At 36.0% G+C, this 115,343-nt stretch carries 111 protein-coding genes, 2 other RNA genes, 2 riboswitches and 1 other annotated feature; of the genes, 82 read left to right on the plus strand and 31 right to left on the minus strand.

Annotated features, from left to right (window positions below):
- From IGI63_RS00005 to IGI63_RS00055, 11 genes are all read left to right on the plus strand, one after another.
- On the plus strand, positions 1 to 805 hold an 805-nt coding region (locus IGI63_RS00005; protein ID WP_429975099.1), incomplete at its 5' end, for an EndoS/ChiA family endoglycosidase.
- A complete protein-coding gene (locus IGI63_RS00010; protein ID WP_002408074.1) occupies positions 795 to 2,168 on the plus strand; it encodes an ABC transporter substrate-binding protein in 1,374 nt (457 codons plus the stop codon). The genes IGI63_RS00005 and IGI63_RS00010, both read left to right, overlap by 11 nt.
- A 1-nt stretch (position 2,169) precedes the next feature.
- A complete protein-coding gene (locus tag IGI63_RS00015; protein ID WP_025188387.1) occupies positions 2,170 to 3,069 on the plus strand; it encodes a carbohydrate ABC transporter permease in 900 nt (299 codons plus the stop codon).
- Positions 3,070 to 3,080: 11 nt separating this feature from the next.
- Complete coding sequence (locus IGI63_RS00020) at positions 3,081 to 3,905, plus strand: carbohydrate ABC transporter permease (RefSeq protein ID WP_002408076.1); 825 nt, start codon at positions 3,081 to 3,083, stop codon at positions 3,903 to 3,905.
- Positions 3,906 to 3,970: 65 nt separating this feature from the next.
- The gene (locus tag IGI63_RS00025; RefSeq protein ID WP_025188388.1) at positions 3,971 to 4,918 is read left to right on the plus strand and encodes an EndoS/ChiA family endoglycosidase; all 948 of its coding nucleotides are present in this window, start codon (positions 3,971 to 3,973) and stop codon (positions 4,916 to 4,918) included.
- 1,014 nt (positions 4,919 to 5,932) lie between these two features.
- The gene (locus IGI63_RS00030) at positions 5,933 to 7,243 is read left to right on the plus strand and encodes a PTS sugar transporter subunit IIC (protein WP_002408078.1); all 1,311 of its coding nucleotides are present in this window, start codon (positions 5,933 to 5,935) and stop codon (positions 7,241 to 7,243) included.
- A 20-nt stretch (positions 7,244 to 7,263) separates the two neighbouring features.
- Positions 7,264 to 8,280, plus strand: coding sequence for a LacI family DNA-binding transcriptional regulator (locus IGI63_RS00035; RefSeq protein WP_002408079.1), 1,017 nt, complete (start codon positions 7,264 to 7,266; stop codon positions 8,278 to 8,280).
- Positions 8,277 to 9,623, plus strand: coding sequence for an alpha-L-fucosidase (locus IGI63_RS00040; RefSeq protein WP_429975100.1), 1,347 nt, complete (start codon positions 8,277 to 8,279; stop codon positions 9,621 to 9,623). Before IGI63_RS00035 ends, IGI63_RS00040 begins: the two co-directional genes overlap by 4 nt.
- Entirely contained in the window at positions 9,616 to 10,986 is a 1,371-nt protein-coding gene (locus IGI63_RS00045) for a glycoside hydrolase family 1 protein (RefSeq protein ID WP_429975101.1), read from the plus strand. Before IGI63_RS00040 ends, IGI63_RS00045 begins: the two co-directional genes overlap by 8 nt.
- A 983-nt stretch (positions 10,987 to 11,969) precedes the next feature.
- Complete coding sequence (locus IGI63_RS00050; RefSeq protein ID WP_002408082.1) at positions 11,970 to 12,341, plus strand: DUF771 domain-containing protein; 372 nt, start codon at positions 11,970 to 11,972, stop codon at positions 12,339 to 12,341.
- Between the two features lie 50 nt (positions 12,342 to 12,391).
- On the plus strand, positions 12,392 to 13,540 hold the full coding sequence (locus tag IGI63_RS00055) for a site-specific integrase (RefSeq protein WP_002408083.1): 1,149 nt from the start codon (positions 12,392 to 12,394) through the stop codon (positions 13,538 to 13,540).
- Positions 13,541 to 13,703: 163 nt separating this feature from the next.
- Here the strand turns inward: IGI63_RS00055 and IGI63_RS00060 are convergent, their stop codons facing one another.
- The 3 genes from IGI63_RS00060 to IGI63_RS00070 all read right to left on the minus strand — a co-directional run bounded on the left by IGI63_RS00060 (position 13,704) and on the right by IGI63_RS00070 (position 16,899).
- On the minus strand, positions 13,704 to 13,964 hold the full coding sequence (locus IGI63_RS00060; protein ID WP_421502961.1) for a hypothetical protein: 261 nt from the start codon (positions 13,962 to 13,964) through the stop codon (positions 13,704 to 13,706).
- A 64-nt stretch (positions 13,965 to 14,028) separates the two neighbouring features.
- A riboswitch (M-box (ykoK) riboswitch) is annotated at positions 14,029 to 14,196 on the minus strand.
- Between the two features lie 62 nt (positions 14,197 to 14,258).
- On the minus strand, positions 14,259 to 15,038 hold the full coding sequence (locus IGI63_RS00065; protein ID WP_002360638.1) for an ABC transporter ATP-binding protein: 780 nt from the start codon (positions 15,036 to 15,038) through the stop codon (positions 14,259 to 14,261).
- Positions 15,039 to 15,126: 88 nt separating this feature from the next.
- Entirely contained in the window at positions 15,127 to 16,899 is a 1,773-nt protein-coding gene (locus IGI63_RS00070; RefSeq protein ID WP_025187111.1) for an ABC transporter permease subunit, read from the minus strand.
- Between the two features lie 41 nt (positions 16,900 to 16,940).
- Positions 16,941 to 17,108: riboswitch (M-box (ykoK) riboswitch) on the minus strand.
- 240 nt (positions 17,109 to 17,348) lie between these two features.
- Between IGI63_RS00070 and IGI63_RS00075 the strand changes: the two genes are divergently transcribed.
- From IGI63_RS00075 to IGI63_RS00090, 4 genes are all read left to right on the plus strand, one after another.
- A complete protein-coding gene (locus IGI63_RS00075; RefSeq protein ID WP_429975102.1) occupies positions 17,349 to 17,918 on the plus strand; it encodes an adenylyl-sulfate kinase in 570 nt (189 codons plus the stop codon).
- Positions 17,919 to 17,964: 46 nt separating this feature from the next.
- On the plus strand, positions 17,965 to 18,480 hold the full coding sequence (locus tag IGI63_RS00080) for an AAA family ATPase (RefSeq protein ID WP_202496004.1): 516 nt from the start codon (positions 17,965 to 17,967) through the stop codon (positions 18,478 to 18,480).
- A 268-nt stretch (positions 18,481 to 18,748) separates the two neighbouring features.
- Positions 18,749 to 20,347: an Nramp family divalent metal transporter gene (locus IGI63_RS00085; protein ID WP_002382010.1), complete on the plus strand. Its 1,599-nt coding sequence runs from the start codon at positions 18,749 to 18,751 to the stop codon at positions 20,345 to 20,347.
- Positions 20,347 to 20,772, plus strand: a complete 426-nt coding sequence (locus IGI63_RS00090; RefSeq protein WP_002358161.1) for a universal stress protein — start codon at positions 20,347 to 20,349, stop codon at positions 20,770 to 20,772. Before IGI63_RS00085 ends, IGI63_RS00090 begins: the two co-directional genes overlap by 1 nt.
- Positions 20,773 to 20,827: 55 nt before the next feature.
- Here the strand turns inward: IGI63_RS00090 and IGI63_RS00095 are convergent, their stop codons facing one another.
- Positions 20,828 to 22,498: a PucR family transcriptional regulator gene (locus IGI63_RS00095; RefSeq protein ID WP_002375257.1), complete on the minus strand. Its 1,671-nt coding sequence runs from the start codon at positions 22,496 to 22,498 to the stop codon at positions 20,828 to 20,830.
- A 380-nt stretch (positions 22,499 to 22,878) separates the two neighbouring features.
- Here IGI63_RS00095 and IGI63_RS00100 point away from each other — a divergent pair, with 380 nt between their 5' ends.
- The 5 genes from IGI63_RS00100 to IGI63_RS00120 all read left to right on the plus strand — a co-directional run bounded on the left by IGI63_RS00100 (position 22,879) and on the right by IGI63_RS00120 (position 28,217).
- A complete protein-coding gene (locus IGI63_RS00100; protein ID WP_002363656.1) occupies positions 22,879 to 24,540 on the plus strand; it encodes a peptide ABC transporter substrate-binding protein in 1,662 nt (553 codons plus the stop codon).
- Positions 24,541 to 25,791, plus strand: a complete 1,251-nt coding sequence (locus IGI63_RS00105; RefSeq protein ID WP_179189479.1) for an amidohydrolase family protein — start codon at positions 24,541 to 24,543, stop codon at positions 25,789 to 25,791.
- Positions 25,788 to 27,005 (plus strand): amidohydrolase, encoded by a 1,218-nt coding sequence (locus tag IGI63_RS00110; RefSeq protein ID WP_429975103.1) that lies wholly within the window; start codon positions 25,788 to 25,790, stop codon positions 27,003 to 27,005. Before IGI63_RS00105 ends, IGI63_RS00110 begins: the two co-directional genes overlap by 4 nt.
- Before the next feature lie 234 nt (positions 27,006 to 27,239).
- Positions 27,240 to 27,719 carry a GAF domain-containing protein gene (locus IGI63_RS00115; protein WP_002360627.1) on the plus strand — a complete coding sequence of 160 codons (480 nt, stop codon included), beginning with the start codon at positions 27,240 to 27,242 and terminating at the stop codon, positions 27,717 to 27,719.
- A 66-nt stretch (positions 27,720 to 27,785) separates the two neighbouring features.
- Positions 27,786 to 28,217 carry a VOC family protein gene (locus tag IGI63_RS00120; RefSeq protein ID WP_002382065.1) on the plus strand — a complete coding sequence of 144 codons (432 nt, stop codon included), beginning with the start codon at positions 27,786 to 27,788 and terminating at the stop codon, positions 28,215 to 28,217.
- A gap of 41 nt (positions 28,218 to 28,258) precedes the next feature.
- On the opposite strand, the gene IGI63_RS00125 is transcribed toward IGI63_RS00120, so the two are convergent.
- The 3 genes from IGI63_RS00125 to galM form a co-directional block, all read right to left on the minus strand.
- Entirely contained in the window at positions 28,259 to 28,897 is a 639-nt protein-coding gene (locus tag IGI63_RS00125; RefSeq protein ID WP_002379300.1) for a sugar O-acetyltransferase, read from the minus strand.
- Positions 28,898 to 29,017: 120 nt separating this feature from the next.
- Entirely contained in the window at positions 29,018 to 29,164 is a 147-nt protein-coding gene (locus IGI63_RS00130; RefSeq protein WP_002384758.1) for a hypothetical protein, read from the minus strand.
- A gap of 130 nt (positions 29,165 to 29,294) precedes the next feature.
- On the minus strand, positions 29,295 to 30,353 hold the full coding sequence (gene galM, locus IGI63_RS00135) for a galactose-1-epimerase (RefSeq protein WP_002408091.1): 1,059 nt from the start codon (positions 30,351 to 30,353) through the stop codon (positions 29,295 to 29,297).
- Between the two features lie 200 nt (positions 30,354 to 30,553).
- Here galM and IGI63_RS00140 point away from each other — a divergent pair, with 200 nt between their 5' ends.
- The 21 genes from IGI63_RS00140 to IGI63_RS00240 all read left to right on the plus strand — a co-directional run bounded on the left by IGI63_RS00140 (position 30,554) and on the right by IGI63_RS00240 (position 45,924).
- Entirely contained in the window at positions 30,554 to 31,717 is a 1,164-nt protein-coding gene (locus IGI63_RS00140) for a galactokinase (RefSeq protein WP_002382071.1), read from the plus strand.
- Positions 31,718 to 31,732: 15 nt separating this feature from the next.
- Positions 31,733 to 32,722 carry a UDP-glucose 4-epimerase GalE gene (galE, locus tag IGI63_RS00145; RefSeq protein WP_002363665.1) on the plus strand — a complete coding sequence of 330 codons (990 nt, stop codon included), beginning with the start codon at positions 31,733 to 31,735 and terminating at the stop codon, positions 32,720 to 32,722.
- Positions 32,723 to 32,736: 14 nt separating this feature from the next.
- Positions 32,737 to 34,227, plus strand: coding sequence for a UDP-glucose--hexose-1-phosphate uridylyltransferase (gene galT / locus IGI63_RS00150; protein ID WP_025188436.1), 1,491 nt, complete (start codon positions 32,737 to 32,739; stop codon positions 34,225 to 34,227).
- 6 nt (positions 34,228 to 34,233) lie between these two features.
- On the plus strand, positions 34,234 to 35,238 hold the full coding sequence (locus IGI63_RS00155) for a LacI family DNA-binding transcriptional regulator (RefSeq protein WP_429975104.1): 1,005 nt from the start codon (positions 34,234 to 34,236) through the stop codon (positions 35,236 to 35,238).
- A gap of 9 nt (positions 35,239 to 35,247) precedes the next feature.
- Entirely contained in the window at positions 35,248 to 35,814 is a 567-nt protein-coding gene (locus tag IGI63_RS00160) for a kinase (protein ID WP_174108329.1), read from the plus strand.
- Between the two features lie 27 nt (positions 35,815 to 35,841).
- The gene (locus IGI63_RS00165; RefSeq protein WP_161798482.1) at positions 35,842 to 36,150 is read left to right on the plus strand and encodes a hypothetical protein; all 309 of its coding nucleotides are present in this window, start codon (positions 35,842 to 35,844) and stop codon (positions 36,148 to 36,150) included.
- Positions 36,151 to 36,206: 56 nt separating this feature from the next.
- Positions 36,207 to 36,719, plus strand: coding sequence for a GNAT family N-acetyltransferase (locus tag IGI63_RS00170; RefSeq protein WP_429975105.1), 513 nt, complete (start codon positions 36,207 to 36,209; stop codon positions 36,717 to 36,719).
- A 30-nt stretch (positions 36,720 to 36,749) separates the two neighbouring features.
- Positions 36,750 to 37,274, plus strand: a complete 525-nt coding sequence (locus IGI63_RS00175) for a nucleotidyltransferase domain-containing protein (RefSeq protein ID WP_429975106.1) — start codon at positions 36,750 to 36,752, stop codon at positions 37,272 to 37,274.
- Positions 37,275 to 37,277: 3 nt separating this feature from the next.
- Positions 37,278 to 37,508, plus strand: coding sequence for a DUF4111 domain-containing protein (locus IGI63_RS00180; protein WP_429975107.1), 231 nt, complete (start codon positions 37,278 to 37,280; stop codon positions 37,506 to 37,508).
- A 23-nt stretch (positions 37,509 to 37,531) separates the two neighbouring features.
- Positions 37,532 to 37,972, plus strand: coding sequence for a GNAT family N-acetyltransferase (locus IGI63_RS00185; protein WP_319800514.1), 441 nt, complete (start codon positions 37,532 to 37,534; stop codon positions 37,970 to 37,972).
- Between the two features lie 192 nt (positions 37,973 to 38,164).
- Positions 38,165 to 39,319 (plus strand): multidrug efflux MFS transporter EmeA, encoded by a 1,155-nt coding sequence (gene emeA, locus IGI63_RS00190; RefSeq protein WP_002358140.1) that lies wholly within the window; start codon positions 38,165 to 38,167, stop codon positions 39,317 to 39,319.
- 766 nt (positions 39,320 to 40,085) lie between these two features.
- Complete coding sequence (locus IGI63_RS00195) at positions 40,086 to 41,408, plus strand: Y-family DNA polymerase (RefSeq protein ID WP_202242386.1); 1,323 nt, start codon at positions 40,086 to 40,088, stop codon at positions 41,406 to 41,408.
- Between the two features lie 4 nt (positions 41,409 to 41,412).
- Entirely contained in the window at positions 41,413 to 41,802 is a 390-nt protein-coding gene (locus tag IGI63_RS00200) for a hypothetical protein (RefSeq protein ID WP_002358138.1), read from the plus strand.
- A gap of 71 nt (positions 41,803 to 41,873) precedes the next feature.
- Positions 41,874 to 42,071, plus strand: a complete 198-nt coding sequence (locus IGI63_RS00205; protein ID WP_002360617.1) for a hypothetical protein — start codon at positions 41,874 to 41,876, stop codon at positions 42,069 to 42,071.
- Between the two features lie 17 nt (positions 42,072 to 42,088).
- Positions 42,089 to 42,394 (plus strand): hypothetical protein, encoded by a 306-nt coding sequence (locus tag IGI63_RS00210; RefSeq protein ID WP_002358136.1) that lies wholly within the window; start codon positions 42,089 to 42,091, stop codon positions 42,392 to 42,394.
- Positions 42,395 to 42,446: 52 nt separating this feature from the next.
- Complete coding sequence (locus IGI63_RS00215; protein ID WP_002391595.1) at positions 42,447 to 42,878, plus strand: universal stress protein; 432 nt, start codon at positions 42,447 to 42,449, stop codon at positions 42,876 to 42,878.
- Positions 42,879 to 42,948: 70 nt separating this feature from the next.
- Complete coding sequence (locus IGI63_RS00220; RefSeq protein ID WP_002377858.1) at positions 42,949 to 43,191, plus strand: hypothetical protein; 243 nt, start codon at positions 42,949 to 42,951, stop codon at positions 43,189 to 43,191.
- 369 nt (positions 43,192 to 43,560) lie between these two features.
- Positions 43,561 to 44,007, plus strand: a complete 447-nt coding sequence (locus IGI63_RS00225) for a GNAT family N-acetyltransferase (RefSeq protein WP_002390030.1) — start codon at positions 43,561 to 43,563, stop codon at positions 44,005 to 44,007.
- Positions 44,008 to 44,146: 139 nt separating this feature from the next.
- Positions 44,147 to 44,860, plus strand: a complete 714-nt coding sequence (locus IGI63_RS00230; protein ID WP_002369662.1) for a DsbA family oxidoreductase — start codon at positions 44,147 to 44,149, stop codon at positions 44,858 to 44,860.
- Positions 44,861 to 44,930: 70 nt separating this feature from the next.
- Positions 44,931 to 45,326, plus strand: a complete 396-nt coding sequence (locus IGI63_RS00235) for a DUF805 domain-containing protein (RefSeq protein ID WP_002358131.1) — start codon at positions 44,931 to 44,933, stop codon at positions 45,324 to 45,326.
- Positions 45,327 to 45,738: 412 nt separating this feature from the next.
- A complete protein-coding gene (locus IGI63_RS00240; protein ID WP_429975965.1) occupies positions 45,739 to 45,924 on the plus strand; it encodes a hypothetical protein in 186 nt (61 codons plus the stop codon).
- Positions 45,925 to 45,945: 21 nt separating this feature from the next.
- Here IGI63_RS00240 and IGI63_RS00245 read toward each other — a convergent pair whose 3' ends face one another.
- Positions 45,946 to 47,367, minus strand: coding sequence for a helix-turn-helix domain-containing protein (locus IGI63_RS00245; protein WP_002382000.1), 1,422 nt, complete (start codon positions 47,365 to 47,367; stop codon positions 45,946 to 45,948).
- Between the two features lie 174 nt (positions 47,368 to 47,541).
- Between IGI63_RS00245 and ebpA the strand changes: the two genes are divergently transcribed.
- The 4 genes from ebpA to srtC all read left to right on the plus strand — a co-directional run bounded on the left by ebpA (position 47,542) and on the right by srtC (position 55,271).
- Positions 47,542 to 51,006 carry an endocarditis and biofilm-associated pilus tip protein EbpA gene (gene ebpA / locus IGI63_RS00250; RefSeq protein ID WP_429975966.1) on the plus strand — a complete coding sequence of 1,155 codons (3,465 nt, stop codon included), beginning with the start codon at positions 47,542 to 47,544 and terminating at the stop codon, positions 51,004 to 51,006.
- A 3-nt stretch (positions 51,007 to 51,009) separates the two neighbouring features.
- On the plus strand, positions 51,010 to 52,440 hold the full coding sequence (gene ebpB, locus IGI63_RS00255) for an endocarditis and biofilm-associated pilus minor subunit EbpB (protein ID WP_429975108.1): 1,431 nt from the start codon (positions 51,010 to 51,012) through the stop codon (positions 52,438 to 52,440).
- Positions 52,437 to 54,320, plus strand: coding sequence for an endocarditis and biofilm-associated pilus major subunit EbpC (gene ebpC / locus IGI63_RS00260; RefSeq protein ID WP_429975109.1), 1,884 nt, complete (start codon positions 52,437 to 52,439; stop codon positions 54,318 to 54,320). The genes ebpB and ebpC overlap by 4 nt, the downstream gene beginning before the upstream one ends.
- Before the next feature lie 93 nt (positions 54,321 to 54,413).
- Positions 54,414 to 55,271 (plus strand): Ebp pilus assembly class C sortase, encoded by an 858-nt coding sequence (gene srtC, locus IGI63_RS00265; RefSeq protein WP_002360607.1) that lies wholly within the window; start codon positions 54,414 to 54,416, stop codon positions 55,269 to 55,271.
- A 21-nt stretch (positions 55,272 to 55,292) separates the two neighbouring features.
- On the opposite strand, the gene IGI63_RS00270 is transcribed toward srtC, so the two are convergent.
- Both IGI63_RS00270 and IGI63_RS00275 read right to left on the minus strand, forming a co-directional pair.
- On the minus strand, positions 55,293 to 55,571 hold the full coding sequence (locus tag IGI63_RS00270) for a hypothetical protein (RefSeq protein WP_002363681.1): 279 nt from the start codon (positions 55,569 to 55,571) through the stop codon (positions 55,293 to 55,295).
- 13 nt (positions 55,572 to 55,584) lie between these two features.
- Complete coding sequence (locus IGI63_RS00275; RefSeq protein ID WP_010817161.1) at positions 55,585 to 55,878, minus strand: hypothetical protein; 294 nt, start codon at positions 55,876 to 55,878, stop codon at positions 55,585 to 55,587.
- A gap of 194 nt (positions 55,879 to 56,072) precedes the next feature.
- On the opposite strand from IGI63_RS00275, the gene IGI63_RS00280 reads away from it, so the two are divergent.
- The 3 genes from IGI63_RS00280 (at position 56,073) to IGI63_RS00290 (ending at position 57,318) form a co-directional block, all read left to right on the plus strand.
- Positions 56,073 to 56,276, plus strand: a complete 204-nt coding sequence (locus IGI63_RS00280; RefSeq protein ID WP_002381996.1) for a DUF378 domain-containing protein — start codon at positions 56,073 to 56,075, stop codon at positions 56,274 to 56,276.
- Between the two features lie 359 nt (positions 56,277 to 56,635).
- Positions 56,636 to 57,148, plus strand: a complete 513-nt coding sequence (gene entV, locus IGI63_RS00285; protein WP_002358120.1) for an enterococcin EntV — start codon at positions 56,636 to 56,638, stop codon at positions 57,146 to 57,148.
- Entirely contained in the window at positions 57,133 to 57,318 is a 186-nt protein-coding gene (locus IGI63_RS00290) for a hypothetical protein (protein WP_033625701.1), read from the plus strand. Before entV ends, IGI63_RS00290 begins: the two co-directional genes overlap by 16 nt.
- 366 nt (positions 57,319 to 57,684) lie before the next feature.
- Here the strand turns inward: IGI63_RS00290 and IGI63_RS00295 are convergent, their stop codons facing one another.
- The 4 genes from IGI63_RS00295 to IGI63_RS00310 form a co-directional block, all read right to left on the minus strand.
- Positions 57,685 to 57,879 carry a hypothetical protein gene (locus IGI63_RS00295; protein ID WP_002360606.1) on the minus strand — a complete coding sequence of 65 codons (195 nt, stop codon included), beginning with the start codon at positions 57,877 to 57,879 and terminating at the stop codon, positions 57,685 to 57,687.
- A gap of 266 nt (positions 57,880 to 58,145) precedes the next feature.
- A complete protein-coding gene (locus IGI63_RS00300) occupies positions 58,146 to 59,897 on the minus strand; it encodes a DUF262 domain-containing protein (protein ID WP_002377851.1) in 1,752 nt (583 codons plus the stop codon).
- 454 nt (positions 59,898 to 60,351) lie between these two features.
- Positions 60,352 to 60,718: a transfer-messenger RNA gene (gene ssrA / locus IGI63_RS00305) on the minus strand.
- Between the two features lie 138 nt (positions 60,719 to 60,856).
- Complete coding sequence (locus IGI63_RS00310) at positions 60,857 to 61,162, minus strand: DUF898 family protein (RefSeq protein WP_002360604.1); 306 nt, start codon at positions 61,160 to 61,162, stop codon at positions 60,857 to 60,859.
- Positions 61,163 to 61,496: 334 nt separating this feature from the next.
- Between IGI63_RS00310 and IGI63_RS00315 the strand changes: the two genes are divergently transcribed.
- The 3 genes from IGI63_RS00315 to IGI63_RS00325 all read left to right on the plus strand — a co-directional run bounded on the left by IGI63_RS00315 (position 61,497) and on the right by IGI63_RS00325 (position 65,904).
- Positions 61,497 to 63,380: a collagen binding domain-containing protein gene (locus IGI63_RS00315; RefSeq protein WP_429975110.1), complete on the plus strand. Its 1,884-nt coding sequence runs from the start codon at positions 61,497 to 61,499 to the stop codon at positions 63,378 to 63,380.
- Positions 63,381 to 63,504: 124 nt separating this feature from the next.
- Positions 63,505 to 65,100, plus strand: coding sequence for an ATP-binding cassette domain-containing protein (locus tag IGI63_RS00320; protein WP_429975111.1), 1,596 nt, complete (start codon positions 63,505 to 63,507; stop codon positions 65,098 to 65,100).
- Positions 65,101 to 65,169: 69 nt separating this feature from the next.
- On the plus strand, positions 65,170 to 65,904 hold the full coding sequence (locus IGI63_RS00325) for a methyltransferase domain-containing protein (protein WP_429975112.1): 735 nt from the start codon (positions 65,170 to 65,172) through the stop codon (positions 65,902 to 65,904).
- On the opposite strand, the gene IGI63_RS00330 is transcribed toward IGI63_RS00325, so the two are convergent.
- The 4 genes from IGI63_RS00330 to IGI63_RS00345 form a co-directional block, all read right to left on the minus strand.
- Entirely contained in the window at positions 65,901 to 66,302 is a 402-nt protein-coding gene (locus IGI63_RS00330) for a YxeA family protein (protein WP_002388016.1), read from the minus strand. The genes IGI63_RS00325 and IGI63_RS00330 overlap by 4 nt on opposite strands.
- Before the next feature lie 109 nt (positions 66,303 to 66,411).
- Positions 66,412 to 67,764, minus strand: coding sequence for an amino acid permease (locus tag IGI63_RS00335; protein WP_002390076.1), 1,353 nt, complete (start codon positions 67,762 to 67,764; stop codon positions 66,412 to 66,414).
- A gap of 170 nt (positions 67,765 to 67,934) precedes the next feature.
- Positions 67,935 to 68,120, minus strand: a complete 186-nt coding sequence (locus tag IGI63_RS00340) for a hypothetical protein (protein WP_016615696.1) — start codon at positions 68,118 to 68,120, stop codon at positions 67,935 to 67,937.
- A 180-nt stretch (positions 68,121 to 68,300) separates the two neighbouring features.
- Positions 68,301 to 68,588, minus strand: a complete 288-nt coding sequence (locus IGI63_RS00345; protein WP_002390077.1) for a hypothetical protein — start codon at positions 68,586 to 68,588, stop codon at positions 68,301 to 68,303.
- 369 nt (positions 68,589 to 68,957) lie between these two features.
- On the opposite strand from IGI63_RS00345, the gene IGI63_RS00350 reads away from it, so the two are divergent.
- From IGI63_RS00350 to pheT, 9 genes are all read left to right on the plus strand, one after another.
- Positions 68,958 to 69,719, plus strand: a complete 762-nt coding sequence (locus IGI63_RS00350) for a (Fe-S)-binding protein (RefSeq protein WP_202256040.1) — start codon at positions 68,958 to 68,960, stop codon at positions 69,717 to 69,719.
- Between the two features lie 12 nt (positions 69,720 to 69,731).
- Complete coding sequence (locus tag IGI63_RS00355; protein WP_429975113.1) at positions 69,732 to 71,204, plus strand: LutB/LldF family L-lactate oxidation iron-sulfur protein; 1,473 nt, start codon at positions 69,732 to 69,734, stop codon at positions 71,202 to 71,204.
- Positions 71,197 to 71,916: a LutC/YkgG family protein gene (locus IGI63_RS00360; RefSeq protein WP_002361597.1), complete on the plus strand. Its 720-nt coding sequence runs from the start codon at positions 71,197 to 71,199 to the stop codon at positions 71,914 to 71,916. The genes IGI63_RS00355 and IGI63_RS00360 overlap by 8 nt, the downstream gene beginning before the upstream one ends.
- A 221-nt stretch (positions 71,917 to 72,137) precedes the next feature.
- On the plus strand, positions 72,138 to 72,686 hold the full coding sequence (gene lepB, locus IGI63_RS00365; protein WP_002358039.1) for a signal peptidase I: 549 nt from the start codon (positions 72,138 to 72,140) through the stop codon (positions 72,684 to 72,686).
- A 110-nt stretch (positions 72,687 to 72,796) separates the two neighbouring features.
- Complete coding sequence (locus tag IGI63_RS00370; protein WP_429975114.1) at positions 72,797 to 76,387, plus strand: PD-(D/E)XK nuclease family protein; 3,591 nt, start codon at positions 72,797 to 72,799, stop codon at positions 76,385 to 76,387.
- Positions 76,380 to 80,174 carry a helicase-exonuclease AddAB subunit AddA gene (addA, locus tag IGI63_RS00375; RefSeq protein ID WP_429975115.1) on the plus strand — a complete coding sequence of 1,265 codons (3,795 nt, stop codon included), beginning with the start codon at positions 76,380 to 76,382 and terminating at the stop codon, positions 80,172 to 80,174. The genes IGI63_RS00370 and addA overlap by 8 nt, the downstream gene beginning before the upstream one ends.
- A gap of 69 nt (positions 80,175 to 80,243) precedes the next feature.
- The gene (locus IGI63_RS00380; RefSeq protein ID WP_002358035.1) at positions 80,244 to 80,588 is read left to right on the plus strand and encodes a winged helix-turn-helix transcriptional regulator; all 345 of its coding nucleotides are present in this window, start codon (positions 80,244 to 80,246) and stop codon (positions 80,586 to 80,588) included.
- A gap of 42 nt (positions 80,589 to 80,630) precedes the next feature.
- Positions 80,631 to 80,849, plus strand: a binding site (T-box leader).
- A gap of 56 nt (positions 80,850 to 80,905) precedes the next feature.
- Positions 80,906 to 81,952 (plus strand): phenylalanine--tRNA ligase subunit alpha, encoded by a 1,047-nt coding sequence (gene pheS / locus IGI63_RS00385; RefSeq protein WP_429975116.1) that lies wholly within the window; start codon positions 80,906 to 80,908, stop codon positions 81,950 to 81,952.
- A gap of 7 nt (positions 81,953 to 81,959) precedes the next feature.
- Positions 81,960 to 84,383: a phenylalanine--tRNA ligase subunit beta gene (gene pheT / locus IGI63_RS00390; RefSeq protein WP_429975117.1), complete on the plus strand. Its 2,424-nt coding sequence runs from the start codon at positions 81,960 to 81,962 to the stop codon at positions 84,381 to 84,383.
- A gap of 197 nt (positions 84,384 to 84,580) precedes the next feature.
- Here pheT and IGI63_RS00395 read toward each other — a convergent pair whose 3' ends face one another.
- From IGI63_RS00395 to IGI63_RS00410, 4 genes are read right to left on the minus strand one after another with little or no spacing between them, the layout of a single operon-like run.
- Positions 84,581 to 85,246, minus strand: coding sequence for an amino acid ABC transporter permease (locus IGI63_RS00395; protein ID WP_002382114.1), 666 nt, complete (start codon positions 85,244 to 85,246; stop codon positions 84,581 to 84,583).
- A gap of 11 nt (positions 85,247 to 85,257) precedes the next feature.
- Positions 85,258 to 85,971, minus strand: coding sequence for an amino acid ABC transporter permease (locus tag IGI63_RS00400; RefSeq protein ID WP_002366455.1), 714 nt, complete (start codon positions 85,969 to 85,971; stop codon positions 85,258 to 85,260).
- 45 nt (positions 85,972 to 86,016) lie between these two features.
- Complete coding sequence (locus tag IGI63_RS00405; protein ID WP_002360586.1) at positions 86,017 to 86,844, minus strand: transporter substrate-binding domain-containing protein; 828 nt, start codon at positions 86,842 to 86,844, stop codon at positions 86,017 to 86,019.
- Between the two features lie 34 nt (positions 86,845 to 86,878).
- The gene (locus IGI63_RS00410) at positions 86,879 to 87,610 is read right to left on the minus strand and encodes an amino acid ABC transporter ATP-binding protein (protein ID WP_002360585.1); all 732 of its coding nucleotides are present in this window, start codon (positions 87,608 to 87,610) and stop codon (positions 86,879 to 86,881) included.
- Between the two features lie 264 nt (positions 87,611 to 87,874).
- Here IGI63_RS00410 and racE point away from each other — a divergent pair, with 264 nt between their 5' ends.
- Genes racE through IGI63_RS00425 form a run of 3 tightly spaced genes read left to right on the plus strand, consistent with a single transcriptional unit; the run spans position 87,875 to position 90,575 of the window.
- The gene (gene racE, locus IGI63_RS00415; RefSeq protein ID WP_016614961.1) at positions 87,875 to 88,702 is read left to right on the plus strand and encodes a glutamate racemase; all 828 of its coding nucleotides are present in this window, start codon (positions 87,875 to 87,877) and stop codon (positions 88,700 to 88,702) included.
- Positions 88,695 to 90,050 carry a ribonuclease PH gene (rph, locus tag IGI63_RS00420; RefSeq protein ID WP_002358026.1) on the plus strand — a complete coding sequence of 452 codons (1,356 nt, stop codon included), beginning with the start codon at positions 88,695 to 88,697 and terminating at the stop codon, positions 90,048 to 90,050. The genes racE and rph overlap by 8 nt, the downstream gene beginning before the upstream one ends.
- A 12-nt stretch (positions 90,051 to 90,062) precedes the next feature.
- A complete protein-coding gene (locus tag IGI63_RS00425) occupies positions 90,063 to 90,575 on the plus strand; it encodes a metallophosphoesterase (protein ID WP_002381991.1) in 513 nt (170 codons plus the stop codon).
- Between the two features lie 93 nt (positions 90,576 to 90,668).
- Here the strand turns inward: IGI63_RS00425 and IGI63_RS00430 are convergent, their stop codons facing one another.
- Positions 90,669 to 91,433 (minus strand): DeoR/GlpR family DNA-binding transcription regulator, encoded by a 765-nt coding sequence (locus tag IGI63_RS00430; protein ID WP_002382117.1) that lies wholly within the window; start codon positions 91,431 to 91,433, stop codon positions 90,669 to 90,671.
- Positions 91,434 to 91,626: 193 nt separating this feature from the next.
- On the opposite strand from IGI63_RS00430, the gene ulaG reads away from it, so the two are divergent.
- From ulaG to IGI63_RS00480, 10 genes are all read left to right on the plus strand, one after another.
- Entirely contained in the window at positions 91,627 to 92,694 is a 1,068-nt protein-coding gene (gene ulaG / locus IGI63_RS00435; protein WP_429975118.1) for an L-ascorbate 6-phosphate lactonase, read from the plus strand.
- 17 nt (positions 92,695 to 92,711) lie between these two features.
- Positions 92,712 to 93,170 (plus strand): PTS sugar transporter subunit IIA, encoded by a 459-nt coding sequence (locus tag IGI63_RS00440; RefSeq protein ID WP_002360581.1) that lies wholly within the window; start codon positions 92,712 to 92,714, stop codon positions 93,168 to 93,170.
- A 12-nt stretch (positions 93,171 to 93,182) separates the two neighbouring features.
- Positions 93,183 to 94,670, plus strand: a complete 1,488-nt coding sequence (locus tag IGI63_RS00445; RefSeq protein ID WP_429975119.1) for a PTS ascorbate transporter subunit IIC — start codon at positions 93,183 to 93,185, stop codon at positions 94,668 to 94,670.
- 14 nt (positions 94,671 to 94,684) lie between these two features.
- Positions 94,685 to 94,984, plus strand: a complete 300-nt coding sequence (locus IGI63_RS00450; RefSeq protein ID WP_002358018.1) for a PTS sugar transporter subunit IIB — start codon at positions 94,685 to 94,687, stop codon at positions 94,982 to 94,984.
- A 13-nt stretch (positions 94,985 to 94,997) separates the two neighbouring features.
- Positions 94,998 to 95,636, plus strand: a complete 639-nt coding sequence (locus IGI63_RS00455; RefSeq protein ID WP_002381985.1) for a 3-keto-L-gulonate-6-phosphate decarboxylase UlaD — start codon at positions 94,998 to 95,000, stop codon at positions 95,634 to 95,636.
- A 4-nt stretch (positions 95,637 to 95,640) separates the two neighbouring features.
- On the plus strand, positions 95,641 to 96,501 hold the full coding sequence (locus IGI63_RS00460) for an L-ribulose-5-phosphate 3-epimerase (protein WP_002386621.1): 861 nt from the start codon (positions 95,641 to 95,643) through the stop codon (positions 96,499 to 96,501).
- Positions 96,491 to 97,201 carry an L-ribulose-5-phosphate 4-epimerase gene (locus IGI63_RS00465; protein WP_429975120.1) on the plus strand — a complete coding sequence of 237 codons (711 nt, stop codon included), beginning with the start codon at positions 96,491 to 96,493 and terminating at the stop codon, positions 97,199 to 97,201. Before IGI63_RS00460 ends, IGI63_RS00465 begins: the two co-directional genes overlap by 11 nt.
- Before the next feature lie 256 nt (positions 97,202 to 97,457).
- On the plus strand, positions 97,458 to 97,946 hold the full coding sequence (gene cbpB, locus IGI63_RS00470) for a cyclic-di-AMP-binding protein CbpB (RefSeq protein WP_002358013.1): 489 nt from the start codon (positions 97,458 to 97,460) through the stop codon (positions 97,944 to 97,946).
- A gap of 80 nt (positions 97,947 to 98,026) precedes the next feature.
- Entirely contained in the window at positions 98,027 to 98,728 is a 702-nt protein-coding gene (gene dapD / locus IGI63_RS00475; RefSeq protein ID WP_002358012.1) for a 2,3,4,5-tetrahydropyridine-2,6-dicarboxylate N-acetyltransferase, read from the plus strand.
- A 36-nt stretch (positions 98,729 to 98,764) separates the two neighbouring features.
- On the plus strand, positions 98,765 to 99,934 hold the full coding sequence (locus tag IGI63_RS00480; RefSeq protein ID WP_016633450.1) for an N-acetyldiaminopimelate deacetylase: 1,170 nt from the start codon (positions 98,765 to 98,767) through the stop codon (positions 99,932 to 99,934).
- Positions 99,935 to 99,978: 44 nt separating this feature from the next.
- Here the strand turns inward: IGI63_RS00480 and IGI63_RS00485 are convergent, their stop codons facing one another.
- Positions 99,979 to 100,899, minus strand: a complete 921-nt coding sequence (locus tag IGI63_RS00485) for a mechanosensitive ion channel family protein (RefSeq protein WP_002382128.1) — start codon at positions 100,897 to 100,899, stop codon at positions 99,979 to 99,981.
- 169 nt (positions 100,900 to 101,068) lie between these two features.
- Here IGI63_RS00485 and IGI63_RS00490 point away from each other — a divergent pair, with 169 nt between their 5' ends.
- The gene (locus IGI63_RS00490) at positions 101,069 to 101,431 is read left to right on the plus strand and encodes a hypothetical protein (RefSeq protein WP_002358008.1); all 363 of its coding nucleotides are present in this window, start codon (positions 101,069 to 101,071) and stop codon (positions 101,429 to 101,431) included.
- Between the two features lie 28 nt (positions 101,432 to 101,459).
- Positions 101,460 to 102,332 carry an aldo/keto reductase gene (locus IGI63_RS00495; RefSeq protein WP_002384710.1) on the plus strand — a complete coding sequence of 291 codons (873 nt, stop codon included), beginning with the start codon at positions 101,460 to 101,462 and terminating at the stop codon, positions 102,330 to 102,332.
- Between the two features lie 50 nt (positions 102,333 to 102,382).
- Here the strand turns inward: IGI63_RS00495 and IGI63_RS00500 are convergent, their stop codons facing one another.
- Complete coding sequence (locus tag IGI63_RS00500; protein ID WP_002358005.1) at positions 102,383 to 103,105, minus strand: gamma-glutamyl-gamma-aminobutyrate hydrolase family protein; 723 nt, start codon at positions 103,103 to 103,105, stop codon at positions 102,383 to 102,385.
- A 142-nt stretch (positions 103,106 to 103,247) separates the two neighbouring features.
- Positions 103,248 to 103,622 (minus strand): lactoylglutathione lyase, encoded by a 375-nt coding sequence (gloA, locus tag IGI63_RS00505; RefSeq protein ID WP_002358003.1) that lies wholly within the window; start codon positions 103,620 to 103,622, stop codon positions 103,248 to 103,250.
- A 148-nt stretch (positions 103,623 to 103,770) separates the two neighbouring features.
- Here gloA and IGI63_RS00510 point away from each other — a divergent pair, with 148 nt between their 5' ends.
- Positions 103,771 to 104,217, plus strand: a complete 447-nt coding sequence (locus tag IGI63_RS00510; RefSeq protein WP_002384709.1) for an NUDIX hydrolase — start codon at positions 103,771 to 103,773, stop codon at positions 104,215 to 104,217.
- Between the two features lie 63 nt (positions 104,218 to 104,280).
- Here the strand turns inward: IGI63_RS00510 and yidA are convergent, their stop codons facing one another.
- From yidA to IGI63_RS00525, 3 genes are read right to left on the minus strand one after another with little or no spacing between them, the layout of a single operon-like run.
- Positions 104,281 to 105,093 (minus strand): sugar-phosphatase, encoded by an 813-nt coding sequence (yidA, locus tag IGI63_RS00515; protein ID WP_429975121.1) that lies wholly within the window; start codon positions 105,091 to 105,093, stop codon positions 104,281 to 104,283.
- Positions 105,094 to 105,111: 18 nt separating this feature from the next.
- Entirely contained in the window at positions 105,112 to 106,482 is a 1,371-nt protein-coding gene (locus IGI63_RS00520) for a dNTPase (protein ID WP_002357999.1), read from the minus strand.
- Entirely contained in the window at positions 106,479 to 107,294 is an 816-nt protein-coding gene (locus IGI63_RS00525) for a lipoate--protein ligase family protein (protein ID WP_429975967.1), read from the minus strand. The genes IGI63_RS00520 and IGI63_RS00525 overlap by 4 nt, the downstream gene beginning before the upstream one ends.
- A gap of 331 nt (positions 107,295 to 107,625) precedes the next feature.
- Between IGI63_RS00525 and IGI63_RS00530 the strand changes: the two genes are divergently transcribed.
- From IGI63_RS00530 to IGI63_RS00540, 3 genes are all read left to right on the plus strand, one after another.
- Entirely contained in the window at positions 107,626 to 108,063 is a 438-nt protein-coding gene (locus IGI63_RS00530) for a DUF1934 domain-containing protein (RefSeq protein ID WP_002382132.1), read from the plus strand.
- Positions 108,064 to 108,139: 76 nt separating this feature from the next.
- The gene (rpoE, locus tag IGI63_RS00535) at positions 108,140 to 108,757 is read left to right on the plus strand and encodes a DNA-directed RNA polymerase subunit delta (protein ID WP_002357996.1); all 618 of its coding nucleotides are present in this window, start codon (positions 108,140 to 108,142) and stop codon (positions 108,755 to 108,757) included.
- 307 nt (positions 108,758 to 109,064) lie between these two features.
- Positions 109,065 to 110,675 (plus strand): CTP synthase, encoded by a 1,611-nt coding sequence (locus IGI63_RS00540; protein WP_429975122.1) that lies wholly within the window; start codon positions 109,065 to 109,067, stop codon positions 110,673 to 110,675.
- Between the two features lie 83 nt (positions 110,676 to 110,758).
- Here the strand turns inward: IGI63_RS00540 and IGI63_RS00545 are convergent, their stop codons facing one another.
- On the minus strand, positions 110,759 to 113,095 hold the full coding sequence (locus tag IGI63_RS00545; RefSeq protein WP_429975123.1) for a PBP1A family penicillin-binding protein: 2,337 nt from the start codon (positions 113,093 to 113,095) through the stop codon (positions 110,759 to 110,761).
- A 41-nt stretch (positions 113,096 to 113,136) separates the two neighbouring features.
- Positions 113,137 to 113,754 carry a Holliday junction resolvase RecU gene (gene recU, locus IGI63_RS00550; protein ID WP_002388848.1) on the minus strand — a complete coding sequence of 206 codons (618 nt, stop codon included), beginning with the start codon at positions 113,752 to 113,754 and terminating at the stop codon, positions 113,137 to 113,139.
- 62 nt (positions 113,755 to 113,816) lie between these two features.
- On the opposite strand from recU, the gene IGI63_RS00555 reads away from it, so the two are divergent.
- From IGI63_RS00555 to rnpB, 3 genes are all read left to right on the plus strand, one after another.
- Positions 113,817 to 114,359: a DUF1273 domain-containing protein gene (locus IGI63_RS00555; RefSeq protein WP_002360568.1), complete on the plus strand. Its 543-nt coding sequence runs from the start codon at positions 113,817 to 113,819 to the stop codon at positions 114,357 to 114,359.
- Positions 114,360 to 114,452: 93 nt separating this feature from the next.
- Positions 114,453 to 114,863, plus strand: a complete 411-nt coding sequence (gene gpsB / locus IGI63_RS00560; RefSeq protein ID WP_002357990.1) for a cell division regulator GpsB — start codon at positions 114,453 to 114,455, stop codon at positions 114,861 to 114,863.
- Positions 114,864 to 114,970: 107 nt separating this feature from the next.
- Positions 114,971 to 115,339, plus strand: an RNA gene (gene rnpB, locus IGI63_RS00565) — RNase P RNA component class B.
- The last annotated feature ends 4 nt before the right edge of the window (positions 115,340 to 115,343 follow it).

Raw genomic sequence — 115,343 nt, forward strand, 5'->3', positions numbered from 1 at the left:
TTCAGACATTCCCGAAGAAGTCGATATAGCAATTATTTTTCCTAATGATGAAGTACAAGAAAATTTTTGGAAGAAATTGCCTGAAGAAATCAAAATTTTAAAAAATAAGGATATCGCTGTCGCAAGAACGTTGTTTGTAGATGCTTTAATTAAAGATGATTTTTTTCTAAAGGAAAATAGTCATCCTTTATCTCCATTTGAAAAAAATAATTTAGGCTATATGAAAAGGGCAAATGATTTGTATAGTAATTATTTATTTTACTCAGGAATAACTGGTGTTGTAATAGATGTAGATCACTCTCTAGATAGCAATGAAATCAAAGTTGCATCAGGTGTTTGGCATGCTCTTTATAAAAAAATGAAATTAGAAAGAGGGGATAGCACGTTCATGATTTACGATCATGATATCTTATTAAATTTTTCTGAATTATTTTCACTCGTATCATGTGAAACTGAGTATGTTTTTGTAGACTGTTATGGAAAGAATATTGAAGAGGTCACTAATCTCTGGAATAGATACAAAAATTATATTAGTCCAAGTAAGTTTGTTGTAGGGTTTTCTTTTTATGAAGAGTATGGAGAGCGTTGGAGAGATACGACTGATGATTTAAATGATAGCAGAATTGAAAAGTTAGTTAACTGGCAACCTAACGAAGGCAATAAAGGAGGGGTTTTCGCTTATGCAGCAGACAGAGATGGGGTGTCTGAAGGAGAAGATAAAATAATTTTTACAAATTTTAATAATTTGAAGGAAATAAAATCAATGCTATCAAAAAGTGAAGGAAGAATAAATAATGAAAATTAAGAAAATTAATTTAGTATTATGTTGTCTGTTTTCATTAATATTAGTTAGTGGATGTAAATCAAAAAAAGCTGAGACAAATACTAAGACAGTTAAAATTTCTTGGCGTGCAACAAGAGAAGGTGATTCTATGAGATCTCTTCTAAATCAAAGATGGATCTCTAATTTTGAAAAAAAACATCCTAAAATAAAAATTAAATTAGAACCTATATACGCAAGTGAAAGTGATTATTATTCAAAACTACAATTATCAATGAGCTCAGGAAAATCAACTCCAGACATTGTAAATGAGGATTCATTTATTTTGTCTTCTGATGCTCGTGCTGGATATTTACTATCTTTAGATAATTACTTAAAAAAATGGAAAGATTGGGACGAATATTATCCTTCTTTAAAAATAGGTGGACAAGGTGCAGATGGTAAACAATATGGAATTCCGGGAACAACAGATTCAAGAGGAATTTGGACAAACACTAAAGTTTTGGAAGAAGCAGGAATTCCAGCAGATTGGTCACCACACTCATGGAAAGATATTTTAGATGCTGCTAATAAAATAAAAAAAAGTTTAAAAGACGATACTATCCCATTTGCGATGGCAGTATCAACGACAAATGGGGAAAGTGTTTCTATGCAGACGTTCGAAATGCTTCTATATGGTACTGGAGAAGAACTGTATAATGCCCAAAAGGACAAATGGATTGTTGGTTCGAAAGGTATTCTTGATTCATTTAAATTTATAAATGATATTTATAATATTTATAAAGTGGGACCAAGTCTATCAGTAGCAATGAATAGTAACTATGGATCTGTTATATTTAATGATTTAATAACAAAAAATAAAGTAGGGATGGCATTAGATGGCAATTGGGATTCAGGAAATTGGGGTCCAGATGGAATATCTCCAGTCAAAAATTATGAAAAGGTTATTAAATTTAATCTTATGCCTACTGAATATGGGAAAAAACCTGGTTTTGTAACAATGTCTGGGGGATGGACTTGGTCCATACCTAAAAAATCAAAAAATCATAAAGCGGCATTTGAAGTGTTAAAAGCAATGAACAGCAATGAAACAACAATTAATCGCACAAAAATTGAAGGAACATTAGCGGTTAGGAAAGATGTATCTAAAAATAGTCAATACACTAATAAACCATATATAGAGCAATCAACAAAAGCACTTGAAAACGCATATTTCAGGCCAAAAAGTGATGAATATCCTAAAGTATCTGTTGTAATTCAACAACTTGTTGAATCCGTAGCTTCTGGTGCAATTAGTCCAGAAAAAGCTGCTAATCAATATTCTGAAAAAATAGAAAAAATAGTTGGTAATGATCACGTCATAAATATAAGTGAGGAGAAAAAATAAAATGTCTTTAGATTTTGTAAATAAAGCGATAAAAAAAAGAAATTATTTAGTTTCTATCATGTTATTGTCTCCTACGCTAATTTTATTAGCACTATTCTTTATAATACCAATGATTTTGACAATAGTTTTTTCTTTTACAAATTTATCGCTTACCGGTGAGGCTGCAGCACACTTCCACTTTAGCGGGCTACAGAATTTTGTAAACATGCTTTCAGATCAAAATTTTTATCATTCCGTTCTTCTAACTGTACTTTTTGTTCTTCTATCTGCAGTATTCGGACAATGTTTGCTAGGATTTTTAATTGCTTTTATGATGAAGGGCAAAAATAAAAACTTTCGAAGAGTTATTGGATTAATTATTATATCTGCATGGGTAATTCCTGAAGTTGTAGTTGCTTTTTGTTGGGTTTCTATGTTAAGTGATCAAGGTACATTCAATCAGTTTATAACATTTGCATTTAACATAAAACCTGTTGCGTGGCTTTTTGAATTTCCAATGGTCGCTGTTATTATAGCAAATGTTTGGAGAGGTACTGCATTTTCAATGATGGTATTTCAAGCTGCTTTAGATGATATTCCTGAAGAAATAGAAGAAGCAGCAATTATAGATGGTGCTACAAGAAGCCAAGTATTATTTAGAATTACTATTCCTTTAATGAAAGGGACTATAGCGACTAATATCATGTTAGTCACTTTACAAACTATTGGAGTATTTTCTTTAATATATACTATGACTGGCGGAGGACCATCAAATGCAACGGCGACTTTGCCAGTGTTCATGTATCAAGAAGCGTTTGTAAATTACCAACTTGGTTATGGTACTACAATCTCTTTAGCTATTTTAATTATCGGAGCACTCTCAAGTATTATTTATATAAAAGTATTAAAAGTCGAAATTTAGAGGAGAGAAAAATGTTGAAAAAACGTAATAAGATTCAACTAGTTCATTATATATTATTATCTATAATAGGTATACTTTTTATAACTCCTTTGATATGGATGGTGTTTTCTTCTGTTGATATACATGCAACACAATCAATACATGTACCTAGAAAAATCTCTTTAAGTAATTTTAAAACAATTATTTTTGATAAAGAGATTAGACATTCTTTTTGGATTGGGCTAACTTTATCGACTGTACAGTCTTTAATTGTTGTTTTCATTAGTATGTTAGCTGCATATCCGCTTTCTAGATATCATCTTCCAGGAAAAAAACAATTTTTGTTAGGTATTTTATTTCTCACGTCATTACCAATTACAGCTGCGATTATTCCAGTATTTCAAGTTTTTTTGTTTTTTAAAATTCAAAATTCTTTGATTTCTACTACTATATTTATGATATCAGTAAGTTTGCCATATTCAATTTGGATGATGAAAAATTTTATGGATTCAGTTCCTGTTTCTCTAGAAGAATCAGCATGGGTTGATGGAGCATCAATAATGACTGGTATTAGAAGAATAATTGTTCCATTGATGTTACCAGGGCTATGTACAATAGGTATTTTTACATTTACGGGAAGTTGGGGTAATTTTTTTGTACCTTTTATTTTAATAAGTACACCAGAAAAGTTACCAGCTTCTGTTACAATTTTCCAATTTTTTGGAAGTAACGGATTAGTTAACTATGGACAATTAGCAGCTTTTTCAATTTTGTATACAATTCCTGTTATATTTTTATATATTGTAGCTCAGAGATTTATGTCTAATGGATTTTCTTTAGGGGGAGCAAATAAATAGATATTGTGTATTCAAAAAATGTATTTTATGTGTTCAAATTTTCTTAATTTATGGAGGTTTACTAATTGAAGTACTTAAGGGGACTAATAATTATAATTATAGTGAGTTTTATTGTTATAGGATTTAAAAATCCTGTAACGGTATATGCAGAGAGTAAGGAAAACTATATTGGATATTTTAGAGCGTGGCGAGACAAAACTTCAAATCCTAGTATAAATAAAAATAAGATTAGTGAATTGCCAAAAGAAGTCGATATTGCAGTTGTTTTTCCGAATGGAGAGGAAAGTGCTAATTTTTGGAATGATCTACCAAAACAGATAGAAATTCTCCATAAGAATGAAACTAAAGTAATTAGAAATTTCCCTATACGAGCATTATATTCGCAATACTTTAAGGATCCTATTGAAGCAAAACATCTGCATCCATTTGATAATAATACTTCTGGATATGAAAAGCGCGCTAAAGAGATTTGTAATTATTATTTAGACTTAGAATCATACGACGGATTAGTTGTTAATGCAGAAGAATCACTTAGTGGAGAAATGTTACAGAGGGCAGCTGGAGTAATTAATGAACTATCTAAAGCGATAGGTAAAAAATCAAATACAGGAAAAATGTTCGTATATGATACTAATTTACCGGGTACGGATTCTCTTTTTTACCAAACACACAAAGTATACAATTACGTATTCTCTGATGCGTATGGGAGGTCTTTATCTAGTCTGGACTCTGAGTGGGAAACTTTTAGAGAGTTAATTGAACCCGAACAATTTGTTATAGGTTTTTCATTTTATGAAGAGTATGGAACGGCATGGAAAGATACTGAGGAACCGTTCAATACCAGTCGTGCCTATCAATTTGCAAAATGGGAACCCAAAAATGTAGGTGGTAAACACAAAGGTGGTATTTTTGGTTATGCTGTAGACAGGGATGGTGTTATAACTGGAGATGATAAAATAAAATGTACTGATTTTTCATGGTCAATACGTCTATCAAATGAAATAAAAAAATAAATATTTATCGAAAAATTAATATAAAGCAAATATATATTGTGGATAAATTTCTAAAATTACACTAAAAATTAAAAATATCTTTTCTAAATATTGTTTAATTTTGTAACAAACAATAGATTACTTAAGCAATCTAATAGCTCATGATTTAAAATTATCTTTATTTAAATCATGAGGCTATTTAGATTATTTTATTATAAAATAATGGTGTCTTAGGAATAAAGTTGAAGTCAAAAAAAGTTTGTCAATTATTTTTTTCTGGCTTATTTAAAAAAATTTTCTAGATAGGACTAGATACTGATATATTTAAAATTAGTTAATAAATAGATAATGGTCAGCAACTAAACATCTCATTTTATATAAATAATTTGAAAATAAAAATATATAATGAGAACATAAATTTTTGAAAAAATTTTGCAAATTAATATAGGCACAATTTGTGGATAACTAATTAGTTTTATTTTATTATACACTAGCTATGAAGAGGTTTAGTATCTTGAACAAAAATTTAAGAATGTATACAAAGATGCTGCTGGTAAAGTAAAATTGTTAATAAACATTATACTAGTATTTGTAATACTGCTTGTTATTCAATTATAATTATAATAATTTTTCATAATTTGTAGTAACTAAGGTGTATAAGAAAAAACTTTTTAATCACATCTTTATTAAAGATCTGTAAAGAAGAATGGAATATATAGAAGGTTTAAATAATTAATTACAAAAAAATTATATCTGTGCAAGAAAAAAATTAAAAATTACTAAATATTAATTTTTTTAACATATTTTTTGAATGTAAACTTGGTATTAAATTTTTGTAAGCATGTTAATTACTTGCAGAGCATACAGAAAATTATTTAATCGATATCAAAATAATATGTGTAAATTGGTTTTCTACGTTTTTTTATTATATATAATAAAAAATATTGAAAACGAATACATTTTGTGTTTTAATAAACTTGAATCGATTCAAGTTTATTGGTTAGGGAATATTAAATACAGAAAGCAGGGGTCTTTATGACGTTTACAGATAAGATAAGTACATTATTAATGCCTTTTTCTTCAAAAATGGCTAATCAAAGACATCTTGTAGCTATTCGTGATAGTTTTATTGACATAACACCTATTATTATGGCTAACTCTCTGTTTATTTTATTGAATGCTCTTATATTTAGTAATATAAAGCAGCTTAGTTCATTATCTGCTTTAGCATCAATGGTTAATAACGGAACAATGGGGATTATGACTATTTATTTAACCTTTCTAATTGGTTATCGCCTAGCTAATTTTTATATAACAGCTGGAGATATTGACTCTAAATACTTTAATCCTATACATGCAGGGATTTTGAGTTTAGCTTTAACACTGATCATGTTTCCTTTGATTAATCCCGTAACTTTGGAAGGCTCCCAAAAGGTTGTAAATGTTACAGGAGTGTATCTTCAAACATTAACTTCATCTGGAGGAATGTTTGTTGGTATTATTGCGGGGCTATTGGGTACAGAACTTTTATTACGTTTATCTAAAAATAAAAAATTACGAATATCAATGCCAGATGGTGTACCACCAGCAGTTTCTGATTCGTTTAATTCGCTGATTCCAGAATGTTTAGTGATTATTATATTTGCCGTGATTACTTTTACTTTTGTGGAGACTACGGGTATGACAATTCCATCATTAATCGAAAAATTAATTTCTGCACCTTTGCAATATGCCATGGAATCACCGTTAGGGCTCTTTGTGGTTCAGTTATTAACTCAGGTGTTATGGTTTTTTGGACTACATGGTCAAAATATTGTATCTTCAGTTACTTCGCCTTCCATGTTGACAGCCATTCAACAAAATATGGATGCTTTTTCTGCAGGGCATACAGTTCCTAATATTGTTACAAATCCTTGGATTGGTATGTATACATTATTAGGAGGAACTGGTGCAATCTTACCTTTACTTATCGCTATATTCATTGGATCTAAAAGAAAAGATTATCGTGAAATTGGTAAATTAGGGCTTTTACCAAGTATTTTTAATATTTCTGAACCAATCATGTTTGGTATTCCCATTGTTATGAATCCTTTTTTTGTTATCCCATTTATTACTATCCCATTAATTAATTTAGCAATAGCTTACCCTTTAACCGTATGGGGGATTGTCGCAAAAAGTGTTGTTATCCCTCCTTGGATTTTGCCGCCTATTTTAACTGCTTGGGTGACAACAGCTGGAGATATTCCAGCGACATTGTTATCTGCAGCACTATTTATTTTAGACATATTTTTATATTTACCATTTGTAATTGCTAGTAATAAGGAAATTACAAACATAGAAAAATAATAGAGTAAGGAGTCATTTTAATGGTAACGATTCAAGAAGTTGCAAAAGAAGCAGGCGTTTCTGTAGGTAGTGTTTCTCGATATTTAAATGGTCACACTTTGCGGGAAAATAATGTTAAAAAAATCAAAGAAGCAATAGAAAAACTCAATTATAAAGAAAATTTTTTTGCCAAAGGATTAAAAAGTAGTCAATCAAGATCTGTAGGTTTGCTTTTAGATAATATGCAGAGTAATTTTAGTGCTACGTTAGTTGCGCATATTTACGATATTTTAGAACAACACGGATATACTATTCAATTAGTTAGTTATAGAAATGATCCATCAAAAATAGTAGAAAAAATTGACTATTTACAATCCCGTTTTGTTGACGGGATTGTAATGGTGGGTATAGAACAGTCATGGGAAGAAATAGAAAGTATAAGAATACTTTCTATTCCAGTTATTTCTGTTCTTACTATTTTAGATTTACCTAAAGTTGACTCTGTTATTGTAAATGATCGGATAAGCACAAATACGGTCATTAACAAAATGCTTGATTTAAATTATGAAAAAATTGGTATTATTACAGCCCCGCAGAATGATTATGTTGCTAGAGAACGCTTATTAGGTGTCTTTGATGCATTTGAGGAACATGCAAAATCTCTTCCTGAAGATTTGATATTCTATGGAGATTACTCAAAAGAGAGTGGTACTACAGGCATGCAATATTTATTGGAAAAAGAGGTCACTGCTGTATTTGTTTGTAACTATAATATGTCACTCGGTGCATTAAAAGTACTTAATAATCAAAATGTAGAGATAGGCAAAAATATTTTTTATGCAAGCTATGATTATTTTGATACAATTGAAATTTTTGCCCCTGATTTGACTGTAGTCAAACAAAAAGTTGAAGAAATAGGAATAGTAGTTGCTAATCGTATTTTAGAAAGAATTAGAAACAACAATGTTCTTACAAAGAAAAAAATTATTATAGAAAATGATATAGTATGGAGTAGTTCAATTGGAAAAACTACCGAAAATCATGAGGTGATAGAGTGAGTAAGATAAGACTAGATATAGAAGAAAATAAAGCGACCGATCAAGAAGCGTATCCCACGTTATCACTCCCCTTACAGAAAAAAATTGAATGGTTTAAAGATCAAAAAATAGGAATTATTTTCCATTGGGGATTATATTCTTTGGCTGGTATTGTAGAATCTTGGCAATTGTCAAAAGAGGATAATTGGGCAAGAAAGAAGCCTTGGCGTAAAGATTTAGAAACGTTAAGAAAGGATTATTGGCAATTAAATCATTCTTTTAATCCTGTAAAATTCGATCCGAATGATTGGGCAAAAAAAGTGAAAAATGCTGGTTTTAAATATATGTTGTTTACTACAAAACATCATGATGGTTTCAACATGTATGATACGCACTTTACCACTTATAAAATAACAAATTCAGATTGTCCGTATGCTCAAAATTCAAATGCTGATATTTTCGGCTCATTAGTCAAAGCATTTAATGAAGAGGGAATATCTACGGGTGCTTATTACTCTAAGGCAGATTGGCACAGTCCTTTATATTGGGTTCCAGGAGAAGCTCCAATAGGACGATATGCGAGTTATAATCCTTTAGAAAATCCAATGATGTGGACTAAATATAATCAATTTGTAGAAAATCAATTGTTAGAACTAAATAAAAATTATGGAGATTTAGATATTTTATGGCTTGATGGAGGTTGGGTAAATGCTAAAAATCATGAATTTTTAAATATGCATGATATAGTTTCAAAATTAAGAAAAATAAATCCTGAATTATTAGTAGTTGATCGTACAATTGGAGGAGAGTTTGAAAATTATGTAACACCTGAAAGAAAGATACCTGAGAAAATTCCAATGAAAGCGTGGGAAAGTAATATCCCATTAGCTAAAAATTGGGGATACGTTCCAGATGATCAATATAAATCTTTTGAAGAGGTATTGAAAACAATTATTCAGATAGTTTCTTTAGGCGGAAATGTGATTTTAGGTGTTGGTCCTAAACCAGACGGTACCTTACCTTTAGAAGCACAGGAAATTATGATTAAATTAGGTAAGTGGTTAGATATTTACGGAGAAGGAATTTATCAAACAAGACCTTATAGAGTCAACTCTATCAATAATCAATGGTATTTAACTAAAAAAGATAATAAAATATTTGCTTTTTTGCTTCCGTTAGTCAACGTACAATCAAAATATATATTAGATCTTAATGATTTGAATAGTAAAGCAAGTATTATAAGTTGTATCGATATTAAAACAGGTAAAGAGATAGATTTGAAGGACAATAAACTTACTATAGAATCTAAAGAAATTAGAGGGGTAAAGCTTATCTTAGGAAGTGAGGAAAAAAATAATGAATAAATTCCCTCCAAATTTTTTATGGGGAGCAGCTATGTCTGCTCCACAAACTGAAGGACAAAGTTTGAATTTTAGTAAAACAGCTACCACCTGGGATTACTGGTTTAATATAGCTCCTGGTAAATTTCACGAAATGCACGGTCCTGAGATTACCTCTGACGTCTATAATCATTATTTAAAAGATTGTCAAAGAATGGAGGATATTGGTTTTAATTCTTTGAGGACTTCTATTTCTTGGGCACGTCTGCTTCCTGATGGAAAAACAATCAATCAAGAAGCTGTAGATTTTTACCGTGATTACTTTTCAGCGATGCTAAGTCATGGAGTAGAACCAATAATTAACCTTTTTCATTTTGATATGCCTATGTGGTTGATGGAAACAGGGGGATGGGAGAATCGATTATCTATTGATTCTTTTTCTTATTATGCTCAAACAGCATTTGAATTATTTGGCGACCTTGTTCAAAAATGGACGACGTTTAATGAGCCGATTGTCCATGTAGAGTGTGGTTATTTGTATCAATATCATTACCCAGCAATCGTTGACTTTAAAAGGGCAGTGCAGGTGGCATATCATACGTTGCTCGCACATAAAAAAGCGGTGGAGGTTTTTAAGGATTTGAAAATTTCTGGAGAAATCGGAATTATATTAAACATTTCTCCCACTTATACTAAGAGCGAAGAAAAGGAAGATTTGCTCGCAGGCTACCATTCTGATTTATTGAATAATCGAAGTTTTCTTGATCCTGCAGTATTAGGTACAATTCCTGACGACTTAGTTGTATTATTATCTGACAATGGTTTGTTGCCAGAGGTAAAAATAGGAGATAACAAGTTGATCAAAAATAATTTAGTGGATTTTATTGGACTAAATTATTATCAACCAAGAAGAGTTCAAGCGCCTAGTAACAAAAATGAACCAGCAAAACTTCCGTCTGATTTTTATAGTAATTATGATTGGCCAAATAAGAAAATAAATCCTCACAGGGGATGGGAAGTTTATCCGAAAGCCCTCTATGATGTAGCGATGATGATGAAAGAAAAGTACAATAACATTCCTTGGTATGTGAGTGAAAATGGAATGGGTGTAGCTAATGAAGAACAGTTTATGAATTCTTCAGGAGAAATAGAAGATGATTATAGAATCGATTTTATGAAGGAACATTTATACTACCTGCACAAGGGGATTCTTGAAGGTAGTAATTGCTTTGGTTACCACGCTTGGACATTTTTAGATTGTTGGTCATGGTTAAATGGATATAAAAACCGCTATGGTTTTTATCGAGTTGACTTAGAAACTATGGAACGAACGATGAAAAAGAGTGGTAAATGGATGAAGTGGATCAGTAAAAATAACGGTTTTTAGTTCGAAGTAAGGAAATTTTCAATAATTAATAAAATATATGTTTATCAAATAAACTAAGCCTACTGCATTGATATAGTGGTAGTCTTAGTTTGTTTAGTTAATAATTCGGGTCTATTCACAAAAATATTTTCCTACCTTTAGGCAGAAATTCACTATGAGTTTTGTGAAAGAAACCTCACATACTACTGTTATAAGAGTAGAGCGTTTATATGAAAAAACTGTAGTTAGGATTTTTGTTTTTATACAATATCTAGATAGAGTATTTGTTTAAAATATGCCATGTATTCTTATATTAAAGTTATAAAATTGAGAATAAAGAGTTTAAATAATTGAGTAATAATTTGATAGTGATCTTAATAGTTATTTTGTTTTTAGGAATTCTTGTGAAATGCTTTCAATATAGGAAAAGAAACAGAAAAAATTTGTCGGAATTATTTTTAAAAGTACTTAAAAAGAAAATTTAGTGAGTGAAATTATTATTTAGAATTTATAAAATGTATAGTAAGAAAGCTGTTTTAAAAAATACAGAATATAATTTTGATAAATTAAGAAAAATGGTTAAGCATAGACAAACATCTAGGTGTATTCTAATTTGATACTTGACCTTTTTGGATAAACTTATTTTTGTATATTGAAAATCCCTCTTCACAGGTTGTTATAGATATGAAGCAGGAAACAACCATTAAATTTCCAGCTCATGTTCTTTGACAACTAAATAAAAATCTATCAGTACCTTCCATTTACGAGGAGCATGTTTTAGCTACGCCAAGACAAAGAAAAAAATTCTTCGAGCGAATAATTTCTAAAGCAACTTAACTGTCAATTAAGGCCAAGATTCGTAAATGAACTAATGATACTTCCGTGAGGCTCGCCATAACGAGGGGAGAGGTGAAATTCCTATGATGCTTTTGACAAAAGCAGCTGATAGATTTAAAGAGATATTTATCATATAGAAAGAAAAATAAACAATTTAAACTGAATGGATGAAAGAAGTGAAAAAATTGGAACAAGTGATAGAATATAGTGCTCAAATACTCTTACCGAAAAATTTCATTCTAATTCAAAGAGAGGAGTACGATCATTTAATAAGAGCGGGTTTTAAAGGAAACTGTATTTCTGTAGAAGCGTTTAGGAAAAAACATACTTGTTTAAGTCGACCAATGTTTAATGAACGAATTCTTTTAAATCCGAGATTTAAAAAAATCTTAGATATAAGAGAAAATCCCAATGGTTGTGTCTCGTATCCAAAAGGTGGTAGTGCTGGCAAATATTATATATTAGAAAGTAAGATGTTAATGTTTATTGAAGAGTATTTTTCCGAGATTTTTACCAGTTTTCAGATAGATGCGGTATAATTATTTTGACCATAGCTATTTAAAAGCCCTTTTTAAAAGAGGCGATTTAAATGGGAATTAGCAAACGAGGAACAAAGTGGCGTGCTTTTGTAAGCGTAAAAAAGGAAGGCGGAAAATACAGAAATAAGACCTTAGGTAGTTTTGATACCAAATTTGAAGCAGTAAAAGCAGTGGAACATGCGCAATCCGTCGCTTCAAAAGATCGACGTATGGCGTTTACGCTTCCTTTTTATGAGTATTTTGAATGGTTTTTTCAAAAATATAAAAAAGAAGCTTGTTCCAAAAAAACGCAAGGACACTATCAGCATACTAAAAGATATATTAAAAGGTATTTAGGTGATACACCATTATCTGACTTAACAAATGATAAGTACGTAGAATTATTAAATCGGTTTTCTAAAGACTATTCGCCAGCTACTTTAGAAAAGTTTCATACTCATATGCGTGCTTGTGTCAAACAGGCTTTTGCTTTGGGGCATATTCCTATTGAGTTTACTTCTGGTAGTTCTTTGAGAGGACTTGGAGATAAGTCTAAAGAAAAACCGATTTATCAAAAGTATATTGATGATACTCAGTATAAAAAAGTTTTACAGTATGTTGTTCAACATAGAGATAAAGAATCTTCTATTTATTATGTAATCATCTTTTCTCTACTTACAGGTTGCCGTTTTTCTGAAATAGTTGGGATTACAATTGATGATTTAAACTTTGAACAAGGGTTTGTAGATATAAACAAAACTTATGATCATATGAATCCGCCGTCTAATTCAAGCGATTGGCTTCCTTGTAAAAATAAAAATAGCTATCGTAAGGTAGAAATGCCACAGAACTTGGCAGAACTCTTGCAAGAGTTTTGGCAATATCAACAGAAAAAATGCCAGTTTCATCAAATTAAAAATCCACGTAAACAAATTTTCTTTGATTGGCAAGAAGGTGCCTGTGACAACCGAAAGGCCAATATTGAGATTAAAAAAATTCTTGTGACATGTGGCATAACTGATAAACCAAAATTTTCTATGCATTGTTGCAGACATACTTTTGTTTCTTTTTTAATCTATCAAGGCTATTCAGTAGAAGAAGTTGCTTTAATTGTTGGAGATAAACCAGAAGAAATAAGAAAAACATACTATCATGTCTTTCAGGAATATGAAGTTAGAACACGATCTAAAACGCGCAAATTGATGAATTCACTCTTTTAATTTGTTATTTAATACTAAATTAGCTGGTGCAAAGATGGTGCGAGAAAATGAAAAATAGTTAAAAGTATTTAAAGTGAAATGTTGAAATGACAGTGTTTATAAAGTATTTAACGGTATTTTAGGTAAACAATCTCTGGCCGCCGGTATACTAAAGACTGTTAAATCAATGATTTAACAGTCTTTTTTGTTTATTATTTTCTAGAATACATAAAAAAACCATCTCAAAAAAATGAGATGGAAAGTTAAGTGAGAGAGTGATAAGTATAGTGCGAATAAATACAAGGGTTACAGAAGAATGTGGGGGTTCTGCATCATCGTCATTAAATGTTCCTGCAGTAGGAATATGAATTTCTGTCATATTATATTCAATAACTTGAACTGTGATGATTGCAACAGTTCCAATGATTGCTAACATAGTAGTCATACTTTCACTCCTCTCTTAATTTTAAATAAAAGTACTTGATTGATTGACTAGAGACTAAAAATATACATCAACATGAACGTTGAGCTTTAGCACTATACAACGTAAAGATCACTCTTAGCTATTTTGAGAAAAGCCTTCTCCTCGACCAGTCTTGTTCTACTCATTGGTGTCTCTCGACATTTCTGAGCAATAGCCTATGTTTGTATAGGAGCCTCACCTAACTTATTACAAAGAAATAATAGTCTTTTAAGTAACTCTTTGTCAAGACATAAGCAGAAGTCAAAACAGTTCTATTTACAAATGAATGCGACGAACCATTTCTTCTGTTATTTGTTCTACAATATCAATGGTTGTTTTTGGCGAACGTTGATTTCTGGGGATATCGATTGAGTAAATTTTGGCAATACGACCAGGATTTGCATCCATTAATACAACCCGATCAGAAAGTTGGACTGCTTGTTGAACGTCATGCGTGATCATTACAATTGATTTAGTCGCAATTTGATTGTTTAACCAAATTTCTAATAAATCATTGGATAATTGGCTGGCTGTAATGATATCTAAAGCTGAAAAAGGTTCGTCTAAGAGCAATAAACTAGGTTCGATGGCTAAAGCACGAGCAAAGCCTACACGCTGTTTCATTCCACCAGATAACTCTCTGGGATATGCTTTTTCAAAACCAGTTAAACCAATCATTTCAATGAGATTACTGACTCTTTTATTTATTTGTTCGCGAGAAATTTCTTTACGGTTTTCTAAGCCAAAGCTGATATTTTTTTCAACTGTCAACCAAGGAAAAAGGGCAAAATGTTGAAAAACCATGCCGATATTGGCATCAGGCTCATTAATGATTTTATCTTCAAAAGTAATTTCACCTCTAGTTGTACGAAGAAGTCCAGCAATACTTCTGAGCAACGTTGATTTTCCTGTTCCTGATTGTCCGATAATACTTAAAAATTCATTCGTTTTAACTGTTAAATCAATATTTTCAAGGACTTTTAAATGTTCTGAATGTCCTTCAATTTCAAATTCTTTATATACTGATTTTATGCTTAATAATTCTTTATTTTCCATCGTCTTATTAGATAGGTAAAGGGAAATCACCTATCGTTCTCCTCTCTAGTTTATCTTAAAAATTTAGTCGAGTTGAGTCGTCCAGCTATTAATAGTGAAATTTTTGTTTTGCTGCTCGATATAAAGGTTGCCAAACAAAGGCGATACATAAACCAACAACGAAACACATCGCTAAGGTTCCTAAGGCAGATTTATCTTTTACACCATCGTTTGCCGCAATATATTGTCCTAGGCCAGTAACATCTATTGATTTTGTGCCCCATTGAATGCTTTCTGCTGCGATATCAGCGTTCCAAGCAGCACCAGCAGCGTTAATAATTGCTGTAATGAGGTAAGGTAAAATAGAAGGGATCAAAAATTTTGTCCACCATTGCCATTTAGATAATTTAAAAAGTTTGGTTACGTCACGAATATCATCAGGGATGGCTAAGTAGCCAGCAATTACATTAAAGAAAAAATACCATTGGCAACCAACCATGATGAGTGGTAAAATCCACCATTCTAATTTGTTGAAGCCCATACTAATAATCAACACAATGAATGGAGTATAAACATTTGACGGAATGGAGCCTAAAATTTGTCCAATCGGTTGAACGATACTTAAGCGCCGATTATCATTCGCAACCCAGATTGCTAAGGGAGTAAAGATAATGCCAGCAACGACCATAGCCAAGGTAACCCGTAGCGTAGTATAAAGTGTTAATCTAGGAATCATGCTGAAATCTTGATGAGGCAAGAAATGATAGAGCTTAATAGAACAATAAACCCCGATAATGGTTAAGCTGACATACCATAATGTTTTGAAGAAATGGCGTAATTTTGCTAGTAATCGATAGAGATAGTCTAGCTTGAAAAAGTACCAAACTTTTGGTAAATCGTAAATCCAAAAATGACTGAATTTCACAAAAGCTTTTGAAAAGTATTTCGTTAAAGTTGCTTTTTTTAATAAATGATAAATGATGGATTTAGGTGGCGTCGTACTTTCGACATCTGTTTCATATTTAAAATAATAAGTGGCTCGAACTAAAGGTTGAAAAACTAAAAAGTTTAAAATCACCACATTGATTAATAAGGCAAAAACAGCCCATAAACAGGATTTAAAGTCGGCTCGATTTAATGCTACTTGGATATAAGAACCAATTCCTGGTAAATAAAGGTTGGTTTCTTTAGGAAAGGCAACAGAAGCTTGCTCACTAGCCACCAAGGCAAACCAAGCCGCAGTTTGAGAAATAATAACGTTCCAAAGTAAGCCAGGAATTGAGTAAACAAATTCAAGACGCCAAAATTTTTCCCAAGCATTGTACTTGAACTGATCGGTCACATTGACTAGATCTGAAGGAATAACTTCCATTATTTGATAAAGAGTCAACATGATGTTCCAAGCTTGACCTGTGAAGATGGCAAAAATAGCAACCGCTTCTGCGCCCATCACATTTCCTGGAAATAAACCAAGTAACCAAGCAGTTGTAAAGGTCAAAAAGCCGAGCAATGGAACGGATTCAAGGAAATTAACTAATGGTAAAATGACTCTTCGTGCCGTTTTATATTTTACGGCTAAAATACCAAAAACAAAGGAAAACAGGAAGGACCAAGCCATGCCTACAATCATTCGAAACATGGTTCGAATTGAAAAGTAAAAAAGATTTGATGGAGATAAGAAATCATCTGTTTTACTTGGTGTTGCGAGGAATTCTTCTGAGGGAAGGGTGTGGAGAGGGCGATTCATTTTTAGCCAAGAGAAGACGATGATAAAAATGAAAATGCCTAAAATGATGAGCAAGGTAAGATTCCCGATACTTTTAGCAAGTAGGGTATTTTTCTTAGATGATGCAGTGACAGCTTTCAATTTAAAAACCTCCAATTAATCATATTAAAGAGGTCGCCGAATAAAAGAAGATTATAGGGTAATCACAATAATTGAGCTTTGGCTTTCTGAGACGTAAGAAAAAAATTCTAGTTATCTTAGGAAAGCCTTAATTCGACAATCCCTGCTTTACTCGTTACTGTCTCTCGACATTTCCGAGCGATAACCTGTGTTCTTCAGAGTAACCTCACCTAATATGATTCTATTTGATTTACATGCTTATCATACTCGTGACTAAAAATAAAACAATTTCTAGCTGGTTATACCTGAATTACTGTTTGTTGTTATTCTATTCAATGATTCTTAAAAAGATTGCCCACATTCTGTTTTTTTAGGGAGAAATTATCAGATGAGTATGTTATATAACCCGAGGTTAATAGCGTAGGATGTTGTATTTTTAGTTTGTCTCGTTTACTGTTAAAGATGTAAGTAGTAACTATACGTGAATGGCTAAAATTTTGGGAGGTAGTGTATTGAAAACAAAAGTGATAGTAATTAGCGGTATGACAGCAAGTGGAAAAACGACACTCATTAATGCTTTATCTGATACTGTTGAAAATGTTTATGTACTTTCATTCGATGATTATAGTATTGATGCTTTGCCATCGGCACCATCCCATGCTTTTTTATTAAAAAATTTCAACGTTGCAGTCAATTTATTCGATATTACCCAGTTAATGAAAGACTTTTTTTCTGTGAATGCTCAAGGCAAATTTAACTATATTTTTATAGACTTTCCATTTGGCTATTTACACGATGATTTGAAGCCTTTTATTGATATTGTGATCTACCTGAAAACGCCATTAGATGTTTGTTTTGCTCGCCAAGTGATTAGAGATTATTCTTATTCTCAAGGAGAAAGTATTATTAAGTGGGCCCATAACTATTTAAATAATGTTAGACCGCTATTTATAGAACATGAAAAAAATGTATTAGCAAGTTCAGACTATCTTTTAGATGGCACACATAGCGTAGATGAACAAATACAAAAGCTAAAAAAATTAAAAGTAATCTAGCACCTAAATTAAACAACAAAGAAATTTGTTCAGAAGAAAGGAAATTATGATGATTATTTGGTTAAACGGTGCGTTTGGAGCCGGAAAAACGACCATTGCACATGAGTTACAACAAAAACTTCCCAATGCAATCATTTATGATCCAGAAATTATTGGTAGTGCATTGATGGAGTTAATTCCCGAAGAAATGAAAGAAAATGATTTTCAAGAGTATCAGGAATGGCGTTGCTGGAATGCTCATTTATTAAAACGAATGTCCAAAGAGTCTGGACGGCCGATTATTGTTCCAATGACCCTTTATAAAAAAGAATATGAAGAAGAGCTGATTGGTTATTTGAGACGAGCTGGCATTGACGTTTATCATTTTTTGTTAGCGGTCGAGAAAGAAGAAATTTTACAAAGATTATTGAAAAGAAATGATGGAACTTTTGAATGGGGGAAAAATAAGTTGCCCGAAGTACTTGAAGGTTTTCGTCAGATTCAGTTTACCGAGATTTTTAGAAATCATTCAGCTGACACGACAGAAATTGTAGCAACCATTCTTAATAGAATAACCGAATAAAAATAAAATAAGGGACCTAAGCCGAAATGACTTAGGTCCCTTATTTTCTACTTCTTAAGATAATCAACTACCAGCTACTCTGATTTCTTCAAACTTTAAGACCGCACATTTACGACAATCTATTTTTACACTGTCAAAATTTTCTTTCAAGTCTTGCATTTTGTTATTTTTAGCAGTATATTTTAGGTGTACCTAAAATATATTAGAGGTTAACCTTCTGACGGGAAGGACCTTTTAAAATTATTGCAAAACGAAAGAAGGAATTGAATTGAAAAATTCAGAAGAACATGAACCAAAGCAAAGACATCATTTGATTGAATATGCAAATGGTCCTTCGCTTGAAGAAATTAATGGCACCATTGACGTGCCTAAAAATATGAGTTTTTGGAAAACGTTATTTGCTTACTCAGGTCCAGGAGCATTGGTAGCAGTGGGGTATATGGATCCAGGAAACTGGTCTACTTCAATTACTGGGGGACAAAATTTTCAATATTTATTGATGTCGATTATTTTAATTTCCAGTTTGATTGCAATGTTGCTCCAATATATGGCTGCTAAATTAGGCATTGTTTCACAGATGGATTTAGCACAAGCGATTCGTGCTAGAACTAGTAAGACGTTAGGTATTGTATTATGGATTTTAACAGAGTTAGCAATTATGGCTACAGATATCGCTGAAGTTATCGGGGGCGCAATTGCCTTATATTTATTATTTCATATTCCTTTAGGTCTGGCTGTCTTCATTACGGTATTTGATGTTTTACTTTTGTTGTTATTGACAAAAATTGGTTTTAGAAAAATTGAAGCTATTGTTGTTGCTTTAATTGTTGTTATTTTTGTGATTTTTGCTTATCAAGTGGCATTGTCAAATCCAGTATGGGGAGATGTAATTAAAGGGCTGGTTCCTAGCGCAGAAGCTTTTTCTACATCACATGCGGTGAATGGGCAAACGCCACTGACAGGTGCATTGGGGATTATTGGTGCAACAGTGATGCCTCATAATTTGTATTTACATTCTTCTGTTGTGCAAAGTCGTAAAATTGATCGTAAAGATAAAACCGATATTCAACGCGCTTTACGCTTTTCAACTTGGGATTCTAATATTCAATTAACGATGGCATTTTTTGTTAACTCTTTGTTATTGATTATGGGTGTGGCCGTTTTTAAATCCGGCAGTGTCAAAGATCCTTCATTCTTTGGTTTGTTTGATGCTTTATCAAATCCAGCGGTTATGAGTAATTCTATTTTAGCGCATATTGCAGGTTCTGGAATTTTATCAATTTTATTTGCGGTAGCCTTATTGGCATCAGGACAAAATTCAACAATTACAGGAACCTTAACTGGTCAAATTATTATGGAAGGGTTTATTCATATGCGCGTACCAATTTGGTTACGTCGGATGGTCACACGTTTGTTATCTGTTATTCCTGTCTTAATCTGTGTTTTAATGACCAGCGGGAAAAGTACAGTGGAAGAGCATATCGCGATTAATAATTTAATGAACAATTCACAAGTTTTTCTAGCATTTGCTTTGCCATTTTCTATGTTGCCTTTACTGATGTTTACAGATAGCCGTGTTGAAATGGGTGAACATTTTAAAAACTCGTGGTTAATTAAATTGTTAGGCTGGGTTTCTGTCATTGGCTTAATTTACCTCAATATGAAAGGCTTACCTGATCAAATTGAAGGATTTTTCGGTGATAATCCGACAGCGAGTCAAATTACGTTAGCCGATAATATTGCCTATGTCATCATAGCACTCGTCATCCTCTTGTTAGTTTGGACGGTTGTGGAATTATATAAAGGCGATAAACGATATGCACAGCAGCTTGCAGCTATGGAGCAACAAGTAGAGGAGGTTAAATAATGAAATTTTCAAAAATTATGGTTGGTGTTGAAGAGTCGCCAGATGCGTTAAAAGCATTTCATTATGCTATCCAAAAAGCAAAAGAAGAACAAGCTGAATTGGTTATTGTTTCGATTTTAGAAGAGAAGGAGATTAATGTTTACCAATCGTTAGATAAAAATTATTGGCAAGAACAGTTGGCGAAATTAGAGAAACAAACGGAAAAATATCAACAAGAAGCGTTAGCGAATGGCATCGATAAAGTAAGTGTAATTGTCAATGAAGGAAACCCAGGGGAATTAATTATTAATAAGCTTATTCCTTTGAATAAACCAGATTTGTTAATTATTGGCTCCAAGTCAACTAGCAAATTAAAAAGCTTTTTTGGTAGCCAAGCAGCTTATATGGCTCGATATGCCCCAATTTCTGTAATGATTATTCGCTAACAAAAATTGAAACAGTTAAAAAAGCCGCCACGATTTACTATTCGTGGTGGCTTTTTTATAGTAATTTTTGTTTATATAAATACACAGCCAAACTTAGTTGTAGCGAACTATCAGGAAATTCTAGAGTTAAGTGAAGAATCTCTTCTATTTTTTTTAAGCGGTAAATAATTGTATTACGATGTACATACATATTTGTGGCAGTCAACGAAATATTTTTATTCGATTGAAAGTAGGTGTTGATGGTTTCTAGTAGGGAACTTTCATGTTTTTGATCTTCTTTTTCTAATGGTTCAATCAATCGTTGATATATTTTTTGTTTGGCTTGTTTGGTCAGTGTTTCGATCATTAAACGATAAAAAAAGAGGTCGTCATAATTCAAAATAGTTCGTTGTTGTAATTCTTGACTTGCTTGTGCTAAGTGGAATGTTTCTTGTGCTAATTTATAAGAATCACACAGATTGGTGATTTTTTTGACAGTTGGACCAATCGCTAATTTAAATGATAATTTTGGATTCAGTTTCATTAGTTGCTCTAGTAAATTCTTGGCAAGATGAGTGGTTTGTGCAAGATAGGTGGCTTCCTCTTGTGCTGGATTTTCTAGTAATAAAATAAAGCCAGTTTGTGTAGGAAAGGCAGTAATTTTTTGTCGATATCCTTCTAAAATATGATTCAATTGATGGCCAATGCTATTCATTTGAATAGTCGGATTAAACAGTTGTTCCAATTGTTCAATGGCTACAAGCAAGAGACTAAATGTATCTTTTTCATTTAATTGCAGATAATTACTAAATTCTTGCCAAGCTTGAGGATTGGTATTTTTCTCTTGGATAAGGTCTTGAAACAGCGCCCCGATCTTTTGCCTCGTTGTTAAATTTTCCGAAGATTCTAATTGAAGTTGTGGTAAAAGGTAGTGAGCACAGACCTCCACAGATAATAAATCAATCGTCTGTAATTTTTTGGTAGTTTGCCAAATCACTAAGTAAGATAAGCTGAGATTTTTCTTTTTGATGGGTAAAATTCGCAAAGATAACTTATGGCTCGCTAAGGAAAATTCAACAGTCAATGGTTCTTTATAAAATAATAGGAGCTCATTGTTCTGGGCTTTTAAAGCTGTCTCAAACTGTTTTTTGAGAGTCGCGTTGTTTAAAATACTGGTGATTCTTGTTGGCGCATCAGGTAAATCAAAATGATTCATAATCTGAAAACGCTCGTCTAAAAGCATTACAGGCGCTTGAATCGCGGCACTTAATACTTCCAGTAATTGGGTACTTTTTCCGCCAGCTTTGATAATTGTATAAAATTTATTATGCATATGAACAGAATGTTGGCTAATCGTTTCGTCAGGTTGATTGACTCGGCGATTGACCAATGAAATAATTTGAGAAAAGTTGTAATTATAAGGGATTGAGAGAATTGGTAATCCGACGTCATTCGCTAATTGGATCATCTCTTGTGGAACTTCATTGAAATAACGTTGGACTTTAAAGCCTAGAGCAGCGCAGTTCATATTTGCTAGTTCTTGAATAAGACGTTTTTGCAAGCAAGGCTGATCTTTGAAAATATAGCCGGTAGTTAATAAAATTTCTCCTGGCGTTAACCAGTCAAAAGCATCAGGATTTTCTAAAATATTAGCTTGTAGAATTGGCGCATCTAAATTGGTCTCGTGCGTCAATAAGGTTAAACCAGGTAGTTCTTCTGCATGGAGTAGATCATTGACCGTCATCATTAGCAAGGCCTCCTTTTGTATGAATTATCTAAAAATTAAGCGTATTTATTGTAAGATGTTACAAAACTATTTTAGGGAAAATAAGGTATCCTTATACTAATAGAAAAAAGTTCCAAGTCATTACGTGATTGGTAGTCACAAGTGACCAAATAAGAACAATCAGGGCTTACAACCTATAGAGACGCATCGTTTAAAGATATAGCAATAGTATACTTAATTTTTAATGCTTTTACTATTGTTTCAGCTACTTTAAATTTCTCAAGTATTTCTATAATCTGTAAGTTTTTTGAGACTCTTATCAGATATGCTTCTTTTTCTATATTTTATCAGAAAATTCTGGTAACTTTGAAGGTTATAGTTTGTAAAATGGAGGGATCGGTATGAAGAAATTAAAAATGTTAGGATGCGTCGGTTTGCTTTTAGCTTTAACGGCTTGTCAGGCGGGAACGGGAAACTCGGCTGATAGTAACAAAGCAGCGGAACAAAAAATTGCAATTAGTTCTGAAGCGGCTATTTCGACAATGGAACCACACACAGCGGGGGATACGACCTCGACTTTAGTCATGAATCAAGTTTATGAAGGACTCTATGTTTTAGGTAAAGAAGATGAATTAGAGTTGGGGGTCGCTGCCGAAGAACCAGCGATTTCTGAAGATGAAACCGTTTATACATTTAAGATTAGAGAAGATGCCAAATGGTCGAATGATGATCCAGTAACAGCAAACGACTTTGTTTATGCATGGCAACAAGTTGCTTCCCCTAAATCAGGATCGATTCATCAAGCGTTATTTTTTGACGTCATTAAAAATGCTAAGGAAATTGCTTTAGAAGGCGCAGATGTGAATACTCTTGGGGTTAAGGCGCTAGATGATAAAACGTTAGAAATAACTTTAGAACGGCCCACCCCTTATTTGAAATCATTACTTTCGTTTCCTGTTTTGTTTCCACAAAATGAAAAATATATCAAAGAACAAGGGGATAAATATGCCACTGATGCAGAACATTTGATTTATAATGGTCCTTTTAAATTGAAAGAATGGGATAATGCCTCTTCCGATGACTGGACCTACGAAAAAAATGATACGTATTGGGATGCTGAAAAAGTTAAATTAACAGAAGCAAAAGTTTCAGTAATTAAGAGCCCAACGACAGCGGTGAATTTGTTTGACTCGAATGAATTGGATGTAGTGAATAAGCTAAGTGGTGAATTTATTCCTGGTTATGTTGATAATCCAGCCTTTCTTTCAATTCCTCAATTCGTCACATACTTTTTAAAAATGAACAGTGTTCGTGATGGAAAAGAAAATCCGGCTTTAGCGAACAACAATATTCGTAAAGCGTTGGCACAAGCTTTTGATAAAGAAAGTTTTGTAAAAGAAGTCTTGCAAGATCAATCAACGGCCACAGATCAAGTAATTCCGCCGGGACAAACGATTGCGCCAGATGGAACAGATTTCACAAAACTAGCTGCTAAGAAAAATAACTACTTAACCTACGATACAGCGAAAGCAAAAGAATTCTGGGAAAAAGGGAAAAAAGAAATTGGGCTGGATAAAATCAAATTAGAATTTTTAACAGATGATACAGACAGCGCAAAAAAAGCTGCTGAGTTTTTCCAATTTCAATTGGAAGAAAATCTAGACGGATTAGAAGTGAATGTTACTCAAGTTCCTTTTACTATTCGTGTTGATCGTGATCAAACGAGAGACTATGATTTAGAATTATCTGGTTGGGGAACCGATTATCGTGATCCATTAACAGTTATGCGCATTTTTACTTCGGATAGTACCTTGGGCGGCGTAACGTTCAAGAGTGATACGTATGATCAATTAATCCAAGAGACTAGAACAACACATGCGGCTGATCAAGAGGCTCGTTTAAATGACTTTGCTCAAGCACAAGATATTTTAGTGAATCAGGAAACGGTTTTAGCACCAATCTACAATCGAAGCATTTCTGTATTAGCTAATCAAAAAATCAAGGATCTGTATTGGCATTCATTTGGACCTACGTACAGTTTAAAATGGGCTTATGTTAACTAATTGAATGAAGGTAGGAAGGGGTTTGTCATGCTTTTAAAAAACTGTAAATTAGAAACAGGATTTTCTACTGTGAATCAGCGAATTGTTGCGACAGAAACAGCTAGCTATGATATTCGAATTGAAAACGAGGTCTGTACTGCGGTCGCACCGCAGTTAAGGCCTTTAGAGAGCGAAACAGTTATCGATGTGAATCAGCAACTCGTTTTACCTGCTCTAAGAGAAATGCATATTCATATTGATAAAACGTATTTTGGGGGACCTTGGAAGGCCTGTCGTCCACTAACAAAAGGAATTTTAACACGTATTGAAGAAGAAACTTGGCTGTTACCTGAACAATTACCAACTAGTTTAGAACGTGCTTGCCAAGTTATTGAGCAGTATATTCAACAAGGCCATTATCATATTCGCAGTCATTGTAATGTAGATCCATCTATTGGAACGAAACATATTGAAATCACTAAAGAAGCATTTAGTCGATATGAACAATACATTACTCATGAAATTGTGGCTTTTCCTCAACACGGATTACTCCGCTCACAAGTCGAACCTTTGATGCGCGAAGCCTTACGCATGGGGGCAACTCATGTCGGTGGCGTTGATCCAGCCCTTGTGGATCGTCATGTGGATCATTCAATCGCAAAAATATTTGAATTAGCTACCACATTTAATAAAAAAATTGATGTCCATTTACACGCCCGTGATACTTTGGGACTTTATGAATTTAATAAATTTGTTGATTATACAGAACAAGCAAAAATGTTTGGCGAAGTCACTTTAAGTCATGCTTTAGCTTTGGGGAGCTTAGAAGAAGCAGCAATTAGAGACATTGCGCAAAAATTCATCGAAACAGGTATTGATTTGACTTCGACTGTACCGATTGGAATGCCCACCATGCCGATTCCAACCTTGGTTGAACAAGGTGTTAAGATTTCCGTTGCTCATGACAGTTTGACGGATCATTGGTCGCCTTTCGGCAGTGGCAATACAATAGAAAAATTAAATACAGCCGCTCAAAGATTTAAAATTAGCGATGAGTATCGCTTGAATCGTTTATGGGGCTTAGCGAGTAATTTTGTAACGCCTCTTGATCCTAACGGGCAGCGAGTTTGGCCTAACGTCGGCGATTCTGCAGATTTCCTACTATTTAATGCTGAGAGCACTGCTCACGTGATTGCACGCCAACAGCCAATCCAACAACTGATACTAAAAGGACAACTGGTTGAAGCCGTTCAAAAGGGGGAAAGAGAATGACAGCATCCATTGTTTATTTGAATAATGTTCGTTTAGAAACTGGTTTTGCTAAAGACCACCACGAATTAACGTATACTAAAACCGCACGCTATACTTTAGCGATTCAAGAAGGCAAAATTCAAGCGATTATTCCGCAAAATCAAGTCACTGAAAAGCAACAAGGAACTGATTTAAACGGACAACTGGCTATTCCCGCTTTTCAAGAGAGCCATAACCACTTAGATAAAACCTACCTTTCATTAGGCTGGCGTGCTAGCCAACCTGTTAAGAATTTAAAAGAGCGTTTAGCAGACGAAGCCAGTGAACTTAAATTGTTAGCGCCGTCAACAGAACAACGAGCGACGGCCATGATTGAAAAATTGATTGGTTATGGAGCCTCTTATATTCGGACACATGTCAACATTGATCCTTATGTAGAACTAGAAAACTTCTGGGGCGTCAAAAGAGCCTTAGAAAAATATGCGCATGTGATTGATTATGATATTGTTGTCTTTCCACAGCATGGATTATTAAAAAATCCCCAAACGGTTTTACTCATGAGAGAAGCCCTAAAAAATGGTGGAACAATGGTTGGCGGTTTAGATCCTGCAGGCATTGATTATGCAATTGAAGAATCTTTAGAAACCATTTTCGATCTGGCAGAAGAATTTCAAGTAGGAATCGATATTCACTTGCATGATACGGGGGAAGTGGGTGTTTATACAATTGATAAATTTTTAGACATTTTGGAAGAACGAAAATTTACTCAGCGAACCGCTATCAGTCACGCCTTTGCGCTGCTAAATGTACGACCAGCAGAAAAAGAAAAACTATACCAACGCTTGGCAACGCATCAAACGGCGATTATGTCTACAATTCCCTATGATCCTCGTTATTTATTGCCACCAATTGATGTGTTACGCCAAACTGGTGTATCGGTTCATTTAGGTAGTGATGGCTTTTTTGACTCTTGGAGTTCTAATGTTTCAGGTGATTTATTTGAAAAATTACGTAATTTTTGTGAAATGACAGGAAAGATTACAGAAGAGCAACTTACTCAAGCTTACGTCCATGGCTGTGGCAAAGAAGCACCTTTTTCATTTGAAGAAGAACGTCTTTGGTTTACAGAAGGCGACGAAGCAAACTTTATCTTTACAGAAGCAGCTTCTACAGCAGAAGTGATTGCTAGAAAACCGCAGAAACGCAAGATTATGTTGAAAGGACAATGGGTTTAACTTGCTTTAAAATTAGGTAGAAATAGAATACTAAAAAGCCAAACAGAGGAAACAGGGTTCAGCTCTGAGCAACGCATAGTGTCAGTCCAGCGGTTACTCGTCACAGTTTAATCCTTATAAAGTGCTTCTGCTCACAACGTGTATCAGCGTTTCAAGTTTGTTTGACTCACTTTAACATAGCACTTTTGCGTATCTTCCTTTATAATAAGACAAAATGAAGGAGATGAACCAAGCATGACTGAACAAACGAGAGAAAACAAAAAAGCAGCCTACGAATTGTGCTTACAACAATTGAGCGGTTTGTTAGAAATAGAAACGGATGCTATTGCAAATTTAGCAAACTCGTCCGCGTTACTTGCACAAACGTTACCAGACACCGTTTTTGCTGGGTATTATTTATATAAAGATGAAGAATTAGTTTTGGGGCCTTTTCAAGGGAAAGTCTCTTGTACCAGAATTAAAATGGGCAAAGGTGTCTGTGGTGAGTCCGCGGAAAAACAAGCTACATTGATTGTTGATAACGTGAAGACACACGCCAATTATATTTCTTGTGACTCAGCTGCGATGTCTGAAATCGTTGTACCGATGGTAAAAAATCATCAATTGGTCGGTGTTTTAGATATTGATAGTGGTGTAACAAATAGCTATGATGCGGTTGACCAACTGTATTTGGAAAAATTTGTTACCTTGTTACTAGAAAAATCAGATTTTTAAGCAGACTATTTTTGCTTTCTGACAAATCATGAGAAAATAAAGTATAAAATTTGATCATGAAAGAAGGTGAGTCATTTGTTAGAGCTGTATATAAATTTTAAAGGTGAAGCAAAAGAAGCAATTGCGTTCTATGAAGATGTTTTTGATACAAAATGTCAAAATTTAATGACTTTTGGCGAAGCACCTGAGGATCCTGAGCATCCTATAAACGACGAGATAAAGGATTTAGTGATGAACGCAAGTATCATTATTGAAGGAACCTATGTAATGATTTCAGATGTTCCTGATATGTTTGGTTTTGAAGTTACGGAAGGAAATAACCTTTCGCTCGTGGTTAGCACAGATGATGATGAAAAAATTGATCGCTTATTTAAACGATTATCTGAAGGTGGCACTGTTACAATGCCGTTATCTGAAACTTTTTGGTCCAAAAAGTATGGTTCCCTAAAAGATCAGTTTGGCATCCATTGGATGTTTAATTATTATGAAGAAGATTAAAAAAATCCCCAATCCGTTATTTTCATTGGATTGGGGCTTTTTTATTCATGAAAGAATTGCTTCTTAGCGATTTGATACTGCCGTTGCTTTTCTGTCCAAAATTGCTGATCGTTTTCATCAATTTTGCGAATGACTTTTGCTGGATTACCCCCAACAATCGTGTTGGCAGGAACGTCTTTTGTAACCACAGCACCAGCAGCAACAATAGCATTTTTTCCAATTGTAACGCCAGGTAAAATGGTGGCACTTCCGCCAATCCACACGTTATCTTCAACAATAATTGGCGTACCGAATTCTAATTCTGCAGTTCGAATCGTTGGATCAATTGGATGGCCGGCAGTATAAAAACTAGCACGAGGGCCAACCATGACATTATCACCGAAGATGATTTTGTTTACATCTAAAAAAATGCAATCCATATTTGCATAAAAATTTTCTCCTACCTCAATATGGCGACCGTAATCTACATGGAGGGGTGGGGTGATATATAACTCATTGCCAGTTTTTCCTAATAATTCTTTTTCTAGGGCCACAATTTCTTTCACATTATCGATAGGAAGTTGATTGATTTTTTGAGCTAACACCTTGCCTTTTGTTGATTTGTTTTCGGGTAAAATGGTGGGGGCGTAATATAATTCACCTTTTAACATTTGCATATAATCAAAGTCATTTTGTTTCATGTAAGCGCTCCTTTAGGCTTTTTCTCTATTGTATCAAATCAATACAATAAGTCGAGGAATATGTAAAATAAAAAAGGACAGATAGCAAAATAGCCTTGCTTATCTATCCTTTATCTAAGGTTATCCAATTTTTTTAACTCTCCCGCCAATTTTATCTGCTAATTTTTGTGCTTCTTTTTCAGAGTGGTAAACTAAACAACCTGATTTATCTCGCGTACGTTTACCATCTGCAGTTAAATAGCCATGAAAAAATTTGATTGCATACATAGACATCACCGCCTTTCTAATTGAAAATAGTGTAAATGGAGCGATTAAAAATGTCAAATAATAGAAGTGCTCTTAACCATTCTTATCTTTTTTAGTTCGAAGATAAGCTTGGTTAAGAGCATCTTTTCACTTAATAAATTAGTTTGAAACGGGTCGTTGAGTGAAATTCCTGTTCAGGTGAGAGGGTGATAGAACCGAACAACGGAAATCTTTCAGCACCAGGACAGACTTGGGTTTCAAATGTGAGCGCTCCGTGATTGACTAATTTTTGCCCTTGAATATCGGGACCGTTATCAGCAAAATTTGCTGAAAAAATAACAACTGAAGGTTGATCAGTGAACATCTCTAAGGTGATATCTTTAGTAGGACTTTTTAAGATAACATCTGGGTTAATTAAATCATGATTGGTTAAGATGAAAGGGTGATCGAAGCCGTTCATCTTTTGGATTTGTTCATCGTTACTTGAAAAAACCTCAGCTAATTTTTTAGGTTTTTGTAAATCAAAAGCTGTCTGGTCGACGGAAGCTAATTCTCCAATTGGTAAAACTCTTTCATCAAGCGGGACATACTTTTGGGCATTTATTTGTAACTCATGCGCATCAATGGGGATTGTAGGATTTCCAGTTAAATTAAAGTAGACATGATTGGTTGGATTAAAAAGTGTTTGTTCATCTGTAGTTGCCTGATACTCAATTTGCCATTCATTTTCTTCAGTCAATGTATACGTGACTGAAACAGTGAGATTTCCAGGAAAACCATTTTCACCAGCAGGACTCTCTAGCCAAAATTTCACAGAAGGATTTACTTGTGCCTCTTGGATTTCGCTGTGCCATTTTTTACTTTCAAACCCAGGTGTGCCGCCGTGAAGTGTTGTTTGAGTAGGAGTATTAATCATCGTTTGATACGTTTTACCCGCTAGTTTAAAGGAGCCATCGGCAATTCGACCAGCTGTTCGACCAATTGTTGCACCAAAATATAAGTCTTTAGACAAATATTCATCTGCTGAGGGAAAGCCTAGCACGAGTGATCGGGATTCATTTTTTGTAAGAGGAACGTCGAGCGCAACAATTCGCGCACCAAAATCTGTTGCTTTTAAAGTCACACCATTTTTATTCGTCAGTGTGTAAAGAAGCATTCCTTGTCCAAATGATTCAGTTGAAATAGTCAAAATAATCAATCCTTCCTTCAAGTAAATATTTAGTAAATTTAATTTTGTTTTTTAGATTATTTAAATAGTCGAAAAGAAACGCTAAGAAAATAAATCTTTATTTAATTGTATTGTACACGTTTTCAACCGAAATGACAATTAAGGAAATATTAAGTAAATATTTGCAAAGAAGTTTAGTAAATATTATACAATTTGTTTACTAGTGAAAGGAGCGATTAGTGATGGAAGAACTGTTAATGAATCGATTTGTAGAAATATTTGGTGAGAAAGGGACAGCCTGTTATTTTGCCCCTGGAAGAATTAATTTGATTGGTGAACATACAGATTACAATGGCGGTCATGTTTTCCCAGCGGCTATTACGTTAGGGACATTTGGTGTGGCAAGAAAAAGAGACGACCAAAAAATTCGGATGTTTTCTGATAATTTTAAAGAGGTTGGTCTCATCGAATTTTCATTAGAAGATTTAACCTATTCAGATTCAGATGATTGGGCAAATTATCCTAAAGGCGTTTTAAATTACTTGATTGAAAGCGGACACAATATTGATTCTGGCTTAGATGTGCTCTTCTACGGTACGATTCCTAATGGTGCTGGCTTGTCTTCTTCTGCTTCTATTGAACTTTTAATGGGAACGATCTGTAATGATTTATATGCTTTACACTGTCCAATGCTTGAATTGGTGCAAATCGGTAAAAAAGTGGAGAATGAATTTATTGGCGTTAATTCAGGAATTATGGACCAATTTGCCGTGGGGATGGGAGAAAAAGATCAAGCTATTCTACTAGATACCAATAATATGCACTATGAAATGGTTCCCGCCAAATTAGGTGAGTATACGATTGTCATTATGAATACTAACAAACGTCGTGAATTAGCAGATTCAAAATATAATGAACGCCGTGCAGAATGCGAAGAAGCCGTTCGTTTGCTTCAAAAAGAGTTATCTATTGAATTTTTAGGTGAATTAGACAGCGAGACATTTGAACAATATCAAGCATTGATTGGAGATCCAACGTTGATTAAACGAGCACGTCATGCCGTCACAGAAAATGAACGAACTTTATTGGCAAAACAAGCGCTAACTGAAGGGGATTTGGAAGAATTTGGCTTATTATTAAATGCCTCACATCGTTCGCTAAAAGAAGATTACGAAGTAACTGGCATTGAGTTAGATACCTTAGTGGCTTGTGCGCAAGAACAACCAGGCGTTTTGGGTGCACGGATGACTGGTGCAGGGTTTGGCGGTTGTAGTATTGCTTTGGTACCAAAGCAAAATATAGATGCATTTATTGAAGCTGTTGGCCAGAGTTATCAAGATAAAATTGGCTATGCTGCTGATTTTTATCCTGCATCAATTGATGATGGTGCCAGAAAGTTATTTTAGAAAGGAAGGCTTTAAATGTCTATTTTAGTATTAGGTGGCGCAGGCTACATTGGCTCACATGCCGTCGATCAATTAATTTCAAAAGGATATGCCGTTGTTGTTGTTGATAATTTATTAACGGGACATCCTTCAGCAGTTCATGAACAAGCGACTTTCTATGAAGGCGATATTCGTGATAAAGCTTTTTTACGTAGTGTCTTTGAAAAAGAATCAATTGAAGGTGTGTTGCACTTTGCGGCCAATTCTTTAGTAGGAGAATCCGTGGAGAAACCGTTAATGTATTTCAATAACAATGTTCACGGCACTCAAATTGCCTTGGAAGTCATGCAAGAATTCGGAGTGAAACATATTGTTTTTTCTTCCACAGCGGCCACTTATGGCGAACCAAAAGCAATGCCTATTACAGAAGAAACCCCAACGAATCCTAAAAATCCGTATGGGGAAAGTAAATTAATGATGGAAAAAATCATGAAATGGTGCGACAACGCTTATGGAATGAAATATGTTGCTTTGCGTTATTTTAATGTTGCGGGAGCAAAAAAAGATGCCTCAATTGGTGAGGATCACACGCCAGAAACGCATATTGTGCCAATTATTTTACAAGTGGCATTAGGCCAACGAGCAGAGCTAAGTATTTTTGGGGATGATTATGATACACCAGATGGCACGTGCATTCGAGATTATGTTTATATTGAAGACTTGATTGCAGCACATATTTTGGCTTTAGAATATTTGAAAAATGGCGGTGAAAGTGACGTCTTTAACTTGGGAAGCAACAACGGCTATTCTGTTAAAGAAATGTTAGATGCTGCTCGCGAAGTGACAGGCCAAGAAATTCCTGCAACAATCGCCCCACGCCGAGCAGGGGATCCTAGTACGTTAATTGCTTCTAGTGAAAAAGCCAAACGAGTTTTAGGCTGGCAACCAGAAGTAACTGAGGTCAAGGATATTATCGCCACCGCTTGGCAATGGCATGTGAAACATCCTCAAGGCTATAATGAATAGGAGAACATCAGATGATGAAAGAAAGTAGTAAATGGATTGTTGCATTTGTAGAGATAATCATAGAAAATGGCGATTGGACGGAAACAGACCGCTATTATTTGACGAATCGGATTGCCAAACTAGTTGGCTGTGATTTTTTTGAACAACCAGAAGCGGTTGCTTGTGAGCAAGAACCGTTGCGTGTGGTGGAACATCTTTTAAATATTGCACAAGCCAATCACCAAATCGATGACTCAATTACGGAAGCAGAACAACTAGAAGCGGAGTTAATGGATTTTGTTACGCCGACCCCAACCATCATTAATCGGAAGTTTATGGATTATTATCAAGAGTCTCCACGAAAAGCAACGGATTATTTTTATCAGTTATGTAAAACGAATAACTACATTAAAACGAAAGCAATCGCCAAAAATATTATTTTCCCAATGGACTCACCCTATGGTAAACTAGAAATTACCATTAACTTATCGAAGCCAGAAAAGGATGCTCGAAAAATTTTGGCTGAAAAGAAAATGAGTCAAAAAAAATATCCAGCGTGTATGTTATGTATGGAGAATGAAGGCTATTATGGCCGTGTAAATTATCCAGCACGTACAAACCATCGGATTATCCGACTAAATTTAGAGGACGAAGCTTGGGGCTTTCAATATTCGCCATATGCTTACTATAATGAGCATGCGATTTTCTTGGACCAACAACATCGAGAAATGAAAATCGAGAAAAAAACGTTCCAGCGGCTCCTTAAAATTACGGAGTTATTCCCTGAATATTTTGTGGGCTCTAATGCAGATTTGCCAATTGTTGGTGGTTCTATTTTATCTCATGATCATTACCAAGCAGGACGTCATACATTTCCAATGGATTTAGCACCAATGGAAAAAAGATTTTCTTTGAAAAAATATCCTGAGATAACTGCTGGTATTTTAAAATGGCCGATGTCTGTGATTCGTCTTCAAAGTGATCGTCAAGAGGAACTAGTTGAGGCGGCCGAATTAATTTTGACCAAATGGCGCAATTATTCTGATGAACGAGTCTCAGTTCGGGCCTATTCAGAAGATGGCACACCGCATCATACGATTACGCCAATTGCTCGACGCAAAGGGTCATTATTTGAATTGGATTTAGTTTTACGAGATAATAATGTTTCGGAGGAATTTCCAGATGGCATTTTTCATCCACATCCAGAAGTACAACATATTAAGCAAGAAAATATTGGCTTAATTGAAGTAATGGGACTAGCTATTTTGCCACCAAGGCTGGCACAAGAATTAAGAGAAGTCGAAAAGTATTTATTAAAGCAACCCAATCAAATTGCTGAAAGTCATCGAGCTTGGGCGGATGAACTCAGTCAGCAAACCATCACTGAAGCCAATGTCAAAGAAGTGATCCAACAAGGAATTGGGACAATTTTTGTTCAAATTTTAACAGATGCTGGTGTCTTTAAACGTGACGAAGAAGGCCGTCGTGCTTTTGAACGATTTATTCAATGTATTGAAAATGATTAATTTGAGGTGAGGAACATCGTAACCATTAAAGATATAGCAGAGCAAGTCGGTGTTTCTTCAGCGACAGTTTCGAGAGTTTTGAACTATGATGAAACATTATCAGTTAGTGATGAAACGAAGAAGAAAATATTTGAAACAGCAGAAACGTTAAATTATAAAAAGCGAGCCAGAAAAAAACAAGCAGGCAAAAAGAAAATTCGGTTTGTCCAATGGTTCAGCGATCCAGAAGAACTGGATGATATTTACTATTTATCGATTCGTTTAGGTGTTGAAAAGCGGGCAGAGGAATTGGGTTTTCTTTTAGTCAAAGAATCTCTGAAAAACCTGTCTCAAAAAAGATTTGATGGGACAATTGCCCTAGGAAAATTTGATGAAAAGCAAGTGGCGGCCTTAGCCGCCTTAGGCGCACCTCTTCTATTTGTAGACTTTGATGCAATGGCTTTTGGCCAAAACTCCATTGTTGTTGATTTTGCTGGAAGTGTTAAAACAATTGTGCAAGAATTTTTGGCGCAAGGGCATCAGAAAATTGGTATGCTTTCTGGGCAAGAATATACGAAAGAGTCCCGCGTGGCATTGGTTGATCCACGTTTTGTCGCTTTTAAAGAAACCTTAAAAGATCTGGACCTTTATCATCAAGAATGGGTTGTCGAAGCAGCTTTTTCTGTTGAAGAAGGCTATCAAGCGATGAAAGACTTTATTGAAAAAGCGGACACTCGTCCAACCGCTTTTTTCTCTGCAAGTGATACGTTGGCAATTGGTGCGATGCGGGCGTTACAAGAAGCAGCCATTCGTGTGCCAGAAGATATTTCTATCATTGGTTTTAATGATATTAGTGTCGCAAAATATGTTTCACCAACATTAACAACAGTTAAAGTTCATACTGAATGGATGGGTGAGCTAGCCGTTGAGACAATGAAAGAGTTATGCTTGAATACCCCACCAGTTCCTAGAAAAATTATTGTCGGAACGGAATTCATTCAGCGAGATTCAACGAAACATTCATCAAAATAACAGCAAAACTTGGAGAGTTTTTTCCAAGTTTTTTGCTCTTTTCTGCTGGTTTTCAACAATCAAGAAAATGGAGGGAAACAGATGCAACCGAAATTAATTATTTTACGTGGTAATTCTGGTAGTGGTAAAACAACGATAGCTAAAGCGCTTCATCAGTGTCTTAAAGAACAATCGTTATTGATTTCTCAAGATGTGGTGCGCAGAGAAATGCTTCGTGTTAAAGATGAAACAGGTAATCTAAGTATTGCTTTGTTAAAACAGTTGGTAGCTTTTGGTTATCAAGAATGCCAGTATGTGATTGTTGAAGGGATTTTTCAAAAAGCCATTTATCATTCCTTTTTTCAGGAAATAATCCATCTCTTTGAAGGAAACGTTCAGGTTTATTATTTTGATATTTCTTTTGAAGAAACGCTGAAAAGACATAGTCAGAGAAACAAGAATCAAGAATTTGGTGTCGTGGAAATGAAACGTTGGTGGCTACCAGAAGATTATTTAGGGCTTCCGGGAGAACAGCGGTTATCTGAACAACTGTCTGAAAAGCAGATTATCAGGCAAATTTTAGCAGATATTCAGTAGTGAGTGCTGCGCTTTTTAGAGAAATGGATGTTGTGGTATGATAAAAAAGAAGGAGTGGTTTCAATGGATTACCAAGAACGATTAAAAAATTTACCACCTGAAGTCATGACAGCTTTTTCAGAATCATTTATTTTTTTAATCAGTAACGATAAAGTTCAACATTTTCCTGCACGAGACTTAACGCAAGCTGAAATGATTCAACGAGTGAAAGAGAAATTAGGTGAAGCGGTGACGTGGTCCTTATGGCAAGGGTTCGTTATTGCTGTTAATTCAGAAGAAACATGTGTTGCTGTTTTGCCCAAATATCATCAACTCGATGGTTTTGAAAATGAATAAGGGAGCGAAGAATTATTCGCTTCGTTTTATAAAATGAAAACGCTTTTCGGGAGGAAATGCTAATGTCTGAGCTAGTGGTTATTAGAGAAATGCAAGAGAAAGATATCTTAGCGCTGGATACTCAATTTGTCCAACAAGGTTGGCCAAGTCGCCAAGAGATTTTAATGAACTATTTAGAAGAACAATTAGTCAAGCAACGAACGGTTTTTGTAGCGGAGAAAAAGGCAACGCTGTTAGGTTATGTGACGTTACTGCCATTAGCTAAGGAAGGACCTTTTAAAAATTTATATCCTGAAATAGCTGATTTCAATGTTTTCTTGTCATTTCAAAAACAAGGAGTGGGGCGGTTATTATTAAATCGTGCAGAAAATGTTGCCAAAAGTTATGCAGATACTGTTTCTTTGGGAGTAGGCCTGCATCCTGGTTATGGTGCAGCGCAAAGATTATATATCAAACAGGGATATGTGCCAGATGGTTCAGGAGTCTGGTTTCAAAATAAGCAGCTGAAACCAAACGATCGGTGTGTTAATGATGATGCGTTAGTTCTTTATTTATCGAAAAAACTATAGCAATTGTCAATCAATAATGGAGGAATAATCGTGGTTCATCAATTATTGGCTCAAATGGAAAATGGATATATGAAAATAATAAAAGAAAATTTAGTTGGAATATATCTTCATGGTTCTTATGCTTTTGGAACCTATTGTCATTCAGTAAGTGATTTGGATGTACTGATTGTGGTTTATGAAAAGCTTACTATTGATGAGAAGAAACAATTATTAGATTATACAATTAATATTTTAGATAAGTGGGCACCAAAAAAAGGGATAGAATTCCATGTGCTACAATTGAAAGATACAATAAATTTGAGTTATCCGATTCCCTTCGATTTACATTTTTCTCCGATACATCGTTCCAGATATCTGACTAATAAAAATAAATATATTGAAGATATGATGGGATACGATGAGGATCTAGTGGCACATCTTATGATTACAAAATTATATGGAAAAGTACTCGTAGGAAAACCGATTGATTCCGTTTTTGGCTGGATAGATCAAAAGAAATATTTTGAAAGCATTATAGCTGATGTGAAAGAGGCAAAAAAAGAAATTGTTCAATAACCTATGTACGTTATTTTAAATATGTGTAGAGTAATGGCGTTTAAGCAAGAGAATAAAATTTTATCAAAAAGGGCTGGCGGGGAATGGGGCCTAGTACATTTTCCTACTAACTATCATTCGCTGATACAACTAGCTTTAAAAGAGTATCGAGGCGAAACAGTTTTGTTAGAGCAATATAATGATTCAGAATTAAATGATTTTGCGGATATTACGCTTTCGTTATTATTTAAGTAAGAATGTAAAGGAGGGTGTTACCCTTGATTAGAAAAATGAAGCCAACAGATGCAACGGCGTTAACTATCATTAATAAAGAACAATTGGGCTATGAAGTTCCCGTTGACGTGACCTGTAAACAGATTGAGAAATTACTACTAGCCAGTGACAGAGAGTTTTTATATGTTTATGAAGAAACGAAGACAGGGAAGATTTTAGGCTATGTGCATGCGCAACTGTATGAAACAATTTATTCCCAAACGTTATTGAACGTTCTGGGATTAGCAGTGGCAAAAGAAGCAGAAGGCCGTGGAATTGGCAAACAATTAATGACGAAACTAGAAACGGAAGCTAAAAAGTATAACTTGTCTGCGATTCGCTTAAATTCAGGGGAACAGCGTACAGCAGCACATCAATTTTATGAACACATTGGCTATGTTTCTGATAAAAAACAAAAGCGATTCATTAAATACTTGGATACTTAAGTTATGTCTTTAAAAAATAACAATTTCCTTTAAAAAAATAAGTAAAAACTAGTGAAATTTTCAGCGAATTAGTGTAAAATGTATCTCAATGACTCAACGAGTGTTTCAGCCGAAACACTGTCAAAGAAAGTACATACAAAGAAACAGAAATAGCCATTTTTGATGGCTGTTTTTTTATGGAGGAGGCAAATTATGACGAAAAAAAATAGTATGATGTACTTAGCAATTTCTAACTTATTTCTTGTTTTTCTAGGCGTAGGCCTAGTCATTCCCGTAATTCCCCAATTAAAAGAAGAAATGCATTTTTCTGGTACCACAATGGGAATGATGATTTCTATTTTTGCGATTGCCCAATTAATCACATCGCCAATCGCAGGTGTCCTTTCGGATAAAATTGGTCGGAAAAAAATGATTGCAACGGGCATGTTGGTGTTTTCAATTTCTGAGTTATTATTTGGTTTAGCCCAAGCGAAAAGCGGTTTTTATATTTCTCGTGGTTTAGGTGGGATTGCCGCCGCGTTATTAATGCCGTCAGTGACAGCCTTTGTGGCAGATATGACCACGATTTCTGAACGTCCGAAAGCGATGGGGCTTGTGTCAGCCGCAATTAGTGGTGGTTTTATTATCGGACCAGGAGTTGGTGGTTTTATTGCTTATTTAGGCATTCGCGCTCCATTTTTTGCGGCCGCATTTTTAGCGTTTATTGGTTTTATTTTGACATTAACTGTTTTGAAGGAGCCAGAGAAACGAATTTTAGCCGCTGTTGAAGCGAAAAAAGGTTCATTTATGGATATTTTAAGAAATCCAATGTTTACCTCATTGTTTGTGATTATCTTAATTTCCTCTTTTGGCCTGCAAGCGTTCGAATCTATTTATAGTATTATGGCGACCATTAATTTTGGCTTTACCACAAGTGAAATAGCAATCGTGATTACGGTTAGTGGTATTTTAGCGTTGATTTGTCAGTTGTTTTTCTTTGATGCAATCGTCCAAAAAATAGGTGAAATGGGTTTAATCCAATTAACCTTTTTTGCAAGTGCCATTTTTATTGCCGTGATTGCCTTTACAAAAAATAATTTAGTTGTTGTATTTTCAACGTTTATTGTCTTTTTAGCGTTTGACTTGTTTAGACCAGCAGTAACTACTTATTTATCCAAACATGCTGGAGATCAACAAGGAACCATCAACGGACTAAATTCGACATTTACAAGTTTTGGTAATATTTTAGGACCAATGGCAGCAGGAGCTTTATTTGATATCAATCACTTTTTCCCTTATTATGTTTCAGCAGTAATTCTGTTAGGAACGGGCTTTTTATCGTTATTTTTAAATCGAAATAAGATGTAAAAAGTGATAATAGGGTGTTACGGCGTCAAAAAGTTAGATGAATATTCTAACTTTTGATGCCGTTATTTATTTTTTATAGGCAGAATATGCTATAAAAAAGTATGATATAGATATGTTATTAGTAGTTGTGATAGCGGTTTCTGGAATTGTGTGTTATGCTTTTCCTGATTACTTTGATGTTAGAGCGACGCACACACAAACTTGGAAATGCTAATCTTAGTAATTTAATAGAAAGTAGGTCTGGTTATGAATCTCCTTAAATATATTAGTAGCTTTATTTGGATGTTGTGCTCTTTGGGGATTATATATGCTATTCTTCGAATGATAACTAGTGTGAGCAAGACGGATTTTTCAGGAAATGGAACAAAAATCTATCTTATTTTGATAGTACTGTACACACTAGGAACGATAGGATTAGGTATGCTAGTTTCTAAAAAATGGTTCTATTTTTTGATTATTTTTATTTCTCTATGTGTATTATCACCTATAATATTGATTTTGATATTAAACTACACCAATCTATTAAAATAATCATGTTTTAGATAGTATTTATTCAAGTTTATCCTCTATGTATTAATCTGAATACACTGTTATTTTATTAGAGAGTTCTTTTTCAAATATATGTAAATAGTCTAACAACAGGGTTCTGTTTGTTGTTGGACTATTTTTTTTGATCACCGACCGTTCTTGAAAAAAACAAAAAAATAAACAGTGTTCGCTTGATTAATAGAACGTTTGTTCGTATAATGATTTTGCAAGTGAGGTGATGTTTGTGAAATTTGATTATGAAAAAGAACCTAGTCGCGATATTCTTTGTATTGATTGCAAAAGTTTTTACGCTAGTGTAGAATGCGCAGAACGTGGGTTAGATCCGTTGAAAACGATGTTGGTAGTGATGAGTAATGCCGAAAATGCGGGGGGATTAGTTTTATCAGCATCGCCAATGGCAAAAAAAGTTTTAGGTGTTTCAAATGTTACGCGTAAAAATCAAGTGCCCGCTCATCCTGATTTATATGTGGTTCCGCCACGAATGAATTTGTACATGAAAAAAAATCAAGAAATCAATAATTTATATAAAAAGTTTGTCGCAGATGAAGATCACTCTGTGTTTAGTGTAGATGAATCATTTCTTGATGTAACGGCTTCTTTAAGTTATTTTCATTGTGAAACCGCCTATAAGATGGCTCGGATTATCCAAAGAGTCGTTTATAATCATGTGGGTATTTATGTGACCGTTGGGATAGGGGACAATCCGTTACTGGCTAAATTGGCGTTGGACAATGGCGCCAAACATTCGCCAGATTTTATTGCAGAATGGCGGTATGATCGTGTACCAGATACTGTCTGGCAGTTGCCTTCTTTGACAGATTTTTGTGGGATTGGTCGCAGAATGGCTAAACGACTGAATCATTTAGGAATTGATTCTGTATATGAGTTAGCGCAAGCGAATCCGCATCTTTTACAAGAAACATTTGGCGTGATGGGGCTTCAATTGTATGCTCATTCATGGGGGATTGATCGTACCTTTTTAGGGAAAAAAGCGCAACATAAAGCTGAAAAATCATTTGGAAATAGTCAGATTTTACCGAGAGATTATGCGCGAAGAGATCAGATTGAACTAGTCTTAAAGGAACTGACAGAACAAGTGGCTGCTCGTTTAAGAAAAGCGCATTGTCAAACGGAATGTATCACAGTCTACGTTGGTTATTCCAAAGGACAAATTGACCGTGAAGGACGAACTGGTTGGCGAAAACAACAAACGATTCCTGCAACAAACAATACAAAAGTTTTGATTACCTATGTATTAGCCCTTTTTAGAGAACATTATCTAGCGGGAACCGATGTCCGGCAATTAGGGCTTTCTTATGGAAAATTAGTTTGGAATGAATCTTTACAATTAGATTTATTTTCGGAACCAGAAGAGCAAATTAGTGAAATGGAGTTAAACTATCTGATTGATAAAATCCGACAAAAATTTGGCTTTCAAGCTTTAATCCACGCCTCTTCTTTGTTGGAAGGCGCGACGGCAATTCATCGTTCAGGATTAGTCGGTGGACATGCTGGAGGAAATGTCGGTTTAGGAGGATAACATCATGAAACGAACAAAAAAAGAATTTACACCTTATAATGAGTACCATGATCGGCCCTTTGAACTGAAATGGGCGACCGCTTTTGCATTGGGGGAGTTACAAGAAGGAATCGAAGCTTCTGACGAATATTCTAAGAGAGCGTTTGAACGCTTACCGCAACAGACAACAGAAGAAATTGAAGAATACTTAGAGCAGTCTTTAAAAAATAACCAGGTTTTAGAAATCCAATTGAATACATTGGATGATTTTGGCCGTGTTCAACCGCCAATTGTTGGTGTTTTTGAAGGGATGAGTTCAATGGAGTATGCAAAAGTTGGACATACACATATTTTATTTGAAGAGATTCGGCATATTAAAAGTCATGAGTTTACAAAGTGGTCGAGCCTTGATTAAAAAACTATTGTTATACGTGCGTTTTGTGAAAACATATGAGATAATGTTCATAGGTAATAGAAATAAAAATTATGGAGGTGGCTAGGATGGGACATCATTTAAAAGGACACCATGGCAAAAAAACAAACGCAAATGGCGGTTTTTTAACAAAGTTATTGGCAGGCGGCGCCTTAGTGGGCGTAGGAAAAAAGTTATACGATAATCGTGAAAAAATTAAAGAGCTGTTAAGTGACGACAAAGAAAAAAGCAACGACACTGAAAACAAATAAAGGACTGGATTGACGGAATGGTAAAAGATGCAGCGTATATTATTGAAGAGATTACCACGATTTTAGAAGGAACCTATTTTGTGATAACCAAGAAAGCGAATAAGCGCCGCATGTGTTTACATGTTTCAGATACCGCGAAAGAATTTTTACGTTGTCGACTGGAGTATGAAACATTCTTAGAGCAACAGTTTGATTATGCCACAATGTTTTTAGAAACATGTACGGAAGATGTTTCTGTTGAAATTCAAACGGGACTACTTGAAGAAACAAATTATCAAGCATTAACCGTGGAAAAATTACAACAGATAGCCACTAAAATGTAACACAGCTGTTGTGTTAGTTTTGATTCTTAATTTGGTTAAGGAGGCGGATAAAATGTCAGTATATCAACATATTTTGGTTGCTCTTGATGGCTCAGATCAATCTGAAAAAGCTTTTCATGAAGCTGTCAGGATTGCCAAAGAGGAACAAGCCACTCTTTATTTAGCTACAATTATTAATGATGCTGAATTTACGACGAGTCCATTTTCTTTTGAAGAATTGTATGATTTAGAAAAACACAAGTCAGAAGAGATGCTCACTGAAAAGGCAAAACAAGCGAGTGAAATTGGTGTAAAAACAGTCAAAAAAATTGTTGAGCTTGGGAGCCCAAAACGTTATCTTGCCAACACGATTTCTGAAAATTATGCCATAGATTTAATTGTGCTAGGTGCCACGGGAAGAGGTGCTATTCAACGAACCTTGATTGGTTCTACTACAGATTATGTGGTTAACCATGCTTTGTGCAATGTCTTAGTCGTTCGCTAATTGTGAGTAAATAATCAAGGGAACAATGTTTTATCGGGGCGTTTTTTTAAATTAAACGAGAGGTGAGTTTATGAAAACAAAAATCGGAAAAACAGTTATCTTGTCAGCGTTTTTATTCACAAGTTTCTTTTTACTGAGTGGTTGTACCTCGGCTGGCGAAGAGATGGAAAAAACAATTGATCGACAGAAAGAAAAAGTCGATAAAACGGTCGATAAGCAGAAACATAAAAATGAAAATTCCATGGAAAGTTACGACGAAAAAGTTGACCGTTCTTTAGATAGTCAAGAAGACAAAATCGATACTACTGAGTAACGGGAAAGCTTTCAACTATCGGCTAGTAATTAAATAATATACAAAAGGGAGCATCCACTGTAGTTATTTCTCACAGCGGATCCTCTCTTTTGTGGTTAAAAAGAAAAAGTTAACTGCTCCCCAACAGTTAACTTTTAATCATGTTGCACATAGTTAAAACACTCTATATATCATTTATATCATTTGAAACGGGTAGTGTAAAAAGAAATCTCTTGAAAAGAGTCTCCATTTATAGGGAAGATTTCCCATAAAAAAGAGAAACGTATAATCACAGAGAGTTAGAGAAAGCAAAGGGAAATAAGTATGTTAAAATAAGAAGCAAGAAAGAATACAAGTATGCAGAAAATAACAACTAATTAGGTGAAAACAATGGAAATACATTTTGAAAAAGTAACAAGCGATAATCGTAAAGCAGTGGAAAACCTACAAGTTTTCGCTGAACAACAAACCTTCATTGAATCAATGGCAGAAAATCTAAAAGAATCGGACCAATTTCCAGAATGGGAATCGGCAGGTATTTATGACGGCAATCAATTAATCGGCTATGCCATGTATGGACGTTGGCAAGATGGGCGCGTTTGGTTAGACCGCTTTTTAATTGATCAACGGTTCCAAGGACAAGGTTATGGGAAAGCAGCCTGTCGACTTTTAATGTTAATGCTAATAGAAAAATACCAAACAAACAAGCTATACTTGAGTGTTTATGATACGAACAGCTCAGCAATTCGGTTGTATCAACAACTTGGTTTTGTATTTAATGGTGAATTAGATACGAATGGCGAGCGGGTAATGGAATGGACATATCAGAATAAGTAGATAGAACAGGTGAGACAAAAGCCATAGCGCATTTTGTTTCACCTTTTTCTTTTAATTGGCTTCATTTGTTTACTTTTAGTAAGTAAAATGGTAAATTTAGTTCAATCTGTTTTGAAAAAAGAGTTACTGGAGGGTAAGGATGAAAATAGAATTTTTCCATGATGTTATTTGTAGTTTTTGTTTTCCAATGTCTGACCGCATGCATGAGATTCAACAAGAATTTCCTGAAATTGAACTGATTCATCGGTCGTTTGCGTTGGGATGGTCAGCAAACGATTTTGAAACAATGTTTGGTTCACGAGCAGCAGTAAAAGAAGAAGTTTTGACGCATTGGGTGCATGCCAATCAAAACGATTCAAAGCATCGTTTTAATATTGAAGGGATGAGGAAGCAACGATTTGATTTTCCAACATCAAAGAATGCATTATTAGCAGCAAAAGCAGCTGGATACATTGGCAACCAAGACACTTATTGGTTACTGTTTGATAAGTTACAAGAAGGTTTATTTATGAGAAGTTTAAATATTGAAGAGCCAGAAGTAATTGAGGAGCTAGTAAAAGAGACAACGATTGATTTTGCTTTATGGAAAGAAGCTGTTGCTTCCGAGGCTGTTTGGACGGCGGTTCAAGAAGATTTCGCGCTAGCTTCTGCTTATGGTCTACAAGGAGTTCCCGCACTAATCATTAATCAAAAATATTTAATTAATGGTGCAGTACCGAAACAGCAAATCAGCCAAACTATTCAAAAAATTCTCGCAGAAGAAAAACAACAGCAACCGTTAGTTTCATTAACTCCTTCTTCTGAAGAGTCAGCTTCGTGTGAGTTTAAGGAAGGCACATGGACGTGTCATTAAGCAGCATAAAATAACGTTATTCTTTGACAAAACGAAAGACTTCTGTAATAGTTAATGCGGGGGTGATAATATGTTTAACGCGTATAGAGAATACTGGAATAATATTACAACAATGAATGCGTCAGCAACACGAGCACAATATTGGTGGCCACAATTAATTAATTATTTGGTGTTAGGGATTTATTCAGCAATTACGGGCGTTTACAGATATATTGAAGTAACACCCAATGATGGAACAATCATTAAAGAATGGAATACGGTGACCATTATCTTTTTCTTGCTGACTGCTTTAATTTGGTTGGCAAACTTTACTGTTCGAGCAAGAAGATTGCATGATCGCGACCACAGTAACTGGTGGATTTTATTCTATTTACTTCCTTTTATCGGTACTTTAGTGATCTTCATTACATTAATTTTGCCAAGTAAAAGTCACACAAGATGGCCAGTGAATCAATCAGAAATTTAATTTGCTGGTTTCGTTTAGCTGATTATCTTAAGAGTGAAAATGAGGTCGGGACAGAAGCGTTTAACTCCGAGAACTCTCAAGGACAAAACTGCGACGAGTCTTTGACGAGAAAGCAATAAGAAGGAATTTCCGAAAATTGTTCTATAATTTTTGGAGACCAAGTAGGTATTGTTCATCATCGAATCACTACGTTCTTCGTGATTCTCAACACTTGGAAGGATTAAGATACGCCGAACACTTGTGTGAGAAAGTCAATTTCGGCTTATTTCCGAAGGACCTTCACCAAGTAGGTACGATGATTTCATCTGTTCATGCTTCACAGTGAAACATCGCAACTCTTAGAGCTGTAGCTCTTTTGAAGGCTGTACTGTGACGAGACGCATGTCGAGAAAACACCTTAGAAGTTGTTGAGATCGGAGCAACGCGTAGTGTTGCTTCTGTTCCCGCCGTTTATCAATTTTTAAGCCTGGGACAAAAATCCAAAGTGATTTTTGTCCCAGGCTCATTTTCTTTTTTATTTCAGAAAAATAAAAATATCTTCTGTATGATGGCACCTCACATTACGCGGTTCTTGATAAAAGGGCTATCTTTTTGGTAGATAGGGAAAACCATTAAGACGTTAAAAGTTTAATAAATCGAGCAATTCTCTTTTGTTAGAAAATAAGATAGCATCATTAATTAAAATACTTGGAACACTGGTTTCAATAATTGGTTGATTGGTAATAATCAAGTCAAATTCTTCGAGTCGATGGTCACCTAATTGTTCTTCCGTAATTGCTAACGTATTTGAACGAATCCGATGCAAAGCTAAAATATCGTGGACATAGTTTCCAATATATTGACTATGATTCAGGCCCATGTCGCTAATAATCAAAATCTTTTTTGAGTCGAAACTCTGGTTAATTTCTGGAAAAGTATTAAGCAACCAAAAAATATAAGAAGATGAATAGTTTAATAGATTTGTTTCTAAAAGAGCGGAAAAGAAATGCAATTCTGCTTTTAATCGTGCATATAAGTGAAGCTGAGTAAAATGAATTTGTCGAGTGAAAAAGGTGGCCCTTTGTGTCAATTCGGAGGTGTCAAAAGGCACTAATTGAGAAAACAAATAAAGACAGGTTAACAAGTGAACAGCGAAGTCGACGACTTCTTCTGTTAATTGTTCAATCTGTGAAAAAGCATTAAATTTTAAATTTTCACGTATTCTTTGACTGATGACTTCTTGGTCTTCGGAGTAGTATTGCTGAAAAGCGCCTCTTTGAAAATACCGGAGAACTTCTCGATAGGTCTCACGGCTGAGTCCAGTAAAATGACGACTGAGTAAAAGATAATCTTCCATTTTGATTGGACTCTTTTTATCTGTTTTTTTCTGGAAACGTTGTTGAAATCCTTGATGCTCTCTTAATAAATCAACAATAAAATACATAATAAAGAAATCGTGTTCATAACTGTTATCCATACTAATAATATTTAATTGGCATTGATTACGACGCATTAATTGTTTGATTTCTTGCTTATCTAATTGATAAGGCAATTCATAATGACCATAATACATTAAAAAGAAAAAGGTTGTAAAAATACGTAAAGGCAATTCTTCTGTTTGGCTAGTTAATTGATAGCCTTGATCAACGATAACGCGAAGAGAGTAAGTTTCCAAGACCTGATTACACTGCTTCAATTTTCGAGCAAAAGAAGAGCGACTAATATTGATGGTATCGCAATAATATTCGATGGTTTTGCCAGGATTTTGGATAAACTCATGGAGCAATTGGGTGGTCGTTGACGTTTTTGCCATATCCGTCAGTACGTTTAAATATAAGGACACATTAAAGTTTTCTAAACGATAGCCTAATTTATGCGATGTTTTAATGGTTAAACTTTCGCCCCAACGCTGTTTAATCTCCTCAATATAACGAATAAAAGTAGACTCAGAACTACCAATATATTTTGCAAGTTCTTTTTTAGTCATCCATTTATCAGAAATGGATAAGACACGAATGATTTCTTCCATTTTCCGATAATTTTTTTCTAAAAACCTAATCATATTGTTTCCTCCCAAGTCCTTTACTTTAATGAAACAATCATCGAAACAATAACGCAATTTCAGAAATGAAACCACTTGGTATGAAAGCTGGTGTGATTTAATGAGCTCCTTCTCTGTATAATAATTATCAGATTAGAATAATGAAATTTTACGTGCTAGGCAATTCTAATTTAACTGTTAATTCATAAAAGAAAGGAGAGAACAGACATTAAATTACTAAAGAAATTTGGGGTTTTCGGCGTAGTCTTTTTACTTGTCTCATCCTATTTCATACCGCTCATTGGCTATGCAGAAACAGCCAAAGAAGTTGAAATTACATCCGCTCAAATGATAACAGATGAGAATGATAAAACGAATATTAATATCGAGCTAAATCTTCTCAACCAAACAGAGCAGCCATTACAACGAGAAATTCAATTGAAAAATGCACAGTTCATGGATACTGCTGTAATTGAAAAAGACGGATATTCTTATCAAGTGACTAATGGTACGCTTTATCTGACTTTGGACGCACAAGTAAAAAAGCCGGTACAGCTTTCGTTAGCTGTTGAGCAAAGTTCGCTTCAAACAGCTCAGCCACCTAAGTTATTGTATGAAAACAACGAATATGATGTTTCAGTTACTTCTGAAAAAATAACAGTAGAGGATTCTGCTAAAGAATCAACTGAACCAGAAAAAATAACTGTACCAGAAAATACGAAAGAAACTAACAAAAATGATTCGGCTCCAGAAAAAACAGAACAGCCGACCGCAACAGAAGAGGTAACAAATCCATTTGCAGAAGCAAGAATGGCGCCAGCCACTTTGAGAGCGAATCTGGCACTGCCTTTAATTGCACCACAATACACGACGGATAATTCTGGGACTTATCCGACAGCTAAGTGGCAGCCCACAGGCAATCAAAATGTGTTAAACCATCAAGGGAATAAAGACGGTGGTGCCCAATGGGATGGCCAAACGAGTTGGAATGGGGACCCTACTAATCGCACAAATTCTTATATTGAGTATGGCGGTACAGGAGACCAAGCCGATTATGCCATCCGAAAATATGCTAGAGAAACAACAACACCAGGGCTTTTTGATGTATATCTTAATGTGCGTGGAAATGTTCAAAAAGAAATCACGCCATTGGATTTGGTCTTAGTCGTTGACTGGTCCGGAAGTATGAATGAAAACAATCGGATTGGTGAAGTTCAAAAAGGAGTGAACCGTTTTGTTGATACATTGGCAGATAGCGGTATTACCAATAACATCAACATGGGCTATGTTGGCTACTCAAGTGACGGTTATAATAACAACGCCATTCAAATGGGGCCGTTTGATACAGTCAAAAATCCAATTAAAAATATTACGCCAAGTAGCACTAGAGGAGGAACTTTCACTCAAAAAGCATTAAGAGATGCTGGTGATATGTTAGCAACGCCAAATGGACATAAGAAAGTTATTGTACTTTTAACGGATGGCGTTCCAACCTTCTCTTATAAAGTGAGTCGAGTTCAAACAGAGGCGGATGGTCGCTTTTATGGGACACAATTTACGAATCGACAAGACCAACCAGGTAGCACTTCTTATATCTCTGGTAGCTATAATGCGCCAGATCAAAACAATATCAATAAACGAATTAACAGTACGTTTATCGCCACGATAGGTGAGGCAATGGCCTTAAAACAACGTGGGATTGAAATACATGGATTGGGCATTCAATTGCAAAGCGATCCACGAGCTAATTTATCTAAACAACAAGTTGAAGATAAAATGCGTGAGATGGTGTCAGCCGATGAAAATGGAGACCTTTATTATGAATCCGCGGATTATGCACCAGACATTTCTGATTATTTAGCGAAAAAAGCCGTTCAGATTTCAGGAACGGTTGTAAACGGAAAAGTAGTTGATCCAATTGCTGAACCTTTTAAATACGAGCCAAATACATTATCAATGAAAAGTGTGGGTCCTGTTCAGGTTCAAACATTACCAGAAGTGTCGCTAACAGGCGCTACAATTAATAGTAATGAGATTTATTTGGGTAAAGGGCAAGAAATTCAAATTCATTATCAAGTACGTATTCAAACAGAGTCAGAAAACTTCAAACCTGATTTTTGGTATCAAATGAATGGTCGGACAACGTTTCAGCCATTAGCCACGGCCCCTGAAAAAGTTGATTTTGGGGTTCCTTCTGGAAAAGCACCTGGCGTGAAGTTAAACGTGAAAAAAATCTGGGAAGAGTATGATCAAGACCCAACAAGTCGGCCAGATAATGTGATTTATGAAATTAGTAGAAAGCAAGTAACTGACACAGCCAACTGGCAAACTGGGTATATTAAATTATCAAAACCAGAAAATGATACCAGCAATAGTTGGGAGCGCAAAAATGTAACCCAACTTTCCAAAACCGCGGATGAAAGCTATCAAAAAGTTCTTGGACTTCCCCAATACAACAATCAAGGACAAGCTTTCAATTACCAAACAACCCGTGAATTAGCAGTTCCTGGTTACAGTCAAGAAAAAATCGACGATACTACTTGGAAAAATACGAAGCAATTCAAGCCATTAGATTTAAAAGTAATCAAAAATTCTTCCTCAGGTGAGAAAAACTTAGTGGGAGCCGTCTTTGAATTGAGTGGTAAAAATGTTCAAACAACATTAGTGGACAATAAAGATGGTAGCTATTCCTTGCCAAAAGATGTGCGCCTACAAAAAGGGGAACGCTATACATTAACTGAAGTAAAAGCACCTGCAGGACATGAGTTAGGCAAGAAAACGACTTGGCAAATTGAGGTGAGTGAGCAAGGCAAAGTAAGCATCGATGGACAAGAAGTGGCCACCACAAATCAAGTTATTCTATTGGAAATTGAAAATAAATTTTCTTCTTTGCCAATCAGAATTAGAAAATACACCATGCAAAATGGCAAACAAGTGAACTTAGCAGAGGCGACTTTTGCGTTGCAAAGAAAAAATGCTCAAGGAAGTTACCAAACTGTGGCAACTCAAAAAACAGATACTGCAGGATTGAGCTATTTTAAAATTAGTGAACCTGGTGAGTATCGAATGGTGGAACAATCAGGACCATTAGGCTACGACACTCTTGCTGGAAATTATGAATTTACTGTTGATAAATATGGGGAAATTCACTATGCAGGCAAAAATATTGAAGAAAATGCGCCAGAATGGACACTGACACATCAAAATCATTTGAAACCTTTTGACTTAACGGTTCATAAAAAAGCCGATAATCAGACGCCACTTAAAGGAGCGAAATTCCGTTTAACAGGACCAGATACGGATATTGAATTACCAAAAGATGGCAAAGAAACGGATACTTTTGTTTTTGAAAACTTAAAACCAGGGAAATATGTCCTAACAGAAACCTTTACGCCAGAAGGATATCAGGGGTTAAAAGAACCAATCGAATTAATAATTCGTGAAGATGGTTCAGTCACGATAGATGGGGAAAAAGTAGCAGATGTTTTAATTTCTGGAGAGAAGAATAATCAAATTACTTTAGATGTTACTAACCAAGCAAAGGTTCCTTTACCTGAAACTGGTGGCATAGGACGCTTGTGGTTTTACTTGATAGCGATTAGTACATTCGTGATAGCGGGTGTTTATCTCTTTATTAGACGACCAGAAGGGAGTGTGTAATCGATGAAAAACGCACGTTGGTTAAGTATTTGCGTCATGCTACTCGCTCTTTTCGGGTTTTCACAGCAAGCATTAGCAGAAGCATCTCAAGCAAGCGTTCAAGTTACGTTGCACAAATTATTGTTCCCTGATGGTCAATTACCAGAACAGCAGCAAAACACAGGGGAAGAGGGAACGCTGCTTCAAAATTATCGGGGCTTAAATGACGTCACTTATCAAGTCTATGATGTGACGGATCCGTTTTATCAGCTTCGTTCTGAAGGAAAAACGGTTCAAGAGGCACAGCGTCAATTAGCAGAAACCGGTGCAACAAATAGAAAACCGATCGCAGAAGATAAAACACAGACAATAAATGGAGAAGATGGAGTGGTTTCTTTTTCATTAGCTAGCAAAGATTCGCAGCAACGAGATAAAGCCTATTTATTTGTTGAAGCGGAAGCACCGGAAGTGGTAAAGGAAAAAGCTAGCAACCTAGTAGTGATTTTGCCTGTTCAAGATCCACAAGGGCAATCGTTAACGCATATTCATTTATATCCAAAAAATGAAGAAAATGCCTATGACTTACCACCACTTGAAAAAACGGTACTCGATAAGCAACAAGGCTTTAATCAAGGAGAGCACATTAACTATCAGTTAACGACTCAGATTCCAGCGAATATTTTAGGATATCAGGAATTCCGTTTGTCAGATAAGGCGGATACAACGTTGACACTTTTACCAGAATCAATTGAGGTAAAAGTGGCTGGAAAAACAGTTACTACAGGTTACACATTGACGACGCAAAAGCATGGATTTACGCTTGATTTTTCAATTAAAGACTTACAAAACTTTGCAAATCAAACAATGACTGTGTCGTATCAAATGCGTTTAGAAAAGACCGCTGAACCAGACACTGCGATTAACAACGAAGGACAATTAGTCACGGACAAGCATACCTTGACTAAAAGAGCCGTAGTTCGTACAGGCGGCAAGTCTTTTGTCAAAGTTGATAGTGAAAATGCGAAAATCACCTTGCCAGAGGCTGTTTTTATCGTCAAAAATCAAGCGGGGGAGTACCTCAATGAAACAGCAAACGGGTATCGTTGGCAAAAAGAAAAAGCATTAGCTAAAAAATTCACGTCTAATCAAGCCGGTGAATTTTCAGTTAAAGTCTTAAAAGATGGCCAGTACTTCTTGGAAGAAATCTCTGCACCAAAAGGTTATCTTCTGAATCAAACAGAAATTCCTTTTACGGTGGAAAAAAATTCTTATGCAACGAACGGACAACGAACAGCACCGTTACATGTAATCAATAAAAAAGTAAAAGAGTCAGGCTTCTTACCAAAAACAAATGAAGAACGTTCTATTTGGTTGACGATTGCAGGCCTGCTAATCATTGGGCTGGTAGTCATTTGGCTATTTTATCAAAAACAAAAAAGAGGAGAGAGAAAATGAAGCAATTAAAAAAAGTTTGGTACACCGTTAGTACCTTGTTACTAATTTTGCCACTTTTCACGAGTGTATTAGGGACAACAACTGCATTTGCAGAAGAAAATGGGGAGAGCGCACAGCTCGTGATTCACAAAAAGAAAATGACGGATTTACCAGATCCGCTTATTCAAAATAGCGGGAAAGAAATGAGCGAGTTTGATAAATATCAAGGACTGGCAGATGTGACGTTTAGTATTTATAACGTGACGAGCGAATTTTACGAGCAACGAGCGGCAGGCGCAAGCGTTGATGCAGCTAAACAAGCTGTCCAAAGTTTAACTCCTGGGAAACCTGTTGCTCAAGGAACCACCGATGCAAATGGGAATGTCACTGTTCAGTTACCTAAAAAACAAAATGGTAAAGATGCAGTGTATACCATTAAAGAAGAACCAAAAGAGGGTGTAGTTGCTGCTACGAATATGGTGGTGGCGTTCCCAGTTTACGAAATGATCAAGCAAGCAGATGGTTCCTATAAATATGGAACAGAAGAATTAGCGATTGTTCATATTTATCCTAAAAATGTGGTAGCCAATGATGGTAGTTTACATGTGAAAAAAGTAGGAACTGCTGAAAATGAAGGATTAAATGGCGCAGAATTTGTTATTTCTAAAAGCGAAGGCTCACCAGGCACAGTAAAATATATCCAAGGAGTCAAAGATGGATTATATACATGGACAACGGATAAAGAACAAGCAAAACGCTTTGTTACTGGGAAAAGTTATGAAATTGGCGAAAATGATTTTACAGAAGCAGAGAATGGAACGGGAGAATTAACAGTTAAAAATCTTGAGGTTGGTTCGTATATTTTAGAAGAAGTAAAAGCTCCAAATAATGCAGAATTAATTGAAAATCAAACAAAAACACCATTTACAATTGAAGCAAACAATCAAACACCTGTTGAAAAAACAGTCAAAAATGATACCTCTAAAGTTGATAAAACAACACCAAACTTAGATGGTAAAGATGTGGCAATTGGCGAAAAAATTAAATATCAAATTTCTGTAAATATTCCATTGGGGATTGCAGACAAAGAAGGTGACGCTAATAAATACGTCAAATTCAATTTAGTTGATAAACATGATGCAGCCTTAACTTTTGATAACGTGACTTCTGGAGAGTATGCCTATGCGTTATATGATGGGGATACAGTGATTGCTCCTGAAAATTATCAAGTGACTGAACAAGCAAATGGCTTCACTGTCGCCGTTAATCCAGCATATATTCCTACGTTAACGCCAGGCGGCACACTAAAATTCGTTTACTTTATGCATTTAAATGAAAAAGCAGATCCTACGAAAGGCTTTAAAAATGAGGCGAATGTTGATAACGGTCATACCGACGACCAAACACCACCAACTGTTGAAGTTGTGACAGGTGGGAAACGTTTCATTAAAGTCGATGGCGATGTGACAGCGACACGAGCCTTGGCGGGAGCTTCCTTTGTCGTCCGTGATCAAAACAGCGACACAGCAAATTATTTGAAAATCGATGAAACAACGAAAGCAGCAACTTGGGTGAAAACAAAAGCTGAAGCAACTACTTTTACAACAACGGCTGATGGATTAGTTGATATCACAGGGCTTAAATACGGTACCTATTATTTAGAAGAAACTGTAGCTCCTGATGATTATGTCTTGTTAACAAATCGGATTGAATTTGTGATCAATGAACAATCATATGGCACAACAGAAAACCTAGTTTCACCAGAAAAAGTACCAAACAAACACAAAGGTACCTTACCTTCAACAGGTGGCAAAGGAATCTACGTTTACTTAGGAAGTGGCGCAGTCTTGCTACTTATTGCAGGAGTCTACTTTGCTAGACGTAGAAAAGAAAATGCTTAATTTCTAGCATCACCGAAGAAATTTTTAGAAAAACAAAGAGCCTGGGCCAATCACTGTCCCAGGCTCTCATGCTTTATTTTTAAGGAGGAAGCAATGAAGTCAAAAAAGAAACGTCGTATCATTGATGGTTTTATGATTCTTTTACTGATTATTGGAATAGGTGCATTTGCGTATCCTTTTGTTAGCGATGCATTAAATAACTATCTGGATCAACAAATTATCGCTCATTATCAAGCAAAAGCAAGCCAAGAAAACACCAAAGAAATGGCTGAACTTCAAGAAAAAATGGAAAAGAAAAACCAAGAATTAGCGAAAAAAGGCAGCAATCCTGGATTAGATCCTTTTTCTGAAACGCAAAAAACAACGAAAAAACCAGACAAATCCTATTTTGAAAGTCATACGATAGGTGTTTTAACCATCCCAAAAATAAATGTCCGTTTACCAATTTTTGATAAAACGAATGCATTACTATTGGAAAAAGGAAGCTCCTTGTTAGAAGGAACCTCCTATCCTACAGGTGGTGCGAATACACATGCGGTCATTTCAGGACATCGTGGTCTCCCTCAAGCCAAATTATTTACAGATTTGCCAGAATTAAAAAAAGGCGATGAATTTTATATCGAAGTTAATGGGAAGACGCTTGCTTATCAAGTAGATCAAATAAAAACCGTTGAACCAACTGATACAAAAGATTTACACATTGAGTCTGGCCAAGATCTCGTCACTTTATTAACTTGCACACCGTATATGATAAACAGTCATCGGTTATTAGTTCGAGGACATCGTATCCCATATCAACCAGAAAAAGCAGCAGCAGGAATGAAAAAAGTGGCACAACAACAAAATTTACTATTATGGACATTACTTTTAATTGCCTGTGCGTTAATTATTAGCGGCTTCATTATCTGGTACAAGCGGCGGAAAAAGACGACCAGAAAGCATGGAAATTAACGATTCGTATAATAAAAGTGACTATGTTTTTATTTTTTTAAACCCTTTACGTAGTAAATCAATGACCAAACCTAAGCAAAAATAAGTACAAAAATGAAGCCCAGAAGAAATCAACATTCTGGTTGTTAAAGGCTGCTGGGAATAATAAGTATCCAGCACAGGCGTTTGGTGAATAATAGAAAAACCTAGAAAATCTGTAAGGGCCAATAGAAATCCCTTACTATCATATCCAGAAAACCAAAGTAGTATGACGAAAAGGCTAAACATACTAAAAAAAAGAGTAAAAAAATAGCTTTTCAATTTTTAATCCTCCTTATCGTGCATAATTGAACCAGAGAAACAGAAGTATTAACGAAATAACTAAAAGAGCAAGCCCTGAATAAAAAGCGACAAAGGGCCAATCAATCGACTGTTTAAATTCCTGCCAAGTTTGGATTTTTCTGTTTTTTTTCGCGCTATCTTCAAGCGTGAGTAAATAATTCAATAGTAAGAGGAGCAGCAACACCGTGAAATCATTTGTGGTAAAAAACACATGTAAAAATAGAATGACAAAGACAACACGGGATAACACTCGATTCCGCAAAATTAAAAATAACTTAGCACGCATAATAAACCACCATTTCTTATCAGAGATAATGACTCTGTTTTTGTCTACTCTTTAGTTATATCATAAAATTATTAATAATGAAAAAATGATTTGAGAAAATAATTGAAAAAAGTTTTTTTCCTGAATCATTATTTTCGTAAATAAAGAATAAACGTGTTACTCTTGGCTTATCAAATTTGGAAGGAGTGTTAAAAATGAAATATCTGGATATTATTGCTTTAATTTTATTGATTGTCGGAGGTTTAAACTGGTTATTAGTTGGTGCATTTAATTTTGATTTAGTTGCAACAATTAGTGGTGGTGCAACCACACCATTAGCAAAAATTATCTATATTATTGTCGGAATTTGTGCGATTTATTCTATTAAGTTTTTAGCTCCTTTGTTCCGCGAACCATAGGATTGATTTAAAAGATTTAGATAACGTGAAGTTATTTTGACTTAGCAATTGAGAGTTTCCTTGAGAAAGGGGACTCTTTTTTTATTTTCTATATTCGTTTCAGAAGGTTTAGACAAGCTCAAAAAACATTTCAAGAGAGCTGCGTTGTTTTCAAAATAGAACCTAGCATTACCTCGAACGTACCTCAAATAACCTGTGTCTTTTTTTGAATCATTAGTTCAAATTGATGTGATCACTAGTGAGAAAAATCAGCTCTAGGATATATAGGAAAATATAAGCATCAAATAGGGATTTTGATGATAAATTATCTTTTTCCTTGTTATGATTATAACAAGGAAAAAGAAAGTAGGGATTTATTTATGGAATTACAGGTGACAAAAAAGGCTAAATTTTTTTGTTTGGCGATGGCATTACTAATGACATTAGGTATTTTTATCAGCGCTGGTACAAGTGTTTATGCATCTGACCAGCTAGAGGATTCAGAAGTTGAGGCTGTAGCAAAAGGACTGGAAGAAATGTATGCGAATGGAGTGACGGAAGATAACTTTAAAAACTATGTCAAAAATAATTTTGCTCAGCAAGAGATTTCTTCAGTTGAGGAAGAGTTAAATGTAAATATTTCTGATGCTTCAACAGTAGTTCAAGCACGTTTTAATTGGAATGCATTAGGAAGTTGCGTTGCTAACAAAATCAAAGATGAGTTTTTTGCAATGATTAGTATCAGCGCAATTGTAAAAGCTGCACAAAAGAAAGCCTGGAAAGAATTAGCAGTGACTGTATTACGCTTCGCTAAAGCCAATGGGTTAAAGACGAATGCTATTATTGTAGCTGGACAACTAGCTTTATGGGCAGTTCAATGTGGGTTAAGTTAATGAATTTAAAAGATCATGTTACGGAAATAGTAATTACTTTTATCATCGCTTTTGTGTATACTTGGATAGATTCAGGAGAAATTGAAATCTTAAAAACTCTTTTGATAACAATAATATTTTTAGCCATGTTCTATGCAATACCCAAAATCACCAATAGAAAAAGAAAATGAAGTGGTTTTAGAAAGATAATGTGATAGGAAGTGTAAGGGGAGGTAACGAGCCTTCTCTTTATTTTTTTATTGACCTGTTATGTAGATGGTTCACGACAACCACATTAACAGTTTAAGAGGTAATACTTATAAAAAAGCCATAGAAATTTCATTACACTTAAGGTAGAAATATAAGTATCCTATATAACATTCAGGTTTAAACTATTCAATGTTTCTTTGATAAGCTTAGCATAACTTGATTCCTACTTAGAATGGGTTCAGTAACTTTAATTCTACAGAATTTTTGGGGGTCTTTTTTTGTGAATCAAAAAAGATGTTGAAAAAAATATTGATATTAGAAATATAGAAGCTAAAAACTACATCATATCAAGATATGTTTTTTTCTAAATCATCAAAATACTTTACTAATATTTCCGCTTTTCCAAGTCCAATATTTTCAATAGCTGTTTTTCCACTTCTGATTTTGTCAATGTATTGCGTGCTGATTCCAGTTTCTTTTGCAATACGATAGCTCGTTAAATCTAGGTCTATTAATTTTTCGATTTTTTCAGTGTAAGTCATTTAATCAACTACTTTCTTTTGCTTAATATGCCTACAATTAACAAGATCACTGAGTAAGTAATCCAATTAATTACAGTAAAAAGTGTCAGTACTAAACCGACTAACACGATAGTTAATAATAGTAATACATAATTTTTATTATTCATGTTATTCTTGCTAGAATTATTCTATAGAGAAGGGAATACTAGCAAGAATAATAGGGTTAGTTTATTTCTATACTATCTAGCTTTGATATAAAACATAGTTATTAGTAATTGAAAAGATGGCTAAAAAGATAAGTTTTGTAGCAGTCTTTTTCTTAATTCTTCCTTCCTATCTGTATACATTTGGATGAATTCATTCTTTTTATAAACTTTATTTAGTAAATTCCTATTTAGATAATAATCCAGTTCCTCGTTAGAATTATATCTTTTTAATATCCAATCATCGAAATACTTATTATTTTTTTCTGTATTAGGAATGCCTTCTAGTAATTGTAAATTTACAATTGTATCGATGTGTTCAACAATAAATGTTATTTCTTCTTCTGAATAACCTATTTCTCTTAAATTCTTTTTATTTTTATATTTGCTTGAAGGGAATATATGATCTTGGTGAAACTTATTTTTTAAATCTATGGCTGGAAAAATTACCGATAAAAGTGTGAAAGAGTACTTTCCAATTTTTGTATCTAGTAAATAATCAATGTCTTCATCCGTTATGATTAAAGATTTGTTTGTATCTCTAACTTTAAGAAGTTTTGACAATGGGAACCCTTCGGATAAATCCTGCATATTTTCTCTCATTTTAAGTAATATTGAGTCTGGAGTTCCTCCAAAGATTCTTTTTAACAAAGAAATCTGAACAAAATATTTTATTTTATTCCTATCATTTAAGTATCTATCAGCTTCTAAATAGTTATTTGGGCAATCAATTTTGTATAGGTAATAAACAACAGGGATGATTACACTATTAGCAATTAAAGTATCTCCATTAAACCCAAAATTTGAAAGTAAATTCACTGCTAAAGATATTGCTTTTTTTGTCTTTTCCCAGTTAGTTTCGATTAGGTTTGTGGTTTGTTTGTCAAAATTGGAAGCTCTAAATTTAATATTCTTTTTATCAGTTAACACTAAAGCAGCCTTTAAAATATTATCTTTGTTAAAATTGAAACCGTTTCCTATCATATTTAGTTCATCAACTAATGAATAAATTTCTTCTCGAGCATTCAGATTTTGCCATTTAGCAGTCGCTAAAGAAAGCAAAAGGTCAGAATAAGTTAGCGTAGTACCACCGCTATTCATTCTGATAAAGATATCTAAAACCTTATCAATTTCTTGTGAGTTTTCTTCATAATATGCCAATATATCTTTTTCCATCATTTGATGTAAAGTTCCTAAAGAATTCATAATATAACTTGTTTTTTCAACGGATTCATTAGGAAAATTTTTCCGATAAAGCTCTTGATATCTAGCAATCACAGTAAACATTTCACCTACTTCAAATTGCAAAATATCGGAGACAGGGTACCAAAGAGTATCTTCGGTAAAATCTTCTGCTTCCTCATTAGTTAAAAATCTAAAATCAAATTGAACATCTTTGTTGGTATCTAAATTTGGAGAAACGATATTTAAATAAAGCTGTCTCGAAGGATAAGCATTGTCATTATTTTTCCATGCTCCTTTTATTTTGTAGCTGTAGGTACCTTTCAAAGCTATATAGATAGATGTTATTCTTTGTTGCCCATCTAGTATTGCTGTAACACTATCTTTATGTGAAATATTGATTTTTGTATTATGTCTAGCATCTCTTTGATGGTATTCTTTTAATATGTTATAAAATTCATATTTATTTATATTTTCATTTTGGACGTTCCAAAATAAGAACGAGCCGATGGGATATCCTTTCATAATGGAATCGAATAATCTTTCAATTTGTTCTGGTTTCCATACAAATTCTCTTTGAAGCGCAGGTAGTACATATTCATTGTTATCTATTTTCTTAATTAAATTTTTTATAGTGAAATTTACGTAACCCATTTTGAGAATCTCCTTTGACATTATTTAATTAATTTTACCACATAAAATACAAAAATATTGAATCTATTTTTATTATACAAATTTGTTATCTGGATTCTATAAGGTAATATAAATCGAAATTTCTACAGGTTTATCCATTAGAATATCTATTCATAAATATGAAATAATTACAATGGAGATTCATTTTAGAAAAAGTGGATATCCATGTGAAGCTAATCGAATCAAGTATAATTTAAATAAATTGAAATTATTCAGCAGAAAATTGGTTCGTTATGTAAAAGATTACCTTTTTAATAATGTTTTCTTGAAAGTATTCACCAAATTTTGATTATTAGTTGATGCCTTTTTCTATTTTCTTTATGATTTTTCTCAAAAGTCCGAGTTCAGTCCAACTCCCAAGAAAATAAGGAACTTACTAAATCGTTGATTTAACAACGTTTAGCAAGTTCCTTTTTAATGGAGACGGCGGGAGTCGAACCCGCGTCCAAACATATTGCCACTTAAATCTCTACGTTCATAGACACTCATTTAGAGGTTCGCTTTACAGCGTGCCGAGTGACAGGCATTCTGTATTGCTAGTCTGGTAAGCTCTTCTAAATTTTACAGACGGAAAAATTTAGCGTATCCCACTTCGATTAGGACCCTGACCCGAGCACATGGGCGATGCCGGGAGGATCTTCGCTAGCTGGTTTTTAGGCAGCTAAAGCGAAAGAATTGTTTTCGTTTTTAGCAGTTATATTTAACTGTAACGTTTTAACGTAGCCGTAACCTACGAAACGCAATTCAAGCTCAACTATGCCTGTCGAATCCGTAACGCCCCCGAAATAACATAAGTATCCCTTGATACTTATCAAAGTATAGCATAAATTCCTTGTTTTTTCAAAGAGTAGGATAACACTCTGTTAGATATTCATAAAAAGAGGAAGGATGGACCGTAACTTAGTTCATCCTTCCTCTTTTTATGAAAGTGTGTGGGTATGTTTTGTAATCCATTGTTGCAAACGGATATTCAACCAAAAACCATAAATTCCTAAAGTAATTATAGTTAATAAAAGCCATTTAATCCAATGACCGAATAATTGCATAGCTGTACCGTCAAAATAAAGGCGTTTACCATCAATAACGGTATGCTTGATTTTCCAGTTGTACATCATACAAATTCCCCAAGGTGCGCAAATGCCTAATGTAAAGACAGTAATCAAGGTTGCTAAAATTGAAGTCCCGATATACGTTGCTAAACCACCGTCAAAATATGAATTTTTCATTCTTTTCCTCCTTATCTCATAAACTTTATTATAACAAGAATAAATGGCCTGGGAAACAAAATGAGGATGAAATAAGTATTTTTATTCATTATTGATGTGAAATATGTTATTTATGCAACTCAAACTTGGCAGCATTAGATATTTTGTAACAAACGTTATCTAATGTAACTACCATAATAAAACGTTTTCCTTAGGAAGTGAATTAGAAATTTTAAAAAAAGGCTACTTAAATGAGCATTAATATTGTACGAGACATATCTTTTTGCTATTGTCAACTTCTGAAAAAGACCACTAAGTGGAAAAAATAAGAGAAAAGAAGGGTGAATAATTTTTTATGACAAAAAGTGTAAAATTTTTAGTGTTACTGTTGGTAATGATTCTACCAATTGCGGGGGCGTTATTGATTGGTCCAATTTCGTTTGGCGCCGAATTGAGCAAAAGTTCAATCGTTGACAAAGTAGAATTAGATCACACTACTTTATATCAAGGAGAGATGACCTCCATTAAAGTATCTTTTAGTGACAAAGAGAATCAGAAAATAAAACCTGGAGATACTATTACTTTAACTTTACCAAATGCATTAGTTGGAATGACCGAGAACGATGGCTCACCACGAAAAATCAATTTAAATGGTTTAGGGGAAGTTTTTATCTATAAAGATCATGTTGTAGCAACATTTAACGAAAAAGTTGAATCTTTACATAATGTGAACGGGCATTTTTCTTTCGGGATTAAAACGCTTATCACCAATAGTTCGCAACCGAATGTGATAGAAACGGATTTCGGAACAGCAACGGCGACTCAACGTTTGACAATTGAAGGAGTGACTAACACAGAGACTGGCCAAATTGAGCGAGACTATCCGTTTTTTTATAAAGTAGGCGATTTGGCTGGAGAGTCAAATCAAGTACGTTGGTTTTTAAATGTGAACCTCAATAAATCCGATGTCACAGAAGATATTTCAATTGCGGATCGACAAGGAAGTGGTCAACAATTAAATAAAGAGAGTTTTACATTTGATATTGTGAATGACAAAGAAACTAAATATATTTCACTTGCCGAGTTTGAGCAACAAGGTTATGGCAAAATTGACTTCGTGACAGATAATGACTTTAATTTACGTTTTTATCGGGATAAAGCACGCTTTACTTCCTTTATCGTCCGTTACACTTCGACAATCACAGAAGCAGGCCAACATCAAGCAACATTTGAAAATAGTTATGACATCAATTATCAACTAAACAATCAAGACGCAATGAATGAAAAAAATACATCACAGGTTAAAAATGTTTTTGTAGAAGGCGAGGCAAGCGGCAATCAAAATGTGGAAATGCCAACAGAAGAAAGTTTAGACATTCCTTTAGAGACAATAGAAGAATGGGAACCAAAGATACCTACTTCGGAACAGGCAACAGAAACAAGTGAAAAGACAGACACAACAGAAACCGTAGATAGCAGCCAACCAGAAGTTCATGTCTCGCCAACAGAAGAAGAAAATCCAGATGAAAGTGAAACGTTAGGTACAATTGTACCAATCATACCTGAAAAACCAAGTGTGACAACTGAAGAGAATGGCACGACAGAAACTGCAGAAAGCAGCCAACCAGAAGTTCATGTCTCACCAACAGAAGAAGAAAATCCAGATGAAAGTGAAACACTAGGCACGATTGAGCCAATCATACCTGAAAAACCAAGTGTGACAACTGAAGAGAACGGCACAACAGAAACCGCAGAAAGCAGTCAACCAGAAGTTCATGTCTCACCAACGGAAGAAGAAAATCCAGATGAAAGTGAAACGTTAGGTACAATTTCACCAATTATTCCTGAAAAACCAAGTGTGACAACTGAAGAGAACGGCACAACGGAAACTGCAGAAAGCAGCCAACCAGAAGTTCATGTCTCGCCAACAAAAGAAATTACTACAACTGAGAAAAAACAGCCATTCACAGAAACAACTGTGGAGAAAAATAAAAATGTTACATCAAAAAATCAACCACAAATACTAAACGCTCCATTAAATACATTGAAAAATGAAGGAAGCCCACAGTTGGCTCCCCAACTGCTTAGTGAACCAATTCAAAAATTAAATGAAGCAAACGGGCAACGAGAACTTCCCAGAACAGGCACAACAAAAACACCGTTTATGTTAATAGCAGGAATACTGGCAAGTACATTTGCCGTTTTAGGTGTAAGTTATCTACAAATCAGAAAGAATTAACAATAGAAAAGCCATCCAGCTTTCGCTGGGGGGCTTTTCTATTATCTGGAGATAAATTGTTGATAGGCGCCAATCAAAAACTATGCTACAGTAAGGTATGTACTGCTCGAAAAGGAGGGAGTAAATGACTAAAAAAATATGGTCGCACTTTCAGAAAAGCTTCACTTGGTACATTTTGATTGGTGTGATTGTTTCATTATGTAGTGCTTTAGCAATTTATTTTTTTCAACAGTTGTTAGATCATTATCAAAAAAGTTTCCAACTAGGGTTGTTAGTAGCGTATGGAACGACAATTATTTTAATTCCGCTATTGTCTTACTGTGAACAGAAACCGAAAGCTTACTTAACTAATGGCATCTATTTCTATTTGAAGAAATTAAGTTTAATAAAAATGAGCAAGATTTCCTATGAAGAATATCTAAAACTGGGAGCGGGAGCTTTACTACAAAAAGTAGAAGTTGGTGCAGCAGCTGGGAGAAATATCCACTTGAATTTTTATGGGCGCTTATTTCGAGAGTTAATTCCAGAGACGTTATTTAATTTATTTTTCATAGCATTGATTGATAAAAAATTATTACCAGCAATTCTAATTGGTTATGTGATTGTATTTATTTTAACCAAAATACTTTTGAAAAAGCTACAAAAAATGAAAGAAAAAACACTTATTTCTGAAGAAGCAATGAATGCTACTTTGATACGAGGGATGACCGAACTAGTAACTTTTAGAATTAATCGAAAATATAAAAAAGAGATTGAAAATTACGCGTTAATGGCAGAGGAAAATAGTCAAAATATAACAAAAATGACTATGATCCATGAATTTTTCTTTGGCTTTTTTGCCTTGTTAGTCGCACTTATCAAAGTAAGTATTGTCGCACTTAGTTTTACTAACGTCGTGACGTTAAGTTTAGGTGGACTTGTAGCGATAGTGATGTATATCGATCGAATTTATACGCCGATAGCCATATTTAATGTTTTATTTGTTCAATATAATTTGGATAAAGTAGCCTATCAGCGCTTGGAAGATTTTTATAAAAAAGAAGATGATCCTGACTTAGCGGTTTCCGGCAAAGCGTTACCTGAAATTCAAACAATTTCATTAAAAGATGTGTGTTTTAGCGTAGATAGTCAAACGATTATGTCCCAACAAAATCGACAATTTTCAATGAATAAAACCTATGGCTTGATTGGAAAAAGTGGGACAGGTAAATCTACCCTGATTAAATTGATTTTAGGATTATTGAAGCCGACAGAGGGGACAGTTTATGTGAATCAATTTCCTCTAACACAATTCAATTTGGAAGATTATTATGAAAAAGTTTTTTATTTATCTCAAGATGTGCCAATATTTCAAGGAACGTTGAAAGAAAATATTGTATTGAATCAAGAAATTTCTGATGAACAAGTAATTGAAGCTATGTATCGTTTTCAGTTGGGGGAACTTTATGAACGGTTACCGGAAGGCTTAAACACTATTGTGAGTGAAAAAGGAATGAATTTTTCTGGTGGTGAAAAACAACGGATTGCTTTCACACGCTTAGCATTTACACAAGCAGAGATCCTTATTTTAGATGAGGCAACTTCTGCATTGGACGAAAAGACCGAAGAAAAAGTGTTACAAGAAGTACAAAAATTTACCCACAATAAGTTGACTATTTTGGTTACTCATCGACCTAAAACCCTGCGATTTGTAGATGAAATTATTGATTTAAATGAGTGAACTTGTTAGCTCTTTGGCGCTTCTTTTGCTACACTTTTTATAAGAATTGAGAGAAAGGGGCAACTGTTGATGAATAATAATGAGCAAGAATTAGCGGAATTTTGGGATGAATTTGCAGAAGAATATGAAGAAATTCAACAAGAATCGCCATTTCCAATTGCTCGAGAATTACGTGATTTCTTGGTCCAAGAAGGCATTTTTCCGTGTCAGACATTTCTGGATATCGCAGGTGGGACAGGACGATATTTGCCTTTTTTTCAAGAGCAAGTCACGGAGTACACGCTAGCCGATATTTCTCAGAGAATGTTGGAGATTGCGGAAGCAAAAGCACAAAGCAACGTTGTTTTTCTTCACCAAAGCCAAGAAAGACTGATTGAGACTGGGAAAAAATTTCAAGTCGTTTTTTCAGCCATGAATCCTGCCTTGGATACGCCGGAAAAAGTTAATGCATTGTGCCAATTAAGTGAGAAATGGTGTCTTATATTTCGGCTAGTGGAAGAGCAAGATTCGTTATTTTCTCCTTTTGAGCAAGAGAGCAACCCGCAGTTAAATTGGATGGCAAAATACAAAGCATTTCTAAAAAAAGAACAGCGACCCTTTTTCACAAAAAAATTTTTCTTTGAAGCATCAGAAACTATTTCAAAAGACTTTTTCCGCAGCTATTTTGAAGAACAATGGTCACTTCCAATTTTAGAACAACGCATGCAAGAAATTTTTGGTTCTCATGAAATTAAGCAAAATCAGCATACCGTTATTTATGAATTAATTGTTATTTCATGTAAAAAAACAACCAGCGATTACTAATTATCGCTGGTTGTTTTTCGGTTATTTAATTGTGCGAAAGCTTTTTCTGGTATCTCTTTTTTATCAATTTTGACAGGAGATTGGATGATTCTTTTTTTACTAATGGTTGCTTCTATGTAAGCATTTGGTTCCAAAGGTTGAGGATTTTTGTCTGTCCGTTCGTAATCCATGACTTGCGTTTTTCCATTACTTTTAACAAAAGTTAATGCGTATTTTAATGAATATAGACCAGAGACTGGTTGTTTTTGATTGTTTAATGCTTGTTTTCTTTCAGGAATTTCTAGAGGAACTTGTGCATAGGCTTTTTCACCCTTATATGTATCTGCATAAAAACGATAGCTTATATAACCACCAACAATCAATACGCCAATCAATAAAATAGCGCCAATTTTTTTCATTTTTTCTCCTCCTAACAATTTACAAAAATAGTATAGCAAAAGAAGACGGCTTTTGAACATCGAAAAAACGAACAGTTATCTTACAAAACTGTTCGTTTTTTCGGTCTATTTAGCTTTCATCAGAGAGTAGAAAGGAATCATTTTTCTTACGATAACTAAAGAAAATAACAAAGTACAATAGGCCTGTTAAAAGAGTAACGCCTAACGAATTTGTAAATAAGATGCCAATAAAGATGAGGCCTAAAATGATTAAAGCAAGAAGATTAATACTTTTTTCAAAGAGAGACCCTCGTTTTAAAGAAAGAACAAACGCCGCAGCGCTAATTAAAATCCAAATTAACAAGACAGTGTAAGAGAGAGAACCGGCTAAGTAACCAAATAATTCATCGCCAACAAAATAAGAAAGAATAACGCCCAGATATAAAACACTGGCGCAGAAGAAAACTGAACGTTGAGGTACTTGGTGCTTGTTTAAAACCGCTAGTTTACTCATGGGTCCTTTTTTATCTTTTAAGCGAAAATATAAAAGGCGAGAAGAGGCGTATACCCCAGAATTAATAGAAGAAAACAAGGCTAAAATAATCACAAAATTTACGATGTCAGCAGCAAAAGGAATATTCATTTTTTCAAAAACCATAACAAATGGACTCACCGTTGTGCCTGCTAATGTATTCCAAGGGAAAATAATCAAAAGTAAGAATAATGGAATGATATAGAAGGAAATAATCCGTCCCATCACACCACGAATCGCTTTAGGAATGGCTTTTTTAGGATCATCTGCTTCACTGACAGTAATCGCGATTAATTCTGAACCGCCATAAGAATAAATAACTACTAATAAAGAATTAACAATACCTTTCATGCCATGTGGGGCGAAGCCACCATGCTTGGTGATACTTTGTAAAGTAGGGAAGACACCACTGCCTAGCATTTGCTGTCCCACTAGATAAACACCAAAAATAATTAACAAAATGATGACACTAATTTTAGCAAACGCCAACCAATATTCTGTTTCTGCAAATAAACGAACCGAGTAAAGATTGATGAGCGTCGTTAAAATAGCTAAAATGAAAACAAAAAACCAAGCAGGAATATTAGGAAACCAAAGTTGTAAAAAGGAAGCTGCGGCAACCGCTTCTGCGATAATATTAATTGTCCACATGGAATAATAAACCCAATCAATAAAATCAGCAGAATGTGCACCTAAAAATGGTCGAACTAAGCCAGACAAACCATGATGTGTGTCTCCGCCATCTAAAACAAGTTTTCCTAAACCACTCATGACGATGAAGAGAACAGCACCGCCAATTAGAAAGGCGATTAAAACAGAAGGACCAGCAATACCAATTGCTTCGCCACTTCCTTTAAAAAGACCTGCGCCAATCGCTCCCCCTAAGGCTAACATCGTAATGTGGCGCGAGCTTAATTGTTTTTTTAAGGTTGTTTGTTGTGTTTCACTCATAGGATTCTCCTTTAATTAAAAAAAATAATATGAAAATAACTTTCTTTATTATATACAATTTTCTGACAATTACAACTATTCTGTCAATGAAAATGAAAAAATAAGTGAAAAATATTATGAAAATAAAAAAATCGAGCAATTTAAGTGATTAAAATCGCTCAATTTTTTTATTAATTTTTATTTTTTAATAGAGTCATAATTGTTAATGGAACAGTAATGACTACATAGCCGATGATACTAGCCACTACTAAATAAGCTATAGGACTCGATAAATTAAATAAGTCCGTTAAAAGTATTGCGACAATCATTGAAATAGCATAACAAATGAATAATTGAATAAACCGCTTTGCAGACAAAAAATCACCTCTTCCTAATTAGTAAAAGTCTCTTTTCAATCATTTAGTATACACCTGAAAAGAAGAATAAACTATCATTAATTAAAAGAAAAAGTGAAACAACTAGCGGATTTTTTGTTCAGCTAATTATCTTAAGAATTAGAAAATGGGACATAAGTCATCTCGACTTATGTCCCATTTTCATTTATGACGTTGGCTTCGTGTAAATTGAGAAGTCTCGTCCTCTCTAGTGGTTGGTTTCTGTGTTCGTTGTACGGCTTGCTTTTCTGGCTCGCTCTTTTTTGCAACATCAGTCACAACGTTTGGCTTCTGAGAAGGGGGAACGGTTGTTTTTTTGTTTAAAGTTGGCGTAGTTCTTTTTGTTTCTTTCTTTTGTTTCTTTTTATTATTTTTATCATTTCCAGTGACTGTCAAATAGATAATCAGAAAAATCATTAGGATCGTTGCAACAATTAATAGAATAAACATGTTAAATGAAATGAACATGCATGGCCCTCGTTTCTCGTTTTTTCTTAGTTTACCAAAATTTCAAAATTTCGTCACTCTTTTCTTCAGAAAAAACGAATTTCAAAGGGGTTAAAAGAAACTTTTATAAAAAAGCCTCCTTTTTTGTGTGAAAATGCACAAAATTTCTGGAATCGTTTGCTGTTAAAACCAGATACTGGTAAAATAATTATTGTATAAGAATCATTTTAAAAAACGATTTTTGTTACAAATAACGTATTTGTTGAAAAGGCACTGTGAAGTAGTTAGAGACGACAGCCAAGTGACTTTTAATGACAGCCGCCCAATTAATTTCATGGAGCCTTTTCGTAGAAAACGAGGAGGTTATTTTGCGTGAAAGTGAGTATATTTTCGACATGCGTGGTGGATTTACTTTTTCCAAATGTAGGGCAAGCAATGGTAGAGGTTTTGGAACGTTATGGCTGTGAAACGGTTTTACCAACAAACCAAACGTGTTGTGGTCAGCCAACGTATAATAGTGGCTATGTGACAGAGAGCACGACAACGCTTAAGAATCAAATTGATAGTTTTGACGGTGCCGATTATGTGGTGGGACCTGCGGGGTCTTGTGTCGGCATGATGAAAGAATACCACAAATTTTTAGCAGATGATCCTATTTATGGGCCAAAAGCACAACGTTTAGCTGAGCGAACTTACGAGTTTAGTCAGTTTCTTTATCGTGTCTTAGGAGTCAAAGATGTTGGCGCAACGTTACATGGGAAAGCCACTTATCATCGTTCTTGTCATATGACGCGAATTTTAAATGAACGAGAATCGCCTTTTGTTTTGTTGGATCATGTGAAAGGATTAGAAATGATTCCTTTAGGACATCTTGAAAATTGTTGCGGATTTGGCGGAACGTTTTCAGTGAAAATGCCAGCTATTTCTGAACAAATGGTGACGGAAAAAATGAACGATGTGATTGATACAGGCGCAGAAATTTTAATTAGTGCGGATATGGGTTGCCTGATGAATATCGGGGGTAAATTCAATCGTGATGGGAAAAAGATTAAGATTATGCATATTGCAGAAGTCCTTAATCACGAAGTGGATGAAGCACGCATGGACCAACCACAAATCATATCGGTAGGGTAAGGGGGAAGAACTGTGGGATTATCAACGAGCAATAAGCCGTTAAGTGAACGAATTGAAGAAAGTAAAAAAGATGTGTTTATGCAAAAGGCTGTCGCCAAAGCACAAGATGCCCAATGGGAGAAGCGAGAAGGTGCGCGGGAAGCTTTAGGCAATTGGCCACAATGGCGTGAACTGGGAGAACAAATTCGCCAACATACAATTCAGTATCTGCCTGACTATTTAGAAGAGTTCAGTGATAACGTCGCCAAACGAGGTGGCAAAGTCTTTTTTGCTCAAACCGCCGAAGAGGCCAATGAATATGTGAAACAAGTGGTTCTAGAAAAAAAGGCGAAAAAAATTGTGAAATCTAAATCAATGGTGACGACCGAAGTCGATATTGATCCAATGTTATTGGGATTAGACGATGTCAGTGTGATGGAAACAGACTTGGCGGAATTCATTTTACAAATGGATGACTGGGATGAGCCGTCACATATTGTTTTCCCAAGTATTCATAAAAATCGCGAACAGATTCGTCAGGTTTTTGCGAAAAAATTAGGGTATCAAGGAGATAATGACCCGGTAAATTTGGCACGCTGTGCACGAGAAGTGATGCGCAAATTCTTTTTGGAAGCGGAGATTGGCATTACAGGTTGTAATTTTGCTATTGCGGATAGCGGCTTAATTAACTTAAATACAAATGAAGGAAATGCTGATTTGACCATCAGTATTCCTAAGACACAAATCGTGTTAATGGGGATGGAAAGAATCGTACCAACAATGCGTGAAGCAGAGGTTTTAGATAACCTTTTAGCCAGAAGTGCTGTTGGTCAAAATTTAACAACGTATGTGACGTTTGCCGGGCAAAAAAATGCGGATGAATCCGATGGTCCAGAAGAATTTCACGTGGTCATTTTGGATAACGGACGTTCAAAAGCGTTAGGAACAGCCTTTCAGCCAGTCTTACAGTGTATTCGTTGTGGGTCTTGTCTGAATGTTTGTCCGGTCTATCGCCATATTGGAGGGCACGGTTATGGCTCTATTTATCCAGGACCAATTGGTGCTGTGCTTTCTCCAATTTTAGGTGGATATAAACAGTTTGGGGAATTGCCTTATGCGTCTAGTCTTTGTGGGGCATGTACGGAAACGTGTCCTGTGAAAATTCCATTGCACGAATTATTAATTGAACATCGTAAAGTGATGACCGATGATCTGAAAATGAAACATGGATTTGAAGATTTCCAAATGCGTATGGTAGGTAAAGCCACTGGTTCACCAGCAATGTTTAAAGCAGCCATGAAAGTCGATCATGCTGCAGCGGGCATTTTAAGTAAACAAAAAGACATTACTGTTGAAAACATGTACAATCATGGGGGCTACCTTGATAAAGGACCAGGGTTAGTAAAAGGTTGGACCGATGTTCGTGATTTGCCAAGACCACCAAAATATTCAGAAAACTTCAGAAGTTGGTTCAAAAAACATCAAGAAGGTGAAAAAAATGACTAACGAAGCGATTCAAAATCGAGAACCTTTTTTACAAAATCTACGAGAAAAATTAGGCGTAGAAAAACAGCCTGTTTCGGCCCATCCATTTGAGCCAGTTAATCATTTACCAGAAGAACAGTTGGCAGATAAAACACCAGCAGAGCTATTAACGATTGTGAAAGAACGTGTGGAAACGATTCACACGAACTTAGTGGAAACCACACAAGAAAATTTACTGACGACGATTCAGCAAATTGTTGCTGAGTTTGGTGGGGGCAATCTTTTATTGCCAACAGATGCACGTTTTGAAGCCTATGGATTAGCTGATTTAGCTAAGTCATTAGAGGCTGTTTCTGTTAAGCAATGGCAACCTGGAAGTGAGCAACGAGAAGCGAATATTCAAACAGCCGCTCAGGCAAATATTGCGATTGCCTTTGCTGAGTTTTTACTAGCTGAATCAGGAACGATTGTGGTGGAGTCCAATGCGGGACAAGGTAGAGCCTTACATTTTTTACCGAAGCATTACATTTCAATTATACCGTTTAGCAAACTCGTTCCACGTTCGACTCAGCCAGCAGCTTTTTATACAGAAAAAATAGAAAAAGGCGAAAAAATCGGCTCAGCGATTCACTTTATTTCAGGGCCTTCTAATTCAGGAGATATTGAAATGCAACTGGTTGTCGGGTTGCATGGTCCTTTAGAAGTTTGTTACGTGGTTGTGATGGATCGCTAAAACGCTAGAAGCATAATCAATTCAGCCCTTTTTTAGAATTGATTATGCTTTTTTTATGAGCAGAATCAAAAAAGTAAGAATCAAATTTGAAAGAAATACGTTTTTTTTCTGATCATTTTGTAAAAAAAGCGTACATAAAAATTAATTGAGTGTTAAGCACTATAGGATTGATTTACTTTGTGGTAGAATATGAGACATAAGATAATAAGGTTTTTGGAGGAATGAGTTTGAAATCAAAAGAATTAATTAAAACAGTCGTCTTTTTTGCCTGTTTAGCTTTGGGTCTGTTTTTACTGAGACAATTTGTATTTACGCCTGTCGTAGTGAGAGGTCATTCAATGGATCCAACGTTAGCAGATGGTGAACGGGTAATTACATTAAAAAACACAGAAATTAATCGTTTCGATATTATTACTTTCCCAGCGCCAGATGAACCAGATAAAAATTATATTAAACGTGTGATTGGTTTACCTGGAGATACAATTGCGTACAAGGATGATACGTTGTACATCAATGGAAAAGAAGTTGACGAACCCTATTTAGATGAATTTAAAAAAGCCTTAACAGATGGTCAACCTTTGACAGGCGATTTTTCATTAAAAGAAAAAGTACCAGCAGATAGCTACTTTGTTTTAGGTGATAATCGACGGAATTCAAAAGACGGTCGTGTCATTGGTTTTATTCATAAAAAAGATATTTTGGGTGAAGTGAAATTTGTTATGTGGCCATTCTCACGGTTTGGTCCAATACCAGAAGTGTCAAAACAATAAAAGATACAATGAGTAAAAGAGAAGGACGGAAATGTGTAAAAACAAACACATGTTTCCGTCCTTCTTTTGTGGTAAAATAAAGGCAGTGCAAAGGAAAAGGATGTGAAACCATGAGTGTGCAGTTTATTAGAGGAACCGCCGTGGCAGACTTAGAAGCGCCACTTATACAGGCGACAAAACAATGGCTAGAGGAAGACGCACAGCATGAAGTATTCTATTTAGTCCCGAACCATATTAAGTTTGAGCAAGAAATTCAAGTCTTGCAAAAGTTACGTCAATTACAGACAACTACGTCTGATTCAATAACCAGTACCCGTCTGCAGGTTTTTAGTTTTTATCGTTTGGCTTGGTACTATTTACAACATACACCTTTTTACTCGGCAGATGTTTTATCTGACGCAGGTGCTGCGATGATTTTTCGCAAAATTTTAGTAGAAGCAGAAGAAGAGTTACAAATTTTTAGAGGTGAAATTAACAAGCCTGGCTTTATTCAGCAACTATTTCAGCTTTATCAAGAAATGCGCGAAGGCAATATTGAGATTGCGGAGCTTTATCCATTTTTAGAAAAACAAACGGAGAACCCTAAAGGACAAGATTTACAACTTAAGTTTCAAGATTTAACGTTAATTTTTTCGCGATTCCAATTACAAATGAGTCAGTATGGCTATGAATCAGCGGAGATTATTCAACATTTAAGCGAGTATTTACAAACGGTTGATTTGTCGAATGTTCAATTCGTTATTTCAGGCTATCAGCAGTTTACTGCCAGAGAATTAAAGTTGATTGAAGTGCTAATGGCGCAAGCAGGTTCTGTGAAAGTAGCCCTCGTATTGGACAAACAATATCCGCATGACTTACCTGATCCGCGGTCGTTATTTTATGAAGCGGGACAAACCTATCATCAGCTTTATCAACTAGCAAGACAGAAGCAAATCCCGATTCTTTCAGATTATGTGGAAAAGAAAGAGGTATTAATTACAAACCCAGACTTGCAAGGATTAAATGATTATTGGATTCAATCGCAAGAGCACCTGCCTCCATTAAGCACAACTGACTGGAGAGGCGATGGCTTATTTCTGTGGCGTGCTGAAAACGTTAAAGAAGAATTAACACATGTTGCAACCGAAATTCGCCGTTTAGTAGTGGAAGAAGGGTATCGGTACAAAGAAATTCAGGTGTTGACTCGTGATTTAGATTGTTATGAAAATTTATTAGAACCGATTTTTGCGGAACACGAGATTCCTGTTTATGTCGACCGAGATATGGCTATGGATCGGCATCCTTTAGTCGAATGGATTGAATCTTTATTTGCTATTCATTCGTACAATTATCGTTATCGCGATGTGCTCCGTTTTTTGAGAACGGAATTATTTATGCCAATGAATCAACTCGCTACTTCTGAAGAAAGCTTGACTGATTGGTTAAACCAACGGAACGCTTGGCGCAGAAAAGTTGATATTACCGAAAATGTGGTCCTGGCATACGGCTATGAAGGTTATTATTGGTCGCAAGAAAAAGATTGGGAATTTATTCGGTATGATTTTGAAGCGGAAGAGCAAGAAGATGTCGCTACGATGGAAGAAGAATCAAATGCGATTCGTCAATCGCTTCAACGGCTGTTACCTAGTTACTTTCAAGCAATGATAAGTGCCAAAACTGGTTTGGAAGCAGCGACCGTCTTCTATCACTTTTTACTGCAAAGTGGTGTGGCAACACAATTAAAAATGTGGCGCTTACAAGCTATCGAAGCAGGTCAACTAGAAACAGCTCGTAACCATGAACAGACTTGGGATGCATTGATGTCGTTACTAGATGAATATGTCACTGTTTACGGAGAAAGTTCGTTTGATTTTACAACGTTTCAAGAAATATTTATTAGTGGCTTGGAAGGTTTGCACTATAGTAAAGTGCCGACAGCGATTGACCAAGTACAAGTTCGCGCAATGGATTTAACTCGACCTGGCGCTGCCAAGGTTACTTTTGCTATTGGGATGACGGAAGAAATTTTTCCACAAAAGATTGAAAATAAAACACTATTGTCTGATGAAGAACGTCAGACAATCAATGATACGTTAACGGAAAACCAATATTTACGTGGGACAACCGGACGCAAAATTGCGCAAGAACCTTATGTTGCGTATCTTGTCTTTTCTTCAGCGCGAGAACGGTTATATTTAACCTATCCAAGTGTTAAAGATACCGCTCAAGAAGTCAAACCGTCTCCTTATTTTAAAAATATCCAAAAAGATTTAAACTTGCCCGTTTTTGAAAAAAATGAAACAACCATTTTCGATGATGAAACGACCAGTTTAGCCCATATTAGTACGTATCGGACGTTAATCGGTGAATTAACGCGTTTGAAAAGACAACGGAAAGAAACACAAGAAGGATTGTTGCCTTTCTGGTTAAATATGGAAAAAGCGCTAATGAACCAATCAATTGCGCCGCTAGCCAAGCAAGTTTTCGAAAGTTTAACGCATCAAAATATTCCTGAAAAGATTGATGAGGTCTTAGCAGAACCTTTATATGGTAAAGATATTTATACATCCGTTTCTCGGATGGAGAGTTTTTATCGGTGTCAATATCAATACTTTTCTCGCTATGGCTTACGTTTGAAAGAAAGAGATGTCTTTGGGCTTTCACCAGCAGCTACAGGAGAATTTTTCCATGAAGCATTGGATCAGTTCTTTAAATTATTGATTATGAATCAACGGAACTTATCTGAATTAACCGATCAGGAAGTCAATTTATTGGCGGAGGAAGTACTAAATAGTATTTTAGGGGATGCACGTTTTTCTGTATTAACGACCTCTAGTCGCATGAACTATATTCGCTATCAATTGAGTCAAACAATTAAAAAAGTCAGTTGGGCGCTGAAACGCCAAAGCCAACGAAGTGGCATGACGACTGTTCAAACAGAAGTGTTATTTGGCCAAATTGCCGCTAAAAAAGGAATTTCTGGTTTGGAATTACCATTAAAAAATCAAGGGAAGATTCATGTTCGGGGAAAAATCGACCGGATTGATCAATTGGTTACACCCGAATCAACCTATTTAGGTGTGATTGATTATAAATCGAGTCACCGTAAATTTAATATGACAGAAGCGTATTACGGCTTAGCCATGCAAATGCTGACGTACTTGGATGTGGCTTTAATGGATGCTGTGCAATTAGTTGGCCAAGAAGCTAAACCTGCTGGCTCACTTTATCTGCATGTACACAATCCTACGTTATCTTATGAAGGCAAAGACGACATTGAACAACAAATGCTTAAAAAATATCAGTTTGATGGTCTTTTGATGAAAGACCCAGATTTATTGGATCATTTAGATACGAGTCTGCAAGCTAAACAAAGTTCGTTGCTGTTTCCGATTGAAGAATCCGCCAAAGAACAAATTAAACCTGGTCGTCGCCAAGAAGATAAATTTGTGACAGAACCAGAATTAGGCGCGTTGCTTTCCCATAACCGAAATAAATTTATTGAAGCGGGGAATCAAATTATTGGCGGCGAAGTTCAACTTAATCCCGCTTATCAAGGCAAGGAACGGATTGCTTGTCGCTATTGTCCGTTTCGAAGTGTCTGTGATTTTGATGTGATGTTAAAAGAAAATAATTATAATCGTATTGAGAATTTATCCAAAGAGGAAATTATGGCGCGCTTGTTAAACAAAGATGAGGAAGGAGCAACCGAAGATGAGTAAAACAATTCCACTACGTCCAGCCAATGAGCAATTCACCGACAGTCAATGGCAAGCGGTGTTTGATGGCGATGAAAATATCTTAGTTTCTGCTTCGGCTGGCTCAGGAAAAACCACTGTTTTAGTCCGCCGTGTCATTGAAAAAGTCAAAAGCGGCGTCGATATCGATCGTCTCTTGATTGTGACGTACACTGAAGCCGCCGCCCGTGAGATGAAAGAACGTATCCAAGTGGCTTTACAAAAGGCAATGAATGAAGAACAAAATCCAGAAAGAAGACGGCATTTTTCTCGTCAAATTGCTCTTTTGCCAACAGCCAATATCAGCACGTTACATGCCTTTTGTTTAACTGTTATTCGTCGTTTTTATTATTTAATTGACATAGATCCAGTTTTTCGGATGTTAACAGATGAAACAGAAACATTGTTATTAAAAGAAGATGTTTGGGATGCATTACGTGAACAATTTTATGCGGAAAATCAAGAAGAATTTTACCAATTAACAGCGAATTTTTCCAATGATCGTAGTGATGACGGACTCACTAACTTAATTTTTTCTTTTTATGAATTTGCCAAAGCCAATCCTGATCCAGAGGCGTGGATTAATGGCTTAACACAAGCCTACGAAGTAGGTGATCAGCTAGGCGAATCAACGTTATTTCAGACGTATTTAAAACCGCTAGCCGTTGAGACATTACAACGAACTCTTCAGCGTTACGAAGAAATGGTGACCTTAACAGAGGGCGAAGAGAAACTTCAAAAGATTTGGTATTTAGCTCAAAATGAAAAGGAACAAACAAAACAATTTTTACAATTTTTAGAGAGAAATGATTTAGAAAGCGCCTATAATTTGACTGAATTATTGAGCTTTGAACGCTACCCAACGGTTCGTGTCGAAGAGTTGAAACCGACCGCGGAACAAGCCAAACAGTTACGAGAACAAAATAAAAAAGCGTTAAATGATTTGAAAAAGCAACTGTTTACACTTTCCCCAGATGCCATGAAACAAGTCTTGAAAGAGGCCACGCCCATTGTTCAAGAAATGGCTCACGTGGGGAAACAATTTATGGAGGCCTATGGCGCAGAAAAACGGCTTAAAAATTTAGTGGATTTTAACGATTTAGAACATTATACGTTAGCTATTTTAGCGAAAAATCAGGCAGATGGCTGGCAAGCATCAGAAGCCTCTCTTTACTATCGCGAAAAATTTGATGAAGTGTTAGTCGATGAATACCAAGATATCAATCAATTACAAGAATCTATTTTGTATTGGTTGCGCCGCCCGCTTAGCGCAGAAGGAAACCTTTTTATGGTAGGAGATGTGAAACAGTCTATTTATTCTTTCCGCTTGGCAGATCCTACATTGTTTATTGAAAAATACAATCAGTATGGGCAAGGCAAAGAGGGCAAACGAATTATTCTAGCTGAAAATTTTCGTTCCCGCAAAGACGTTTTAGACTTTACGAATTTAGTATTTAGTCAATTAATGGATGAGCGAGTGGGCCAAATTGCTTACGATGAGTCAGCCGCTTTGGTTCATGGTTTTGATCAATTTTCGGAGGCGGCTGATTATTCAACTGAATTGCTAATTTATGAAAAAAAAGCAACAGAATCAGTTGAATTTCCAGAATTACAATCCCCTGAGTTGTTGATTGAAGATAAGACAGAAGGGGAACTTTACGTTACTGCTTTGAAAATTCGTGAATTAATTGACCAAAATTTCTTGATTTATGATAAAAAGCTGAAAACGGATCGACCGATTACTTATCAAGATATTGTCTTATTAACGCCTACGAAGAAAAATAATTTAACTATTTTAGATGTTTTTAAATCATTAGAAATTCCAGTTCAAGTCAATGATGCTCAAAATTATTTCCAAGCAACGGAAATTCGTACAATGATTGCCTTGCTTCAATTGATTGATAATCCTTATCAAGACATTCCTTTGGCAGCTGTGTTACGTTCACCAATTGTTGGATTAAAAGAAAATGAATTAGTGCTTATTCGTTTGGCTAATAAGGAAACCAGTTACTACGAAGCATTTTTAACGTTTAATCAAAAGATGGAACCAACCATGGAGGAAGCAGTTGTTCAGGAAAAAACTATACGTTTTGCTGAATCATTAGAAAAATGGCGGGAACAGGCTCGACGCAACCAGATTAGCACCTTGCTGTGGACGATTTATCGGGAAACGGCCTACCTTGATTATGTTGGCGGGTTGCCTGTTGGCAAACAACGCCAAGCCAATTTATATGCGTTGGTCGATCGGGCCGCGGCGTATGAAAAAACAACCTTCCGCGGATTATTTCAATTTGTTCGCTTCATCGAAAAAATGCAAGAAAAAGACAAAGATTTAGCGGAACCAGTCGTTTTAAGTGAAGAGAATGCCGTACGCGTCATGACGATTCACGCTAGTAAAGGGTTAGAATTTCCGGTGGTATTCGTTTTAGATATGACCAAAGAATTTAATGTCAGTGATTTGAATGAACGCTATATCTTTGAAGAAAATTTAGGGGTAGGCATTCGTTATTTACAACCTGAAGAACGAGTTATGTACGATACTTTACCATTTTTGGCGATTAAACAAGTACGATTGAGAAAATTACTATCCGAAGAAATGCGGAAGTTATATGTGGCGTTGACACGTGCAGAACAGAAACTTTTTCTGGTGGGCTCCTATAAAGACCAAGCGGCGATGTGGAAAGAGTGGCTGAAAGTTGGCGATGTAGAAACACTGGTGCTACCAGCTGAAAATCGCTTGCAAAGTAAAAGTAGTTTAATGAATTGGGTTGGGATGACATTGGTACGCCATCAAAAAGCCGATGAATATCAGCAAGAAGTAGTAGTAAGTAACGTTCCGCAAGTCAAAAAGCACCCAGCTAACTTTCATATTCAGTGGTTCAACGAAGAACAACTACGAGCAGCCATTCAGCAATTACAATTGCCAGAAAGACAAGCAGAGGATTTAGCCGAAAAAGCGCAATTATCTGCTGACAAAATCAATCGTGGCCTTGCACGGTTAAGTTTCAATTATCCGTTTGAAATGGCTACTCGGACCACCAGTTATCAGTCTGTTTCTGAAATCAAGCGAGTATTTGATGACCCTGATAACAAAGAAATTGGTAAAATTGAGGTTCGGGAAGACAATACTATTCAAGCGCAACCGTTGATTGTCAATCGAATGATTGAAGGAGATTTAAGTAAGCCTAAATTTTTAGATACGGTTCAAGCGCCCTCAGCAGCTGAAATTGGGACAGCAACCCATTATTTATTACAACTAATTGATTTAAGTAAGCAACCTTCTTACGAGGAAGTGCGAGCTGTTCAAGAACGCTTAGTGGAAAATAAATTGATTTTACCAGCAATTGCTGAAAAAATGAATCTGGAACAAATCGTGGCCTTCTTTGACACCGCCTTAGGAAAACAATTGATTCAACACCATCAAACCGTTAGAAGGGAACAACCTTTTTCTATGCTGATTGAAGCAGAAGAGCTCATTCAAAATTATCCAGAAACGACACAAGATGATTTATTAATTCATGGGATTATTGATGGCTATATCGAATTAGACAATCAATGCATTTTGTATGACTATAAAACCGATCATGTAAAAGGCACCTCTCCCCAAGCGATTTCTGAAATTGTCGAACGGTATCGCGGACAGATGAATCTTTATCGTAGAGCGCTACAAGAGGCAACGCATAAAGAGGTGTCGCACGTCTATTTAATTTTATTAAATGGAGGAGTAATTATTGACATGCAGACAGGAAATGTTGTAGATTTTATAAAGTAGAAAAAATTAGAAGCAGAAACACTTACATTTTGTAAGGAATGTGCTATACTCATTGAAGAGGTGAGGAAGATGGAAAAAGTAAAAACAGAATCGTTTGTACTTTGTCCCAAATTTGAAAAATCATTTTCAATACTTGGTAAAAAATGGAATGGTTTAATTATTGATGTTTTATTAGAACGAGGTCCTCAACGTTTTGGCGAATTAAAAGAAAAAATTCCAATGTTAAGTGATCGTGTCTTAGTAGAGCGATTGAAGGAACTAGAAGCTGAAGGAATTATCACCAAAGCTGTTCGTTGCGGTGAAGGAAATCGCTTAGAATATTTCCTAACCGAAAAAGGCGAAGACTTGCAATTAGCAATGGAACAAATTCAACATTGGGCAGAAAAATGGGTAAAAGACGAAGAATGCAGTTGACCGCAAGCAAAACTTCTTGTAAACTAAACGTAATTAAATAACTAAAAAACAGTGATGGAAACAAGTAGTTTGAATTGACGTGTTTTAGGGAGAGTCAGCCAGAGACTGGAAGCTGATTTACACAGTCACCAAGCGAAATTCACTTCCTGAGTTTGTTTGTTTTCAAGAAGAAAGCAAACCGGTAATTGCCGTTAAATGAAATGAGTGCATGACAACAATTTGTTATGAATTAGGATGGTAACACGATAGCTCGTTCCTTTGAAAGGAATGGGTTATCGTTTTTTTTAGTTTAAATAAAAGATAGAGGGGAACGCATAATGACATTACAAGCGCAATTAGAAGCTCTTAGAGACAATACGCTCAAAGAAATCGCACAAGTTGCTACTTTAAAAGAATTAAACCAAATTCGCGTAGAAACATTAGGGAAAAAAGGGCCAATCACCGAAGTATTAAGAGGCATGAAAAACCTTTCACCAGAAGAACGACCAGTGGTGGGGGGCTTTGCAAATGAAATTCGTGATTTATTAACAGAAGCAATTGAAGCGCGCAAAGTTGTTTTAGAAAACGAAGCGTTAAATGCGGCACTAAAAGAAGAAAGTTTAGATGTAACTTTACCTGGAAAACAAATGCCTCAAGGCACACGTCATATTTTGACACAAGTTATGGAAGAGATTGAAGATATTTTCTTAGGCATGGGTTATCAAGTAGTGGAAGGATACGAAGTAGAATCGGATCACTATAATTTCGAACGCATGAATCTACCAAAAGATCATCCGGCACGCGACATGCAAGATACGTTTTATATTTCAGATGAGATGTTAATTCGTACGCATACTTCACCAGTTCAAGCTCGAACAATGGAAAAACACGATTTTTCAAAAGGTGCATTACGAATGATTTCTCCTGGGAAAGTATTCCGTCGTGATACAGATGATGCGACACATAGTCACCAATTCCATCAGATTGAAGGCCTTGTTGTCGATAAAAATGTCACAATGGGTGATTTAAAAGGGACGTTAGAAGTCATTATGAAAAAAATGTTTGGTGAAGATCGTAAAATTCGTTTACGTCCTAGCTATTTCCCTTTTACAGAACCTTCAGTCGAAGTAGATGTTAGCTGTTTTAAATGTGGCGGCGCAGGTTGTAACGTCTGCAAACATACAGGTTGGATTGAAATTTTAGGTGCGGGGATGGTTCATCCAGATGTGTTACAAATGTCAGGGATTGATCCAACAGAGTACTCAGGCTTTGCCTTTGGCTTAGGACCAGATCGCGTTGCTATGTTACGTTATGGTGTAAATGATATCCGTAATTTTTATCAAAATGATTTACGTTTCTTAAATCAATTCAAGGTAAAGGAGTAGTTGAAAAATGTTAGTTTCTTATAAATGGTTAAATGAATATGTTAATCTTTCAAACGTTACTCCGCAAGAATTAGCGGACAAAATGTCTGTGACAGGTATCGAAGTTGAGGGCGTTGCTGTACCTGAAGAAGGATTAAAGAAAATTGTTGTCGGTGAAGTAAAAGAATGTGTTCCTCACCCAAACTCTGACCACTTATCAATTTGCCAAGTAGACATCGGTGAAGAAGAATTGTCACAAATTGTTTGTGGAGCACCAAATGTAAAAGCAGGAATTAAAGTCATCGTAGCGTTACCTGGTTCAAGAATTGCAGGAAATCAAAAAATTAAAAAAGGTAAAATGCGTGGCGAAGTCTCTAACGGAATGATTTGTTCGTTAGAAGAGCTAGGATATTCAGATAATGTCGTACCAAAAGCCTACGCTGAAGGAATTTATTATTTACCTCAAGAAGCAGTGAATGGGACACCTGTTTTCCCTTATTTAGACATGGATGATGCGATTATTGAATTATCAATTACACCAAACCGTGCAGATGCATTAAGTATGAGAGGGGTAGCCTATGAAGTTGGCGCAATTTATCGTCAAACGCCTGAGTTTAATGATCCCGAACTCAAAGAAGATGCTTCAGATAACGTGGAAAATTACGTAACAGTAACTGTTGAAGATTCACAAGATGCGCCAGCGTATCAAATTCGTGTTATTAAAGATGTGACGATTGCAGAAAGTCCTCAGTGGTTGCAAAATCGATTGATGAATGAAGGAATCCGTCCGATTAACAATGTGGTGGACGTGACAAATTATATTTTATTATTATTTGGTCAACCGTTGCATGCATTTGACTACCAAAAATTAGATAGCAAAGAAATCTTGGTTCGTCGAGCAACAGCAGCAGAAGAACTAATTACATTAGATGGTGAAACACGTCAATTAACAGAAGAAAATATCGTCATTACGAATGGAAAAACGCCTGTCGGCTTAGCCGGTGTAATGGGTGGAGCTAATTCTGAAATCAGTCAAGAAACAACAACTGTGGCTTTAGAAGCGGCATTGTTCAATCCATTGTCTATTCGCAAAACGTCTAAACAATTCAATTTACGGAGTGAATCTTCAAGTAGATTTGAAAAAGGCATCAACCAAGCGACAGTTGGGCTAGCTTGTGATGTGGCAGCCGCGATGATTGCAGAGTTAGCCAACGGAACAGTGGTCTCAGGCACTGCAGTTGGTTCTGAAGTGGCCGTTAAAGAAGCGCAGGTAGCTGTGACTTTAAAACGAATCAACCAATATTTAGGTACTGCATTAGATGAAGCAACGGTGAATGAAATTTTTGAAGCACTCGGTTTTGCTTATGAAGTAAATCAAGGCGCCTATGAAATTACGATTCCACCAAGACGTTGGGATATTGCGATTGAAGCAGATATTATTGAAGAAGTGGCGCGCATTTATGGATATGATCATTTACCTTCAACATTGCCAAGTGGAGAAACAGTTGCTGGAAGTCTAACCAAAGCACAACATGTTACGCGTCAATTAAAGAGCTTACTGGAAGGTCATGGTACGAGTGAAGCCATCAGCTATGCGTTGACAACAGAAGAAAAATCCCGTCAATTTATGATGAAAGAAAGTCAAACAACACGTTTGCAATGGCCAATGAGTGAAGAGCGTTCTGTGTTACGTATGAACTTAATTTCTGGTTTATTAGATGATGTCGCATACAATGTGGCACGTAAAAATAATAATATCGCCTTCTACGAAGTAGGACGCGTTTTCTACCAAACAGAAGATCCAACAAAAAATTTACCTACAGAAGAAAATCACTTAGCACTTGCTTTAACTGGTAATACAATGGTTAAAGATTGGCAAACAAAAGCAACAGCCGTTGATTTTTATACAGTAAAAGGCTTAGTGGAAAGTATTGTAGCTGTTTTAGGATTAACAGAAAAAATCAGTTATCAAGCGACAACGGCGATTCCAGAAATGCATCCAGGCCGGACAGCATGGATTTATTTAGAAGATGAAGTGGTTGGTTTTGTCGGACAAGTTCACCCAACGACAGCAAAAGCGTACGATATTCCTGAAACATATGTTGCTGAATTAAACTTGCAACAATTAGTAGCCACAGAAGCAGGCGGGGTTACTTATGAAGCTGTTTCTAAATTCCCAGCAGTTTCTCGAGACATTGCTTTATTAGTCGATGAAACAGTTACCAATCAAGAACTAGTTAAAACTATTTCAGATAACGCAGGTAAATATTTGAAAGAGATTCATTTATTTGATGTATATCAAGGTGAAAAACTAGGCGCTGGCAAAAAATCAATGGCGTATAGTTTAACTTTCGTTAATGCAGAAGCGACATTAGTGGATGAAGAAATTAACCGTTCAATGGAAAAAGTTGAAAAAGCGCTAATTGAAAAACATCAAGTAGAAGTAAGATAAAATAAAAACAGGAAAGTGGGGCATAAGTCGAAATGACTTATGCCCCACTTTCTAAATCTTAAGATAATCAGCTGAACAAAAGCAGCTCCTTCGGAAATAAGCCGAAATTCTCCAAAAATTAAAGAACAATTTTCGGAAATTCCTTCTTATTTCTTGGAGCTAAACACTTTTGTCTCAGCCTCCTGTTTTTAACTACATTAATAACTTTTCGCCCAATTTCGTGAAAGCCAACGTGAAAATTGTGAGATACTAAAGTTAATAATGAAATAAATTAGGGCGACGATTCCGTAAATAGTGAATACTTGTCCTGTTTGTGCGTAGCGCCCCATTAAGATATAAGATTTGCCAAAGAGTTCTTGTAAAGCAATGACGGAATACAAGAAACTTGTATCCTTGATGACAGTAACAAACTGAGAAACGATCGCTGGTAAAACATTGCGAATGGCTTGAGGCAAAACAATATGATAAAGAATTTGCCAATTTGAAAAACCTTGAGAACGCGCCGCTTCAATTTGGCCTTTATCGACCCCATTTAAACCACCACGAATAATTTCCGCTAAAGCAGCGGTAGTAAACACAGTAAAACTCACAATTCCAGCAGGTGTGGATTTGATTTTGAAAATCAAAAAAATAACATAAATCCACAATAAGTTTGGAATATTACGCACCACTTCTACATAAATACTGGCAAGTAACTTCAGTGGTCCATGGGTTTGATTTCGCAAAACGGCTAGAATGGTGCCAAAAATCGTACTCAAAATAATTGAGACGAAGGAAATATAGAGCGTCAATTTTAAGCCGTTAAATAGAAATTGAAAATTATTTGCTGTCAGTAATTGACGCATTTCTTCTGAAAAAGGCATCTGTTTTCCTCCTATCTACTATATGCTTTCTTATTTTTTTCTTCCATTTTTCTAGCCAAATTCGCTAATGGGAAGCAAAGAATGAAATATAAGAAACCAGCAAGCGCAAAGGCGGGAATATAGTTCAAGTTGACAGACGACCAACTATTGGCAGCAAACATTACGTCTGCGCCAGAAATAATAGCAACTGTTGACGTATTTTTAATTAGGTTCACTACTTGATTGGTTAAAGGCGGTAACATAATCCGCCATGCTTGTGGTAAAATCACATACCGCATCGTTTGACCATACGTTAATCCTTGGGAGTAAGCCGCTTCAAATTGCCCTCTTGGGACAGCTCCGATTCCTGAGCGAACCACTTCAGAAATGTAGGCGCCATGATAGAAGCCTACACACAGAATGGCAATCGTAGTAATAGAAAATGAAAGCAGCGGGCTTAGCAGAGGAAAACCATAATAGACTACGATAAATTGAATCAACAAAGGTGTGTTTTGAAAAAATTCTACATAGACACGACTAATTGCGTGTAAAAGTTTACTTTTGGTCGCTGATAAACTGCCAAAGAAAATGCCTAAAGCAAAGGCAACTAAGATCGCTCCTAAAGAAAGCAGAATAGTATAGAGAAATGCCTGACCAAAAATTCGCCAATCTTGAAATAAAGCTTCCCAACGATATAAGGCAAATGGCCCTTCTTCAAGCCAGGAAATATTGGCTAACAAAAACATAAAAATCCCTCCTAAAATTTTTGATTCTTCAAGTCTTAGGAATGATTAATTTTTTAAGCCCCAGTCTTGATAAATTTTTTCTAGTGTGCCGTCTTTCTCCCATTTTTCAATTAAACCATTTAGATAATCATTTAATTCAGTATTTGCTTTCTTTGTAGTAATTCCATATTCTTGTGGCGAAAAACCATCTTTTAAAATTTCTGTCTTGCCATCCACATAGCCAGATAGGATTGATTTATCCACTGAAAATGCATCAATTCGTTTAGAAGTTAACGCTGTTTTTAATTCTGGATAGGAACCTAATTCTTGATAAGTAAATTTGATTCCTTCCTCTTGCGCTTTTTTCTCTAAGTTTTCTTTTGTCGTAGCAGATTGTGCAACGCCGATTGTTTTTCCGTCTAAATCTTTCATACTTGAGAAGTTATCCTCTTTGCGCACAAGGAAACCAATCTCATCTGTATAATAAGGAGTTGTAAAATTATAAGTCTTTTTACGTTCATCAGTAATTGTAAATGTAGCAATTACCATATCTAGTTCACCATTGTCTAAAAGGGGACCGCGCGTTTTCGCTGTCACGCCCACAAATTCCACATTCTCTTCGCTGCCGGTAATTTCTTTCGCAATCAAGCGTGCAATATCTGGTTCCATTCCTTCATTTTTGTTTGTATCAGGATTCATATAGCCAAAATTAGGAATGTCTTCTTTGACACCTACTTTAATTTTCCCCGCTTTTTTTAATTGTTCTACTGTGACCGTTTTGTTTGATGAAGCACTTTTGGAAGTTGAGTCATTGTTGCCGCTACCACAGCCCACAATGATGCCTGCTAATACAAGTAAGGAGAGTCCAGCCAGCCATTTATTTTGTTTTTTCATTCCTTCATTCCTCCAATTTTTTGTTTTTTATTCATTACCCGTTATGAATAATTTTACTTAGAAATTCTTTTGCACGAGGGTTTTCAGTGCTTGTAAAGAAATGTTCAGGCGTTCCTTGTTCAATAATCTGTCCTTGGTCCATGAAGATTACACGGTCAGCCACTTGACGAGCAAAGCCCATCTCATGTGTGACACAAACCATGGTAATATTTTGTTTGGAAAGATCGACCATTACATCTAAAACTTCTTGAATCATTTCTGGATCAAGTGCCGAAGTCGGTTCATCAAAAAGGATAATCTCAGGATGCATATTTAAGGCACGAGCAATAGCGACCCGCTGTTGCTGCCCGCCAGAAAGCTGCGAAGGATAAGCAGAAGCTTTATCAGCCAAACCGACTCGTTCTAAATACTCCATGCCAGTACGAACCGCTTCGTCTTTGGAAACGCCCATCACTTTAATCGGTGCTAACGTTAAATTATCAATAATCGTTTTATGAGCATATAAGTTAAAATTTTGAAAGACCATGGCAACTTTCTGGCGAACCTTTTGAATCGGTGCTTTCGGTTTGGTGATGTCAATGTTATCAATTACGACGGAACCATCATTGACTTTTTCCAATTGGTTCATACACCGAATTAATGTACTTTTGCCAGAGCCAGAGGGTCCGATAATGACAATTTTTTCTCCTTGTTCTACATTCAAAGTAATATCTTTTAAAACGTGATGCTCCCCAAAATACTTATTTACATGTTCTAAAGAAATCATAGGCAGTCTCCTTTGCAATCATTTGGCAGAAAAGATAACAGAGGATTCGGTGAGAAACATGTTATTTAAATTAAATTAACCAAATGCATTTCTAATTGTATTCTCAATGTTAGGAATTATAACATACAAAAAAATGAATTACTAGTTTTTTAATCGAAAAAGATTTCCTTCAAAAAAAGAAATAAATGAGAGCAAAACAGGAAAAATTGACAATAGTCCTTAAAAAGTAGAAAATAAAGGCAGTGAATAAAAGGCAAAGGTAGGATGAGAATGAGCAATCAAGAAGCCATTGGATTAATTGATTCTGGCGTTGGTGGATTAACTGTTTTAAAGGAAGCGCTAAAACAATTACCAAATGAACGATTAATTTATTTAGGAGATACAGCCCGTTGCCCATATGGTCCACGACCAGCCGAACAAGTCGTTCAGTTTACTTGGGAAATGGCCGATTTTTTATTGAAAAAACGAATAAAAATGCTAGTAATCGCATGTAATACCGCAACGGCTGTCGCATTAGAAGAAATTAAAGCTGCCTTGCCAATTCCAGTTGTCGGTGTTATTTTACCTGGCGCACGAGCAGCCGTTAAAGTCACAAAAAATAACAAAATTGGTGTCATAGGTACGTTAGGGACAATCAAAAGTGCTTCCTATGAAATCGCCATTAAAAGTAAGGCGCCAGCAATTGAGGTGACTAGTTTAGCTTGCCCTAAATTTGTCCCCATTGTTGAAAGTAATCAATATCGTTCTTCCGTAGCAAAAAAAATTGTGGCAGAAACACTTCAAGCACTACAATTAAAAGGACTTGATACGTTGATTTTAGGTTGTACCCATTACCCGTTGTTACGTCCGGTGATTCAAAATGTGATGGGGAGTCATGTGACATTAATTGACTCAGGAGCCGAAACAGTTGGTGAAGTTAGCATGCTTCTCGATTATTTTGACATTGCCCATACGCCTGAAGCGCCTACACAGACCCATGAATTTTATACAACTGGTTCTGCAAAAATGTTTGAAGAGATTGCAAGCAGTTGGCTTGGTATAGAGAACTTAAAAGCACAACAGATTCACTTAGGAGGAAACGAAAATGATTAGACATGATAGTCGTGCACCAAAAGAATTGCGAAAGATCACTATTGAAACCAATGTTTTTAAACATCCAGAAGGTTCGGTGGTTATTTCGTTTGGTGATACAAAAGTAATTTGCTCAGCCACTGTCGAAGAAAAGGTTCCCCCATTTTTAAGAGGCGCGGGAACAGGTTGGGTAGCAGCTGAATATAGCATGCTCCCTCGCGCGACGAACACAAGAAATATTCGGGAAAGTGCGAAAGGAAAATTAACAGGGCGAACAATGGAGATCCAACGTTTGATTGGGCGGTCATTGCGAGCTGTTGTTGACTTAGAAAAGTTAGGGGAACGGAGCATTGTTGTCGATTGTGATGTGATTCAAGCAGATGGGGGAACCCGTACAGCTAGTATTACAGGCGCTTTTGTTGCTCTACGCTTAGCAGTCAATCATTTATTGATGACTGGTGCGCTAGCGGAAGACCCAATTAAAGAGCATTTAGCTGCTGTCAGCGTGGGTATTTTACCCGATGGTTATTGTGTGCTGGACTTAGATTACGCAGAGGACTCGAATGCTGCAGTGGATATGAACATCGTGATGACCGAGTCTGGTGAATTTGTGGAAATTCAAGGAACGGGTGAAGAAGCTACCTTCTCAGGAGATGAGTTAAATGCCATGCTCTTTTATGGAAAAACAGGGATTGAGGAATTAATTGCGTATCAGAAAGAAGCGCTTTATGCTTTAGCCTCTGAAGAAGTCCCTTCGCAAGATTCAGAAGAGAAAGTGATTGTCATTGCAACTAGAAATCCTGGTAAAGCGAAAGAGTTTAGTTCAATTTTTGGTGAAAAAGGATATACGGTTAAGACGTTATTAGATTATCCGAATTTGCCAGATGTAGAAGAAACTGGTCGAACATTTGAAGAAAATGCTCGTCTAAAAGCTGAAACAATTGCAGAAATTTTACAGAAACCAGTATTAGCAGATGATTCAGGATTAATTGTTGATGCGTTAGGGGGAATGCCGGGAATCTATTCTGCTCGTTTTGCTGGTGAACCAACTAACGATGCTTCAAATAATGCGAAACTATTGCATGAGTTAACGGGCGTGCCAAAAGAAAAAAGACAAGCGCGTTTCCATTGTACATTGGTTTTTGCTGAACCAAAGAAAGAAAGTCTGGTGGTCGAAGCTGAATGGCCCGGAGAAGTCGGCACGATTCCTCGTGGTGAAGGAGGCTTTGGGTACGATTCACTTTTCTATGTCCCAGAGCTTGGTAAGACGGCAGCTGAATTGTCTGGAGAAGAGAAAAATAAAGTTAGTCATCGTGGACAAGCAGTGGCAAAATTAAAAGAACAATGGGAAGAATGGCTAAAAAAATAGGAGTTGAAACGTATGAAAATCTTGGTAGTAAGCGATAATCATGGCGACCGTGACTGTTTAGTTGACTTAGTGAATCATTATGAAGGACAAGTCGATGCACTCTTTCACTGTGGTGATTCTGAATTAGAACCGACAGATGAACTTTGGCAGAAATTAATTGTAGTCCAAGGAAATTGTGATTTTTATGATGAATTTCCCAAAACTGTGACTAAAAAAGTGGGGGATCAAGTTATTTATATGACACATGGTCATTTGGCCAATGTTAGAATGGGGCTCACGACACTTGCTTTACAAGCGGAAGAAGCAGGAGCGACAATTGCCTTATTTGGTCACACTCATGTACTGGGCGCAGAGCGACACAATAACATTCTCTTTGTTAATCCAGGAAGTATTCGTTTACCTCGTGGACCAGTTCAAGAGAAAACATATGCCATAATTGAAAGTACACCTGAACAATATCTCGTTCAGTACTATAACAAAGAGCACCAACCATTGGAACGATTAAAGGCAACGTTTACGAAGTAAGTGAATGTTAAGAAATAAGTGCTACTTTTTTATTTATCAGATTTTGAGCGTAGGACAAAAATCTCTTTTTGATTTTTGTCCTACGCTCTTTTTTTAGTCGACTTGGATAACCTTTAAGCCGGTCTTACGAAGTTCTGTAATTAAAGTTGATGAGCAATGTTTGTCTGTAATCAAACAATCAAAAGCGGTAATATCAGCAATTTTAAATTTAGATGTCAAGCCGATTTTTCGATGGTCCGCGACCAGAATTTTTACTTTTGTTGTTTGTTTTATCATAAGCTCATTAATTTTTGCTTCATTGAAAATTTTTGTAGTGACGCCATGTTCTAAACTGACCCCGCTACAGCCAATTACGCAAACATCGGCATGCGTTGCGGTGATTGTGTTAATGGCAATATCTCCTACCAGAACTTCTTTGGGAAAACGTAATTCGCCTCCGGTCAAAATATAATTGTATTGAGAAACATGAGGCTTGGTGGCAATTTTTAAATTATTCGTTACGATGGTCAGATGATCGGCCTTTAAATAATGGAGAATATTCAAAGCAGTGGAACTTGAATTAATGAAAACGGTATCATAATCACTTAGATAGCTACAAGCGACACGAGCAATGGCTTGTTTTAATAACTCCGGTCCTGATTGATCAAAGTCTTTCTGATTTTGGTCGTTGTAAATACAATACCCATATTTTCGAATGATGTCATTCTTAGTTTCTAAGACATTTAAATCACGACGAATTGTGCTTAAGGAAACATTTAAAGCATCTGCTAATTTATAGGTAGTCATTTGTTTGTTTTTTTGCAGTAGCGCGAGAATATTTTGTTGCCTTTTTTCAATGGTTTCTAATGAACTTTTCAAGTAATACAACCTCCTTTAGTTATTTTTTTGGACACGGTCCCCCATGAAATAGTATAACTCATAGGAAAACAAAACACGTAAAAGAATCATTAAAAGTGCAAACAATCATATAAAAGGGTTTTCATTGTGATTTTTTGCGGCTATGATTTTCTTATAAAGCATAACACAATCATTTGAGAAGAGGAGTGGTAGCATGAGCAAATCGATTCATGAAATTACAAAAGAAAGTTGGTTGAAGGCGACATTTCCAGAATGGGGCACTTATTTAAACGAAGAAATTAATCAGACAAATGTGCTTCAAGGAACGATTGCACTTTGGTGGCTTGGTTGTACAGGCATTTGGCTGAAAACGCATGAGAACACGAATATTTTATGTGATTTATGGTGTGGAACAGGAAAACAAACGCACGGGAACGGCTTGATGAAAAATGGCCATCAAATGATGCGCATGAGTGGTTGCCAAAAAATGCAACCTAATTTAAGAACACAACCTTTTGTGATTGATCCTTTTGAAATAAAAGAGGTAGATGCTTTAGTTGTCACACATATTCATTCAGACCATTTGGATATTCACACAGCTGCTGCTGTTCATCAAAATTGTCCTAAAGCTCTATTTATTGGTCCAAAAGAAGTAGTGAAAACATGGCAGCGTTGGGGTGTTCCAGCAGAAAAAACACGGGTTATAGAGCCTGGTCAAGAAATAAAAGTGAATGATGTGAATGTAGTGGCCTTGGAAGCTTTCGATCGAACCGCGCTAATTACTTCTGATAATCCTGAAAATACATTTAAAGGTAAAATGCCTCAGGACATGAATGAACTAGCTGTCAATTATCTATTTGAAACCTCAGGTGGTACGGTATATCACGCCGGAGACTCTCATTATTCTAACTTGTTTGCGAAACATGGTAATCAATATGCAATTGATGTTTGCTTAGGAGCATATGGCGAAAATCCTCGCGGTATCACAGATAAAATAACTTCTGTTGATATGTTGAGAATGGCAGAATCTTTAAATGCGAAAGTAGTCATTCCCGTTCATTATGATATTTGGTCTAATTTTATGGCGGATCCAAAAGAAATCATGGAAATTTGGAAATTTAAAAAAGATCGTTTACATTATCAATTTAAACCATATATTTGGCAAGTGGGTGGCAAATTTGTTTATCCAGATGACAAAGACAACTTAGAATTTAACTTTGATCGTGGCTTTGATGATGTTTTTGTTAAAGAAAATGATACACCATTTCCTTCATTCTTGTAAGAAAGGCTGGATGTACAATGTTAACTTATTTTTGGGAGCAAGAGCTTATTCATTACCCTGATAAAGAACCGGTTAGTTGGCAAGAGGCGATTCAGGAAAGTTGTTTGATTTTACTCCAAAAACACATCATCGATCAGAGTTATGTCGATGAGATTATTCAGTGTGTCGAAACGTTTGGACCTTATATCATCATTGCTCCTGAAGTAGCCATGCCACATTCATCAGAGGAAAGCGCAGGTGTTTTTGGAACGGCCATTTCTTTTACAAAATTTAAGCAAGCAGTCACTTTTACTGGCGATCAAGAAGCAAAAACAGCAACCTTATTTTTTACATTGGCAGCCCAAAATCCCGCCGAACATCTTGAAAATATTCAGCAATTGATGGATTTATTGATGACGGATGGCGTGATTGCTGACTTGTTAGAAACAAACACGCCAATGGATTTTAAAGAAGTTATGGAGAAATATCAATTATAGGGGGAAAAATCAATGGGGGAGTTCTTGTTAAATAGTTGGACTTATTTTGCTACGAACGTTTTAACACAGCCAGCATATTTGATTGGTTTCATCGTGTTATTAGGTTATCTCTTGTTACGGAGGCCCTTTTATGAATGTTTAGCAGGTTTTCTGAAAGCGACAGTTGGTTATTTTATTTTGAGTGTTGGTTCTGGTGGTTTGGTTAATAATTTTCGCCCTATTCTAGTAGGCTTGAAAGAGCGATTTAATTTACAGGCAATGGTTACCGATCCATATTTCGGGCAAAATGCAGTCGATGCAGGATTGATGAAAACCTTTGGACGAACCTTTGGTGATGTGATGATTTTGTTATTGATCGCATTTATTATGAATATTTTGTTGGTTCGTTTTCAAAAATATACAAAATTGAGAGCCGTTTTTACAACAGGGAATGTTCAGATTCAACAAGCAGCTACCGCTTTCTGGATTTTACTCTTTTGTTTTCCTAACTTAGGTAGAATCGAAGTACTAATTTTTATGGGCTTAATTCTTGGGTGTTATTGGGCAGTTGCTTCAAATTTAACGGTAGGGATTACGCAGGAATTAACAGAAGGTGCTGGTTTTGCGGTAGCCCATCAACAAATGTTTGGCATATTTATTTTTGCAAAATTAGCAGAATGGTTGAAAAAACGTGATCAAAAAAAACATCGTTCAGAGAAGGTCGATAAAAAATTGGAAGATATCGAATTACCAGGATTTCTATCCATTTTTAATGAAAATATGGTTGCTACGTCCATTTTGATGCTCTTTTTCTTTGGCATTATCTTGCTTGTTTTGGGACAAGATTATTTAATTCAAGCTAAATTTATGCAAGAAGGGCAGAGTTTCTTCTTTTATATCATGACCACTTCATTAAATTTTGCTGTCTATTTAGCTATCTTACAATTAGGCGTTAGAACCTTTGTTGACGAGTTGACGCAGTCATTCCAAGGGATTTCAAATACCATTTTACCAGGCGCTGTTCCTGGGATTGACGTAGCAGCGACTTTCGGGTTTGGTTCGCCCAACGCAGTAACAATTGGGTTTCTCTTTGGCGCATTAGGCCAGTTTTTAATGATTGGCTTACTGATTCTATTAAAGTCTCCGACAATCGTTATTGCGGGTTTTATCCCATTGTTTTTTGATAACGCTGTCATAGCTGTTTATGCAAATAATCGTGGTGGAGTAAAAGCTGCTTGTTTATTCCCCTTCCTTTCAGGTTTAATCCAAGTAAGTGGCTCAGCTTTATTTGCTACATGGATTGGATTATCTCAATATGGCGGTTATTTGGGCATGTTCGATTGGGCGACAGCTTGGCCGTTATTTACAATTATTATGAAAGTTCTAGGCTATGTTGGCGTAGCAGTGGTGGTGATTGGGTTACTAATAATTCCGCAACTTCAGTATCGGAAAAATCCAGAAGGTTACTTTATGATTGTCAATGATTATGAACAATATGCTAAAAAATTTCAAGAGAATTAAAGGAGGAATTTAAAATGAGAATACTTGTTTCCTGTGCCAATGGTTCTGGCACGAGTCTAATGATGATGCGGAGTGTTGAAAAAGCAATGAAAGAACTAGGCGTACCGATTACAAAAATTCATCATTGCGCCATTTCAGAAGGAAAAAGCTCTGCTAGCCAATACGACGTTGTTTTTACTCCAGTCAATTTTTTACAAATGTTTCAGCAAGCAGAAAAACGTGGAGTCACAGTGATTGGCATTAAAAATGTAATGTCTGCAAAAGAAATTCAAGAAAAATATATGGCTTCAGATCGTTATCAAAAATCTGAATAAAAGGATGGGAAAGATGAAAAGACCAAACTTACAAATCGCTTTAGATCATAATAGCTTAGAAGACGCTTTAGCAGATTGTATGAAAGTCGGAGAAATTGTCGATATTATCGAAGTTGGCACTATTTTGTGTTTACAAGAAGGCCAAAAAGCAATTCGTTGTTTAAAACGCATGTTTCCTAATAAAACGATTGTTGCTGATACAAAATGTGCTGATGCGGGCGGTACAGTTGCTCGTAATGTCGCACAAGCAGGCGCTGATTTCATGACGGTCATTTGTTGCGCCACCTTACCAACGATGGCTGCAGCTCAAAAAGAAGTCCGAGAATTACAAGTAGAACTATATGGAAATTGGACAATGCAACAAGCTCGACAATGGCGAGAATTAGGGATTAATCAGGTGATTTATCATCAAAGTAGAGATGCTCTTTTAGCTGGCGGCAGCTGGGGAGAAAAAGATTTGAATAAAGTTCAAGAACTAATTGACTTAGGTTTTGAAGTGTCCGTCACAGGTGGTTTAACTGTCGAAACGCTTGAACTGTTTCAAACAATGGCAGTTGCAACATTTATTGCGGGCCGTGGGATTACCGAATCAAAAAATCCTGAACAAGCAGCCAAAGATTTTCAAAAAAAAATCGATCAGATTTGGAAGTGATAAAATGGCACGAATTGGACTATATGAAAAAGCACTCCCGCAAAATTTAACTTGGGCGGAACGATTAACATGGGCCAAAAAGTTAGGATTTGATTTTTTAGAAATGTCAATTGATGAATCCGATGAACGTTTAGCACGATTGGCTTGGACACCAAGCCAGTTACAAGAATTTTCTCAATTAATGGTGAAAGAAGATTTTTTTATCCATTCTTTGTGCTTAAGTGGTCATCGGCGGTTCCCTTTAGGCTCTTTAAATAAAGAAACACGTGAAAAAGGACGGAAAATTTTATCTCAAGCGATTCGTTTGGCTCATCAATTAAACATACGGGTAATTCAAATAGCTGGCTATGACGTCTTTTACGAAGAAAAAACTGCCGAAACAAGGGAATTTTTTCTTCAAGGTCTGAAAAAGGGCGTTGAGGAAGCTGCACAATACGGTGTCATTCTGGCTGTTGAGATTATGGATGACCCTTTTATGAATAGCATACAAAAATTTCTAGAAATTAAGGAACAAATTCCGTCTCCTTTTTTGCATGTTTATCCTGATTTAGGTAATTTGTCTGCTTGGCCGGAAAATAATCCGGCGGTTGAGCTTGAAAAGGGAATTGCTGAAATCGCTGCTATTCACTTAAAAGATACCTTCGCTGTAACAGACACATTTGAAGGGAAGTTTCGGGAAGTTACTTTTGGAGAAGGCTGTGTTGATTTTACAGGCTTATTGAAAACACTCAAGCGGTTAAACTATAGTGGTCCTTTTTTAATTGAAATGTGGAATGAAACGGATTTGAATTTTCAAGAAAAAATTCAAGCCGCGCAGCAGTATCTCTATCCCAAATTAGCAGAGGTGGGTTATTATGAACAATAAAGCGATCATCCAAGCAATGAAACAACGTGTTTATGAAGCGAATCTGGCTTTGCCAAAACTGGGCTTAGTCAAATTAACGTGGGGCAATGTTAGTGAAATCAATCGGTCATTAGGGATTATCGTAATTAAACCAAGCGGCGTCAAGTATCAAGAAATGTCCAAGGAACAGATGGTAGTGACTGATTTAAACGGACAACTATTGGAAACCAATGCATTAAAGCCGTCTTCTGATTTACCCACGCATCTTTATCTTTATCAAAAAATGCCAGAAATTGGAGCGATTGCGCACACGCACTCCCTGAATAGTGTTACGTGGGCTCAAACAGGGCGAGCCTTACCTCCTTACGGTACCACCCATGCGGATGCTTTTTATGGCGCTGTACCTTGCACAAGAGCGCTCTCTGAAAGTGAAATTAAAGAAAACTATGAAGAAGAGACTGGCAAAGTCATTGTTGAAACATTTCATGAACAAGAACTAGATCCTTTAGCAATTCCAGGAGTGCTAGTTTATGGACATGGCCCATTTACTTGGGGAATGACTCCGGAAAAAGCAGTTGAAAACAGCTTGATTTTAGATGAAATCTGTTCAATGGCCCGTTTGACGGAAATAATTAATCCAGCTGTTGAACCAATTGATCATTTTTTATTGGATAAACACTATCTTAGAAAACATGGGATTTCCGCTTATTATGGTCAGTGATAGCTGTGATGAAACGTGTGAAAAAGAAGGATAATTGACTGATTAATTGGTCTTTTATAAAAACTTAGTTGTCTGTTATGGGACAACTAAGTTTTTATTTTTTTAAGAAAGCGTTCTCTTTTTTTGGAGAGAATAGAACAAAACGTTAATTTTCGTTTGTTAAGTTATGAAGAATTTGCGAATTCCAAGACTTTTTCCGCAGAATTAGGTACAATAAGTTACGTGTTAAAGAATTAGAAATGGAGGCAACCCAATCATGATAGGGACTGCTGTAAAAGAATTATTATTAGAAAAACAAGAAACATTTTTAGTACCCGCCGAAAATGTCGCCAACGTAATGTGTTTAAATCCATTAAGTCACGCGGCATTAGTCTTATCGCAAGTTCGCTATTCCAAGATTCCTGTGTTAGATAAGGGAGATCGCTTTGTTGGCTTAATTGGCTTGACAGACGTTGTAGATAAAATGTTTGATTTGACTTCAGTGGATTTTGAAAAATTGAATGAATTTACTGTGGCCGATGTAATGGAAGTCAATGTTCCTGTAATTGGTGAATCGTGGGATTTAGAAGAAGTGTTACATTTATTAGTAGATGCTTCTTTTTTACCAGTGGTTGATGATAATCAACGCTTTAAAGGTATCATTACACGCAAAGAAATTTTAAAAGCGGTCAATCATATGGCGCATGAATTAGAAAAACATCATCTTGTTCTGCCTAAATCAGAAGAAGAAATGAAAGTAATTTAAATAAAACGCAAGAAACTCTTTACTTTTTTCTCATAAATGCGTTATTCTGTATGATAACACGAAGTAAAGGAGTGCTGTGATTGGACGCATATGAGATTATTCAGTATATTGGCGATGCCAAAAAGCAAACGCCTGTTAAAGTAACACTGAAAGGGCAATTAAAAGAAGTCACGTTTCCGGAAACAATTAAGGTCTTTAATAATTGTAAAACTGGGACATTGTTTGGCGATTGGGCTGACGTAAAACCTTTTTTAGAAGCAAACAAAGAAAAAATTGAGGATTATGTTGTAGAAAACGATGCACGTAACTCAGCAATTCCTTTTCTTGATCTGAAAGACATTAATGCTCGGATTGAACCAGGTGCTTTGATTCGCGAAAAAGTTGAAATTGGCGATCAAGCGGTGATTATGATGGGGGCTATTCTAAATATTGGCGCCGTCGTTGGTGCAGGGACTATGATTGATATGGGCGCTGTTTTGGGCGGTCGTGCAACTGTAGGGAAGCATTGTCATATTGGTGCAGGAACGGTTTTAGCTGGTGTCATTGAACCACCAAGTGCCGCACCTGTGGTTATTGAAAACGAGGTTGTCATTGGAGCGAATGCGGTCGTACTAGAAGGGGTTCGTGTTGGTGAAGGTGCCGTTGTGGCTGCTGGGGCAGTAGTTGTGGAAGACGTTCCAGCGCATACCGTTGTTGCAGGCGTGCCAGCAAAAGTAATTAAACAAATTGATGATAAAACCAAGAGTAAAACAGAGATTTTAGAAGAATTACGTAAACTCTAAAAATAAATTAGTCAGTCGCGATGAAGAAACTTCTTCATGGCGGCTTTCGATTACCCAAAAAATGAAGGAGTGGCTTTTGTGGAGCAAGAAGAATTAATTGCGATTAGACGGCAACTACATCAAATACCTGAAATCGGTTTAGAAGAAAAGGAAACACAAGCCTTTTTACTTAATGAAATTGATAAAATGAAGCAACCTTATCTGCAAGTTCGAACATGGCAAACTGGGATTTTAGTCTTCATAGAAGGCAAAAATCCTCAGAAAACCATCGGCTGGCGTGCTGATATTGATGGTTTACCTATTCAAGAGGAAGTGGTTTCTGCTTTTCAATCAAAACGACCAGGGTTTATGCATGCCTGTGGGCACGATTTTCACATGACAATCGGTTTAGGGGTTTTGAAAGAATTAAGTCAACAGCAACCAGACAATAACTTTTTATTTTTATTTCAACCTGCTGAAGAAAATGAAGCAGGGGGGATGTTGATGTATGAAGACCATGCGTTTGGTGAGTGGTTACCTGATGAATTTTATGCGCTTCATGTTAATCCTGATTTGCCAGTCGGAACTATTAGTACCAGAGTAGGGACATTGTTTGCTGCCACTTGTGAAGTGAACATTACCTTAAAAGGAAAAGGTGGACATGCGGCTTTTCCGCATCAAGCGAATGATATGGTCTTAGCGGCCACCAATTTAATTCAGCAAGCGCAAACGATCGTTAGTCGAAATGTTGATCCTGTGGTTGGGGCAGTCGTTACTTTTGGGACTTTTCATGCAGGGACTGCCTGCAATGTGATTGCCGAAGAAGCAACTTTATCTGGTACAATTCGCACATTGACAGCAGAAACTAATGAACAAACGCAGCGAAGAATTCGCGAAATTAGTGAAGGTATTGCACAATCTTTTCAATGTGAAGTAACTGTTCATCTTGATCAAAAAGGGTATTTACCTGTAGTGAATGAGCCAGCATGTACCACGAATTTGATTGAATACATGAGCAAACAAGCAACAGTTCAATTTCAACAAGCACCGGTTGCAATGACAGGTGAAGATTTTGGCTATCTATTGTCTAAAGTCCCAGGCACGATGTTTTGGTTAGGCGTGGCAAGTCCTTATAGCCTTCATTCTGCCAAGTTTGAACCCAACGAAGAGGCGTTATTGTTTGGAGTGAAGGCAGTTAGTGGGTTTTTAAAATCATTGGACAATTAGAAAAACAGCCACCAGATAACTAATAAGTATCTGGTGGCTGTTTTTTATTTTGCAATAATGGGCGTATTGGGAATCGTAAAGCCGGCCTCTGTTAATGCTTTGATATATTGAGCTAGAAATTCTTCTTTGACCGCAAATTGTTTGCCGTTTAGTACATACATGGTCGTTCGCACCGCAAAGTTGCCATTGCCTAAATCGACCATACCAAAAATATCTGGCCCAGTTTGAATACTTTCGATATACTTTTCTTTTAACGTTTCATTGACTTCTGTAATCACTTCACAAATTTTTTCATAACCTTCTTCAGGATTGATGCGGACATCAATTAACACTTGCATATTGGCACGAGACAGGTTACTGATTGTGGTGATGTTTCGGTTTGGAATAAAATGAACAGTTCCATCAACCGCTTTAATTTGAGTGGTTCGTAATCCGACAGAAGTAACTGTTCCTTCAATATTTAACGCCAATAAGCGAATATAATCGCCTACATCCATTTGTTGTTCTAAAATAATGAAAAATCCGGTAATTAAGTCATTCATGAATCCTTGAGCCCCTAAACCAATGGCAACACCGGCAATTCCCGCTCCGGCTAATAATGAGCCAACAGGCACACCGACAATGGTCAAAAGAGAATAGATGAAGAAAAAGAACAGCGTATATTGAAATGCATTAATAATTAAAGTGTGTAACGTTTTTAAACGGCTTTCACTAAAATGTTGCTTTTTACTATAATTTGCATAGGTGCGATCAATTAAATATTTCCCGATTCGCTGAATAATAAAAAATAGAAAAATTAAAAATAAAATTGATAAACTTTTTTCAATTAAGGTAGCGACAATGGCATCCCAATTAATATTGTTCCAAAAGCGTTGTAGCGCGCTCACTTTTTTTACGGTCGCTTCTGCTAAATCAGGAGCAGAAGAATCGACTGTTTCAGTACTGGCTAAACCAAGTATCAACATAAAAATCCAACTTTCTCTAAAATTTCTTCTTTTAGTATACTAAATCTCTCGGCGAAAGGGGAAGAAAATAGAAAGTTTTTTTAAAGACTTAACATGTTTTTTTAGGAATGTTATAATTTTGTAAATAAATAATATATTTTATAATTTTGTTAAAGGTTGTGAGTGCTGCGTGAAAGTTTCAATTGAATGGGCAAAAAATGATTTACTTTCTAAATTACCTGTAACAATTTTTATTGATGAGCGATGTGCTACTCGCTTGACGGCTGACAAGCGACGAACATTCATCTTCCATAATCCAGTCGCTTTACGATTAGGGAGTCGTTTTTTTAGTAGTCAGATAATCGAAATTGCGGAATCATGTACATTGAAAGTTTCCTTTAATTGGTCCTGTGTTTATCTCTTTTGTATCTGGTTACTTGCAGTTAAACTGTGGATTGGAAGCGTTAGCGGTCGAACAATTGTAGTTGTGGCACTAATCGGAGTGCTGACTTATTGGCGTCGTTATTTATTAAAAATAAAGAAAATGACCTGACAAGTCGTGATTGTTTCGTGAAAGAAGAATGCGTAGTATACTAAAAGTAATGAAAATGAAGGGACTGAAGAAACACATGACTTTGGATAAAACAAAAAAATTAGCAAACGGCAATGAAATGCCACGCCTAGGTTTAGGTGTTTGGCGTGTAGAAGATGGCTCAGAAGCAACAAATTCAGTAAAATGGGCTTTAAAAGCGGGTTATCGCTTGATTGATACGGCAGCCGTTTATAAAAACGAAGTAGGGGTGGGCGAAGGCATTCGTCAATCGGGTATTCCCCGCGAAGAAATTTTCGTGACGACGAAATTATGGAATGAAGATCAAGGCTATGAAAATGCGATTAAAGCGTTTGATAAAAGCTTAGAAAAATTAGGGTTAGACTATGTTGATTTATATTTAATTCACTGGCCTGTTGCTGGTAAATATAAAGAATCATGGAAAGCATTAGAAGAAATTTACGCAAGTGGTCGTGCCAAAGCAATTGGCGTTTCCAATTTTCATCAACATCATTTGGAAGATTTATTAACAGAAGCAAATGTTGTGCCAATGGTGGATCAAATTGAATTACATCCTACGTTAACACAAGAACCGCTACGAAAATATTTAGCCGAAAATAAGATTGCCGTGGAGGCTTGGTCTCCTCTAGGACAAGGTAATTTATTATCTGAACCAGTACTAGTGAAAATTGGTGAAAAATATGGTAAATCAGCGGCCCAAGTGATTATTCGTTGGCACTTACAAAATGATATTATCGTGATTCCCAAATCTGTTCACGAAAAAAGAATTCAGGAAAATTTTGCTGTCTTTGATTTTGAATTAACGCCAGAAGAAATAACCGCAATTAATCAGTTAAATAAGGATCATCGTTTTGGTGCAGATCCAGATAATTTTGATTTTTAAGTATGATAGCAAGCAAAAACGGAGGGGCGAAAGACGTCCCTCCGTTTTTACTATAATTTTTGAACAAAGTAGTTAAAGAGTGCTTGGGATTTGGCATCACGTGCGTACATTAGTTCAGGATGCCATTGAACAGCTAATAAAGGCTGCTGTTCATTTGTTGATTCCACTGCTTCTGCAAGGCCATCAGAGGACCAAGCAGTAACGCGTAAATCTTTTCCTAAAGTATGTAGTGCTTGGTGATGGTACGAGTTGACTTGACCAGTTGTACCATATATGTTTGATAATTGACTGTCTGGTTCAACATCAATACGATGCGTCGCAAAGATTGGTTGAGTGGGTTGTTGTCCGTGCTTAACTGACCATTGAGGATACATCGATAAATCTTGATATAATGTGCCACCTAAAGCAACATTGACTAATTGCATTCCACGGCAAACCGCAAAAATAGGTTTGTTTTGTTTTAAGGCTTCTTCAATTAGGGCTAACTCAAACTCGTCACGATCACGATTCGTTTCTTCTAATTTTATATGGGGTTCTTGTCCGTAAAATTCAGGGGCAACATCTTGACCGCCTGCTAAAAGTAGTTTATCAATTTGTTGTATATACGTAGCGGCTAATTCTTTGGGGCCAATTGGCAAAACGAGAGGAACGCCACCTGCGGCTTGAACAGCGCTAACAAAACCTTGTGGGGTGTAAGTCACTTGGTTACCGTGAAACACTTCAGCTGCCTGCAAAAGTTGATTGCCAGCGATTCCAATAATTTTTTTTGTCATAATAACATCACATCCTCAATAAATTCATACGTTCTATTGTAGCACTTTTTTTGAAAAAAGTGTTTGAGAAGAAGTCGAGACAAGTTTTGTCTCGGACAGCTCTCAAACACAAAAAGCTCAGTAAGTGAACAAGTGAAACTTTTTAACGTTCACGAATGACTTCGATTTTATAACCATCTGGGTCGACAACAAAGTAATAAGATGGTGCAGTTCCAGGTAAGCCTTTTAAGTCAGTAACAGTTAAGCCAGCCGCTTGATGTTTTTCGTGTAATCCTTCTAAATCATCTGTACTGATGGCGATATGACCATAACCGTTTCCTAAATCGTATGCTTCATGATCATAATTATAAGTTAGTTCTAGTTCGTAGTCGTCTCCTGGTAAAGTTAGATAAACCAAAGTAAATTTATTTTCTGGAAAATCACGACGGCGACTTTCTTCAAAATTGAAGGCTTTTTGATAGAAATCTAATGATGCCTCTAAATCTTTTACACGCACACATGTATGAGCCATTTTCATAGTTAAAAACTCCCTTTCAAACTTAATTATATTTCCAACGTTAATAGTAGCATAGATAAACGTGAAATGTAGAGAAAAACGCTTGGTTTCTGACTTGTTCTAAAGGAATTTCTCAGGTAAAATAGATTAAAAGAGAAGAGGTGCGCCAATGAAAACGCCAACGTTTGGAAAAAGAGAAGAGACATTGACCTATCAAACAAGATATGCTGCATACATTATTGTTTCAAAGCCAGAAAATAACACAATGGTTCTGGTACAAGCGCCAAATGGAGCTTATTTTTTACCAGGAGGCGAAATTGAAGGCACCGAAACGAAAGAAGAAGCGATCCATCGAGAAGTGCTAGAAGAATTGGGAATTAGTGTAGAAATTGGCTGTTATTTAGGGGAAGCTGATGAATATTTTTATTCGAACCATCGCCAAACTGCCTATTATAATCCTGGCTATTTTTATGTAGCGAATACTTGGCGGCAACTTAGCGAACCCTTAGAAAGGACCAATACTTTACACTGGGTTGCACCAGAAGAAGCAGTCCGTTTATTAAAAAGAGGAAGCCACCGCTGGGCCGTTGAAAAATGGCTAGCGGCATCATCATAAAATAACGAATAACCCTCAATCTATGTTGGTTAGATTGAGGGTTATTGTTATTGAAAAGAATGTTCAAATTAAAACCATTTTTTCAATAATTTGAGCGACACCATCTTCGTCATTACTAGTGGTATGCACATCGGCAATTGTTTTAACATTTTCTGTCGCATTGCCCATCGCAACACCAATCCCAGCGTAATCAATCATGGATAAGTCATTTTCATTGTCACCAATGGCCATCACTTCGTCTTTATTTAAGCCTGAATGGTCTGCCAATTTTGCTAGAGCATTGCCTTTGCTAGCATTTTTATTCATGATTTCATAGTAAAAAGGCGTACTTTTAACAGTCGTATATTTTTCGGTAAAATGTAATGGTAATTTTGCAATGGCAGGATCTAAAACTTCCGGCTCATCAATCATCATCATTTTAATAATGTTCATCTCTGGTGTCATTTCATCCACCGTACGATATTTCAAAGGCATGTTCACTAAAGATGCTTCGTGAATCGTATATTTACCAATATTGCGATTGGCAGTGTAAATAGCGGAATCATCAATTGTGTGCAAGTGAGCGCCGACTTTACGAGAATACATTTCAATTTCTAAAAAATCCTCATAACTCAAGGTATAGCGTGAAATAATCGTATTATCTTTGGTTGCTTGGACAAGCGAACCGTTGTAGGTAATCACGAAATCATTTTCACCATATAAGGCTAATTCATCCAATTGTTCTTTCACGCCTGGCAAAGGACGGCCTGTACATAAAACAATACGAACGCCTTGCTCATTTGCTTTTTGGAGCGCTTCTTTGACCCGTGGGGTAATCTTGTGTTGTGAATTTAGCAATGTTCCGTCGATATCAATAGCAACTAACTTAATTGACATAGAATCCTCCTAGAAAACCTATTTTTTTAAAACTAACGCACCATTATGAATGTAACTTGAAAACTCACGATACGTCTCATCAAATAAATCGTAATGTTTTTTATTTCCTTGGTCAAGCATTTCTTTAGGGAAATAGAAACGTTCATCTCCTTGACTTTGACCAGCAAGTGCTGCAACTAGGGGACTGACCGTTGCCAATTCCACTAATGAGCCATCTTTTTGCATCAATTCAATTTGTGTACGATGACGGTCTTTATTTGGACGATAAAAATCGTAAGGTAAATCATAGCTTGAATTAATGGCAGTATAATATTTAGGGTTGAAACCAACTTTTTCAATCAATTCCCTTAAATAAGCAATCGTTGCTGCGCTCTCTTTTTCGTTCGTAAAGGTGGCTGACTTCAGAGGCTTACGCATAAGAAAACGTTTGGCTAAATCACCTAGAATTGAATCAGGCACATCCATCCATTGTGTAAAGTACGTAGAGAGGACGCCATCATCTAATTTTAAATATTCTTGTAAGGTGAAGTCCCCTTTAAAGAATGGTACAAGCAGAGAGGCTTGTAAATCATAGTCAAATTCAGGGTTTTCAAATAATTCTTTCGCCCGATGCAATAAATGATCAAGAATCACTTCCATCCCACGAGAAACAGGATGGAAATAGACTTGGACATACATTTGGTAACGACTAACGATATAGTCTTCCACCGCATGCATCCCATTCATAGCAAAGGCAATGCCTCCTTTGTAGGGTCGAATCACACGTAAGATTCTAGTTAAATCGAAGGTTCCGTATTCCGTCCCTGTAAAGTATGCATCACGTAACAGATAGTCCATGCGATCGGCATCAATTTGACTAGAAATCATTTGCACCACTTGAGGATTTGGGTATTGTTTAGTAATAACGCTGGCGACTTTTTCAGGAAAATCTGCCGAAACACGGTTTAAAATTTGATAGACTTCCGTTTCTGGTGAGGTGATGATTTGGACCGTGATTGCTTCATGGTTTGTATCAAAAATATGCTCGAATGTATGTGAATAAGGACCATGACCGACATCATGTAATAAAGCTGCGCAAAGTGTAATCAGGCGCTCGTCGTCATTCCAGCCATTTTCACCTAATCGTTCCACAGAGTAGTTACGTTGGAAAATCTCACAAATCCGACGTGTAATTTCGTAAACACCCAAAGAATGGGAAAAACGACTATGTTCGGCACCGTGAAACGTAAAAGAAGAAGTACCTAGTTGCTTAATGCGACGTAATCGTTGCACTTCAGCAGAATTAATAAGGTCTAAAATCACTTGATGTTGGACATGAATATAATTATGGACGGGATCACGGAAAACTTTTTCGATTGGTAATCGTTGCTCTTTATACGGAATCGTCATACGATCTCTCCTTTAATTAAGGCGTTTCGTTGCGCCATTTTTTTCAGCTGGACAGTTAAATTTGTTTGGAACCATTCCGAGGTTATAATTGGTTCGGTTAAGTTTGGATCAATAGATTTTTCAAATTGTTGAGGTAATGCTTCGATTAAACGGGTTTTTACGGCGTCTATTGTTAATGGAGTCTCAATCAGGGTTTCTAAATTTGCCATCACTGCTGGATCAACGGGTGGATAGCCGTTTTCACCAAATTGTTCTTGTAACCCAGCAAGGTAAAAGTCTCGAACCACTTCTCCACGAGCAAGTTGATTGCCGTTAACGCTGATGTAAATCATGACAGAAATACCGTCTTTGACGCGCCGTTGGGCAATCCCAGCAAACTTTTGACCGCCAATACTTAAATCATAAGTACCGGGACAATAGGATGTAGTAATTTCAAAGGCGTCAATCTCTTTCTCTGGAAAACTCTGACGGAGCCAAGCCCACATTAATTCATAAGCCGCATCGATACTTAATTTGTGTTCAGAATTATTTGGTAAAATAAGTGAAACATTTAAAATACCCGAATCGGCAATCACACCTAAACCGCCGGCATTGCGAACGACTACAGAATAATCGTTTTCTTGCAGAGAAGCGATGCCTTCTTTTAGATGTGGTACACGGGTATCTTTCATGCCAAGAATCATTGCTTGATCCAATTGCCAGAAATGAATGATTGGTTGGTGCTGCATTCCTGAAAAAGTAGTTAAAACATCGGTCAAGGCAAAAGGTAAAAAATAGTCACTGTTTGTTAAACAACCTGAATCAAGGAGCATAAATGATTCGGTGTGAAGGGGAAAAGTTGTGCTCATAAAAAACGTCCTGTCTATTTATAATTACGTCATTTAATACGTTTATTTTCTTACTCTCTCTTATATTATATACAAAAAACGCAAAAAAGCATGTTATATAAACGAATTCTGAAGGAATTCTCTAAAATAGTAAACGGTTTTCTTATTAAATAGATGAAACAAATGCTTGCAACCCGTGAAAAGAGCTTATACAATAAGAAAAGGTACATAAGCAAGGAAAAATTGACTTTAGTTGACAAATACATTGAAAAAGTCAACAATAAGAAAGTTATATTTTGGAAAAGGAGTGACCATTATGGATTTATCAACAGGCGTTCCTGTATCGATTCAACTAAAAACGATTGTCCAACAAGGCAACGAACAAAAAGATTTTTTCTTTGACTTAGAAGGTCAATTAGTAAAAATGGGTGATACATTATACATTCGTTACAAAGAAGAATTATTAGAGGATACAGAGCCAACCCCCGTAACCATTAAAATTGAACCAGACGGGCATGTTCAGCTGATTCGTGCCGGTGAATTACGGATGCGTTTAAGATTTGGCTATCAGGAAAAATTAGATACAAGTTATCGAACCCCTTATGGCTTGCTACAGATTAGTACGTTTACACATAATTTGCGTGTTAGTTTAAAAGATCAACCAATGTCTGGTAAGATTTTAGTTGATTATGATTTATACTCTCAAACAGAGCGAATCGGAGAATATCATTTAGAATTAGAATTTACTGCATAAATATTGCAGAATAGAATTGATTTTTTTTCAATGTTTTTGTATGATAAGGAGTAGACTGTGAAAGGACGTGTACCTCTTGGAAATTAATGTATTTGAAGGGTTAAACAAAAAAGAATTATCCATGATTGAAGTAGCACACGCTATTTTAGAACAACATGCAGATGTAATGGATTTTTCTGATTTAGTTAACCAAATCCAAAATTATCTTGGCAAGTCTGATAGTGAAATTCGTGACCAATTAGCACAATTTTATACAGATTTAAACATCGACGGTAGCTTTATCTCATTGGGAGACAATCGTTGGGGCTTACGTTCATGGTATCCAATCGATTCAATCGATGAAGAAGTTACACATGGCTTGGAAGAAGACGAAGAAGATGCACCACGTCGTAGAAAACGTAAAAAAGTAAATGCCTTCATCACTAATCCAAACGATGAAGATGTAATTGACTATAACGATGACGATCCAGAAGATGCTGAATTAACAAATGATGATGAAGAAGACATCTTGTACGATGATGAAGAAGATGAAGATGAAGAAATCAAAGCATACAACTCTGACTTACAAGAGATTGGTGCAGATTCAGACGATGATGAAGAAGACATTCCGCAAATCGAAGAAGATTTAACAATCATTGATGACGATGATGTTGAAGATGAAGACGATTTTGATGACGAATATTCTGAAGAGTAAGAAACCAAAAAGCTTGATTCCTAAGAAGGAGTCAAGCTTTTTAGTTGAATGCTTAAGAAAAATGAGAAAATAGAAAAAATTATTTTCTTGAATAGAAGTACTTGACCTGATGTCCGTTTGCTTGTATTATACTACTTGGGCACCTTTAAGAAGGTCAGAAGTTTGAACGAACTTACAAGCTCCCTATTCGTAATGGATAGGGAGCTTTTCTATTTTTGTTTCTTTTTTATTTGGAGAAACGTAAGAGTCTCAAAGTTGTTTTACTTCTCTCTACAAAATATTATCAAAGAAAGGGTTTTTAACTATTATGACAAAATACATCTTTGTTACAGGTGGCGTGGTTTCTTCTATCGGAAAAGGGATTGTCGCAGCATCTTTAGGACGATTATTAAAAAATCGTGGATTAAAAGTAACGATTCAAAAATTCGATCCATATATTAATGTGGATCCGGGGACAATGAGTCCTTACCAACATGGAGAGGTTTTTGTCACAGATGATGGTGCCGAAACAGATTTGGACTTAGGTCACTATGAACGTTTTATTGATATTAACTTAAATAAATACTCAAACGTAACCACTGGGAAAATTTATTCAGAAGTCTTACGTAAAGAACGTAAAGGGGAATACTTAGGTGCAACAGTGCAAGTTATTCCACACATTACCAATGAAATCAAAGAAAAAATCATGCGTGCAGCGAAAATGACGGATGCCGATGTGATTATCACAGAAGTAGGTGGTACTGTCGGCGACATCGAATCATTACCTTTCCTAGAAGCATTGCGTCAAATGAAAGCTGATATGGGTAGTGACAACGTAATGTACATCCATACAACCTTGATTCCTTACTTAAAAGCGGCTGGCGAAATGAAAACTAAACCAACACAACATAGTGTCAAAGAATTAAGAAGTTTAGGGATTCAACCAAATATTTTAGTGGTCCGTACGGAATTACCTGTTTCTCAAAACACTAAAAACAAATTAGCACAATTCTGTGATGTTAATCCGGAAGCGGTAATTGAATCTCGTGATGTTGAAACGTTATACTCCATTCCATTAGCACTTCAAGCACAAAACATGGATCAAATTGTTTGTGATCATTTAAAATTGGATGCACCGGCTGCAGACATGACTGAGTGGCGTGTATTAGAAGAAAAAGTTCTTAACTTGAAAAAGAAAACAAAAATTGCGCTGGTTGGTAAATATGTTGAATTACCAGATGCCTATATTTCTGTTGTAGAAGCATTAAAACATGCTGGGTTTGATTTTGATTCAGATATCGAAATTGATTGGGTTGATTCACAAGAATTAACTGCTGAAAATGTCGCTGAAAGAATTGGTTCAGCAGATGGTATTTTGGTTCCTGGTGGTTTTGGTGATCGTGGAATTGAAGGAAAAATTGAAGCGATTCGTTTTGCTCGCGAAAATGACGTACCATTCCTTGGCATTTGCTTAGGTATGCAAATGGCCTGTGTAGAATTTGGTCGTAACGTTGTGGGCTTAGAAGATGCTGGTTCTGCAGAAACTAATCCTGACGTGACAAATAACATTATTGATTTAATGGCAGATCAAGAAAACATCGAGAATTTAGGTGGCACACTACGTTTAGGTTTATATCCATGTAAATTGAAAAAAGGAACGAAAACTGCGGCAGCATACGGAAATGAAGATGTTGTCCAAGAACGTCACCGTCATCGTTATGAATTTAACAACAAATATCGTCAATTATTTGAAGAAAATGGCTTAGTTTTCTCTGGAGTTTCACCAGATAATCGTTTAGTTGAGATTGTTGAAATTCCTGAAAAACAATTCTTTGTGGCTTGTCAATTCCACCCAGAATTAATTTCTCGTCCAAATCGCCCACAACGCTTAATCAAAGGATTTGTTGGTGCAGCTTTGGCAAATAAAGAAAGTAAATAAGCAAAAATGGACGAAGTGATTCAGTTCACTTCGTCCATTTTTAATCTAAAAAAGTACGGGGCTCATCATGAGCCCCGTACTTTTTATGCTGCTTTATTTTCATCTGGTTTAGAACTACTTTCAGGTGGTTGCGGTGGTTCTTGTGAACTAGAACTTGAAGGTTCAGGTGGTTGTTCTGATGTTGCCGGTTGCTCTGCTGAGGAAGAGCTTGCCGGTTGTTCGGTTGATGGTGGCGCTTCAGAGGAAGAAGGCGCACTTTCTGAACTAGAACTTGATGAACTTTCCGCTTCTTTTGTGGAAGAGGATTCCACCGTACTGCTAGATTCCGGCTGTGGTGCTGAAGAGGTAGTATTTGGTAAAACTTGTACATTTGGTACCTCATAGGCATCTTTCACGTATAATTCATTACCTACCCGCACAACACTGTCTGGCTGCACCCAGTCATCGTTTGAAACATTTTGAGACAAGTAACTCATTATTTCACGGTAAACATCCGAGGCAATCCCATAGTATTCTTGATAGATTGGTGTATTTCGATCATTGTATCCAGTCCAAACAGAAACGGCATAGTGTGTTGTATAACCAACAAAGGTACTATCCGGGGCAATTCCTTTTTCTGTTGTCCCCATTCGCGCTAAATCTTCATCAGTATAGTTAGAAGTCCCTGTTTTGGCCGCTTGGATTAAGCCTGGAATGGCGCCGTTAAATCCTGTTCCGCCGTTTAAAACATCTTTTAACATATCCGTCATCATATAGGCGGTAGAGTCTTTCATCGCACGTTTACCATCAGGTTGATAATCAACGCTAGTTCCATCATTGAAAACGACTTTGTTTACGTAATACGGTTTGTTGTAAATCCCGTTATTGGCGAAAGCCGCATAAGCTGCTGCTAATTTCAATGAGGAAATCCCGTATTTATCGCCATCTACATCGCTTGTGTTACTTGAAATGGCATTCGAGGCTTCTAAGTTTTTATAGTCAATTCCTAGCCCTTTAATGAAAGGCATGATGTTTTCTTTACCAACTTCATCAAACGTCTGGACCGCAGTCGTGTTACGAGAACCCATAATCGCACGGCGCATAGTAATGACGCCTTGATATGTTAAATCAGAGTTGAAGACATCAATGTCGGTACCAGGATATTTCGTTGGTTTATCCACCATGAGGCGACCTGTCGAATAATTTAAATTCTCAATTGCGGGACCATAATCCATGATTGGTTTCACGGTTGAACCAACATCACGTTGGGTGTTAACAGCTAAATTGTTTCCTAATTGCACATCATCAGGAATGTGACGACCACCAATTTGTGCTCGGACCTGTCCAGAGGCAACATCAATAACGGTTGAAGCCACTTGCATTTTATCATCTGGAAACGCAACGTATTGATCACTGTTGACAATATCGTAAAGTTGTTTTTGGGCATTCATATCTAAGTTTGTGTAGATATCTAGTCCGTCTGTGTAAACATTTTTACCAGTTTTTGCTTTCACTTCATTGATTACTTCTTTGACGTAATTATCTACGACTTTTCGATTGTCATCACTGGCTTTTAATGGCACTAAGCCTTCATCGATTGGGGTAGCTTTAGCTTTTTCGTACTCTGCTTTCGAGATTTTTTTATTGTCGTACATTGTGTAAAGTACAACATCCCGACGTTCTTTAGCAGTATCTGGTTTTGTATAGGGATCGTATGAGTTTGGCGCTTGTGGCATTCCTGCCAGTAGGGCCGTTTGTGGTAAATCAAGTTCAGATAAATGTTTACCATAATAATTTTCAGCCGCTGTTTCCATTCCATAAAAACCATTCGCCATGTAGACTTTGTTAATGTAGTAAGTTAAAATTTCTTCTTTTGATTTTTCACGTTCTAAACGAACAGCCATCCATGCTTCTTGTGCTTTCCGTTTCAAGGTTTGGTCAGATTCTTTTGTAGAGAAGTAAGACAATTTAATTAATTGTTGGGTTAAGGTACTTCCGCCTTGTAATCCACCATTTTTGACATTTGAAAGGGCAGAACCGATAATCCGAATCGGATCCACACCAATGTGTTTATAGAAACGACGGTCTTCGACAGAAACAATGGCATCTTTTAATAATTGAGGCACATCATTTGGTTGAATTAATTCACGCTTTTCTGCGCCTAAATCCTCAAAAATTTCATTATTAATATCGTAAAGCTTCGATGAAACTGTCGCATTCAGTTTGTCATCTTCTAATTTTGGGGCTTGTCGTGCATAGAACCAAAAAAGACCAACGCCTGCTAAAAAAGCGACCATCCCAGCGATAAGTAAGCCAAGAAAGATTTTTAAAACAAGCCGTTTTTTCTTTTTCGGCGGTTGTGTCTTTTTCTTGTAACTCGACTTCGATGAGGTGTTGGATGCATGTCTAGCAGCTCGCGAGCCTGAATTTGCGGTTGGCATAAATAGCAACTCCTTTGTTATACTTTCAAAACTTTATGAATCTAGTGTGTCTGAATATATTGTTCCACTGCGTCGAGATAAGGGATTCGCGGTGCGATTCCAAAAGATAATTCAATTCCTTCTTTCTCGATGAGTGCAAGCGGCATAGATTTTTTTCCAGTAACTGCTTGGTTTTTCCAATGCGTTATTAGATTTTCACCACTAAAAAAGAAGCAGCGTTTTAAGCTTGAAAACCATAATAGCACAAAACAAATCCCTTGTTGTGCTATACATTGTTCCATATGATCAATTTGATGTTGATGAAAATTTTTAAAGGGAAAGGACGTGGTATTTTTCGTTTCTTTCGCTTCAAAATCTATGTAACGGCCTTGATATACACCGTTATAATCAGTCGTTGAAGCTTGTCTAAAGTAGGCCTCCTTAATAACAGCCGCACTTCTTTTGGGATAATCTACTTTAACAATTTGAACAGGAGTGGGTTTCTTATGAACGACTGCTTGCTTATTCAATAGATAATATTGATTGCTTTGATTGATCGCTTCTTCGAAATCCATCCCGCGATTACCAAATTCAACGGGGCGTTTCTTTTTTACTTGTTTTTTTGGTGATTGTGCTTCATGATGATTATAAGGTATTCCGTTAGGATAATGGAACGTCACGTTTATCACACTCCTAGCCTGTATTATACCAAAAAAAAGACCTGAAAGAAAAGGGATGACTTATGGAAATGATAAAAACCCTCTATGTCACCGGTTATCGCAGCTTTGAATTGGGGATATTTCAAGGAAAAGACCCGAAAATCACAGTTATTAAAAATGTCTTAAAAAAAGAGTTAGCCAGTTATATTGAAGCGGGAGTAGAATGGATTTTGATTTCTGGCAATTTAGGTGTTGAACTTTGGACAGCTGAAGTAGTTGGGGAATTAAAAACGGAATATCCAGAAGTCCAGCTAGGTTTGCTTTATCCATTTAAAGACTTTGGCAATAATTGGAATGAACAAAATCGAGAACTGTTAACGAAAGCGGAAAGTTTGGCTGATTATATCAACTCAGTAAGTCACCAGCCCTATCAATCGCCAGCACAATTAAAAATGCATACAAAATTTCTTTTGGAACATTCTGGGGGCAGCTTACTTATTTATGACAAAGAGTACCCTGGCAAAACGGAGTATTTTTTAAAGGACGCACAACATTTTTCGGAACGAGAACCCTATGATATTCGCTTAATTACAATGGATGATTTACAAAACTCGGTGATTGATTAGAGAATCTGTTTGATTTTCTAGCTATTTTTCGTTACAATAGTATTTGTGGAACTATGAAATTTTCTATCGTAAATAAACAAATGAGGTGTAAACATGGCAAATTTAGTATATAGTCCTAAAGACATTTTACAAAAAGAATTTAAAACGAAAATGATGAACGGGTATGACCCAATTGAAGTAGACGAATTTTTAGACAATGTTATTAAAGACTACGAAGCTTATAATAAAGAATTATTAAGCTTGCAAGAAGAAAACAGCCGCTTAATGGCAAAATTAGACCAATTATCAAAAGCCCAACCAACGCCTCGTGTTGCTCAAGAAGTACCAAAAAGTGCAGCAGTGACCAACTTTGATATTTTAAAACGTTTATCAAACTTAGAGCGTGAAGTTTTTGGTAAAAAGTTAGATGAAACACCTTCAACACCTGTAACGCCTTCCGCACCGTCAATGACTGCAGAACCAGCGAACCATGATGTTGATAATGCACAAACACGTCAATTTTAACAAGACAATTTAAGTCAAGTTTTCACGAGGAACAGAAAGCATTTGTTAGAATAGCGGACACTTGTTTTAGTGTATAAATTTTTGCTGTTCGTTTAAACAGATTTGTAATTTTCGGGTGATCGCGGTTTGCTTTTGCAAGCTGAGGAAAGTCCATGCTCGCACAAGCTGAGATGCTTGTAGTGTTCGTGCTTAGCGAAATCATAAGCTAAGGTACTCTTTTAGAGTAACGGCAGGAAAAATGACTAAGGTTTCGACTATGTCAAAGTATCCTTGAAAGTGCCACAGTGACGAAGCGATGTGGGAAACTCCATCGGTGGAACGCGGTAAACCCCTCGAGCGAGCAACCCAAACAATGGTAGGGGCGCTCTTCTAAAGGAAATGAACGAGTAGAAGAGGCAGAGTTTACTCTGCAGATAGATGATGACCGTCACCAATTTTTCCTGAAGAATTGGTGATACAGAACATGGCTTATAGAAAATT

Origin of the sequence: Enterococcus sp. DIV0086, from assembly GCF_050498705.1 — a bacterium.
In the GTDB taxonomy this organism is placed as follows: Bacteria; Bacillota; Bacilli; order Lactobacillales; family Enterococcaceae; genus Enterococcus; species Enterococcus faecalis.

Bases quoted from the DNA above. Each gene is read 5' to 3' on its own strand.
- entV (WP_002358120.1), top strand. From the start codon at position 56,636: ATGGAATTACAGGTGACAAAAAAGGCTAAATTTTTTTGTTTGGCGATG.
- galE (WP_002363665.1), top strand. From the start codon at position 31,733: ATGTCTATTTTAGTATTAGGTGGCGCAGGCTACATTGGCTCACATGCC.
- pheS (WP_429975116.1), top strand. From the start codon at position 80,906: ATGACATTACAAGCGCAATTAGAAGCTCTTAGAGACAATACGCTCAAA.
- IGI63_RS00520 (WP_002357999.1), bottom strand. From the start codon at position 106,482: ATGACGATTCCGTATAAAGAGCAACGATTACCAATCGAAAAAGTTTTC.
- IGI63_RS00460 (WP_002386621.1), top strand. From the start codon at position 95,641: ATGGCACGAATTGGACTATATGAAAAAGCACTCCCGCAAAATTTAACT.
- IGI63_RS00310 (WP_002360604.1), bottom strand. From the start codon at position 61,162: ATGAAAAATTCATATTTTGACGGTGGTTTAGCAACGTATATCGGGACT.
- IGI63_RS00540 (WP_429975122.1), top strand. From the start codon at position 109,065: ATGACAAAATACATCTTTGTTACAGGTGGCGTGGTTTCTTCTATCGGA.
- IGI63_RS00280 (WP_002381996.1), top strand. From the start codon at position 56,073: ATGAAATATCTGGATATTATTGCTTTAATTTTATTGATTGTCGGAGGT.
- IGI63_RS00015 (WP_025188387.1), top strand. From the start codon at position 2,170: ATGTCTTTAGATTTTGTAAATAAAGCGATAAAAAAAAGAAATTATTTA.
- IGI63_RS00370 (WP_429975114.1), top strand. From the start codon at position 72,797: ATGAGTGTGCAGTTTATTAGAGGAACCGCCGTGGCAGACTTAGAAGCG.
- IGI63_RS00200 (WP_002358138.1), top strand. From the start codon at position 41,413: ATGAAACGAACAAAAAAAGAATTTACACCTTATAATGAGTACCATGAT.
- gpsB (WP_002357990.1), top strand. From the start codon at position 114,453: ATGGCAAATTTAGTATATAGTCCTAAAGACATTTTACAAAAAGAATTT.
- addA (WP_429975115.1), top strand. From the start codon at position 76,380: ATGAGTAAAACAATTCCACTACGTCCAGCCAATGAGCAATTCACCGAC.
- IGI63_RS00450 (WP_002358018.1), top strand. From the start codon at position 94,685: ATGAGAATACTTGTTTCCTGTGCCAATGGTTCTGGCACGAGTCTAATG.
- IGI63_RS00485 (WP_002382128.1), bottom strand. From the start codon at position 100,899: ATGTTGATACTTGGTTTAGCCAGTACTGAAACAGTCGATTCTTCTGCT.
- IGI63_RS00275 (WP_010817161.1), bottom strand. From the start codon at position 55,878: ATGCGTGCTAAGTTATTTTTAATTTTGCGGAATCGAGTGTTATCCCGT.
- IGI63_RS00195 (WP_202242386.1), top strand. From the start codon at position 40,086: ATGTTTGTGAAATTTGATTATGAAAAAGAACCTAGTCGCGATATTCTT.
- yidA (WP_429975121.1), bottom strand. From the start codon at position 105,093: ATGTCAATTAAGTTAGTTGCTATTGATATCGACGGAACATTGCTAAAT.
- IGI63_RS00110 (WP_429975103.1), top strand. From the start codon at position 25,788: ATGACAGCATCCATTGTTTATTTGAATAATGTTCGTTTAGAAACTGGT.
- IGI63_RS00115 (WP_002360627.1), top strand. From the start codon at position 27,240: ATGACTGAACAAACGAGAGAAAACAAAAAAGCAGCCTACGAATTGTGC.
- IGI63_RS00405 (WP_002360586.1), bottom strand. From the start codon at position 86,844: ATGAAAAAACAAAATAAATGGCTGGCTGGACTCTCCTTACTTGTATTA.
- lepB (WP_002358039.1), top strand. From the start codon at position 72,138: ATGAGTTTGAAATCAAAAGAATTAATTAAAACAGTCGTCTTTTTTGCC.
- gloA (WP_002358003.1), bottom strand. From the start codon at position 103,622: ATGAAAATGGCTCATACATGTGTGCGTGTAAAAGATTTAGAGGCATCA.
- IGI63_RS00215 (WP_002391595.1), top strand. From the start codon at position 42,447: ATGTCAGTATATCAACATATTTTGGTTGCTCTTGATGGCTCAGATCAA.
- IGI63_RS00345 (WP_002390077.1), bottom strand. From the start codon at position 68,588: ATGTTTATTCTATTAATTGTTGCAACGATCCTAATGATTTTTCTGATT.
- IGI63_RS00440 (WP_002360581.1), top strand. From the start codon at position 92,712: ATGTTAACTTATTTTTGGGAGCAAGAGCTTATTCATTACCCTGATAAA.
- IGI63_RS00230 (WP_002369662.1), top strand. From the start codon at position 44,147: ATGAAAATAGAATTTTTCCATGATGTTATTTGTAGTTTTTGTTTTCCA.
- IGI63_RS00020 (WP_002408076.1), top strand. From the start codon at position 3,081: ATGTTGAAAAAACGTAATAAGATTCAACTAGTTCATTATATATTATTA.
- pheT (WP_429975117.1), top strand. From the start codon at position 81,960: ATGTTAGTTTCTTATAAATGGTTAAATGAATATGTTAATCTTTCAAAC.
- IGI63_RS00235 (WP_002358131.1), top strand. From the start codon at position 44,931: ATGTTTAACGCGTATAGAGAATACTGGAATAATATTACAACAATGAAT.
- IGI63_RS00090 (WP_002358161.1), top strand. From the start codon at position 20,347: ATGAAATTTTCAAAAATTATGGTTGGTGTTGAAGAGTCGCCAGATGCG.
- IGI63_RS00465 (WP_429975120.1), top strand. From the start codon at position 96,491: ATGAACAATAAAGCGATCATCCAAGCAATGAAACAACGTGTTTATGAA.
- IGI63_RS00100 (WP_002363656.1), top strand. From the start codon at position 22,879: ATGAAGAAATTAAAAATGTTAGGATGCGTCGGTTTGCTTTTAGCTTTA.
- IGI63_RS00130 (WP_002384758.1), bottom strand. From the start codon at position 29,164: ATGTATGCAATCAAATTTTTTCATGGCTATTTAACTGCAGATGGTAAA.
- IGI63_RS00095 (WP_002375257.1), bottom strand. From the start codon at position 22,498: ATGATGACGGTCAATGATCTACTCCATGCAGAAGAACTACCTGGTTTA.
- IGI63_RS00050 (WP_002408082.1), top strand. From the start codon at position 11,970: ATGAAAGAAGTGAAAAAATTGGAACAAGTGATAGAATATAGTGCTCAA.
- IGI63_RS00220 (WP_002377858.1), top strand. From the start codon at position 42,949: ATGAAAACAAAAATCGGAAAAACAGTTATCTTGTCAGCGTTTTTATTC.
- IGI63_RS00455 (WP_002381985.1), top strand. From the start codon at position 94,998: ATGAAAAGACCAAACTTACAAATCGCTTTAGATCATAATAGCTTAGAA.
- IGI63_RS00125 (WP_002379300.1), bottom strand. From the start codon at position 28,897: ATGAAACAAAATGACTTTGATTATATGCAAATGTTAAAAGGTGAATTA.
- IGI63_RS00170 (WP_429975105.1), top strand. From the start codon at position 36,207: ATGCTAATGTCTGAGCTAGTGGTTATTAGAGAAATGCAAGAGAAAGAT.
- IGI63_RS00410 (WP_002360585.1), bottom strand. From the start codon at position 87,610: ATGATTTCTTTAGAACATGTAAATAAGTATTTTGGGGAGCATCACGTT.
- IGI63_RS00395 (WP_002382114.1), bottom strand. From the start codon at position 85,246: ATGCCTTTTTCAGAAGAAATGCGTCAATTACTGACAGCAAATAATTTT.
- IGI63_RS00510 (WP_002384709.1), top strand. From the start codon at position 103,771: ATGAAAACGCCAACGTTTGGAAAAAGAGAAGAGACATTGACCTATCAA.
- IGI63_RS00545 (WP_429975123.1), bottom strand. From the start codon at position 113,095: ATGCCAACCGCAAATTCAGGCTCGCGAGCTGCTAGACATGCATCCAAC.
- IGI63_RS00445 (WP_429975119.1), top strand. From the start codon at position 93,183: ATGGGGGAGTTCTTGTTAAATAGTTGGACTTATTTTGCTACGAACGTT.
- IGI63_RS00330 (WP_002388016.1), bottom strand. From the start codon at position 66,302: ATGAAAAAAATTGGCGCTATTTTATTGATTGGCGTATTGATTGTTGGT.
- IGI63_RS00205 (WP_002360617.1), top strand. From the start codon at position 41,874: ATGGAGGTGGCTAGGATGGGACATCATTTAAAAGGACACCATGGCAAA.
- IGI63_RS00060 (WP_421502961.1), bottom strand. From the start codon at position 13,964: ATGACTACTATGTTAGCAATCATTGGAACTGTTGCAATCATCACAGTT.
- IGI63_RS00480 (WP_016633450.1), top strand. From the start codon at position 98,765: ATGGCGGCTTTCGATTACCCAAAAAATGAAGGAGTGGCTTTTGTGGAG.
- IGI63_RS00075 (WP_429975102.1), top strand. From the start codon at position 17,349: ATGGCTAAAATTTTGGGAGGTAGTGTATTGAAAACAAAAGTGATAGTA.
- IGI63_RS00030 (WP_002408078.1), top strand. From the start codon at position 5,933: ATGACGTTTACAGATAAGATAAGTACATTATTAATGCCTTTTTCTTCA.
- IGI63_RS00065 (WP_002360638.1), bottom strand. From the start codon at position 15,038: ATGGAAAATAAAGAATTATTAAGCATAAAATCAGTATATAAAGAATTT.
- IGI63_RS00045 (WP_429975101.1), top strand. From the start codon at position 9,616: ATGAATAAATTCCCTCCAAATTTTTTATGGGGAGCAGCTATGTCTGCT.
- IGI63_RS00180 (WP_429975107.1), top strand. From the start codon at position 37,278: ATGTACGTTATTTTAAATATGTGTAGAGTAATGGCGTTTAAGCAAGAG.
- emeA (WP_002358140.1), top strand. From the start codon at position 38,165: ATGACGAAAAAAAATAGTATGATGTACTTAGCAATTTCTAACTTATTT.
- IGI63_RS00080 (WP_202496004.1), top strand. From the start codon at position 17,965: ATGATGATTATTTGGTTAAACGGTGCGTTTGGAGCCGGAAAAACGACC.
- IGI63_RS00495 (WP_002384710.1), top strand. From the start codon at position 101,460: ATGCGTAGTATACTAAAAGTAATGAAAATGAAGGGACTGAAGAAACAC.
- IGI63_RS00360 (WP_002361597.1), top strand. From the start codon at position 71,197: ATGACTAACGAAGCGATTCAAAATCGAGAACCTTTTTTACAAAATCTA.
- IGI63_RS00295 (WP_002360606.1), bottom strand. From the start codon at position 57,879: ATGACTTACACTGAAAAAATCGAAAAATTAATAGACCTAGATTTAACG.
- ebpC (WP_429975109.1), top strand. From the start codon at position 52,437: ATGAAGCAATTAAAAAAAGTTTGGTACACCGTTAGTACCTTGTTACTA.
- ulaG (WP_429975118.1), top strand. From the start codon at position 91,627: ATGAGCAAATCGATTCATGAAATTACAAAAGAAAGTTGGTTGAAGGCG.
- IGI63_RS00035 (WP_002408079.1), top strand. From the start codon at position 7,264: ATGGTAACGATTCAAGAAGTTGCAAAAGAAGCAGGCGTTTCTGTAGGT.
- IGI63_RS00010 (WP_002408074.1), top strand. From the start codon at position 795: ATGAAAATTAAGAAAATTAATTTAGTATTATGTTGTCTGTTTTCATTA.
- IGI63_RS00325 (WP_429975112.1), top strand. From the start codon at position 65,170: ATGAATAATAATGAGCAAGAATTAGCGGAATTTTGGGATGAATTTGCA.
- IGI63_RS00320 (WP_429975111.1), top strand. From the start codon at position 63,505: ATGACTAAAAAAATATGGTCGCACTTTCAGAAAAGCTTCACTTGGTAC.
- IGI63_RS00300 (WP_002377851.1), bottom strand. From the start codon at position 59,897: ATGGGTTACGTAAATTTCACTATAAAAAATTTAATTAAGAAAATAGAT.
- IGI63_RS00225 (WP_002390030.1), top strand. From the start codon at position 43,561: ATGGAAATACATTTTGAAAAAGTAACAAGCGATAATCGTAAAGCAGTG.
- cbpB (WP_002358013.1), top strand. From the start codon at position 97,458: ATGATAGGGACTGCTGTAAAAGAATTATTATTAGAAAAACAAGAAACA.
- ebpB (WP_429975108.1), top strand. From the start codon at position 51,010: ATGAAAAACGCACGTTGGTTAAGTATTTGCGTCATGCTACTCGCTCTT.
- IGI63_RS00290 (WP_033625701.1), top strand. From the start codon at position 57,133: ATGTGGGTTAAGTTAATGAATTTAAAAGATCATGTTACGGAAATAGTA.
- IGI63_RS00165 (WP_161798482.1), top strand. From the start codon at position 35,842: ATGTTGTGGTATGATAAAAAAGAAGGAGTGGTTTCAATGGATTACCAA.
- racE (WP_016614961.1), top strand. From the start codon at position 87,875: ATGAGAATGAGCAATCAAGAAGCCATTGGATTAATTGATTCTGGCGTT.
- IGI63_RS00400 (WP_002366455.1), bottom strand. From the start codon at position 85,971: ATGTTTTTGTTAGCCAATATTTCCTGGCTTGAAGAAGGGCCATTTGCC.
- IGI63_RS00210 (WP_002358136.1), top strand. From the start codon at position 42,089: ATGGTAAAAGATGCAGCGTATATTATTGAAGAGATTACCACGATTTTA.
- IGI63_RS00500 (WP_002358005.1), bottom strand. From the start codon at position 103,105: ATGACAAAAAAAATTATTGGAATCGCTGGCAATCAACTTTTGCAGGCA.
- IGI63_RS00380 (WP_002358035.1), top strand. From the start codon at position 80,244: ATGGAAAAAGTAAAAACAGAATCGTTTGTACTTTGTCCCAAATTTGAA.
- IGI63_RS00555 (WP_002360568.1), top strand. From the start codon at position 113,817: ATGGAAATGATAAAAACCCTCTATGTCACCGGTTATCGCAGCTTTGAA.
- IGI63_RS00245 (WP_002382000.1), bottom strand. From the start codon at position 47,367: ATGATTAGGTTTTTAGAAAAAAATTATCGGAAAATGGAAGAAATCATT.
- galT (WP_025188436.1), top strand. From the start codon at position 32,737: ATGAAAGAAAGTAGTAAATGGATTGTTGCATTTGTAGAGATAATCATA.
- IGI63_RS00425 (WP_002381991.1), top strand. From the start codon at position 90,063: ATGAAAATCTTGGTAGTAAGCGATAATCATGGCGACCGTGACTGTTTA.
- IGI63_RS00315 (WP_429975110.1), top strand. From the start codon at position 61,497: ATGACAAAAAGTGTAAAATTTTTAGTGTTACTGTTGGTAATGATTCTA.
- IGI63_RS00055 (WP_002408083.1), top strand. From the start codon at position 12,392: ATGGGAATTAGCAAACGAGGAACAAAGTGGCGTGCTTTTGTAAGCGTA.
- IGI63_RS00335 (WP_002390076.1), bottom strand. From the start codon at position 67,764: ATGAGTGAAACACAACAAACAACCTTAAAAAAACAATTAAGCTCGCGC.
- IGI63_RS00140 (WP_002382071.1), top strand. From the start codon at position 30,554: ATGGAAGAACTGTTAATGAATCGATTTGTAGAAATATTTGGTGAGAAA.
- IGI63_RS00525 (WP_429975967.1), bottom strand. From the start codon at position 107,294: ATGCTCCTTGATTCAGGTTGTTTAACAAACAGTGACTATTTTTTACCT.
- IGI63_RS00530 (WP_002382132.1), top strand. From the start codon at position 107,626: ATGGATTTATCAACAGGCGTTCCTGTATCGATTCAACTAAAAACGATT.
- rph (WP_002358026.1), top strand. From the start codon at position 88,695: ATGATTAGACATGATAGTCGTGCACCAAAAGAATTGCGAAAGATCACT.
- srtC (WP_002360607.1), top strand. From the start codon at position 54,414: ATGAAGTCAAAAAAGAAACGTCGTATCATTGATGGTTTTATGATTCTT.